This is a genomic window from Streptomyces sp. NPDC008079, assembly GCF_042957385.1.
Taxonomy (GTDB): Bacteria; Actinomycetota; Actinomycetes; order Streptomycetales; family Streptomycetaceae; genus Actinacidiphila.
Map to the genome: position 1 here is coordinate 1 of NZ_JBIBIC010000002.1, position 115,343 is coordinate 115,343.

The window sequence follows — 115,343 nt, forward strand, 5'->3', positions numbered from 1 at the left end:
GCCCCGCTGGGGCGGGTGGTGAGGTGCGGGAGCGCTTCGGCTGAGCGCGCAGTTCCCCGCGCCCCTTAAAGGCAGGCCCTGCGCCAGCGCGGCGCACCTTCCCCGCGCCCCTGAAAAGCAGGCCCTGCGCCAGCGCGGCGCGCCTTCCGCGTGCGCCTAAGGGGCCCAAGCCCTTGGGAGGGTCGCCCCCGCCGGGGGGCCTGGTAAAGGCCCTTCTTCCTCCGTCAAGCGCGAGCGTACGGCCTTGACGGATGGGACTGTGAGCGCTAACACTTAGCAGCATCACGGAACGGAGAGCCATGTCTCGCACCGCGGACCCGGCAGCGCCCCGCAGGGCCCCCACCATGGCGGATGTCGCCCAGGTGGCGGGCGTCTCGCATCAGACGGTGTCGCGGGTGCTGAGCGATCACCCGAACGTGCGGGACACCACGCGCGCGGAGGTGCTGCGGGCGATCGAGGCGCTGGGGTACCGGCGGAACTCGTCGGCGCGGGCGCTGGTGACGCGGCGGACGCTGACGCTGGGGGTGGTGGCGTGCAATCCGACGCTGTTCGGCCCGGCGAGCACGCTGTTCGGGCTGGAGGAAGCGGCGCGGGACGAGGGCTACATGGTCTCCGCGGTGACCCTGCGGCGGCACACCCCGAAGGCGCTCGCGGACGCGATCGACCACCTCAGCGACTGGGGGGTGGAGGGCATCGTCGTGATAGTGCCGGAGCGGGAGGCCGTCGCCGCACTGGCCGAGCTGAAGCTGCCGTTCCCCGTCGTCACGGTGGAGGGCGGGCACGGCCTGCCGATCCCCGGCGTCTCGGTGGACCAGGAGCTGGGCGCGCGGCTGGTCACGGGCCATCTGCTGGCCGGCGGCCACCGCACGGTCTGGCATGTCGCGGGCCCGCAGAACTGGCTGGAGGCCGAGGCCCGCGTGCAGGGCTGGCGCGCCACGCTGGAGGAGGCGGGCGTCGAGGTGCCGTCGCCGCTGGTGGGGGACTGGACGCCGCTGTCGGGCTACCGCGCGGGACAGGAGCTGGCGGGCCGGGTCTCGGCGGGCTCCGGGCGCCGCGGTTCACCCGAGGTGTCGGCCGTCTTCGTCGCCAACGACCAGATGGCGCTGGGGGTGTTGCGGGCCTTCCGCGAGGCCGGTCTCTCGGTGCCGGGCCAGGTCGCCATCGCGGGCTTCGACGACATCCCTGAAGCCGAGTTCTTCGCGCCGCCGCTGACCACCGTCCGGCAGGACTTCACCGCGGTCGGCCAGGCCAGTATCCGGCTGCTGGTCGACCAGTTGGAGTCCGGCACCACCCGCGGCGGCGAACGCGTCGTCATCGAACCGCGCCTGATCGTCCGCAGCAGCAGCAACCCGTCCTGAGGGCGGCGGTCCGTACGGGCGGCGCACGGCACCGCGGCACGGATCGCAGCACGCGTCGCCACAGGTCCGGCCACCGGACCGGCACCGAGTCCGGCAGGAAGCCCCGCCGCACATCCCGCAGCACCTCTCGCAGCACGTCCCGCAGGACAGAACAGGACCGCACCGCCGCAGAGTTCACACCGCAGGGCAATCGGTACGCGACCGGCTGCCGGAGCCCCCGGCGCATGGGGAGACACGCATGATGACCGATCCTCCCGCCGTCACCGTCGGCATCGATTTCGGCACGCTGTCCGGGCGCGCCCTGGTCGTGGCGGTCGACGACGGCAAGGAGCTGGGCAGCGCCGTCCACGAGTACACCCATGGGGTGGTGGACGGCGCGCTGCCGAACGGCCGTGAGCTGCCGCCCGATTGGGCGTTGCAGATTCCGCAGGACTGGCGGGACGTGCTGCGCTTCGCCGTGCCGCGCGCGCTGGAGGCCGCCGGGGTGCGGGCGGAGCAGGTCGTGGGGGTGGCGACGGACTTCACCGCCTGTACGGTGCTGCCCGCGACGGCGGACGGCACGCCGCTGTGCGAGCTGCCGGACATGGCCGAACGCCCGCACGCCTACCCGAAGTTGTGGCGGCACCACGCGGCCCAGCCGGAGGCGGAGCTGATCGTGCGCCGCGCCGGGGAGTCCGGGCAGCCGTGGCTCGGCCGCTACGGCGGGCGGATCTCCAGCGAGTGGCAGTACGCCAAGGCGTTGCAGGTGCTGCGCGAGGACCCGGAGGTCTACGCGGCGGCCGACCGGTGGATCGAGGCGGCCGACTGGATCGTCTGGCAGTTGACCGGGGCCGAGAACCGCAATCCGTGCACGGCCGGTTACAAGGGCATCCACCAGGACGGGGGTTATCCGGACGCCGCGTTCCTGGCCTCCCTGCACCCGGACTTCGCCGGCTTCACGGCGAAGCTGGACCACCCGCTGTCCCAACTGGGCACCGCAGCAGGGCGTTTGAGCGCTTCGGCCGCCGCGCTGACCGGGCTGCGCGCGGGCACGGTCGTGGCGGTCGGAAACGTCGACGCGCATGTCACCAGCGCCGCCGCGCGGGCCCTGGACCCCGGCCATCTGCTGGCGATCATGGGGACCTCGACCTGTCACATCATGAACTCCGACGTGCTCGCCGAGGTGCCGGGCATGTGCGGGGTGGTCCGCGACGGCGTGGTCCCCGGCCTGTGGGGCTACGAGGCGGGCCAGAGCGGGGTGGGGGACATCTTCGCCTGGGCGGTGCGGACCGCGACACCGCAGCCGTACGCGCTGGAGGCGCGGCAGCGCGGCATCAGCCCGCACGAGCTGCTGACGGAGAAGGCCGCCGCCCAACCGGTCGGCGGGCACGGGCTGTTGGCGCTCGACTGGCACAGCGGCAACCGCTCCGTGCTGGTGGACCACCACCTGTCGGGGCTCCTGGTGGGGCTGACGCTGGACACCCGCCCCGAGGACATCTACCGGGCGCTGGTCGAGGCGACGGCCTTCGGCACGCGGACCATCGTGGAGGCGTTCGAGGGCGCGGGGGTGCCGGTCACCGACTTCACGGCGGCGGGCGGCCTGCTGAAGAACACCTTCCTCATGCAGACCTACAGCGATGTGCTGAACCGGCCGGTCAACGTGCTGTCCTCGGAGCAGGGCCCGGCGCTGGGCGCCGCGATCCACGCGGCCGTCGCGGCGGGGGCCCACCCCGACATCCGCGCCGCCTCGGCCGCGATGGGCCGCCTGCACCGCGACGCCTATCTGCCCGACCCCGCACGCGCCGCCGCCTACGACGACCTCTACGCCGAATACCGCGCCCTGCACGACCACTTCGGCCGGGGCGGCAGCGATGTCATGCACCGCCTGCGGGCGCTCCGAGGGCGGGTGCAGGCGGACACCCCGGCTCAGCCGTAGGGCGGCGTCTCGTGGCACCGCTCTTTGTTAGCGCTCACCCAGAATGTTAACGCTCACTCCCTGCCGAGGTCCCGTATGAGCAGTCACCCCTTTCCGCCCCCTGCCGCAGAGGCCGTCGTACGCCTGCGACAGCAGGTCAGCGACCTGCATCAGGAACTGGTCCGCTACCGGCTGGTCGTCTGGACGGCGGGCAATGTCTCGGCGCGCGTGCCGGGGCACGGCCTGTTCGTGATCAAGCCGAGCGGTGTGGACTACGACCGGCTGACACCGGACGCGATGATCGTGTGCGACCTCGAAGGGCGGGTGGTGGAAGGCGACTTGTCGCCGTCCTCGGACACCGCCGCGCACGCCTACGTCTACCGGCACCTGCCGGAGGTCGGCGGGGTGGTGCACACCCACTCGACGTACGCGTGCGCGTGGGCGGCGCGCGGCGAGCCGGTGCCGTGCGTACTGACCGCGATGGCCGACGAGTTCGGGGCCGAGATCCCGGTCGGGCCGTTCGCGCTGATCGGTGACGACTCGATCGGCAGGGGCATCGTGGAGACGCTGGCCGGGCACCGCTCGCCGGCGGTGCTGATGAAGAGCCACGGGGTGTTCACCATAGGCAAGGACGCCCGCGCGGCCGTGAAGGCGGCGGTGATGTGCGAGGACGTGGCCCGTACCGTGCACATTTCCCGGCAGTTGGGCGATCCGCTGCCCCTCACCCGCGCCGACATCGACCGGCTCCACGACCGCTACCAGAACGTCTACGGGCAGCAGACGGCGGCCGATCGCGCTGATGCCGCCGATAGCGCCGATTCCGGCGGCCCCGCCGGGCCGCCCCCCGCCGGCCAGGAGCCGCAGGCCGTCGTGCGCGACGGTCCGGCCGCCCCCGTTGACACCGCCGATCCCGCGGATACCGCCGCCCCCGCCGACCGAGGAGCCCTGGCATGACACCGTCCGACGAGCGCGAGGTCTGGTTCCTCACCGGCAGCCAGGGCCTGTACGGCGAGCAGACGCTGCGGCAGGTCGCCGAGCAGTCGCGCGCCATCTCCGACCGGCTCGCCGCCACCCCCGGCGGCCCGGTGCGGATCGTGTGGAAGCCGGTGCTCACCGACGCCTCCGGCATCACCGGCACGGTCGTCGACGCCAACTCCAGCCGGGCGTGCGTGGGTCTGATCGCGTGGATGCATACTTTCTCGCCCGCGAAGATGTGGATTGCGGGCCTCGACCTGCTGCGCAAGCCGCTGCTGCATCTGCACACCCAGGCCAATGTCGAACTGCCGTGGTCCACCATCGACATGGACTTCATGAATCTCAATCAGGCCGCCCACGGCGACCGCGAGTTCGGCTATCTCCAGGCCCGGCTCGGCATCGCCCGCAAGACGGTCGCGGGCCATGTCTCCGATCCCGCCGTCGTGGCCCGCGTCCACACCTGGATGCGCGCCGCCCTCGGACACGACGCGCTGCGCCGTCTGAAGGTGGCCCGCTTCGGCGACAACATGCGCGACGTCGCCGTCACCGAGGGCGACAAGGTGGAGGCGCAGTTGCGGTTCGGCGTCTCGGTGAACACCTACGGCGTCAACGACCTGGTGGCCGTCGTGGACGAGGTGGACGACGCGGCCGTCTCGGAGGTGGTCAAGGAGTACGCGAGCGCCTACCGGCTGGCGGGCGAGCTGGCGGCGGGCGGCGAGCGCCACGACGCGCTGCGGTACGCGGCCCGGATCGAACTGGGTCTGCGCGCCTTCCTCACCGAGGGCGGCTTCTCCGCCTTCACGACCAACTTCGAGGATCTGGGCGGCCTTCGGCAACTTCCGGGCCTCGCGGTGCAGCGGCTGATGGGCGACGGGTACGGCTTCGGCGGCGAGGGCGACTGGAAGACGTCGATGCTGCTGCGCACCGTGAAGGTCATGGGGGCCGGTCTGCCGGGCGGCACCTCCTTCATGGAGGACTACACCTACGACCTGACGCCGGGCGGTGAAGTGATCCTGGGCGCGCACATGTTGGAGGTCTGCCCGACGATCGCGGCGCACCGGCCCTCGTGCGAGATCCACCCGCTGGGGATCGGCGGCCGGGAGGACCCGGTACGGCTCGTCTTCGACGCCCGGCCGGGGCCCGCGGTCGTCGTGGGCCTGGCCGACATGGGCGACCGCTTCCGGCTGGTCGCCAACGAGATCGAGGTCGTCGCGCCCGCGGAGCCGCTGCCCCGACTGCCCGTGGCCCGCGCGGTGTGGCGGCCCGCGCCCGATCTGCGGACCTCCACCGAAGCCTGGCTGACCGCGGGCGGCCCGCACCACACCGTGCTCTCCAGCGCCGTCGGCGCCGAGGAACTGGCCGACCTGGCCGACATGCTCCGCACCGAACTCCTTCTCATCGACCACGACACCCAACTGCGCCGCTTCACCCAGGAGATCCGTTGGAATCAGGCGTATTACCGCCTGGCGGGCGGCCTCTGACCCTCCGTCGGAGCTGCCCTGGCCCCCGCACCCGCCCCGCGCCGTACGGCCGACCGCGTCCGCGGGTGCGGCCCTGTCCGCGCGCCCCGCCGCGGGGGGAGCCGCACCGCGACGGCCACCGCGCCGGAGGCGGGTTTTTCTCTGTGCAACGTCTTGACGACCGATCAGTGAGCGCTAACACTCATAGGCGACAGCTGACGGCGCGCCTGGCGATCGGGTCAGTGGGTCCGGCCTGTTCAGCGGCGCGCTCAGCAGCCGGAACACCCGTTGGTGCCGTAAGAGATCGGCGAGTTACCGCGAGGAGAGAGCAGATGTCCCGCTCTGCGTGATTCTGTTCCTCACTAATTGTTAGCGCTCACAAAACTGGCTGAGAGGCCACTGCCCGAACAGGATGCAGCCATGCGCGACGCCCGAAAGGCCCTTGCCCGGCACGGACGATGGGGAGCCGCAGCGGTGACGCTGGCGGTGGCCCTGTCCGCGACGGCGTGCAGTAAGAGCGGTGCCGGTGACTCGTCCGCGGCGGACGCGGCGAGCGGCGGGAGCCCCGCGGCGGTGACGATCAAGGGCGACATCGCGTTCAACGACGCGAATCTCGCGAAGCTGGACGCGGCGCTGAAGGCCGCGCTGGCCGGGAAGGACCTGTCGAAGCTGCACGAGGCCATGGTGGTCAACGTGGCGGTCGACTACTGGAACGCGGGCAAGTCCGGCTTCACCAAGGGCCTGGCCGACCTCGGCGTGAAGGGCGTCTACCAGGCGCCCGCCAACGGCCGTCTGGACCAGCAGCTCTCCCTCATCCAGACATTGCGCGGCCAGGGCATCACGGGCTTGAGCGTGTCGGCGATCGACCCGACGGCGATCAAGGCGCCGATCGCGTCCGCGAAGAGCGCCGGGATACCGGTGCTGGCGATCGACTCCCCGCTGCCGCCGGAGGACGGCGCCGACCTGTATCTGGGCACGCCCAACTACCAGGCGGGCCAGAAGGCCGGTGAGGCCATGAAGCAGGCGCTCGGCGGCAAGGGCCAGGTCGTCGTCCTCGTCGGCTCGCTGACCACGTCGAACGCGGTGGAGCGGATCCAGGGTTTCGAGGACGCGCTCAAGGGCACCGGCATCAAGGTCGCGCAGAAGCTCAGCGACGGCATGGACGCGGCGAAGGCGCTCACCAACGCGCAGACCGCGATCCAGACCAACCCGAACATCAACGGCCTGTACGGCGTCTACTCCTATGACGGACCGTCAGCCGGGCAGGCGGTGCAGGCCGCGGGGAAGTCGGGCCGGGTGAAGATCATCTCGGACGACAGCGACCCGCAGACGCTGAAGTTCATCAAGGCCGGTGTCATCCAGGCCACCGTCCTCCAACAGCCCTACCAGCAGGGCTACACCGGCGCCTATCTGCTGGCCGCGTTCAAGGTGCTCGGCAAGGACGCCACCCTCCGGATCGTCAAGCCGTATCTGGAGTCGGACGGCACCACGCTCAGTTCGGGCGTCGGCCTGGTCACCCAGGCGAACCTGGCCGCGTACCAGACCAAGCTGACCGACCTGGGCATCGGCTGATGGCTTCGGGTCCGGCCCCGTACGAGGCTCCACGGTCCCCGGCCCCGGCTCAGACCCCGGCCCCCGGCCCGGCCTCCGCCCCGGACGGGGCCCCGGCCCCCGAGGTCGCCGTCCGGCTGCGGTCGGTGAGCAAGTCGTACGGGCCGGTGAAGGTGCTCGACATCCCGAGCCTGGACCTGGCCCGTGGACAGATCGTCGCGGTGGTGGGGGAGAACGGCGCGGGCAAGTCCACCTTGATGGGCGTGCTGTCCGGCACCGTCACGCCCACCACCGGCAGCATCGAGATCGCCGGTACGCCGCTCCACGCCGGACGGCCCGACCACTCCAAGGAGTTGGGCGTCGCCCTGGTGGCCCAGGAGTTCCCGCTCGTCGGGCAGTTGAGCGTGGCGGAGAACCTGCTGCTGGGCCGCCGTCCCGCGCGGGCGGCGTCCCGCACCCTGGGCCGGGTCGTCTACGACCGCGCCGGTACGAGGGCGGAGGCGCGCGCACTGCTCGCCGAAGTCGGCGTCAGCGGGGTGGACGTGGACCGGCCGGTGGAGCGATTCCCGGTCCCCGTACGGCAGATGATCGAGATCGCCAAGGCGTGGGGCCACCATCCGCTGGTGCTGATCCTGGACGAACCCACCTCCTCGCTCGGCCCGGTCGAGGCCGAGCGGGTCCTCGGCCTGGCCCGTACGCACGCGGCGGCCGGCGGGGCGGTGCTGTTCATCGGCCACCGCCTGGACGAGGTCCAGGCCGTCGCGGACCGGGTGATCGTGCTGCGCAGCGGCCGGATGGTGGCCGATCTGGCCCCGGCGGAGGCGAGCGAGGAGCGGATGATCCGGGAGATGGTCGGCAGTGAGCTGGCCCGCGCCGACCTGGCCCCGCCGTCCTCCGTCGAGCGCACGACGACCCTGTCGGTACGCGGGCTGACCGCGGACGGCCTCGGGCCCGTCGACCTCGACGTGAGGGCGGGGGAGATCGTCGGCGTGGCCGGGCTCATGGGCTCGGGGCGCAGCCGCCTGCTGCACACGCTGATGGGCGCGCAGCCGCGTACCGGTGGCACGGTCGTCTTCGACGGCGCCGACTTCCGCCCGCGCCACCCCGCCGACGCGGTGGAGGCGGGGATCGGACTGGTGCCCGAGGACCGCAAGGTCCAGTCGCTGCTCCCGGCGCACTCGGTGCGCTGGAACGTCACGCTGGCCACGCTGCGCCGGATCAGCGCACGTGGAGTCCTGCGGCCGAGGGCGGACAAGGCGCACGCGGCCCGGATCGTCCAGGACCTCGGGGTGCGGCTGCGCAGCCAGGAACAGCTCATCTCGGACCTGTCGGGCGGCAATCAGCAGAAGGTGGTGTTCGGGCGCTGGCTGGCGACCGAGCCCCGGCTGCTGCTCCTGGACGAGCCGACCCGCGGCGTGGACGTCGGGGCCAAGGCGGAGATCTACAGCCTCATCGACACCGCGGCGCAGGACGGCCTCGCGGTGCTGGTGGCCTCCTCGGAGCTGGAGGAACTGCTGTGGATCTGCCACCGGATCGTGGTGATGGCGCACGGCCGGGTGGTCGCCGACCTTCCCCGCGACCGGTTCGGCAAGGAAGCGATCATGACCGCCGCGGCCGGTACGCGGAACGGCGCGCCCGGTACGCGCGACGGGGACGGGGCCGGGGCGCGCGACGGAACCGGGGAACAGGCCGGGCAACAGGCCGGGACGCTCGGGCCGCGGACCGACGCCGTCGCCGACCGTCAGGGGAAGGCACGCGCATGAACGACAACAGACCCCTGCCGATGACCGCCGTCGGCGTCGGCACTCACGGGAAGGCGAGGCCATGACCACCAGCACCGCACCGATCGAGGCCACGGAGGACGCCGCGAGCGGCGGCCGTACGTCGCCGGTCCGCCGCCTGGCCGAGACGCCCGAGGTCGGCGTGGTCGCGGCCTGCGTCGTGGTCTTCGTCGCGCTCGCGCTGGACAAGTCGACGTTCGCCAGCGCCGTCAACCTCCAGGGCATGGGCTTCGACCTGTCCCAGTACGGGCTGATCGCGATCGGCGAGTCCCTGGTCATCCTGACCGGCGGCATCGACCTGTCGGTGGGCGCGCTGCTGGGCACCAGCGTCATCCTGATGTCCTGGTTCAACGTTCGCGCGGGACTGCCCGCGCCGCTCGCGATCCTGCTCACGCTGGCCGTCACCGGCACGGTCGGCCTCGTCCACGGCCTCGCCGTCACCCGGCTGAGAATGCCGCCCTTCGTCGTCACCCTGGTCACCTACACGGTCGCGCAGGGCGTCACGCTGGCCATCACCTCCGGCACCTCCATCACCGGCATCGACGGCACTTTCGGCGACCTGGGACAGACGTACGTGGCGCAGATCCCCCTCCCGCTGATCGTCTTCGCGGTCGTGGCCGTGGCGGCGTGGTTCTTCCTGGAACGCACCTACACCGGCCGCCAGGTGTACGCGGTCGGCGGCAATCCCGAGGCGGCCCGGCTGGCGGGCATCCGCGGCGACCGCCGCATCGTCTCGATGTACGTGACCAGTTCGCTGCTGTCCGGCTTCGCCGGGATCTTCGTGCTCGGCCGGATGGGTGTGGGCTCGGCCAGCGGCGTCGGGGTCGGGTGGGAGCTGTCGGCCATCGCCGCGGCCGTCATCGGCGGGGTGAGCCTGGTCGGCGGACAGGGCCGGATTCTCGGCATCGTGGCGGGCACGATCCTGCTCGAACTGATCAACAACGGCCTGACGACGCTTCAGATCAACTCCAACTACACCAATATCGTGCTGGGTTGTGTGCTCGGGCTGGCCATCACCGCCGACCGGCTGCGGGCGAGAAGCGTGGCCCGCCGCGGCTGACCCGGCATCCAACCGACCGCTGACCGGCCACCGCCCCGCCGCCGCCGGGCCGCCGCCCGCCCGCCGCCACGCCGCTGACCGACCGCCGCCCGCCCGCCGGTCAGCCGCCGATCAGGGACTGTTCCGCCCCCGGACGCACGGCCGTCCGGGGGCCGCGCCGCGTGGCGCCGCCCTCCTTCGAATCCGGCTGAATCGTTTCGGCCCGAATGGTTGCGTTACCCATCGGGGACTGCGACACTTCCCGTCGCTATGCGACTCGTTCGCACATATATCAACAGGGAATCTGCTCTTTCCTGGCTGTTCATGAGCGACCGCTGAAGCTCGCGACCACTCCCGCACGTGACGTGGAGGTAGGAATGGCTGTTCATCGCACGTACCGACGGGTGCTGCGGCGCTGTCTGGCCCTGGGGGTCACCGCCGCGCTCATGGTCGGTCTCGGCGTCGGCGTGGGGGCCGCCGCCGAACCGCCGGGGCGGGCGCCGGACACGGCGCACGCGGGCGCCCCGCACGCCACCCACTCGGTCACCTACGACGGCTATTCGTTCATGATCGACGGAAAGCGCACCTACCTGTGGGGCGGCGAGTTCCACTACTACCGGCTGCCGAGCCAGGATCTGTGGCTGGACGTGCTCCAGAAGATGAAGGCGGCCGGATTCAACGCCGTCTCCCTCTACTTCGACTGGGGCTACCACTCGCCCGCCCCGGGCGTCTACGACTTCACCGGCGTCCGCGACGTGGACAAGCTCCTCGACATGGCCGACGACCTCGGCATCTACGTGGTCGCCCGACCCGGCCCGTACATCAACGCCGAGGTGGACGGCGGCGGTTTCCCCGGCTGGCTCTCGACCAAGGCGGGGGACACCCGCACCGGCGACTCGGCGTATCTGAAGTACAGCGACGAGTGGCAGACGCAGATCGACCGGATCATCGCCCGGCACCAACTCACCGACGGCAAGGGCTCGGTGATCGAGTACCAGGTCGAGAACGAGTACTACGACGGCAGCGCGGCGGGCCGCGCCTACATGAAGCACCTGGAGGACAAGGCCACCGCGGACGGCATCAAGGTGCCGCTGGTCGGCAACAACAACGGCACCTTCAACTCCGGTGACGCCGAACTGGCCGTCGACGCGGCCGACTCCTACCCGCAGGGCTTCAACTGCTCCAACCCCACCCGGTGGAACGGCGTGCCCGACATCAGCTACGACCACGTCCCGGGCAAGCCGCTGGCCACCGCCGAGTTCCAGGGCGGTGCCTTCGACCCGTGGGGCGGCCCCGGCTACGACAAGTGCGCGCAGCTCATCAACGACCAGTTCGCGGACGTGTTCTACAAGCAGAACATCGCCGTCGGCGCCACCTCGCAGAGCTTCTACATGCTCTACGGCGGCACCAACTGGGGCTGGCTGGGCGAGCCGCAGAACTACACGTCGTACGACTACGGCGCCGCGATCCGCGAGAACCGGCAGCTCGACCCGAAGTACGACCAGGACAAGCTGATCGGCTACTTCACACAGGCGCTCGCGCCGCTCACCAAGACCGACGCGCTGCCCGCCACCCCGACCGACAACGCGAAGATCGTCGACACCGCGCGCCGCAACCCCGACACCGGCACGCAGTTCCACGTGCTGCGGCACTCCGACTCCACCGCGACGACCACCGACAGCGGGCACGTGACGATCGACCTCGGCGCGCACCCCGGCTACACGTACGACGACGTCGACCCGGCGCTCGCGTACACCGGCGCCTGGTCGCACGTCGGTGCGGAACAGAACTACACCGGCGGCGACTACCAGCACACCGAGTCGTTCTCCGACACCGCGGGCGACAGCGTCTCGGTCGGCTTCACCGGCACCGGCGTGAAGTGGGTCACCAACCTCGACGGCAACCACGGCATCGCGGACGTCTACCTCGACGGCGCCAAGGTCAAGACCGTCGACCTGTACGGCGCGACCAAGCAGAACCAGTACGTGGCCTACCGGGCGACCGGGCTCGCCGCCGGGGCGCACACCCTGAAGATCGTGGCCACCGGCACCAAGAACACCGCCGCGTCAGGGCAGTTCGTCACCATCGACGCGATTGACATCGACAACGGCCAGGGCTCCACCGCCCCCGTCTACACCGTCCCGCAGCAGCCCGGCACGGCGCTGACCCTCAACGGCCGCCAGAGCAAGATCATCGTCGCGGACTACAGCCTCGGCGGTAACCAACTCCAGTACAGCACCTCGGAGATCATGACGAACGCCACCGTCGGCGGCCGTGATGTCGCGGTGCTCTACGGCGACCACGGCTCCGACGGCGAGACCGTCCTGCACTACGCGACCCGCCCGACGGTCACCGCCACCGGCGGCGCCGTCACCTCCGCCTGGGACCCGGCCACCGGCGACCTGCGGCTCAACTACGCCCACACCGGCCTGACCCGCGTGCGGATCAGCGGCGGCGCGCACCCGCTGCTCCTGCTGCTCGCCGACACCGACACCGCCAAGACCTTCTGGCGGCAGGACACCGCCGCAGGACCCGTGCTGGTGCGCGGCACCCACCTGCTGCGCGGCGCGGCCTCCAACGGCTCGGCGCTCGCCCTGACCGGCGACGTCGCCACCGACGGCGCGATCGAGGTCTTCAGCACCGCCGACTCCGTGACGTGGAACGGCAAGAGCGTCCGTACCGCCACCACGGCCACCGGCAGCAGGACCGGCACCGTACCGACCGCGGCGGCCGTCAGCCTGCCCGCGCTGACCGGCTGGAAGCACATCCAGGAGTCGCCCGAGTCGGCCGCCGGCTTCGACGACTCGACCTGGCAGGTGGCCGACAAGACCACCTCGAACAGCCGCACCACGCCCGCCACCTTGCCGGTGCTGTTCGCCGACGACTACGGCTTCCACACCGGAAGCACCTGGTACCGCGGCCGGTTCACCGCCACGGGCAAGGAGACCGGCATCACGCTGTCCGCGCAGAGCGGCGGCGGCGCCGCGGCCTCCTCGGTCTGGCTCAACGGCACCTTCCTCGGCAGCGCGACCGCGGACGGCCAGAAGACGTACGCGTTCCCGGCCGGAGTGCTCAAGACGACCGGCGACAACGTCGTCTCGGTGCTCACCGTCAACATGGGCCACGAGGAGGACTACAACCCGCCCAACGGCAACAAGGCCGCCCGCGGTCTGACCGGCGCCTCACTGGCCGGCGCGCCGCTGGACACGATCACCTGGCGGCTCCAGGGCGTACGCGGCGGCGAGACCCCCGTCGACACCGTGCGCGGTCCGCTCAACTCCGGCGGCCTGTACGGCGAGCGTGCCGGATACCCGCTGCCCGGCCACCCCACCGACGGCTGGACGCCGGTCACCCTGCCGACCACCGACACCACGCCCGGCGTCTCCTGGTACACCACCGACGTCAACCTCGACCTCCCCAAGGGCCAGGACACCTCGCTCGGCCTCACCTTCACCGACGACCCGTCCCGCAAGTACCGCGTCGAGATCTACGTCAACGGCTGGAACATGGGCAACTACGTCAACTACGTGGGCCCGCAGCACAGTTTCCCGCTGCCCAACGGCGTCATCGACCCGCACGGCAGGAACACCGTCAGCCTCGCCGTGTGGAATCTCGACGGCACGACCGGCGGACTCGGCAAGGTCGCGCTGACCGACTACGGCAGCTACGCCTCCTCGCTGACCGTCGCCCGGAACCAGAGCCCCCGCTACGACAAGGCCCGTTACGCGATGCCGGGCGCCCCGGCCTCCGCGGTCTCCCTCCAGGTCCCCGGATCGGTGGGCGGCGGCGCGACGTTCACCGCGACCGCGACGGTCACCGTCCCCAAGGGCGGCCCGACCGCCACCAAGGTCACGGCGGCACTCGACGTACCGCCGGGGTGGACCGTGAGCCCGCGGTCCGCGCCCGCCGCCGTCGACCGGATACGCGGCGGCTCCTCGGCCGCCTTCACCTGGAAGGTCACCGCGCCGCAGAGCCCCGCCAAGGTCAACTCCCTGACGGTGAAGGCCCGTCTGACGCAGGGCCGGTCCACCACGGCCCCGCGCGACGTACGGATCGTCGGGGCGGTGCCCGCGCCGCCGCCGGCCGGGGACAACCAGGTCAGCGACCTGGAGTTCCTGTCCGCGACCAACGGCTGGGGACCGGTGGAACGCGACCAGAGCGTCGGCGACACCGCGTCCGGCGACGGCACCCCGCTGAAGCTGGGCGGCGTCACCTACGCCAAGGGCCTGGGCACCAACTCGCCCAGCGACGTGCAGATCTACCTCGACGGGCGCTGCATCAGGTTCACCGCCCTGGTCGGCGTCGACAACGGCGATCCGGGCACGGTCACCTTCTCCGTGACCCTCGACGGCAAGGCGCTCACCACCACGCCCGTGTTGAACGGCGGTTCGGCCCCGGTCGCGATCGACGTGCCGGTCACCGGCGGCCAGGTCATCGACCTGGGCGTCGGCGACGGAGGCGACGGCAACGGCAACGACCACGGGGACTGGGTCAATCCGACCCTGACCTGCACGGGCTGACCGCGGCCGACAGCGGCGACGACGAGCCCGCGCCACCGCGACCGCGGTGCGCGGGCTCGTCGTCGCGCTGCCTCTTCTCCGTGGAGCGGCTACTCCTCCAGCGGGCCGAGGTCCGGGGTGTCGCGCGGGTCGTCCTCCTGCGCGCAGTTGAGGCGAGGATTCACGGCCCTGACGGGGCGGGGCTCCAGTCCTCCGAGGCCGGGTGGCGGGGGGTGAGGTGGTTGGGGAGCCAGTCGAGGCGGGTGGCCTCTTGATGAGGGCCACCGCCCTCGTGGCCGTTGAAGTCGTAGATCTCGATCTGCTTGTCGGCGTGCGCGTAGGCGTTGAAGGCGGCGAAGACGGTGGACGGCGGGCACGTCTGGTCTTCGAGCGCGGTGGAGAAGAGGGCGGGGGCGTTGGCGCGGGCCGCGAAGTGGACGCCGTCGAAGTAGGACAGCGTCCGGGTGACCCGGTCGACGCTCGCGCGGTGGGTGTTGAGGTAGCGGCCCACCTCGCGGTACGGGTCGCGGTCGGTGAGCCGGATCGCGCGCGGGAAGTCGCACAGGAAGGGGACGTCGGGGGCGACGGCCGCCAGGTCCGGTACGAGGCCCGCGACGGCCAGCGTGATCCCGCCGCCCTGGCTGGTGCCGAGCGCGACCGTACGCGCGGCGTCGGTCAACGGGTGCGCGCGGGCCGCCTCGACGGCGCGCACCGCGTCGGTGAACACCCGGCGGTAGTAGAAGGATCGCGGGTCCTCGATGCCACGGGTCATGAAACCGGGGACGGCGGGCCCGCTGCCCGCCTCGTCGGGGGTGTCACCGACGGACCAACCGCTGCCCTGGCCACGGGTGTCCATCACCAGGTGCGCGAAACCGGCCGAGGCCCACAGCAGATGGGTGTGCGGCAGGCCGCGCCCACCGCCGTAGCCGACGAACTCGACCAGCAGCGGCAGGGGTTCGGCCGCGTGGGCGGGCGCCACGAACCAGCCCTTGACCGGCTGGCCGCCGAAGCCCGCGAAGGTGACGTCGTACACGTCGACCGTCGAGAGCCCGGTCCGTACCGGCTCGAACCGCGCCTCGAGCGGGTGCGCGCGGGCCTCCTCCAGGGTCTGCGACCAGAAGGCGTCGAAGTCGGCGGGCTCCGCGGACCGGCTGCGGTACGCGCGGAGTTCGTCGAGGGGCAGGTCGAACAGGGCCATCGGGTCCGCCTTCGTCAGTCAGGGCTTCGCTGTGAACGTCGTTCGGGGCGTGGCTACTTGTAGACCTTGCCGGGCTGCGGTGTGCCCGGCGCGAGGAGTTGGGAGACGGTGACGAAGGTGTAGCCGCGGGCCTGGAGCGTGGAGACGATCGGCGCGATCGAGGCGACCGTGCCGTTGTAGCCCTTGTTCGTCGGGTCGACCAGATCGTGCAGCAGGATGATGCCGTCCGGCTTGGTCTGCTGGAGGATGCGCTTGGCGATCAGCGCGGAGTCGGTGGTCCGGTAGTCCTGGCCGTTGGCGCTCCACACCACCTCCGCCATGCCCAGGTCCCGCGCGATGGCCGTCACCTTGCTGCTCGTACGGCCCTGCGGCGGGCGCAGCAGCGTCGGCCGGACGCCGGTCACCTTCTGCACCGCGTCCCGCCCCTCGGTGATCTCCTTGCGGATCTCGGACGAGCTGATCTTGGTGAGTATCTGGTGGGACCAGGTCAGCGTCTCCACCTCGTCGCCCTGCGCCACCATGTCCCGCACCATCTGCGGGTGCTTCATCACGTGGTTCTTGCCGAGCGTGAAGAAGGTCGCGTGCACGTGGAACTTCCGCAGAATGCTCATGATCTGCGGCGCCCGCACGCTCGGCCCCGCGTCGAAGGTCAGCGCCACGCACTTCGCCTTCCGGCAGTCCACGGGCCCGTCCGCACCCTGCGCGAAGGCGGCCGTCCTGCCGTCCGCCGCCACATGCTTGCGCGCGGCCGACGGCGACGTGCTCTGGTACCCGTTGCACCCGGCCAGCCCGAGCCCCAGCGCCGCCGTGACCACGACCGCGGCCCCGAGCCGCACCCGCCGCCCGGCCTCGGCCCCGATTCCGGCCCTGCGTGCCCCGGTCGTGCTGCGCATGCGCGAGTTCCCCCTCGTCGTGACGGACGCCCGCTCGCGCGGACCGTCCAGCACTCTATCCACGCCGTATCCGCCCACCTCACGGCCCCCCGGCCAGGACAGCGCGGGCGGCCGGGGCGGCGGAGCAGGCCGGAGCAGGCCGCGGTGGCCGGGAATAATCGGGCGCGGCCGTCCCGGGGATCGGGTTAGCGTCCGGCGCGTGAGCAATGACGACGGACACGACGACGGACATGACGACGGGTACTTCGGCGAAGACGTGGCCGGGCGGTACGACGCGGACACGAGTGAGGAGTTCGATCCGGGCGTGGTGCGGCGGACGGTGGACTTCCTCGCGGACCAGGCCGGCGGCGGGCGGGCGCTGGAACTGGCCATCGGGACCGGCCGGATCGCGGTGCCGCTCGCCGAGCGCGGTGTGCCGGTGGCGGGCATCGACATGTCGCGCGCGATGGTGGCCCGGCTGCGGGCCAAGCCCGGCGGACGGGACATCCCCGTCACGATCGGGGACATCGCGACGACGACGGCGGAAGGGTACGCGGCGGGGACCGCGGAAGGGAACGCGAGCACGGACGGGACCGCGGGCGGAAACGCGAGCACGGACGGGAACGGCAACGGTGACGGCGGCGGATACGCGCTGGCCTACCTGGTGTTCAACACCGTCATGAACCTCGCCACGCAGGAGTCACAGGTCGCCTGCTTCCGCAACGCGGCGGCGCACCTGCGCCCCGGCGGCCGGTTCGTCGTGGAGGTCATGGTCCCCGAACTGCGGAAGATCCCGCACGGACAGAACGTCGTGCCCTTCCACACCGGCCCCGACGGCTGCTCGTACACCGTCTACGACACGGTCACGCAGGACGCGACCTGCCACTACGTGACGGTCACCGAGGACGGCAGGGGACAGGTCACCTCGACGCCGTTCCGCTACGTCTGGCCCGCCGAGCTGGACCTGATGGCCCAACTGGCGGGCATGCGGCTGCGGGAGCGGTGGGCGGGCTGGTCGCGCGAACCGTTCACGCAGGACAGCACCCGGCACGTCTCGGTATGGGAGAAGGAAGCGGTCTGACCCGCCGGGACGGTGGCCTTACGCCGGGATCGGGACGGCCGTGCCCGTGACCTGGATGTACGGGGTCGCGGACGGCGGGACGGTGACCGTGAGGGTGGCCGGGCGGCCGAGGTCGTGGCCCTGGTGGAGGGTGAGGGTGGCCGGCGGGGCGACCAGGCCGAGGTCGCGCAGGTACGCGCCCAGGGCCAGCGCGGCGGCGCCGGTCGCCGGGTCCTCGACCACACCGCCGACCGGGAACGGGTCGCGGACGTGGAAGACCGACGGGCTCTCGCGCCACAGGAGTTGGACGGTGGTCAGGTCCACGGCGGTCATCAGCGCGGCGAGCCGGTCGAAGTCGTAGGCGAGGTCGGCCAGCCGCTCGCGGGTGGCCGCGGCCAGCACCAGATGGCGGGCGCCCGCGTACGCGACCCGGGGCGGGAAGGCCGGGTCGAGGTCGGCGGCGGGCCAGTCGAGGGCGGCCAGCGCCTCGGCGAGGGCGTCGGGCGCGATGTCCTCGACGTACGGCTCGACGCTGGTCATCGTCGCCAGCGGCGTACCGCCCGGGCCGGTCGAGACGGTGACCGGGACGTCGCCCGCCCGGGTGCGGAACAGCAGGTCGCCCGCGCCGAGTCGGTCCGCCACCGCCACGGCGGTGGCGAGGGTGGCGTGGCCGCAGAAGGAGACCTCCGCCTTCGGGCTGAAGTACCGCACGGTCAGCGTGCGGCCGTCCGTCGCCGTGACGAAGGCGGTCTCGGAGTAGCCGACGTCGGCGGCGACGGCCAGCATGCCGGGGGCGTCGAGCGCCGAGGCGTCGAGGACGACCCCGGCGGGGTTGCCGCCTTCGGGGTCGTCGGAGAAGGCCGTGTAGCGCAGGATGTCGGGCCCCGAGGGTGTCGTCATGACCGCTCCAACCCGGCGCCGTCCCGCGCGTATTCCCGTGGCTGTCGCCGCCGGGCGCGGTGCGCCCTCAGCCGCGTCCGATGAACGGCATCGTCGTCGCCGTCACCGTCGCGAACTGCACGTTGGCCTCCAGCGGCAGCTCGGCCATGTGCCGCACCGTACGGGCCACGTCGGCGACGTCCATCACCGGCTCGACGGCCGTGGTGCCGTTCGCCTGGAGAATCCCGGTCCGCATCCGGGCCGTCATCTCGGTCGCCGCGTTGCCGATGTCGATCTGGCCGCAGGCGATGCGGTACGGGCGGCCGTCCAGCGACAGCGACTTCGTCAGGCCGGTCATGGCGTGCTTGGTCGCGGTGTACGCGATGCTGTGCGGGCGCGGGACGTGGGCCGAGACGGAGCCGTTGTTGATGATCCGGCCGCCGGACGGGACCTGGTCCTTCATCCGCCGGAACGCCGCCTGCGCGCACAGGAACGCGCCGTGCAGATTCACGTCCACGACGGCGCGCCACTCGTCGTACGACAGGTCCTCGACCGGGACCGGCGGCCCGAACATTCCGGCGTTGTTGAACAGCAGGTCCAGGCGGCCGGGGGCGGTGTCCCGCGCGAACAGTCGCTCCACGTCCTCCGGACGGGTGACGTCGGTCGGTACGGTCAGAGTGCGTCCGGGGCCGGCCGCCGCCAGCTCCGCCGTCTCGGCCAGCGCCTTTTCGCGGCGGCCCGCCAGCAGTACCGTCCAGCCCGCCGCCGCCAGTTCCACCGCGACGGACCGGCCGATGCCCGAACCCGCACCCGTGACGACCGCGACTCGCTCGTTCTCGCTCATGGCACCGCAGGTTATGCGCTGGGCGGTGCGAGGATGAATTCGCCCGCCCACCCGCCCGCCCCTTTTTCCGTGGAGGCCCCCGGATGCCCTACGCCGAACCGCTCTCGTCCGACCAGGTGGCCGCGCGGCTCGCCGGGCTTCCCGGCTGGGAGGTGCTGCCCGGTGGTGACGGCGCCGACGGCGCCGCCTCGCTCCGGCGGGTCTACCGGTTGGCGCACCTTCCCGCCGCGATCTTCGCGCTGCACATCGCGGGTATCCAAGCCGAGCTCGACCATCACTCGGAACTCACCCTCGGCTACGACACCTTGACGGTGGCCCTCACCACCCACGCCGCCGGTGGGCGCCTCACCGCCAAGGACTTCGACCTCGCCGCCCGCATCGAGGCCATCGCCCCGGCCCACTCCGCCGCCTGAGCCGCGGCGCTCCCGCGGGTCACCACCCGCCCCGGCGGGGCAGTCCGGTGGTCTCCGGACCACCCGCCGGTGACGGGTTGCTCGCGCGGTTCCCCCCCCGGCCTTCGGCCGGGAGGTGCCCCGGCGCCCGTGACGGGGCACGTCCCGGACAGGCCCTAGTCGATGCCGGGGTAGGTGACGCCGGTGTGTTCGCGGATGGTGTCGAGGGTTCGCATGATGGAGAGGGAGCCGGCGAGGGGGACGAGGGGGGACTCGAGTTCGTCGGCGCGGAGGCAGCGCATGACTTCGGCGGCCTCGTAGGCCATGGTGCCGCGGGTGAGGCCGTCGGCGACGACGTCGGAGAAGAGGACGGTGCGGGGCTCCTCGCCCTGGCGGTGGACGACGAAGCGCTCGGGGTTGAAGAAGCCCTCGGGAAGCTCGATGCGGCCGGCGCTGCCGGTGACGACGGCGCGGGCGCCGGTGTCGGCGGTGATGGAGCAGGTCAAAGTGGCGACGGCGCCGTCGTTCCAGCCCAGGACGATGCCGGTGTTGTCGTCCACGCGCTCGGGCGTGAGGTGGGACCACGCCCGGACCTCGTCGGGCTCGCCGAGCAGGAGCTGGGCGAAGGAGACCGGGTAGACGCCGAGGTCGAGCAGGGCGCCGCCGCCCTGGTCGGGGTCGCGCAGCCGGTGGGTGGCGGGGAAGTCCCCGGAGAATCCGAAGGCGGCCGAGACGTCCCGCACCTCACCGATCAGGCCCTCGGCGATGAGCGCGAGCATGTGCCGGATCAGCGGGTTGCAGTACATCCACATGGCCTCCATGAGGAACAGGCCGCGGTCGCGGGCGAGGTCCACCAGCTCGTGCGCCTCACGGGCGTTGATGGTGAACGCCTTCTCGCACAGCACGGCCCGCCCGGCCTCCAGACAGATCCCGGTCGCCTCGCGGTGCGCGGAGTGCGGCGTGGCGACGTACACCACGTCGACCCCGTCGTCCGCGGCCAGCTCCGCCCAGGAGCCGTACGCGCGCGCGATTCCGTACCGCTCGGCGAACGCCTTCGCGCCCTCGAGGGTGCGCGAGCCCACGGCGACGACCTCCGCGTCCGGCAGCGTCAGCAACGCCTCGGTGAAGGTCGCGGCGATCCCGCCGGTCGCCAGGATGCCCCAGCGGATGGTCCGTACGCCGTCGTCGCTCATCGGTCGGTCTCCCACTCGTCGGTCAGGGTCAAAACGTGGTCTCGGTCGTGCGCGATCACTGGAAGGATAGAGAACGGTTCAACTACCACCTACGGAGAGTGCCGTGCAGGACGCCGGGCCGCCCATACCCGCGCACACCGCTGACATCACCGATGTCACCACCGCCCACACCACCACCCCTACCCCGACCATCGGCACGCAACGCCGTACCGGCCTGCTCGTCACGCTCGTTCTCGGCGGCCTCACCGCGGTGCCGCCGTTGTCGATGGACATGTATCTGCCCGCGCTGCCCCAGGTCACCGACGCCCTGCACAGCACCGCGGCGACGGCGCAGCTCACCCTCACCGCCTGCCTCGCGGGCATGGCGCTCGGCCAGCTCGTGGTCGGGCCGCTCAGCGACCGCTGGGGACGCCGCCGTCCCCTGCTGACCGGCATGGTCATCTACATCCTCGCCACCGCCGTCTGCGCCTTCGCGCCCTCGGCGGGCCTGCTGATCACCTTCCGGCTGATCCAGGGCCTGGCGGGCGCGGCGGGCATCGTCATCGCCCGCGCGGTCGTCCGCGACCTCTACGACGGCGTGGAGATGGCCCGTTTCTTCTCCACCCTGATGCTGATCTCCGGCGTCGCCCCGATCGTCGCCCCGGTGATCGGCGGCCAGATTTTGCGGATCACCGACTGGCGCGGCGTCTTCGCCGTCCTCACCGTGATCGGCGTCCTGCTCACCCTGGTGGTGTGGCGCTGGCTGCACGAGACGCTGCCGCCCGAGCGCCGGCACTCCGGCGGGCTGCTGGGCACCTTCGGCGCGGTCAAGCGGCTGCTCGGCGACCGGATCTTCACCGGGTACGTGCTCTCGGGCAGCTTCGCCTTCGCGGCGCTGTTCACCTACGTGTCCGCGTCCGCCTTCGTCATCCAGGACATCTACGGCGCCTCGCCGCAGACCTTCAGCCTGCTGTTCGGGCTGAACTCCATCGGCATCGTCGGCGTGGGCCAGCTCAACGGCAAGGTGCTGGTCGGCCGGGTCGCGATGGAGAAGATCCTCACGATCGGGCTCGCGCTGATCACCGCCGCCTCGGTGGCGCTGGTGCTGCTGACCACCGGCGTCTTCGGCCGGGCGGGACTGCCCGCCGTCTCCGCCGCGCTCTTCGTGCTGATGGCGTCGATGGGCCTGACCCTGCCCACCGCGAACACGCTGGCGCTGCTGCGCGTCAAGCGGGACGTGGGCTCGGCGTCCGCGCTGGTGGGCACCTCGTCCTTCCTGATCGGCGCCCTCGCGTCGCCGCTGGCCGGAGTGGCCGGTGACGGCACCGCGGTGCCGATGGCCCTCGTGCAGTTGACCTGCGCACTCGTGGCCGTCGCCTGTTTCGTCGGGCTGTGCGTGCGCGGGCGTCGTACCGTGGAGGGACCCTAGGCGGCACGCGGGCCATCAGGCGGCTCGCGGCGCGGACCATCAGGAGGCCCGCGGGCCATCAGGAGGATGCGATGTCCGATACCGCGGACGAGAGCCCCGGAAAGAGCGTGGGCGCGCGTACCGACCGGCTCGCCGAGCCGGGCGACGACGAGCGCACATGGGCGTTCAAGAGCGCCGACAGCTCCCTGCGCACGGGCGCGGAGGGGGCGGCCGACGGCTCGGTGAGCCCCGAGGACCTGGTACTGCTCTCCGGCCGTGAGCCCACGCCGGAACGGATCGAGAAGGCCCGCAGAGCACTGGAGGAACATGGCGCCGCCGCTGTCGAGAGGTACCTGCCCTGAGGCGGGTCTCGACGCCGCAGAGCTGAGCCGTATCGTCCCCGCGCTGGCCGCGTACACGCGCCCGGCGCCCGCGCACCCCTGGTGTGCGGGCGCCGTCGTGCTGGCCGGCCGGGGCAGGACCGTCGCGTTGCACGAGGCGGTCGGCTGGGCGGTGCGCTACGGCGCGTACGACGAGAGCACGGACGTCGGCGTCGAGCTGCCGCCCGGCCAGTGGGTGCCGATGCGCGAGGACACCGTCTTCGACCTGGCCTCGCTCACCAAGCTCTTCACGGCCACCGTCGCGGCCACCCACCTCGACCAGGACCGGGAGGTCGCCGCGTACGTGCCGGAGTTCGGCGCGGCGGGCAAGGGCGCGATCACCGTACGGCAGCTCCTCGACCACACCTCGGGCCTGCGCCCCGAACTGCCCTTCTACGACCGGCCGACGGCGCAGGGCCGGGCGCGGATGCTGTGGGACGAGGAGCCGGTGCACCCGCCGGGCACCCTGCGGGTCTACTCCGACCTGAACCTCATCGCGGTCCAGTACGCGCTGGAGGCCGCCACGGGACGCCCGCTCGCGGTGCTGATCAGCGAGGAGGTCACCGGCCCCCTCGGCATGCTCGACACCGGCTTCAACCCGCCGTCCGCCGCGCTGTCGCGGATCGCGGCCACCGAGGACCAGCGGCGGCCGTGGGGCAGGCTCGACCGCGGCATGGTGCGCGGGAGCGTGCACGACGAGAACGCGTACGCGATGGGCGGGGTCAGCGGGCACGCCGGGCTGTTCTCGACGGCCTGGGACCTGGCGCTGTTCTGCCGGGCGCTGCTCGACCGGGGCGGGCCCTGGGGCGGCTTCGAGACCGACCAGGCGTGGTTCATGGGCGAGTTGGCCGGGCGCGGCGCGTACGGGCACACCGGTTTCACCGGCACGAGCCTCGTGGTCGACCCGGAGAGCGACAGCTTTCTCGTGCTGCTCGCCAACTCCGTCCACCCGACCAGGACCTGGCGCGACGGCAGCGCGCCACGCGCCGCCGCCGCGACCGGACTGGCCAGGGCGATCCTCAAGGCCGGAACCGCGGGGCCCGGGTAGCGGGCCTGCTCAACGCGGGTCGCCCGTGCGGCCGTTGAACATGAGACGCCCGTGGCCGTTCAACGCAGGGCGCCGTGCGGCCGTTCAACGGACGACGCCCGTACGGCCGTTCAGCGGAAGATGCCGGTGTGGCCGAGCGAGTAGCGGCCCGGCTGCGGGTAGACGGCCAGGCCGTGCGGTCCCGAGCCGACCGGGATCTTCGCCAGGGTGCGCCCGTCGGCGGTGTCGATCGCGTACACCTCGCCGTCGTACCGCCCGGACAGCCACAGCACCTTGCCGTCCGCGGACACCCCGCCCATGTCGGGGCTGCCGCCGCCCTCGATGTGCCACTTGCGGACCAGCTTGCCGGTGGCGAAGTCGAGCAGCGAGATCGAGCCCTCGCCGCGGTTGGAGATGTACATCACCTTCGAGTCGCGCGAGACGTACAGGCCGTGCGCGCCCTTGCCGGTGCGCAGCAGCGTCGGCTTGGAGAAGGTGTCGCCGTTCATCACCCACACGCCGTCGGCCATCATGTCGGCGATGTACCAGGTCTTGCCGTCCGGCGAGATCTTCACGTCCTGCGGCATCGCGCCCTCGAACGGCAGCCGCTGCTGGCCGACGACCTTCATCTCCGCCGTGTCGACCTTCAGCAGTTCGCCGGAGAACTCGCAGGACACGATGAAGTACCGGCCGTCGGGCGAGAAGTCCGCGTGGTTCACGCCGTAACAGCTCACCGGCACGGTCTTCTTGACCGCCATCGTGTGCGCGTCACGGAAGACCAGCTCGCGGTCGAGCGACGCCATCACCACCGCGTACTTGCCGTCCGGCGTGAAGTACAGGTTGTACGGGTCGTGCACGTCGACCGTCGGACCCGCCTTGCCGGTGGCCGGGTCGAGCGGGGTGAGGGTGTTGCCGACGTCGTTGTTGACCCACAGCGTCTTCAGGTCCCACGACGGCACCACGTGCTGCGGCTGCTCGCCGACCGGGATCGTCTCGATGACCTTGTACGTCTTCGGGTCGATGACCGAGACCGTGTTGGAGTCGGTGTTCGGCACGTAGACCCGTGAAGGGAAGTTCCGCACCACGGGGGACAGCGCGTTCGGCCGGTCGGCGGCGTAGACGTCCTTCGGGTCGAGCGGCGGCGGCATGCCCGGCAGGCCCTGCCCGGCGGCCGGGACGCGCGGCGCGGACTGCGGTGTCGCCCCGGCAGCGGCTTTGGCGGCCTTGGCGGAGGCGGTCGCGTGCGGGTGCCCGCCGGTGGCCGTCGTACCGCAGCCCGCGGTGAGCACACCGCCCGCGAGTACGGCGACGGTGGCGGCGCCCGCCACGAGGAGCGTGCGGGCGGAGACCGCGGGCGGCCGGGAGTGGCCGGGGGCCGGGTGCGGGGAACGGAACGGGATGCGGCGCATCAGGTCAGCAGCTCCGAGGTCGTGACCGCGCGGAGGCCCCGGCGGTGCAGGTCGTCGAGGATCCCGGGCAGCGCGGCGACCGTGCCGGAGTGCCCGAAGTGCAGGGAGACCACCGAGCCCGCGCGGGCCCGGGCGGCTACCGCGGCGCGCACCCGGTCGGCCCCCGGGTCGGTGTAGTCGAGCGGGTCGACGTCGTACGACAGCACGTGCGGGTAGCCCGCCTCGCGGGCGAGTCTCACCACCAGCGGGGTCGCCATCCGTGCCTGGGACGGGCGGAACCAGCGGCCCCGCGAGCCCGTGAGCTCGGTCAGCCGCCGGGCGCAGCCCTCGATCTCCGCGGTGGCCGCGGCGGCGTCCATCGCGCCGATGTCGCCGTGCGTCTGGGTGTGGTTGCCCAGTTCGTGACCGCCGTCCAGAATCCGGCGGGCGAGCCGCGGATACGTGTCGAGCCAGGCGCCGACCGCCAGCACGGTCACCCGCGCCCCGGCCTTCTCCGCCTCGGCCAGCAGCGCGGTGGCCAGCGCCGGTTCGCCCTGGCCGTGGAAGGTGAGGGCGAGCCGCTCGCGGTCGCGCGGGCCGTGCTCGATCTGGTCGGGCAGGCCGGGCGGCAGCGGCGGCGCGGACGTGGCGGGCTCCCCCGCGGGCGCGTGCGGCGGGGACGAGGGCGCGCCGGTGGGGGCGGGGGACGAGGGCGAGGACGACGTGCCGGGCGCGGGGGCGGGTGCGGCGCCGGACGGACGGCCGTCGGAGCACCCGGCCAGCAGCGCCCCGGACGCGGTCACTTGCAGCAGATTTCGGCGGGAGATGGACATCAGGCATCACCTTATGACGTAACGCCACTTTCGGCCCATGTCGCCGGGCTCGCGTCGCGCGGACTCGCACGGATGAGTCAGTCCGCTGGGCCGCCTGCCATCATGGGCCGACGAAGGCACCGCGCCGCGGTGACCGGGGGGTGGACCGCGGGTGACCGCGAAGAGGTGCGTGGGGGGCTGCGTGGCCGGGACAACGGCGGGGACGGGTGCCGGGACGGACGGCGGCACGGATGCCCGTGCGGGCGACGGCGCCGACACGGGCGCCGCCAGCGGCGTCGGCATGGACGCGGGCGGCGCCCCGGGCGCCGGGACCGCGCCGGGGACATACGGCGACGCGGGCGAAGGTCCGGCCCCCGCGACGAACGGCGGTGCGGGCGAAGGTCCGGCCTCCGGGACGGACGACGGCGCGAGCGCCGGTGCGGGCGAAGGTGTGACCCCCGCGACGGACAGCGGCGCGGGCCCGGTGGTGGCGCGCGGCACGCGTACCGCGCCCGTCCGCGACGCCGGATTCCTGACCGCCGTCCGGCGGCTGCGCGCCGCGCAGAAGACCGCCAAGGGCGTGTCGCTCTACTCCCGTTACGTGAACCGGCCGGTCGGCCGGGTGCTCGCCGCGGGGGCGTACCGGATCGGACTGACGCCCAATCAGGTGACCCTGGTCAGCGCCGTGTTCAGCGGCGCGGCCGTCGCCGCGCTCGCGCTCGGCCGCCCCTCGTGGCCGCTGGCCCTCGCCGTGTGGGCGGGCCTGGTGGTCGGCTTCGCCTTCGACTCCGCCGACGGACAGCTCGCCCGGCTGCTCGGCGCGGGCAGCCCGGCGGGGGAGTGGCTCGACCACGTCGTCGACTGCGCGAAGATCACCGCCGTGCACGCGGCCGTGCTGATCACCTTCTACCGGCACTTCGACCTGCCGGGCGACGGCTGGCTGCTGCTGCCGCTGGGCTTCCAGCTCGCCGCCGTCCTGATCTTCTTCGGCGGCCTGCTCACCGACAAGCTCAAGCCGAAGGAGCCGAAGGAGCCGAAGAGCCAGGGCGCGGCCCCCGCGCCGTCACCCCCGCCCTCACGGCTGCGCGCGGTCGCCCTGCTGCCCGTCGACTACGGCGTCTTCTGCCTGGTCTTCCTGCTGCTCGGCAGCCAGAGCGCCTTCAGGACCGGATACCTGGTCCTCTTCGCCGTGCACGCGCTCTTCCTCGCGGCCTTCCTCACCAAGTGGTTCAGAGAGCTTCGGAGGGTCTGACCGAGGGCTGCGCCGGCTCGGTCAGCACGTCGAGCGCCTTGCGGAGCTGGGTGCTCGACGTGTGCACGGTGTACGGGAAGTAGACGATCTCCACGCCCACCGTCGCGAAGTCCCGCTCCAGACGGCGCCCCTTGTCCGTACCGCGCCAGTCGTCGCCCTTGAACAGCACGTCGAAGCGGACCTGCTGCCAGGTCTCCAGCTTGTCCGGCACCGTCTCGACGAAGGCCGCGTCCACGAAGCGCACACTGCGGACGATCTCCAGCCGCTCCACCAGCGGCACCACAGGACTGCGGCCCTTGGCGAGCTGCGCCATCTCGTCCGAGACGACGCCCGCGACCAGGTAGTCGCACTGGCTGCGGGCGTGCCGCAGGATGTTGAGATGCCCCACGTGGAAGAGGTCGTAGACCCCAGGCGCGTAACCGACCCGATGTGACATAAAACGACCCCCCGGTCGTACGGTGAGCTGTGCGACGCTCCCCAGCGTCGCGGAGTCTCAGACGATAGCCGTGCCGTGTTGCGGTCAAGCGGCGATTAGCGAAAGTACAACCGATGGTAAGCGGGCGTGTGCTCTCCTGGTGAACAGCTAGGGTGGGCACTTGTTCGTCATTGGCGGTCTCTGGGGGGTCTGGGGACGCCGGGGGAAGGGAACACTCCGTGGCTGAGTCCGGCGCGCGCCGCCGTCTGCTGCTGGTCTCCACGAATTACGCGCCTGAGCACGCCGGGATCGGTCCGTACGCGACCCAGATCGCCGAGCACTGGGCGGCGAACGGCGACGAGGTGCACGTCCTGGCCGGTATGCCGCACTACCCGGCCTGGCGGCTCGACCCGGAGTACGCCCGGGTGTGGCGCACCGAGGAGCGGCGCGCCGGGGTCAGCGTGCACCGCCGCAAGCACCTCGTGCCGCCGCGCCAGAGCGCCGTCACCCGCGCCCTGTTCGAGGCCACCGTGCTCGGCCACGGCCTGCTCGCGCCGCCCGCGATGAACCGCCCCGACGCGGTGATCGCCCAGATGCCCAGCCTCGGCGGCGGCCTGGTCGGCGCCCGGATCGCCCGGCGGCACGGCGTCCCGTACATCCCCGTCGTGCAGGACCTGATGGGCGCGGCGGCGGCGCAGAGCGGCATACGCGGCGGCGGCAGGGCGGCCTCCGCGGCCGGCGCGGTCGAGGCGTACGCGCTCAAGCGCGCCACGCTGGTCGGCGTCATCCACGAGAGCTTCGTCGCCAAGGTCGCCGCGATGGGCGTGCCCGAGGAGCGAATACGGCTGGTGCCCAACTGGTCGCACGTCAAGCGCCCGAGCAGGCCGCGCGAGGAGATGCGCGCCAGGCTGGGCTGGCGTCCGGGCCAGACGGTGCTGCTGCACTCCGGGAACATGGGCCTCAAACAGGGCCTCGAAGTGCTCGTCGAGGCCGCGCGCCTCGACCCGGCGCTGCGCGTGGTGCTGATGGGCGACGGCAACCAGCGCGAGCACCTGCGCTCGCTGGCCGGCGGCCTGCCCAACCTGGAATTCGCGCCCCCCGCCGATGACGACGACTTCCCCGACATGCTGGCCGCCGCCGACGCGCTCGCGGTCACCCAGCGCGCCTCCGTGCTCGACATGAGCATCCCCTCCAAGCTCACCTCCTACTTCGCCGCCGGGCGGCCGGTCGTCGCCTCCGTCGCGGCCGAGGGCGGCACCGCCCAGGAAGTGGAACGCTCGGAGGCGGGAATCGTCGTCCCGCCGGAGGATCCGCGTGCACTGCTGGACGTAGTACGCGCTCTGGCCGATGATCCTGGTAGGGCCGACGCGCTGGGGGCGCGCGGGCCCGAGTACGTGGACGCGCATCTCAGCCGCGAGGCGGGTCTCGCGCGGATCGACGCACTGCTCGCGGAGGCGCTGGGGGCGCCCCGCGAGACGCCTCCTGAGGACGGGGAGGCCCGGGAGCCCGGGACGGCCGGGGGAACCGGGGAGATCGAGGGGGCAGTGGGCAAGTGAGCGACACGACGCGCGCCACCGAGGCGCAGGACGAACCGGATCTGCTCCGCGACCAGTTCCGCCAGCTCATCCGCTACCGGGCGCTGATCGTGGCCGGTGTGCTGGTCGGCCTCCTCGGCGGCGCCTGGCTCGCGCTGACCGGCGCCGACTCCTACGCGGCCACCAGCGAGGTACGGATCAGGGCCGCCACAGTCGACCCGTTCGCCACCGGCGCCTCCGCCGACAAGGGCATCGACATCGGCTCCGAGCGGCAGACCGCGGTCAGCAGCACCGTCTCCGACGCGGCGGCGAAGATCGTCAAGGCGCCGGCCGACGCCATGGAGCACTGCCTCCAGGTCACCAACCCGCCCAACACCCTCGTCCTGCGCTTCACGTGCAGCACCGGGAACGCGGCCAAGTCCGCGCTGTGGGTCAACGCCTTCACCAAGGCGTATCTGGAGAACCGGCAGGCGCAGACCAAATCCACCATCAACACGATGGTCAACGGCTACAAGGCCCAGCTCGACCCGCTCAACAAGCAGCGCGACGACCTGCTCAAGCAGATCGACAACACCGTCAACGCCCAGGTGATCAGCGCCCTGACCACCCAGCAGACCAACCTGCTCTCGCGCATCCTCGAACTCAACGGCAACATCAGCGGCCTGCGCGCCCTGGACACCACGCCCGGCTCGATCATCAGGCCCGGTGTGGCGCCCAAGGCCCCCGCGGGTCCCGGACTGCCGATGATGCTCGGCCTCGGCGGCGGCGTCGGTATCGCGCTCGGCCTGCTGGGCGCCTGGGTCAGGCTGGTCTTCGACCCGACCGTCCGCTCCGAGGGCGAGGTCACGCGCACGCTCGGCGCCCCGGTGCTCGGCACGCTGCCGCGCGGCCGCCGCCGGCGCGGCAGCGGCCCCGCGTCGCTGCTCGCCGAGGGGCAGAGCGGCGGACGGCTCGCCGAGGAGTACCGCGCGGTCGGCTTCCGGCTCGCCCACGACAAGCGCTTCGCCGACCGGCGGCGGCTGCTGGTCGTCGCCCCGCGCGGCAGCAGCGACACCGCGGCGGGCGTCGCGGTCAACCTGTCCGCGTCCTTCGCCGAGATGGGCATGGAGGTGCTGCTGGTCGAGGCCGATCTGCGCACCCCGTCGCTGTCGGCCCGGCTGCGCACCGCCGACGGCGGCGCGCGCCCCGGCTGGGCCCGCTCGCCGGGCCTCGGCGAGGGCGGCTGGCCCGCCGGGCTGCAAGTCTCCATCGACGCGGGCGAGTCCGGCTCCTTCGACCTCGTGCCCGGCCGCCGGGTGCGCAATGTGGCCCGCGCGCTCACCTCGGCCCCGGCCACCAGGCTCTTCTCCGAGGCCGACACCCCCGGCGCCGCCGTGGTCGTACTGGCCCCCGCGGTCCTCGCCTACGCCGACGCGCTGGCGCTCGCCGACCGGGTCGACGGCGTGGTCGTGGTCTGCGACCCGCGCGAGGTGCACCGCGCCGACCTCGTCCGCGTCCGCGAGCTGGTCAACGCGGCGGGCGGCGCCGTACTCGGCGTGGTCCTGCACTCGGCCGCGGAGACCGGTGGCGGGCGCCGCTTCCGCCTCGGCCGCCGCAGGGCCGCCACCGGCCGCACGGGGAGCGGCGGTTCCGCCGGTGGCGGCGGGATACCGCAGCAGCCCCGGCACCACGACGGGGAGCCGTCCGCCCAGTCCCACAGCCCGGCCGCTCCGGAACGACACCCGGTCCCTTGACGGGCCCCGACCCGCGGCGCCCCGTCACCCACCCGGTCACGACGGCGGCCGTGGGCCCCGGGGCCGAGTTCGCGTACGGCGGCCCGCCCGATCCCCCGGGCGGCTCAGCGCCGTCCGGCCCGACCGACGCGTCGGCGGACGGCGACGACGAGTCCGGCGACCCGGCCGGGTCCGGCACGTCCATGGGCGGTCCCGGCACCAAGGCCGCCATCATCAGCTCGGTGGCCGACCAGGGCGTCGCCGCCTTCACCAACATCATCGTGCTCGTCGTGGCCGCCCGGCTGTCCAGCGCCGCCGGATTCTCCGTGTTCTCCATGGTCTACATGGTGTTCACGGTGCTGCTGGGCGTCGGCGTCTCCTACGTGGGACAGGCGCTGGTGCTGGAGCGCGGCGCCGCGCAGGTGCGGGCGGCCTGCCGCAGCGCGGCCACCTTCACCGCCGTGGCGTCCACCGTGATCGGCTTCTCGATGGCCGCGGGGCTCGCCTTCGTGCCCGGCGGCACCGCGCGGGGCCTGGCGGTCCTCGGCCTGGTGCTGCCGATCGTGCTCACCCAGGACGGCATGCGGTACTGCTTCTCCGCCCTGCGGCTGCCGCACTACGCGCTGGCCGCCGACACCGTACGACTGGCCGTCGCCGTACCGGCGCTGGCCATGCAGCCGCACGGCGCGGGCGCGGTCCGGCTCGTCGCCGTCTGGGGCGTGTCCGCCGTGCCCGCGCTGCTCGTGGGCGCCGCCCTGCTGTGGCCGAAGGTCAAGGGCGCGCCGGTGGACCTGCGTAAATTCGTCCGCCGCGGGCACCTCGGGCAGCGCTTCGTCATCGAGTTCGGCGTCGGCAACGCCACCAGTCAGCTCGCGGTCGTCGGCCTCGGCCTGTTCGCCGCGCCGCTGGCCGTCGGCGCCCTGCGCGGCGCCACCACGCTCTTCGGCCCGATGAACGTGCTCTTCAACTCCGCGACCGCCTTCGGGCCGCCGCTGCTCAACCGGGTCCGCGGCTCCGACGACAAGGTGCGCGCGACCGCCGTCCTCGCCACCGTCCTCGCCTGGATCGCGGTGTCCTGGACGGTCGTGCTGATGCTGCTGCCCGCCCATGTGGGCCGCCAACTGCTCGGTGACACCTGGGCGTCGTCGTCCGCGCTGCTGGCCGCCTCCGGCAGCCAGTACGCGTGCATCGCGCTGGGCACCAGCGCCCTGCTGACGCTGCGCGTGCTGCGGCCCCGCGCCACGCTGCCGATCCAGGTGGTCTTCTCGCTCGCGTCCGTGGTCTTCATGCTCGCCGGCTACCAGTGGGACGGCGTGATGGGCGCCGCCTGGGGCCTGGCCCTGGGCTCCGCGCTCAAGGCGGTGGCGCTGTGGCTGCGGATCGTCGCCGTCAAGCGCGCGCCCGCCGCCGCCACCGACCCTCAGGCGCCGGACGCCTCCGCCGAGGGCGTCACCGCAGGATCTTCCGCCGGTCCGCGCTGAAGGTCGTCACCAGCAGCAGGCACACCGCCGCGATGCCGATCCGGCCCGACGCCTGGAGCAGCGGGCCGCGCAGCAGGATGAAGGAGTAGCCGCACACCAGCGGGATCACCACGGCCATCACCGTGCCGGGGCGGCCGTCCTCCAGCGTGCGCTGGGCGTATCTGCGGTCGCCGCGGGCGCAGAAGTAGCCCAGCAGCAGGAAGCCGCCGGTCATGCCGACCGGGCCGAAGTCCAGCCACAGCTCCGCCCACAGCGGCGACGACAGGTTGGTGTTGGTCATGCCCATCCACTGGCCGACCTGCACACCGGAGTCCAGCGGCTTGCCGTGCCAGATCGAACGCGGCACGAAGAAGAAGACGTCCGCCGCGAGCTGCCGCCCGTGGGAGTGGCCCTCGCCGGACTGCACGAAGGTGATGGTGTTCGCGAACATCCCGATCTGGTCGTAGTCCTTGAGCGTCAGCGGCTCCAGCGCCGACGTCGTCTCCACCGGGTGGTAGCCGCCCGAGTCGTACCGGAAGCGGTCGAGGAACGGGAAGAGCAGCAGGGCCGCCACCACGCCCGTCACCAGGGCCGTGCGGTACATCACCGGGCTCTTGGGGAAGGCCGTGAACAGCAGCGAGAACACGACGGTCAGGAACCAGTACCGCGGGTTGGAGATCGGGTTGTTCACGATCACGTTGATCAGCACCAGGCCGGTGAGCGCGGCGATGGCCAGCGGCCTGCGGCGGGCGATCCGGGACGTGATCATCCAGCGGATCAGGAAGAGCATGGCCAGCAGCGCCGGTACGGTGCCGAAGCCGCGGATGAAGGCCGAGCCGACATGGCTGTCGCCGCCGCTGCCCGCGAGACCGCTGGCCTGCACCGACTCGCTGATGCCCTGACGGCTGGAGAAGAAGACGGTCGGGCCGCCGAGCTTCATGATGCACAGCGCGCTGCCGAGGTACGCGACCACGATCAGCAGCCACAGGCGGCGCCGCGACACGGACGCCTGCGGGCGGGCCTTGCGGATACGGGCCGCCGGGCGGTGCCGGGCCAGCAGCGCGCCGACGTCGAAGGCCACGCAGCCGATCAGGACGAGCGTGATCGCCGTCGTCGTGTCGGAGCGCGGGCCCACCACCGGCGTCGGGACCTGCCCGATGACCGCCTGCGCCAGCGGGGCCACGCCCATCGCCACGTACACGAACAGCCAGAACGCGCCCTGGATCAGCCGCCGTCGCCGGGTCAGCACCATCGCCGCCAGCCGGCCGCCGCCGTACACCGTCAGCGTCAACTGGAGCCAGTACGCGGTGTCCCGCACGCCCGTGCCGGGCTGGGCCGCCACGTACGCGGGCAGGAACCCCACCAACGCGATGACCAGCGGCACCGCCAGCGCCCGCGACAGCGCCGCCCGCGGCACCGACGTCGTGGCCTGCGCCTCGTCCGGACCGGGCCGCTCCAGCGGCCCGCCCGCACCGGCCTGGTCCTGTGCCACGTCCAGGGCCATGGCCCACCCCCTTCATGCTCCCCGCGCCGAGTCTATGGCCTCCGGCCGGGAGGATCAGGGCGTCCGGGGCCGGAAGTGCCCCGATGAGGGTTCGGTGTCGATAATGTGAACCCGAGGCGCGGGGGCGCCGAAAAACAGGGGTGGGGAGTCATATGAAGGTGCTGCATGTCGTCACGCTGCATACGCCGACGAACGACTTCGGCGGCCCGACACGGGTGGCGCTGAATCTGTCCAAGGGCCTGCGGGCCCAGGGTGTCGACGCCCGGATCGCGACGCTGGGCGACGGCTTCACGGGCCCGCTGCCGACGGAGCTGGAGGGCGTGCCGTCGTTCGTGCACCAGGCGCGCCACGTGCTGCCGTTCGAGGTGAGCGGCATCACGTCGCCGGGGCTGCTGGCGAAGGCGCGCCGGATGGTGAAGTCGGCGGACGTGGTCCATGTGCACCTGATGCGGGACCTGATCACGCTGCCGTTCGCGCTGGTCGCGCTGGAGGCCGGGGTGCCGCTGGTGATCCAGACGCACGGCATGATCGACCCGACGGAGAAGCTGTTCGCGAAGGCCGTCGACGTCCTGGGCATGAAGCGGGTGCTGCGCAAGGCGGACGCGATCTTGCACCTGACGCGGATGGAGCGCGACGGTGTGCAGGCGGTGGTGCCCGACACCCCGCTGACCACCTTCCACCGGCTGGTCAACGGCGTGACGTTGCAGGACCGCAGGCCCGCGCGGGCCGACCGCCCGCCGACCGTGCTCTATCTGGCGCGGGTGCAGAAGCGCAAGCGCCCCGAGGACTTCGTGTCGGCGATGCCCGTGGTGCTGGCCAAGTACCCGGACGCGCGCTTCGTGCTGGCGGGCCCCGACACCGGCGATCTGACCGGCCCCATGCGGGAGCTGGCGGCGAAGCTGGGCGTGGCGGACTCGCTGGAGTGCGTCGGCGCGCTCGGCCACGAGCAGGTGCTGGAGCAGCTCAGGAAGTCCGATGTGTACGTGCTGCCGTCGGTGGTCGAGCCGTTCGCCGTCTCGATCCTGGAGGCGATGTCGGTCGGCCTGCCCGTGGTGGTGACCCGGACCGGCGGCCTGTCGCCCGACGTCGAGGCGGCGGGCGCGGGGCGGATCACCGACAGCGACCCCGACGCGGACAACGGCCCGCTGGTCGGCCAGGCGATCCTGGAACTGCTCGACCCGGCCGCCAACGAGGAGGCGTCGGACGCCGCCTGGCGGCTCATCCGCGACCGCTTCTCCATCGGCGCCGTCGTCGACACGCTCATGGAGGTGTACGGGGGCGTCACCCGCGCCGGGTGACGCCCCCGCGTGCGCTTCCGGACCCCGGGTCCCGGAGCGCGGTCCGCGGGCCGGCCCCGGGAGGACCGGGGCCGGCCTCGGGCGGCGCGATCAGCGACCGCGGGTCACGGCCGACCGCGGGTCACGGCCGACCGCGGTTCAGGGCTTGCGCCCCTCCCGCGTCTTGAGGCCGATCTGCCAGCGGTAGAAGCTCATGGCGAGCGCGTAGTCGAAGCCCGCCCGGCCGTCGAGGAAGCCGCGCTTGTAGACGTAGGCGTAGGTGAAGGACACCAGCGGCTTGAACGGCGCCTTGTGGAAGAGCTGGCCCTGGCGGGTCTTGACCTGCCGGATCTCCTCCTTCACCCGGGGGTTCAGCTCCAGCCACGCCTCCCAGTCGGAGTAGCGGTTGTGCCGCTCGAACCAGGTGCGCACCGGGTCGAGATCCTCGTGCTCGATCGGTGAGCGCAGCCGGGCGGCCGACGGCGCGACCGGCTGGTAGTGGCCCTCCTGCTCGCCCATGCCGGGCGCTTCGAGGTCGCCGACCTCGGGGAAGTGGCAGCGGGTGCGGTCCAGCAGCGCGCGCTTGACGATGGTGTAGCCGTGCCGCAGCCGCCGTCCCGCGAACCAGTAGCCCAGCGGGATGTCGAAGGCGGCCACCGACGGCGGCCCGGCCGCGAAGGCGGCCTTCAGCTCGGCCAGCAGCTCGGGGCTCGGCGTCTCGTCGCCGTCGAGGAAGAGCAGCCAGGGGATCTCGGTGCGCACATGGTCCAGACACCACTGCTTCTTCTTGGGGTACTTGCCGTCCCACGCGTACTCGACGATCTCCGCGCCGAGGCCCTCGGCGATCTTGCAGGTGTCGTCGGTGCTGGCCGAGTCGACCACCACCACGGCCTCGACGTGGTCGATGACCGACGACACCGTACGGGCGATGTTCTCCGCCTCGTTCTTGGTCGGTATCGCCACCACGATCGGGAGCTTGCTCATGCGGTCCCTCCGTTCATCTCGGTCTCGTCCTGCGGCTCACGGCGCATCGCTCACCCCGTGCCCGCGAGCCACACGTAGCAGCCGCTGGAGGTGACGCCGCGCGCGGCGGCGGGGACGGTCATCCGGGCGCCGCTGCCGGCCGACAGGGTGCCGTTCGAGCTGGTCACCCGCCAGGTGCAGTGCGTCGACGGGTGCGGCGCGCGGTAGGTGCCGGGCGCGACCGACGTGCCGGGGACGGCCTTCGCCGCCACCGTGAACGTCCCGTCGGCGAAGCCCCGCGCGGCGGCGTCGATCACCGGCTGCTGGTCGGGGCAGAGGCTGCGGACGGCCGCCGCCGCGCCGGACCCGCTGATGTCGCCGGTGACGATCGCCCCGGCCGCCGCGTCCTTGTCGATCTTCGCGGTACGGGTCAGCCGGTCGCAGATCTCCTGGCCGCCCTCGAGGACGGCCACCGGGTCGGTGCCCTTGGGCACCCGCCCCGACAGATACGACTTCTGGGGCTTGCTGAAGGTCCCGCCGCCGGGCGGGGTGAGCTGCGCGTCCGGCACCTTCGGGGCGTCGGCCGCGGAACCCGGCGCCTCGGTGCTGTCGTCCGAACCGGCACCGGCGTCGGGGCTCGTGGTCGCGGACGGTTCCGAAGTGCCGCCCGTGGCCGTCGCGGAGACGCCGGGCGACGCCTTCGCGTCGTTCCTCGCCGTGTCGTGGCCGCCTCCGCCACCCCCGCCGCCGCAGGCGCCGAGCAGCACCGCCGCCGCCGTCACGAGGACGGCGGCGGCAGTGGCGGAGCGGTGTTTCCGGGTCACCCGGCGGTCCCGAGCGCGTACTGGTTCGCGATCTGGGCCGGGCTGAGGACCGTCGGGAAGACGGCCGCCTCGTCGATCGAGCCGGCGAAGAACTGGCTCTTCGGCTGGGAAGGCCAGCCGTTCAGGTTGTCGCCGCCGACCCGCCAGAAACCGTCGTAGTTCTGGCTGGTGGTGACGGTGGCGTCACTGCCCTTGAGGACGCCGTCCACGTACAGCCGCATCCCGTTCGCCCCCTGCGTGGCGACGACCTGGTGCCAGTTGCCGTCGTTGTAGCCGCCGGTGGGCGTGGAGACGATGCGGGTGCTGCCGGTGTAGGCGCCGAAGATGAGCTGACCGCTGTCGGTCATGTAGACGTGCTTGTCGTAGTTGCCGCTGGTCTCGGTCGCCAGGTTCCCGAAGCCGATCAGCTTGCCGCCGGAGGTCGTGGTGGTCTTGAACCACGTCTCGACGCTGTACGCGGACGGTGTGGGGTGCGAGCGGTCGCTGTACGTCCACTGGGTGGAGCCGTTGAAGGTGTACGCCTTCGAGCCGGGCACCGCGCCCGGCGAGACGGCGTGCACCGGGCCGCCGACGCTGATCCCGCTGTCGTCGGCCGCGGAGGCGTCCGCGTTGTACGAACCGGCGGCGGCGTCGTAGCGCCAGTACAGATTCGCGCCGTCGGCGAGGACCTGCGTGGCGTACGGCTCGGCCGTGGCCGGGACGGTGGCCGCCGCGTTCGGCGACTGGGCGCTGGTGTTGACGCCGTCACTGGCCGACACCCGGTAGGTGTACTTCACGCCGGGCGTGACATTGGTGTCGGTGAACGTGATCTGCGGGCGGATCCAGGGCTTGGAGTCGCCGCTGACCGTGTAGACGGGGGTGGCCGCGCCGTTGCGGTACACGTTGTAGATCAGCGTGCCGTCGTCGTTGTCGGTGCTCGACTGCCAGGTCACCTTCACCGCACTGGGGTCGATGCTGCTCACCGCGGTCTGCGGCAGCGTCGGGGCGCCGGTGTCGGGGCCGTCGGCGAAGCGGGTCAGGCCCTGCTGCGCGCCGCCGTTGACGGTGGTGAACTCGCCGCCGACCCACATGTAGTCGTGGCCGCCGGACGACGAGATCGCCATCACGCGCGGGCCGATCTTCTCGCCGATCCCGTCGTTGGTGTCGGGGTACCACGACAGCAGGTGCGGGTCGGTGACCGACTCGGCGACCAGGTGCTTGCGCGTCGAGTTGGGGAATTCGCCCATGCTGGAGCAGTCGTGGGCGTGCGAGCCGCTGTAGAGCACGGTGCCGTGGACCACCAGGCTCTGCGTGGCGCCCAGGCAGGTGTCCCGCCAGATCTGGTTGAAGTCGGTGAGGCTGAGCGCCACCCGGCCGTCGAACACGCCGCCGCCGGTGCCCTCGTTGGCGGTGTAGAAGGCGTTGCTCGCCGGGTCCACGATGATCGACTTCGTCACCGAGGTCGCGTCGAGGAACCCGGGCGGGTACGCCTTGGTCAGCGCGCCGGTCGTGGTGTCGACCACGGCGAGCGAGTGCGAGTAGGTGCCGCCGACGTAGTTGAAGTCACCGCCGATGATGGCGTTCTGGCCGTCCGGGGTGATCGCCAGCGCCCGGCCCGGCAGGTCGGCGTTGGGCGACCACGGCAGCAGGGCGCCCGCGGTGTTCACCGCGGCGAACTTGCCACGGGACTGGCCGCCGACCGACGTGAAGTCGCCGCCGAAGTACACGGCGTCCGAGGTCGCGGCGATGGTGCGCACCGTGCCCGAGGCCGCCGGGTGGAAGGTCGTGCTGACCGCGCAGGTGGCCAGGTTGATCGCGGCCAGGCTGCTCACCCCGACGCCGTTGACCGCGCCGAAGAAGCCGCCCGCGTAGAGCGTCTGGCCGTCGGGCGAGACGGCCAGCGCGCGCACGGTGGCGTTGTTGGAGCCCACCGTGAAGTTGAGCTGGCAGCCGGTGGGCGCGCCGGTCGCGGCGTCGAAGGCCGCGAAGTTCGCGACGGACGTCTCGTTGGTCCCGGCCGCGGACCCGGCGGGCCGGATCGCGGAGAAGGTGCCCCCTGTGTAGACCACGCCGTTCGCCTGGGCCATGGCCCACACGATCCCGTTGGTCTGGTACGTGCTGAGATTGTCGGCGGTGATGCCGACCGGTGGTTGGAGCGCGGTCGCCGATGGCGACGACATCACTCCCAGCGTCGCGGCTGCCAGCAATATGGCAGCCGAGAACACCGGCAATTTACGCATGAGTTGCCCCCCAGGCCCCTGATGTGTTGCAACGGCCGATACGGCCGTCGTGATGCACGGCAGAGTAGGGGGTTCCGCTTAGCCCGGTCTGCCTTTTTGACGAATAAAGTGACATCACATCATCTGTCGATGCGAATCGTGGCCCCCGACAACTGGTCCGCCACCTGTCGGATGTCCGCGTCGACCATGATCCGGGCCAGCTCCGCCACCCTGACCTGCGCCTTCCAGTCCAGCAGGTCCCGTGCCTTGCTCGCGTCGCCGATGAGCGCGTCGACCTCGCTGGGCCGCTCGTATTTCGGGTCGTACCGGACATGCTCGGCCCAGTCCAGACCCGCGTGCTCGAAGGCCACCTCGAGGAACTGCCGTACGGTCGCGGCCTCGCCGGTCGCCACCACGTAGTCCTCCGGCTCGTCGCGCTGGAGCATCCGCCACATCGCGTCCACGTACTCCGGCGCGTAGCCCCAGTCGCGCACCGCGTCCAGATTGCCCAGGTAGAGCCGGTCCTGGAGGCCGGCCTGGATACGCGCGATGGCGCGGGTGATCTTGCGCGTGACGAAGGTCTCACCGCGCCGCGGGGACTCGTGGTTGAACAGGATGCCGTTGACGGCGTACATCCCGTACGCCTCGCGATAGTTCACCGTCGCCCAGTAGGCGAAGACCTTCGCGCAGCCGTACGGGCTGCGCGGGTGGAACGGGGTGCGCTCGTTCTGCGGCGGCGGGGCGGCGCCGAACATCTCCGAGGACGACGCCTGGTAGATCCGCGCCTCGATGCCGCTCGCCCGCAGTGCCTCCAGCAGCCGCAGCGCGGACAGGCCGGTGACGTCCCCGGTGTACAGCGGCGCGTCGAAGGAGACCCGCACATGGGACTGCGCGCCCAGGTTGTAGATCTCGTCCGGCCGCAGGTCACGCAGCAGGCTCACCAGCGCGATGCCGTCGGTGAGATCCGCGTGATGCAGCACGAAGGAGCGGTTCTTCTCCTGGGGGTCCTGGTAGATGTGGTCGATCCGTTCGGTGTTGAACGTCGACGAGCGGCGCACGAGGCCGTGCACGGTGTAGCCCTTGGACAGCAGCAGCTCCGCGAGATACGAGCCGTCCTGGCCGGTGACGCCGGTGATGAGCGCGGTCTTGCCCATGTGAGTCCCCCCAACTGGTCGGGTTGTGCTGTATTTCGTACGTAAAGATGGGTTGGCACCCGATCGGGTGAAGTGTGCTGGCAGAATGCCGTTCCATGACAGACCTACTGCCGGACGCGGCCCGGATCTTCGTCGCGGGCCACCGCGGCCTCGTCGGCTCCGCCGTGGCCCGCCGCCTCACCGCCGACGGCCACCAGGTGCTCACCCGGGGCCGCGCGGAACTGGACCTGCGGGACGCGGCGGCGACCGCCGCGTATCTGCGCGACATCCGGCCCGACGCGGTGGTGCTCGCGGCGGCCAAGGTCGGGGGGATCATGGCCAACTCGACCTACCCCGTGCAGTTCCTTGAGGACAACCTCCGGATCCAGCTCAGCGTCGTCGCCGGGGCCCACGAGGCGGGCGTCGCCCGCCTGCTCTTCCTCGGCTCCTCGTGCATCTACCCCAAGCTGGCCCCGCAGCCGATCCACGAGGACGCGCTGCTCACCGGCCCCCTGGAGCCGACCAACGAGGCGTACGCGCTCGCCAAGATCGCCGGCATCGTCCAGGTGCAGTCCTACCGCAAGCAGTACGGCGCCTCGTACATCTCCGCGATGCCCACCAACCTCTACGGCCCCGGCGACAACTTCGACCTCGCCACCTCGCACGTGCTGCCCGCCCTCATCCGCCGCTTCCACGAGGCCGAGCGGGACGGCGCGGCCGAACTGACCCTGTGGGGCAGCGGCACACCGCGGCGCGAATTCCTGCACGTGGACGACCTCGCGGCGGCCTGCGCGCTGCTGCTGCGGGTCTACGACGGCGCCGAGCCGGTCAACGTCGGCTGCGGCGAGGACCTGACCATCCGCGAACTGGCCGAGACCGTCAGGGACGTCGTCGGCTACCGCGGCACGATCGGCTGGGACACCACAAAACCCGACGGCACGCCACGCAAGCTGCTCGACGTGTCCCGTCTTCAGGCGCTCGGCTGGCGGCCGGAGATCGCGCTGCGGGACGGGATCGCCGCGGTGTACGCGGACTGGCGGGCGACCGCCGGGTCTGTGGCCGGAACAGTGACTCACTAGTACGCCCCGCGTCCGTCGACCACGGCCCGCAGGGTGCGGGCCATCACATCCGCGTCGCCCGAGAGCGACCAGTTGTCGACGTACCGCAGATCGATCGCGAGGGTCTCGTCCCAGGACAGCTCCGACCTGCCGCTGACCTGCCACAGACCCGTGATGCCCGGCTTGACCGCGAGGCGCCTGACCTCCACCTCGTTGTACCGCGCCACCTCGTCGGGCAGCGGCGGACGCGGGCCGACCATCGACATCTCGCCGCGCAGCACGTTCACGAGCTGCGGCAGCTCGTCCAGCGACAGCCGCCGCAGCAGCCGCCCGACGCGGGTGACCCGGGGGTCACGGCGCATCTTGAACATCAGGCCGTCGTTCTCGTTCGACCCGTGCAGATCGGGCTTGCGCTGCTCCGCGTCGACCACCATCGTGCGGAATTTCCACATGGTGAACGGCACACAGCCCTGCCCGTACCGGATCTGCCGGTGGAAGGCCGGGCCCTGCGAGGTCAGCCGGACCGCCGCCGCCACCAGGCCGAAGACCGGGGAGAGCAGCAGGAGTCCGAGCCCCGCGCCGACCCGGTCGAGGGCCGACTTGAGCACCGGCTGGACGCCGCGCCTGGACGGCGGGGCGATGTGCAGCATGGCCAGGCCCGCGGGCGCGTCCAACTGCACCCGGCGCACGGCCACATCGATCAGCCCCGGCAGCACCGCGAGCGGCAGGCCCGCGTCGTGCAGCGACCAGGACAGCCTGCGCAGCCGTTCCGCGGACAGCCGCGGTCCCGGCGCCACCAGGACCAGCTCCGCCCCGTGGTCACGGGCGGCGCCGAGCACGATGCCCGCGTCCTCGGCGAGACCGGACGGCGCGACCGCGCCGAGCCGTGCGGTGACCGGGGCCCCGCACTCCAGCTTGGCGTTGCCCACCGGGACCACCCCGACCACCACATACGCGTGTTCGGTACGGGCCGCGAGGTGGCCCACCACATGGTCGGCGGAGCTCGGCTCGCCGATGACCAGCACCCTGCGCACGGCGTGGGCCTCGCGCCGGGCGGCGATCAGGTGGTGGTGGGTGAGCATCCGGCAGGCCGCCGTCAGCACGGGACCGGCGGTCAGCCCGGCCAGCGCGTACGACGGTTCCGCCACCTGATCGAAGGCGGTCCTGAGCACGGCGAGCACCCCGAGCAGCATCAGCCAGTCCCGGAGCACCGCCCCGGCGCCGCGGTGCTCGCCGAGGACGTCCGCCGCGTAACGCCGCCTGACCGCCTGGACACCGACCCAGGCGAGCGCCGCCACGGCGGCGCAGACCAGCGGGTGCGGCTGGCCGGTGGCATGGAAGATCGCCGCGACCGGGAACGCGATCCCGAGCACGTCGACGGTGAGCGCGAGCGGCAGATACCACCGCGCCTTGTCACTGAACCTGCCGTGCCCGCCGTAAGGGCCGGGCGCGGCGAGGGCACCGGTGGAACCCGATGCCCTCCTGCCGAACGCGTGCGCGGCTTTCGCGCGCACGGGTCTCGTATCGGCACTCATGGGTATGACCGGTAGAACCCGGTTTGCTTCGACACGCCGCATGGACCCCCCTGGCACATCGCGACCGACGAGGCGCTCTACCACTTCCCCAAGGGGTAGTGCGCCTGGATAAAAGCGAACGCTAGGCCAACACGAGGGCTTTCCGCTGCGGTTTACGCAGATTCGAGCCGTTGTTATGACCGAGTTAACACAAGTATGGATATCGAATGGCCACAGAGTGTAAGGAGGCCGTTACGGGTGTGCACGACCCTTACCCTTGGGACTTGTGTCCACTGTGCACCTACCCGACGACCTGCGTACAGCCCTGTCGGCGCGACTGAGCGCCACGGCCCCCACCAGGGCTTCCGCCGAGGTGGAACGCCTCATCGAAACATATCGTGGCAAGTCGCCGACGTCAGCGCCCATTCTGCGGGACGCGGCGTCGGTGGCGGCTTACGCGGCCTACCGTATGCCCGCCACGTACGCGGCCGTCAGGGCCGCGCTCGAGGCATTCCGTTTGCAGGCCGGGCAGTGGTCGCCCGCGACCCATCTCGACCTCGGCGGCGGGACCGGCGCGGCGACGTGGGCGGTGGCCGACGCGTTCCCGGGCGATCCCTCGGCGAGCGCGCACACCTCCACCGTCCTCGACTGGTCGCAGTCCGCCCTCGACCTGGGAGGTGAACTGGCGCGCACCGCCGAGTCGCCCGCCCTGCGCGCCGCGCGCTGGACCCGGTCGCCGCTCGGCGGCGGACCCGCGCTGCCCGCCGCCGACCTGGTCACCGTCTCGTACGTGATCGGGGAGTTGACCGCCGCCGACCGCACCGCGCTGATCGACGCGGCCGCGCTGGCGGCCACCGGGGCGGTGCTCGTCGTCGAGCCCGGCACCCCCGAGGGGTACGCGCGCACGATCGCCGCCCGCGACCGGCTGCTCGCCGCCGGGCTCACCGTCCTCGCGCCCTGCCCGCACGACGCGGCCTGCCCGGTCACCGGCGACGACTGGTGCCACTTCGCCGCCCGCGTCCAGCGCAGCTCGCTGCACCGGCAGGTCAAGGGCGGCTCACTGCCCTACGAGGACGAGAAGTTCAGCTACGTGGCCGCCGCGCGGTTCCCCGCGGCCCCCGCCCCCGGCCGCGTCGTGCGCCACCCGCAGATCCGCAAGGGTCTGGTCCTGCTCGACCTGTGCACCGCCGACCGCGGCCTGGTCCGCGACGCCGTCAGCAAACGGCACGGCGACACCTACCGAGCGGCCCGCGACGCCTCCTGGGGCGACCCCTGGAGCTAGCGCCCTACAGCCAGCCGTAGCGGTGGAAGGCGCGGTAGCACAGGAAGGACAGCGTGGCCATCACGCCCACCATCAGCGGGTAGCCGAAGGACCAGCGCAGCTCGGGCATGTGGTCGAAGTTCATGCCGTAGAAGCCCGCGATCATCGTCGGGACGGCGAGGATCGCGGCGCCCGCGCTGATCCGCCGCATGTCGACGTTCTGTTGCACGGCGAGTTGGCTGAGATTGGCCGCCAGCAGACCGTCGACCAGCTCGCCGTAGCCCACCAGCCGCTCGCGGACGTGGGTCAGGTGGTCGGCGACGTCGCGCAGATAGCGGGCGACCTCGGCGCCGATGAGCCGGTCCGGCTCCTCGCTCAGCCGCTGCAAGGGCCTGGCCATCGGGTGCACGGCCCGCTTGAACTCGATGAGCTCCCGCTTGAGCTGGTAGATCCGCTCGGCGTCGTCGCGGTGCGAGTCGGCGAAGACGTCGGCCTCCAGGTCGTCCACGTCCAGCTCGACCTCGTCGGCGACGTCCAGGTAGTCGTCCACGACCTGGTCGACGATGGCGTGCAGGACCGCCGAGGGTCCGTGCGCCAGCATCTCCGGGCTGCTTTCGAGGGCGTGCCGTACGCGGGTCAGCCCCGGCGCGCTGCCGTGCCGCACCACCACGACGAAGTCCGCGCCGAGGAAGATCATCAGCTCACCGGTGTCGACCACCTCGCTGGTCGCGGTCAGCTTCTCGTGCTCGACGAAGACGATCGTCTTGACCACCATGAACAGCGAGTCGCCGTACCGCTCCAGCTTGGGCCGCTGGTGCGCGGTCACCGCGTCCTCGACCGCCAGCGGATGCAGCCCGAACACCTCGGCGATCTCGGTCAGATGCTCCGCCTCCGGTTCGTGCAGCCCGATCCAGGCGAAGCCGCCGGTGTGCTTCCTGGCCTCCGCCAGCGCCTCGCGCGGCGGCAGCGACGCCACCCGCGAGCCGTCCGCGTACACCGCGCAGTCGACCACCACGTCCGCGGTGCGGCGGCGCTGCTCGGGCACCGTGCCGTCCTCGCCGAGGGTGTGCCAGGTGCCGCCGCGCCGCCACTGCCTGCGGCCGCCCGTGCGGCGGGCGAGCCGCCTGGGGTCGATCAGCCGCGGGTCCAGACGCCGGCCAGGGGTGATGCCGCGTTCGTCGGTGGTCATCGTGCCTTCTCCAGTACCGCCATGGCCGCGTTGTGCCCGGGAACGCCGCTCACCCCGCCGCCGCGGGCCGCGCCCGCGCCGCAGAGGAAGACGTTCTCATGCGGGGTGCCGACGCCCCAGCGGCCTGTGGCGTACGTCACCTGGTCCGCGTCCGGCGCGGCGTACGGCCACGACAGGTCGCGGTGGAAGATGTGGCCGCCGGGCAGGCCCACCTCGCGCTCCAGGTCCAGCGGCGACTTCGCCTCCAGACACGGCCTGCCGTCGCCGTCCAGCAGCAGGCAGTCCGCCAGCGGCTCGGCGAGCACCGCGTCGAGCTGCGCCAGCGTCGCCTCCAGCAGCGCGTCCTTCGCCCCCGCCGGGTCCGCCGCGAACAGCCGCGCGGGCGTGTGCAGTCCGAACAGGGTCAGCGTGTGGACGCCCCGCCCGGCCAGTTCCGGCGAGAGGATCGACGGGTCGGTCAGGCTGTGGCAGTAGATCTCCGACGGCGGCGCGTCCGGCAGCCGCCCCGCGGCGGCCTGCTCGTACGCGGTCGCCAACTGCTCGTAGCCCTCGGCGATGTGGAAGGTCCCGGCGAACGCCTCGCGCGGGTCCACCGAGGTGTCGCGCAGCCGCGGCAGCCTGCGCAGCAGCATGTTGACCTTGAGCTGCGCGCCCTCGGGGGCTGGACCCGGCGCCGCCTCGCCCAGCAGCCCGGCCAGCGTGTGCGGCGCCGCGTTGACCAGCACGTCACGCGCCCCGACCGTCACCTGCCGTCCCTCGCGCTCGTACGTCACCTCCGCGCGTACGCCGTCCGCCGCGATGCCCGTGACCTCGGCGCCGGTGACGATCTCGGCGCCCGCCGCGCGGGCCGCGTCCGCCAGCGCGTCGGTGAACGCGCCCATCCCGCCCACCGGCACGTCCCAGTCGCCGGTCCCGCCGCCGATCACGTGGTAGAGGAAACAGCGGTTCTGCCGCAGCGACGGGTCGTGGGCGTGCGTGAAGGTGCCGATTAGCGCGTCGGTGAGGACCACGCCCCGCACCAGGTCGTCCGCGAAGGCCGCCTCCACCGTCTCGCCCAGCGGCCGCTCGAACAGCGCCTCCCAGGCCGCGGAGTCGCCGATCGCGCTCTCCAGCGCGGCCCGCGAGGGCAGCGGCTCGGTCAGCGTCGGGAACACCGCCTGCGCGACCCGCCCGGTCATCGCGTAGAACCGCTGCCACGCCTCGAAGTCCCGGTCGTCGCCGGTCAGCGCCGCGAACTGCTCCCGCGTACGGGCCGCGTCGCCCGCGTCCACCAGCAGGCCGCCGGTGCCGCGCGGGGTGTACGAGGAGATCCGGCGGCGGCGCACCGCGAACCGCAGCCCCAGCTCGTCGGTGATCCGCGCGGGCAGCAGGCTCACCAGGTAGGAGTAGCGCGACAGCCGCGCGTCCACCCCGGCGAAGGCCCGGGTCGACACGGCCGCGCCGCCCGTCGCGGGCAGCCGCTCGAGCAGCAGCACCCGGCGGCCCGCGCGGGCCAGATAGGCGGCGGCGACCAGCCCGTTGTGGCCGCCGCCGACGATCACCACGTCATGCCGTGCCCCGCTCGAAACGTCCATCCCCGCACCCTATGACGCGGCGGCGCACGGCATGGGGCGGTCGGGACCGGGCGGTTCAGCTGGTCGGCGGCCGAGCCGCCACCACGCCGAGGCCCCCGGCCGGGAGGACCCGCGGCGTGGCGTGCGCGGGCTCGGGCCGCGCGCCGGTCAGCCGACGGCCGGGCGCAGCTCCATCGTGCAGCACTTCACGCTGCCGCCGGCCTTGTGCAGCTCCGACATGTCCACCGGGACCGGCTCGAAGCCCCGGTCGCGCAACGGCCCGAGCAGGCCGGTGGCGGTACGCGGCAGCAGGACGTTGCGGCCGTCGCTGACCGCGTTGAGGCCGAGCGCGGCGGCGTCCTGCGCCGTCGCGAGCAGCGCGTCGGGGAAGAGCCGGGCCAGCACGGCGCGGCTGCCGGGGGAGAAGGCGCCGGGGTAGTACATGATCTCGTCCCGCGCGTCGTCGAGCACGGCCAGCGCCGTGTCCAGGTGGTAGTAGCGCGGGTCGGTCAGCTCCAGGCCGATCACCGGACGGCCGAAGAACTCCTGCGCCTCCGAGTGCGACAGCGGGCTGCTCCGGAAGCCCTGGCCCGCCAGGATCCATGTCGCCGTGACCGCGAAGTCGCCCTCCGCCTCGTTGATGTGCACCGGCTCGCGCGGATCGGGAAAGCCGTTGCTCCTGAACCACGCCAGGTGCGCCGGGGCCTCGGCCTCGCGCTCGGGGTTCGCGAACCTCGCGCCCAGCACCTTCCCGTCCACGACGGTCGCGCCGTTCGCCGCGAACACCATGTCCGGCAGGTCCTCCACCGCGTCCAGCAGCTCCACGGTGTGGCCCAGCGCCCGGTACCTGTCGCGCAGGTCCTCCCACTGGAACAGGGCCAGTGCCGGGTCCACCGGCTTCGTCGGGTCCATCCACGGGTTGATCGAGTACGTCACTCGGAAGTGCGCCGGTGGACACATCAGGTACCGGCGGGGTGTCGCAGTGCGCAAAGAGGGCTCCTCGGGGGGTGGTGAAGGGCCGCCTCCGGCGGACGGTCGGCCCCCCGGAGTTCGTACGTACGCCCCGATTCTGCGCCTCCCGCTGGGGTCCCGCACCACCAAGTACCCCAAAGGGTTCCCCCCTTTCCCCCGTACGGTTCCTTCGCTTCGGGCGGCGCGCCGGTCTTTTAGGGGCGCGGGGAACTGCGCGCTCAGCCATGACGCTCCTGCGGGTCACCACCGGCCCCGGCGGGGCAGTTCGGTGGTGTTCGGGCCACCGGGCCGGTGGGGGCGGGCCGCGCAGTTCCTCGCGCCCCTGGCGGGGCGGGCCGTCTTTCGTCGGGGCGGCGCGCCGATCTTTAAGGGGCGCGGGGAACTGCGCGCTCAGCCATGACGCTCCTGCGGGTCACCACCGGCCCCGGTGGGGCAGTTCGGTTGTCACCGGACCACCGGGCCGGTGGGTGGGGGGTCAGCGGAGGGGGAGGATCAGGGGGGTGCCGCTGCGGGGGTGGGGGAGGACTTCGACGGGGTGGCGGTAGACGGCGGAGAGCCGTTCGGCGGTGAGCACCGCCGCAGGCGAACCGTTGGCGGTGACGCGGCCGGAGGACAGGACGGCGACACGGTCGGCATGGGCGGCGGCGAGACCGAGGTCGTGGAGGACGACGACGACCCCGCGCCCGAGAGCGGCCTGCTCGCGACAGACGCGCAGGACGAGCTCCTGGTGGTGAAGGTCAAGGGCGGCGGTCGGCTCGTCGAGCAGCAGCAGCGGCGCACGTTGGGCGAGCACCCGCGCGAGCGCGACGCGGGCCCGCTCGCCGCCCGAGAGCGCGGGATAGGCCCGCTCGGCGAAGCCCGTGACCTCGGTGGCGCGCATGGCCGCCGCCACGGCGGCCTCGTCCTCGTGGGCGAGGACGGTCCCGGCCCACGGCGCGCGCCCCATCCGTACCACCTCGTCGGCGGTGAAGGGGAAGGCGAGCGGCGAGGACTGCGGGAGCACGGCCCGGCGCAGGGCGAGCTGCCGGGCGGTCCAGCGGCCGAGGGGCGCGCCGCCGACGCGCACCTCACCGGAGTCGGCGGGCACGTCACCGGCCAGCGCCCCCAGCAGCGTGGACTTGCCCGCGCCGTTGGGCCCGACCAGGGCGAGCACTTCGCCCGCGTGGACGGCGACGCCGACCCCGTCGAGCACGGGGCGCCCGCCGAGCCGTACGACCAGGTCGTGGGCCTCGGCCAGGACGTCGCCGGGGGCGGGCGGCGGCGGGAGGGACGTACGGGCGCGGCGTCGTACCGCGAGCGGCCTCATGCCCAACCCCCCTGCCGGCCGCGGGTCCTGCGCAGCAGCCAGAAGAAGAAGGGGCTGCCGACGAGGGCGGTCAGCACGCCCAGCGGCAGCTCCGCGGGCGAGGCGAGCGTACGGGCGGCGAGGTCGGCCGCGACCAGGACGAGCGCGCCGCCGAGGGCGCTGCCCGGCACCAGGAAACGGTGTCCCGGCCCCGCGGCCATCCGCAGCAGATGCGGCACGACGAGCCCGACGAAGGCGACGATCCCCGCGACCGCGACGGCCGCGGCCGTCAGCAGCGCCACGATCAGGATCACCGCGATCCGCATCCGTTCGACGTCCACGCCGAGGTGCTTGGCCTGGCGTTCGCCGAGCGCCAGCAGGTCCAGGCGGCGGGAGAAGAACGGCGCCACGGCGAGACCGGCCAGCGCGCAGGGCAGCACCGCGAGCACCTTCGGCCAGCTCGCCTGGGCCAGCGAACCGAGCTGCCAGAAGGTGATCTGGGTGAGCTGCGAGTTGTCCGCGAAGAAGACGAACAGGCCGATGAGGGCGCCCGCGAAGGCGTTCACCGCGATGCCGGTGAGGACGAGGGTGACGACCTCCGTCCGGCCGCCCGACCGGGACAGGCCGTACACGACGAGGACGGTCAGCAGCCCGGCGACGAAGGCGCACACCGTCACCGACCAGGTGCCCGCGAAGGTCAGGCCGAGCGCGATCGACCCGACGGCGCCCACCGCGGCGCCGGACGAGATCCCGATCACCCCCGGCTCGGCCAGCGGATTCCCGAACACGCCCTGCATCAGCGCCCCCGCGCACCCCAGCGAGCCGCCGACCAGCAGCGCCAGCACGATGCGCGGCAGCCGTACGTCCCACAGCACCGACTCCGCCACCCGGTCCAGCCGGTGGCCCCCGAGGCCGCAGCGGTGCGCCACCGACGCGAGCACGTCCCCCGCCGGAATCCCGTACGCCCCGATCCCGGCCGACACGACGCTCAGCACGACCAGCCCCGCGGCCAGCACCCCGATCAACACGGTCGCCCGGCCACGCCGGTTGGCCTGACGGCCGGTCGGCCGCGGCCCGTCGTCCGCGATCCCCCCGGGCCCGCTCGCTTCCTTGGGCCCCGTGTACGTATGCGCCGCGTCATCGTGCGCCGGTACGGAGTCCTGGGCTCCTGGGCCGGCGTCCCGAGCGGGAGCCGCAGTCGTGGTCGGCCGGGTGTCGTCGTCCGTCCCGGCGGGCGCGGTGTGTTCCTCGTTCGGGGAGGCCGTGGTCGTCATGGGCCGGGTCACCGGGCCTTTTGGTGGATGCCGGTGGTGAGCCGGCGCAGGACGGAGTCGGTGCGGGGGCCGAAGTTGAGGAGGGTGCCGTCGTCGATGGCGACGACACGGTGGTCGAGACCGGCGGGGGTCTGGGCGACGCCCGGGACCTTTTCGAGGCCGCTGACCCCGCCGACGGAGTCGAGCCCCTTGGTCATGACGAGGATGACGTCGGGCGCGGCCTTCACCAGGGCCTCGCTGGTGATGGGGGTGAAGTCCTTGTCGAGGCCGGAGGCGGTCCCGGCGTCGACGCCGCCCGCCGCCGCGATGAGGGAGTCGGCGCCGGAGCCGCGCCCGCCGATCAGGTAGACCGACGCGGTGCCGCGCAGGTAGAGGAAGGCGACGCGCGGCTTGTCGGACGTGCTCGGAATCGTCGCGCGGACGGCGTCGATCCGTTGCGCCGTACGCGCGCGCAGCGTGTCACCCGCGGCCTTCACGCCGAGCGCGGCGGCCACGGCGTCGATCCGCGGGCCCACGTCCTCGAGCGAGGTCGCCGTCTTGACGACGACGAGCGGGACGCCCGCGTCGCGGATCTGGCGGATCGCCTCGGCCGGGCCCGTGGTGTCCTCGGCGAGGACGAGGGTGGGGTGCAGGGACAGGACGCCCTCGGCGGAGACGTCGTGGGCGCGGGTCACCACCGGCAGCTTCGCCGCCTGCGCGAAGGTCGCCGTGATGTCGCGCGCGACGACGTTCTTGCCGAGGCCCAGCGTGAAGACGATCTCGGACAGCCCGCCGGTGAGCGGCACGATCCGGTCGGCGGCGGTGACGGTGACCTTCCGGCCGTCCGCCGAGGTGACGGTGGCGGGCAGTACGGGCACGGGCGCCGCACCGGCCAGCGGTTCGATCCGGTCGGCGTCCGCTCCCGCGCTCGACGTCGCCCCCGAACCGCTCGCGGACGGCCCCGCCTTCCCCGCCGAGCCGCCGCACGCGGTGAGCGCGAGCGCCAGCAGCCCGCCGAGCAGCGAGAAGGCCACGCCCCGCGCGGTGCACGCGTTCCGCCGCACGGGAGCGCGGCGCCGCGAGCGACCGCGCCCCGAGCCGCCGGCTTCCGGGGCGGCCCGGACGGCGGTCGGCTGTGAACGGGCGGGGGACGAACGCGGGGTTGGTGACGCGGCGAGGTCCGGGGCGGCCCGGACGCCGGTCGGTTGTGAACGGGCGGGGGACGAAGGCGGGGTTGGTGACGCGGCGAGGTCCGGGGCGGCTCGGACGGCTGTCGGCTGTGGACCGGCGGCCGGTGGACGGTTGGGTTCCGGCGTGGTGCGGTCGCCCAAGTCGGCCTGGGCATGCCCGCGTTGCGGAGTGTCGGCGTCCGGGGCGTCCAGGGAGCGCCCGGCCTGCGAGCACGTCGTCGGGAAGCCCGCGGCATGCGGCTCGGCATCCGCTCGGTCGGGACGTCGTTCGGAACCTGTTCGCACTGCCAACCCGTCCCTTGCCGTGGTGCCGTCATGTCGTGATGCCGCTGTGCCCGCGCGCCAGCGCGTTCGGCGACGTCGCGGGAGGGTTCCCCGCCGGTCGGTGATTAGCTTAGGTTAGCCTTACCTGAGTTTGCCAGTCCTGGAGGGGTCCATGCCGTTGTTCCGTCATGCCCGCGTGCGCCGTACCGGCGGCCGGGCCGTCTCGCTCACGGCCGTGAGCACCGCGCTGCTCGGCGCGGTCGCGCTGACCGCGCTGACCGCGGTGCTGCCCGCGTCAAGGGCGGACGCCGCGACGAGCCGTACGGTCGCCGGGGGACGGCTGGACTGGGGAATCAAGGCGTCGTTCCAGAGCTATGTCACCGGGCCCATCGCGAAAGGCAGTTGGGCGATGACCGGTGGCGCGGGCACCTTCGGCAGCAACCAGTTCCGCTTCCCTTCGGCGCGGGGCTCGTACGATCCGGGCAGCGGCGCGCTGACCGCCGCCTTCGCGGGCGGCGTCCACTTCCTGGGGCACCGGCAGGCCAGCGGCGCCTATCAACTCGACCTCACCATCAGCCGTCCCACCGTCAAGATCTCCGGCGGCCGCGGCACGCTCTACGCCGACATGCGCAGCAAGGACAAGAACACCGGTCGGGTCACCACCACAGCCCAGGTGCCGCTCGCCTCGCTCGCCGTCGGCGGCGTCAACACCCGCGGGGTCACCGGGCCGCAGATCACCCTCAGCGGCATCCCGGCCACCCTCACCTCGCAGGGCGCCCGCGCCTTCGCGGGCTACTACACCACCGGCACCCCGCTGGACCCGGTCAGCCTCTCGGTCGACCTGCGCGCGCCCGCCTCGCCGACCACCGCCCCGCCGCGGACCCCGACCGGCGGCGCGAGCGACAAGGCGTCGGGGAAGCCGACCGCCACCTCGACGGCCGTGCCCGGCACGGTCGTCGACGCCGCCGCCGACTGGGGCGTACGCCGCACCTTCCGCGAGTACGTGACCGGCGACATCGCCAAGGGCCGCTGGACGGTGGCCGACGGCGCGCGGGACGGCGGCGCCCTGTTCCGCTTCGGCGCGGGCCGCGGCACGTACGACGCCTCGCACCACTCGCTGGACGCCCGGTTCGGCGGGACGGTGCGCTTCGTCGGGATGAAGGCGGCGGACGGCACGTACGGGCTGGACCTGTCGATCAGCGCGGTCCGCGTCACGGTCACCGACGGCAAGGGCACGCTGTACGCGGACGGCGAGCCGTTCATCACCTTCGCCGCGCCCGCCGCGCTCGCGCCGAAGAACGGCCTGATCTCCCTGACCGAGGTCCCGACCACGCTGACGGCGCAGGGCGCCAAGGCGTTCAACGGCCTCTACACCGCGGGTACTTCGATGGACCCGCTCACCCTCTCCGTCGCCCTCGACAAGGCGGCGGCCCTGCCCGCGCTGCCCGACATCGGCTCCGACCCCACGGCGTCCGCCACCCCGGCGGCGTCCCCGGCGCCGAGCACCGCACCCGCCGCGCCGAGCACCGAGTCCGCCGCGGACAGCTCGCACGACGGCGCGCCGGTCGGCCTGCTGGCCGGCGGGTCGGCCGCGGTCCTCGCCGCGGCGGCGGTCGTCTTCACCGTCGTACGGCGCAAACGCCGTACCGAAGACGGTGGCTGACGGCGCGTCACCCAGACGTCGGCTGACGGCGCGTCACCTCCCCCCGCACCTCGCACCACCCGCTCGAACCGCAGCACCGCAGGACGCGTACGGCCGCACGCAGCGTGCGGCCGCAGGGTCCGTACGCCCTCCGTACGGCCGCATGCCCGCACCGGGCACCACCGCACCGAGCACCACCTTCCGAGGAACACAAGGAGCACACCACCCCATGACCGCCCGCCTCAGCTCCCGCGCGCTCGCCCTGGCCATAGCCACCGCCACCGCGGGGGCGGCCACCGCCCTGCTGGTCCCGGCGTTCGCCGCCGCCGACTCGCCGTCGTCCCCGGCCGTACCGCTCGCCGGCGGCACCTTCGACTGGGGCGTCAAGCAGTCGTTCCGCTCGTACGTGACCGGTCCCGCGGGGGGCACCATCACCACCGCGGACGGCGCGACCGCCAACTCCAACGGCACCTTCCACTTCACCAACGGCCAAGGCTCGTACGACACGTCGACGCACGGCGTGACCGTCGGCTTCGACGGCAGCGTCGAGTTCGCGTCCACGCTGCACGGCTTCGACATCAAGCTGGCCGACCTCAAGGTCGTCACCGTCGGCACCACGGGCAGGATCACCGCCGACGTGACCGCCGCGGGCAGCACGTCGAACGACGTGGAATTCGCCACGCTCGACCTGTCGAACGTCAGGCCCGGCGGCGGCGCGGGCGGCGCGATGACCTTCAACGGCATCCCGGCCACGCTGACCGCCGACGGGTCGAGCGCCTTCAACGGCATGTACCAGCCCGGTACGGCGCTGGACGCCGCGGACCTGTCCGTCACTCCGGGCGCCGCCCCGACGACGACGCCGCCCACCACCCCGCCGACCACCGCCCCCACCACGCCGCCGACCACCGCGCCGACCACCAACCCGCCGACCACCAACCCGCCGACCGGCGAGCCCACCGGTGAGCCCACGGGCGAGCCGACCGCCACGCCCACCACGACCGCGCCCGGCGGGCCCGCCGCCGTCGTGGACGGCAACCTCGACTGGGGCGTCAAGCAGTCCTTCCGCTCCTACGTCACAGGACCGATCGCCGACGGCAAGGTGGAGCTCACCGACGGCGCCACCGGCACTGCCTCCGGCTACCGCTTCCCCAAGGGCGCCGGCACCTACGACGCCGACACCAAGACCCTCAACGCCTCCTTCTCCGGCGGCGTCCGCTTCCTCGGCCACCTCCAGCAGGGCACGTACGCGCTCGACCTGAAGTTCGGCAACTTCACGGTGGCCACCAAGGGCGCCACCGGCACCCTCACCGCCGACGTGTCGGCCAAGGACATGGCCTCGGGCAAGGTCACCGACTACAAGGGCATCGCCGTGGCCACCCTGAGCGGTGTCGCGCCGACCGCCGACGGCGACGTCGTCACGGTCTCCGGCGCCTCCGCCGTGCTCACCGAGGACGGCGCGAAGGCGTTCAGCGGCTTCTACAAGGCGGGCGACGCGCTCGACCCGGTGACGGTCGCCGTCTCGCTGGACGACAGCGCCACCCTGCCGACCGGTTCGCCGAGCCCGTCGGCCGGTTCGTCGGGCGGTTCCTCCGACGGCGGTACGACCGGCGGCTCCACCAGCGGCGGTACGACCGGCGGTTCCGGCAGCACGGTCGGCGGCACCGGCAACGACTTCACCACCGACGGCGAGCTGGCCTCCACCGGCTCCGGCACCCCGTCCGCCGCGCTGCTCGCCGCCGCGGGCGCCCTGCTGGTGACCGGCGCCGCCGCGACCGTCACCGTGGCCCGCCGCCGCAACACCGTCTGACGCAACACCGTCCGACGCGAAGACGCCTGACGCAACACCGTCTGACGCGGCACCGTCCGCCGCGAAGACCTCAGGCACAGCCGAAAGCCGGGCGGCCCACCGTGAGTTCAGGTGGGCCGCCCGGCTTCGCGGGGGTCGTACGGACAGCGCGCCCTCACGCGGAGAGCGGGAAGGCGTCCCCCAGCTCTCGGAAGACCGCGATGTTCAGCGCGAAGGCGGTCCTGCACTCCTCGACCACCCGCTGCTTCTCCAGGTCGTCGACCGCGAGGCCGTCCAGCAGTTCGCGGTACTCGCGCTTGAAGGCGGCCGGGTTGTCGATGCCCTCGAAGACGTAGAAGCGGACACCGTCGCCCTTGCGGGCGAAGCCCCAGGTCTTCTCCGCGACACCGCGGACGACCTGGCCGCCGGAGAGGTCGCCGAGGTAGCGGGTGTAGTGGTGCGCGACATAACCGGCGGGCCACTCGCGGGCGACCTCGGCCACCCGGGCCGCGTACCGGGCGGTGGCGGGCAGCGCGGTCGCGCGGTCCTTCCAGCCCTCGCCGAGCAGGTGGTCGAGGTCCTGTTCGAGGGAGGCGACGCGCAGCAGCTCGGTGCGGGTGAAGGGCGCGGCCACCGAGTCGTCGGCCAGCAGGTGCGCGCCCTCCTCCAGCGCCCGGTACACGAACCAGAGCTGCTCGGTGTAGCGCGCGTACGCGTCCACGCCGAGCCGACCGCCGAGCAGGTCGTCCATGAAGGTCGAGTCGTGCGCCTCCTGGTGCTGGGCCCGGGTCGCGGCGCGGATCACGGCGGAGAAGGGGGATGCGGCGGACGGTGCGTCCGGAGTGGCCGACGTGTCCGAAGTGGCCGACGGAATCGACGTGGTCAAAGGAACCTCCTGGTCAAGGCTGTGCGCCGACCTCGATCCTCCCAACTTAGGCTTACCTAAGTCAATAGGTTGCCGACATGATGTCGGAAACGGCCGCCACGGGAACACTTCCACCCCGGGTGGGTGTTCATTCCTGGCAAGAGGGAGGATGTGCTCCACCGTCCGCGTACCGTGGTCCGCGGGACGGGAGTGGCGAGGAAAGGAGCCCGATGGCAGGCAAGAGCAGGGTGTCCGACTGGTTGCGCCGCCGTACGGAGAGCGCTTCGGGCAACAGCCGGGCGGCCAGGGCGGCAGCCGCCGCTGCCGCCGACGACCTGCGCCGTGACGAGCTGATCCAGGCGGCCGTCGCCGCCTCGTATCCCGTCGCACCGGCCGTGCACCCCGAGGGCTTCGGCTGTTCGTGCGACCGGATCGGCTGTCACATCCCCGGTGTGCACCCCGTCTCGCAGGCGTGGCAGACCCAGGCGAGCACCGACCCGCAGCGGGTCGCCCAGTGGCTCAGCGGCCAGCCGCTCGCCAACTTCATCACCGCCACCGGGCTCAACCACGACGTCCTCGACGTCCCCGCGGAAGCGGGCCGCGTCGCGCTGGAACGGCTGACCGCCGACGGCGCCACCATCGGCCCGGTCGCCCTCCAGGGCGAGGACCGGATGCTGTTCTTCACCGCCACCCGCGGCACCCCCGCCGACGAGGACGAGTGGTGGCCCTGCGCCCTCGACTGCAACCCGGAGACCGCCGACGAGCACCCGGGCATCCGCTGGCACTGCCGCGGCAGCTATGTGCTGCTGCCCCCGGCCCGGCTGCCGTCCGGCGGCACGGTCGTCTGGCTCCCCGACCTCGGCCCCGACCTCCCGCTGCCCGACCCGCTCCCCGTCCTCGACATCCTCACCGACGCCTGCGCCCAGTTCGCCTACGAACCCGAGCCGGAACCGGTCGCCCGCACGCGCTGAGCCCGTCCCCGCTGAGCCCGTTCCCGCTGAGGCCCGTCCCCGCTGAGGCCCGTCCCCGTAGAGCCCGTCCCCGCAGAGCCCCTACGCGCCCGTCGCCGAGACCAGGCCCGCCAGGCGGCTGAGGACCGCCGTTTTCGCGTCCGGTCCCGCGCTGCGGGCGGGGACCGTGGCGGCCTGCTGGGACATGCGGGAGAGGGTGACGGAGGTGCGGGGGGTGCCGGTCATCAGGGCCTTGGTGTCCTGGTCGATGCTGAGTTGGTAGCCCTCGCGGTACGTGGCGCGGGTCTGATGGCGACTGGCGAACAGCACGAGCGCGCCGCCGGACCTGGTACGCAGCGCGACCGGGGTGAAGTCGCCGCCGTCGGCGGGCTGATCGGCGTACTGCGTCACGGAGTTGGCCGTACGCCGGTTCTTGTCGCGCCCGGCCAGCAGCTCGGAGGTCGCCGGACCGTCGGCGAACGCCGGTGCGGCGGGAGCCTGTTGGAGATACGAGGTGTACGCCGTGCTCAACCGGCCCGGCTGCACGAGCAGATCGGTGCCCGCGGCCGGCAACGCCTCGACCAGACCGTCCTTGTCGGTGGCGAGGGCGGGCAGCGCGTCCGGTGCCATGACGGCAAGGAAGGACGCCTTCCACGGGTCGCCCGCGGTGAACCGGCGGAAGACCAGCAGCCACCGCGAGTCGCCGCCGCGGTTGGTCGCGGTGTCCGCCACGAAGAACTTCGGCCAGCCGCGCTGCCTCGGCACCAGGAAGCGTGAGTCGGAGAAGGCCAGCGGCGTGAACGACGCGTTGCCCTCGGGGTGGTTGGCGTGCTTGGCCCGCACCCCCGCCTCGTCGATGGCGCCCAGCGCGCCCGACTCGATCTCGGCGACCAGCGACTCGTCGTACGCCTTCGTCGCCGCGTTGTTGACCTTCGCGAAATTCGCCAGCACCTCGGCCGCCTCCGCGGGCCGTACCGACGCGATGTCCGCGCGCTCACCGTGCACGGTGACACAACCGGCCAACGGCACCGCCAGCGCGGTCGCCGCCGCCGCCAGACACAGGCTCCGACGGTTCATGGCAGGGTCAGCACCTCCGCGCCGTCCGCCGTGACCACCAGCGTGTGCTCGAACTGGGCGGTGCGCTTGCGGTCCTTGGTGACCACGGTCCAGCCGTCGTCCCACATGTCGTACTCGTGCGTGCCCAGCGTCAGCATCGGCTCGATGGTGAACGTCATGCCGGGCCGCATCACCGTCGTCGCCCGCGGGTCGTCGTAGTGCGGGATGATCAGCCCCGAGTGGAACGCGGTGTGGATGCCGTGCCCGGTGAAGTCCCGCACCACGCCGTACCCGAAGCGCTTCGCGTACGACTCGATGACCCGGCCGATCACATTGATCTGCCGCCCGGGACGTACCGCCTTGATCGCCCGGTCGAGCGACTCCCGTGTGCGCTCCACCAGCAGCCGCGACTCCTCGGCGACGTCGCCCACGAAGTACGTGGCGTTGCAGTCCCCGTGCACCCCGTGGATGAACGCGGTCACGTCCAGGTTCACGATGTCGCCGTCGCGCAGCACCGTCGAGTCCGGGATGCCGTGGCAGATCACCTCGTTCACCGACGCGCACAGCGACTTGGGGAAGCCGCGGTAGCCCAGGTCAGAGGGGTACGCCTGATGGTCCACCATGTACGCGTGCGCGATCCCGTCCAGCTCGTCGGTCGTCACCCCCGGGGCGATGGCCTTCGCGGCCTCCTCCATCGCGCGCGCCGCGATCCGCGAGGCGGTCCGCATCTTCTCGACCGTCTCCGCGTCCTGCACCTCGGGCCCGGTGTACGGCGCCGGCCCCGGCCTGCCCACGTACTCGGGGCGCGGGATCGAGGCCGGCACGTGCCGGGTGGGGGAGAGCTTGCCGGGAACGAGCAGCGACTGACCAGACATGCCGACGAGTGTATCCGCGCCCGATCGGGGAACATGGCCGCAGGCGGCCACCCGCGGCACCCCCGACCACAGGAGACGATCATGGCGCTGTTCAGGGCGAAGAAGCCGGCCGGAAAGCCCGGCGAATGGTTCTACTGCATCGAGCACCACAAGGTCGAGGAGGGGCCCGAATGCCCCGCCAAGGACCGCTTCGGCCCTTACTCCACCCGCGAGGAGGCGCAGCGGGCGATGGACACCGCCGCCGAGCGCAATCTCCAGTGGGACACCGACCCGAAGTGGCACGACACCGCCGACGGTGACGGCCAGGACGCCGGGAACGACAGGCCGGGGGGCTCCTGACGGAGCAGTCGGGCGGGGCCGGTCGTCAGGACGCGGTCGCGGGTGCCGTTTCCGTACCGCTTTCCGTGCCGCCTTCCGCTCCGCTCTCCGTCCCGCTCTTCGTCTCCGCCGCCGGGTGCTGCCGCGCGTCGTACGACATCAGCTTCGGGAGAGCGGCGGCCAGGGCGACGACCGCCGCCGCGCACGCGACACCGCCGGTCCAGACGGAGGTACGGGCGGTGGTGAGGGCGGCCACGCCGCCGCTGCGGAGCTGACCGAGCTGCGGGCCGACCGAGTACGACAGCAGCTCGATCCCCGCCAGGCGTCCGCGCAGCTCGTCGGGGATCGTCTGATTCCACATCGTGGAGCGGCCGACGCCGCTGATCATGTCGCAGCCGCCCGCCGCCGCCAGGCACAGCAGTACGAGCCAGATCCGGCCCGTCCAGCCCGCCGCGGCCATGGCCAGGCCCCAGCCCACGGCCGCGTACACGACCATCCGGCCGTGCCGGTGGATCCGGGTGGTCCAGCCGCTGGTCAGGCTGACCGCGAGGGAGCCGACCGACCCGGCCGCGTACATCAGGCCGAGCGACCACGGCGCGTGCAGGTCGTCCGCGAGGAACGGGAAGATCGCCGCCGGGTACGCGAAGAACATCGCCGCCAGGTCGATCGCGTACGTGCCGAGGAGTTCCTTGCGGCTCCACGCGTAGCGCGCGCCCTCCGCGATCGAGCGCAGCGAGGGCGGCTTCGCGTCGTGCGCGGCCGGTGAACGGCTCAGCCCCAGGCCGAGCGCGACGGAGAGCGCGAAGGTCGCCGCGTCGGCCGCGTACGCCCACGAAAGGCCCGCGTACGCGATCACCAGGCCCGCGACGGACGGGCCCGCGATGGCCCCGACCTGCCAGCGCAGCGCGTTGAGCGCCGCAGCGGCGGCGAGTTGGTCGCGCCGGACGATCCTGGGCACGATCGCGTCCAGGGCGGGCCGCTGGAGTCCCGTCAGCGCGCTCGACAGTGCCGCCACCACGTACAGCGGCCACACCACCGGGTGCGGCACCACCGTGTTGACCAGCAGCCCCAACGCCAGCAGGCCCTGCGCCGCCTCGGTCGCGTTGATCAGCAGCTTCCGGTCCATCGCGTCCGCGAGCGCCCCGCCGTACAGCCCGAACACGATCAGCGGCACCAGCTCCACCGCGCCGATCGCTCCCACCGCGACGGCCGAGCCCGTCAGCTCCTTGATCTGCACCGGCAGGGCCACGAACGTCAGGAAGCTTCCGAACGTCGTGATGGCTCCCGCCAGCCACATTCGCCGGAAGTCCGCCGAGGTGCGCCACGGCGTCATGTCGGGGAGCAACGCCCTCTTCCGCTTCCGCGGGGGTGGGGGGTCATCGGTCACGGTCACTGTCACGTAGGGCGATGCTCCCCGGCCCGGCCTCCCCCCGCAAAGCCTTTTTCCCCCCGCCCGGCCCGCCCCCCCACCGGGCCGGTGGCCCGGCGACAACCGAATTGCCCCGCCGGGGCGGGTGGTGTCGTGCGGGAGCGTGGTGGCTGGGTGCGCCCACGCGGCGGCAGCCGAGAACCGCACCGGGGCCGCGCCCCTGGGGGCACCCACCTCGGCGAGGTGAACGGGGGGGGGTTACCAGCGGGGAGGAGGGGTGGAGAGGTGGTCGGCCAGGCGGGAGAGGGGGTCGCGGAAAGGGGGGCGGCGAGGGGCCGTGGCCTCACCCGCAGCGGAGCTGACAAGGTGCTGGAGGACGTCGAGGGAGAGCGCGGGCGCGTCGGGCGAGGGCAGGCTCAGGACGTCGTGGGCGACGCCGTCGAAAGGGTGACCCTCCGCGGAAGCGGACAGGGCGAGGACGGTGGCGCCGGAGCGCCTGGCGTCGTGGACGCGTTCGAGGATGCCGGCCCCCGGCCGGTCGGGGGCGACGAGCAGCACGGTCTCGCCGCGCCCGGCGGAGGCCAGCCGTCGCAGACCGACGGCGAGATGCGGCGGCGCGCCCGGCGGCACGCGGAACCGCAGGAGCGTGGGGGAGAGTTCGGGCACCCCGCTCCAGGCGGCCTCGTCGTCGAGGTGCGCGGCGAGATGCCACGGCTCGTACGCGTCGGTGCCGACGAGCAACAGCGGTCCCGGCCCGCGCTGGACCGCGGTTCTGAGCGTCCCGCCGAAGGCGCGGGCGGCGCGCGGCCACTCCGTTCCGGCGAGCACTTCGCGCAGCAGCGCGACCCGTACGGCGTCCATGGCACGGCATCCTTCCGCCCCCGGAGTGATCCGCGCCACCGAACGCCGTCGAACACCGCCCGCACCTGGCAGGATCGCCGGTATGACTACCCCTGAGGACGTGAAGACCCCGGCCAAGGCACCGGCCAAGGACCCCTGGGAGCTGCCCGACGTGTCGGGCCTGGTGGTGGGAGTGCTCGGCGGCACCGGTGACCAGGGCCGCGGGCTCGCCTACCGGCTGGCCAGGTCGGGCCAGAAGGTCGTCATCGGCTCCCGCAACGCCGAGCGCGCGCAGACCGCCGCCGCCGAACTCGGCCTCGGCGTCGAGGGCGCGGACAACGCGGAGTGCGCCCGCCGCAGCGACATCGTGATCGTCGCGGTGCCGTGGGACGGCCACGCCAAGACCCTGGAGTCACTGCGCGAGGAACTGGCGGGCAAGCTCGTCGTGGACTGCGTCAACCCGCTCGGTTTCGACAAGCAGGGCGCGTACGCCCTCAAGCCCGACGAGGGCAGCGCCGCCCAGCAGGCCGCCGCCCTGCTCCCGGACTCGCGGGTCACCGCCGCCTTCCACCACCTGTCGGCGGTGCTGCTCCAGGACCCGGAGATCGCGGAGATCGACACCGATGTGATGGTTCTCGGCGAGGCCCGCGCCGACACCGACATCGTCCAGGCGCTCGCCGCCCGTATCCCCGGCATGCGCGGTGTCTTCGCGGGCCGGCTGCGCAACGCCCACCAGGTCGAGTCGCTGGTCGCCAACCTCATCTCGGTCAACCGCCGTTACAAGGCCCACGCGGGCCTGCGCCTCACCGACGTCTGAGCCGCATCGAGCCGTAGCCGCGCCGCATCCGAGCCGTAGCCGAGCCGGCCACCCGGGCCGGCCACCCGGGCCGTACGTCCGGGCCGTACGTCCGAGACGTACGAGCCCGTCCCGAGCGGTCCGGGGCATGGGGGACAATGGCGGACGACCGTACGCGTCCGCCCGGACAGGAGCCGCACCCCATGCCCCGCCTCGCCCTCTACGCCCTCATCGCGTGCCTGCTCGCCGTCGCCGCCGCGGTGGTGTCCTTCGCGCACGGCAGCTTCCTGGGCATCGTGTGGGTGCTGCTCGCCGGGCTGACCAGCAACATGTGCTGGTACTACTTCCGCAAGGCGAAGATGGACGCCGCCGCTGCCGCCGACGCGACGGGCCAGCCGCAGAGCTGACGTCACTTCCGCCAGAACTGGAACAGCGTGTAGCCGTAGTCCACGTAGTCGCGCGGCACGTGCAGCCAGCCCATCACGGTGTCGATGGCGTGGAAGAACTTCACGTTCACCGCCGGAATCCACAGCACACCGAAGACCGCCAGCAGGCCGAACTGTGAGAAGGGCTCGAACTGGCGGCGGGCGGCGGGCGAGAGCCACGGCTCGATGATGCCGTAGCCGTCCAGGCCCGGGACCGGCAGCAGGTTCAGGATCGCGGCGGTCACCTGGAGCATCGCCAGGAAGGCGAGCGCGCACAGGAACTCGGTCGGCCAGGAGTCCAGCGCGCCGAGCGCGAACGGCAGCATCAGCAGCACCGCGAAGGCGACGTTGACCAGCGGGCCCGCCGCCGAGATGAGGCTGTGCCGCCAGCGCCCCTGGATGCGGCCGCGCTCGATGAAGACGGCCCCGCCGGGCAGGCCGATGCCGCCCAGGATCACGAAGACCACCGGCAGCACGATGGACAGCAGCGCGTGCGTGTACTTCAGCGGGTTGAGGGTCAGATAGCCCTTCGCGCCGATGGAGATGTCACCGCTGTGCAGGGCGCTGCGGGCGTGCGCGTATTCGTGCAGGCACAGGGAGACGACCCAGCCGGACACCACGAACAGGAAGACCACGAAGCCGTGGTCGGAGGCGAACTGGCTCCACACCGCCCAGCCGGACACGGCCATCACCGCGACGATGGCGAGGAAGATCGGGCTGATCCTCCGGTCGCTGTCGCCGCGACGGTCGGCCCTGCGGATCGATGTGACGCTCATGGACGGGCTCCTGGCGTGGGCGGTGGGGCGCTGAGGCTACGGGAGGTCGTGCGCGGGCCCGGCGGCCCGACGGTGGGGGACCGACGGTGGTGGGGACGGACGCGGCCTGAGGCAGCCGCCCGATCATGCCATCCGGGACGGAAACGACACAGGCCGTGCCCGGGAAACGTCCGGCGGCGTGACCAGGTTCCAACGCCGCGTCACGCCGGGCCACCGCTGTACGGAGGCGCGCGAGCGGACGCCACGCCTCCGCCCCCCGCGTGGACCGTACGCCCTCGCCGCCGCGGGCGGACCGGGGCCGACCGGGGCGCGGTGACCGTGCGGGCTCCGTAACAATGGGGCCGTGCGATACGCGATTCTCGGCACCACCCAGGCTCTGCGCGACGACGGCACGCCCGCCGCACTGGCGGGCGGTCGGCTGCGCGCGCTGCTGACAGCGCTCGCACTGCGGCCCGGCCGGGTGATCGGCGCGGACGCGCTCATCGACGAGGTGTGGGACGGCGACCCGCCCGCCGGGGCGACCGGCGCGCTGCAAGCGCTGATCGGTCGGCTGCGCCGGGCCATCGGCCATGACGCGGTCGGCTCGGTCGACGGCGGCTACCGGCTGGAGGCGGCGCCCGAGGACGTGGATCTGTACCGGTTCGAGCGGCTGGCCGACGAGGGGGCGCGGGCGCTGGCCGACGGCGACCCGGTCAAGGCCGCCGGGCTGCTCGGCGACGCGCTCGCGCTGTGGCGCGGGGCCGCGCTCGCGGACCTGCCCGACCGGGGCACGGCCGCCGTCCGCAGCGAGGCGCTGCGCCGGGACGCCCAGCGGCAGCGGCTCACCGCGGAACTGGCCCTCGGCAGGGCAGGTCCGATCCTCCCCGAGCTGGCGGAGCTGGCCGCCGCGCACCCCCTGGACGAGCCGCTGCGCGCCCTCCACATCCGCGCCCTGCGCGCCGCGGGCCGTACCGCGGACGCCCTGGCCGCGTACGAGGCGGTCCGCCGTGACCTCGCCGACCAGCTCGGCGCCGACCCCAGCCCCGAACTGCGCGCCCTGCACGCGGAACTGCTGAACCCCCCGCCGCTGCCGGGTGACCGTCCGGTCGGGGGGAATCCGCCCGGCCCGGGCGGTTCCGCGGCCGGAAGGGCGCAGAGCCGGGCCCGCGGCACCCGCCCGCCCACCCCCGGATCCGACACCCGCGGCCCGACCGCGGCCCCCGGCCCACGCCCGGCCGATCACGGACAGGTCGGCCAGGACCACCGGACCGGACCCGCCTCGGGCGGAGACGGGCAGGGCGGCCCGGCCGAGTACGGCCCCGGCGGGGCCGTCATGGGCGCCGCCGCGGGCGAGGCGGCTGACGGCGGTGCGTTCGGGCGTCGGGGCGCGGCCGTTGCGGGCGGGGCCCGGCCCGTACCGGGGAACGCCCGCGCGCGGCTGACCAGCTTCGTCGGCCGCGAGGCCGACCTGGCCGCGGTGCGCGGCGACCTGTCGCGCGCCCGGCTCGTCACGCTCACCGGACCCGGCGGCACGGGCAAGACGCGGCTGTCGCAGGAGGCCGGTGACCTGGTGGCGCCGCGCTGGAAGGACGGCGTCTGGTACGTCGAACTGGCGCCGGTCAGTGATCCGCGGACGGTGCCCGAGGCGGTGATCAGCTCGCTGGGGCTGCGCGAGACGCTGCTGCACTCCGGCAGCGCCACCGAGGCCGCGCTGTCCGTCGAGACCAAGACCAAGGACCCGGCCCGGCAGCTCACCGACTACTGCGCGAGCCGCGAGCTGCTGCTGGTGCTGGACAACTGCGAGCACGTGATCGGCGCCGCCGCGACCCTGACCGAACAGCTCCTCGCGCACTGCCCGGGCGTCTCGGTGCTCGCCACCAGCCGCGAACCCCTGGGCGTGCCGGGCGAGTTGGTACGGCCGCTGGACCCGCTGCCGGACCCGACGGCGCTGCGGCTGCTCGCCGACCGGGGCGCGGCGGCCAGGCCCGGCTTCTCGGTGGACGAGGACCCGGTGGCCTGCGCCGAGCTGTGCCGCCGCCTGGACGGGCTGCCGCTGGCCATCGAGCTGGCCGCGGCCCGGCTGCGCAGCCTCTCGCCGCGCCAGCTCGCCGACCGCCTCGACGACCGCTTCCGCCTCCTGACCGGCGGCAGCCGTACGCTGCTGCCCCGCCAGCAGACGCTGCGCGCCGTCGTGGACTGGAGCTGGGACCTGCTGGACCCGGCCGAACGCGTCCTGCTCCGCCGCCTGGCCGTCTTCCGCGGCGGCTGGACCCTGGAGGCCGTCGAGGCGATCTGCCCGGACCCCGAAGGGGCCGGCCCCGCGGAAGCCGGCCCGGCGAAAGCGGCGGACGGCGCCCGCCAGGGCGTCCGCATCGACGCCCTCGACGCCGCGGCGCTGCTCGCCTCCCTGGTCGACAAGTCCCTCGTGCTGGCCGACCTCACCGACGACGGCGTACGCCACCGGATGCTGGAGACGATCTCGGAGTACGCGACCGAGCGCCTGGAGGAGTCCGGCGAGCGCGCGGCCGTCGAGCGGCGGCACCTCACGTACTTCAGGGAGTACGTGCGCACCGCCGACCCGATGCTGCGCGGCGCGGGGCGCGGTCAGCACCGGGGCGCGGGCGAGGAGGGCGTGGGCCAACTCGTATGGCTGGAACGGCTGGAGCGCGAGCACGAGAATCTGCGGGCCGCGCTGCGCCGGGCGGTGGAGACCGGCGACGAGCAGGACGCGCTGCTGCTGGTGCTGAGCTGCTGCTGGTTCTGGGAGGTCCGCAACTACCAGTCGGAGCGCCGCCATTGGCCCGCGGCGGTGGCCGCGATGGGTCCCGACCCGTTCGAGACGCCGCCCGCCCTCGAACCGCTGGACCGCGGCCCGCTGGACGATCCGCCGCCGCTGGAGGGCGAGCGGCTGCTGGAGGCCAGGCGCTGGGTGCGGATCGAGGACATGGCGTCCATGCAGGGCGAGACCGACTGGTGGGAGCACCCGAAGCTGGCCCGTATCGGCCGCGCGCTGATAGAGACCTACCCGCCGCATCTGCCGCAGTCCGCCCGCTTCCCCGGCATCCTGCGGCCCTACGGCGCCTTCTTCTCCGGCGACTTCTCCCGGCTCGGCCCGCTGATGGACGAGACCGTGGAGAGCTGCCGCGTCCACGGGCGGCAGTGGGAGCTGGCCTTCGCGCTGCAACTGCGCGCGAAGATCAACAACGACATCAGTGAACGGCTCGCCGACGCGCTGGCCGACATCGCGGAGAGCCGCGGGCTCTTCCAGCGGCTCGGTGACGAGTGGGGCACCGCGGAGACGCTGTCCGCCGAGGCGGAGGCGGCCTCCAACGGCGGTGAGTGGGCGCGCGCCGCGCAATGCTGCCGCGAGGGCATCGCGCTGGCCCGCAAGATCGGCTCCCACCAGCACGTACCGGTGCTCACCGTCCGGATGGGCGAGGCGCTGTTCCACTCGGGCGAGGAGGACGAGGGCGAGCGGCTGCTGCGCGAGGGGGTCGCGGACGCCGACAAGTACGCGGCGGCCAGCGAGGGCGCGGGCTTCTTCGGCCGGGTGCTGCTCGCCCAGGTGCTCAGCCGCCGCGGCAGGTTCGACGAGGCGCTGGAGCTGATCGACGACGCCCTCGACGCGACGGTCCGCCACGCCAACGGTGTGCCCGGCTTCATCAAGGGGCTGCTGCACGCCATGCGCGGCTCCCTGATCGGCCGGGCCGGCGACCCGGAGACCGGGCTGCGGCTGATCGACGACGGTGTCGCGGAGCTCAGCCGCCACCCGCTGGCCACGGTCATCACCCCGCGGCTGGCGATCATGCTCTCGCCCGGGGTGGTGGATCTGCTGACGATGCTCGCCACCGCGGACGGCGCCGACCAGGAGCGCGCGGTGCGCAGGGCGCGCCGCGCGGTGGCGCTGCTCAACGCCAACGGCCGCCTGCGGCCGTCCGTGATGGCCCCGGCCGAGCGGCAGGACATGGAGCAGGCGGAGGGCCGGCTGCGGGAGTTGCTCACCGACGCCGGGTACGAGGCCGCGCACGCGGAGAGCGACGGCCTCACCCTGGAGGAGGCCGTCGCTCTCATGCGTGACGTGGACTGACGCGAACCGGTACCGGGTGCCCGGCGGCCGGGTCAGGTCTTCTTGCGGAAGCGCGCCACCGCCAGCGGCATCGTCACCGCGGTGATGCCGACCGACCAGGCCAGCGTGATCAGCACCGGGTGGGTGACCGAGCCGCCGTTGATCAGCCCGCGGGCCGCGTCGGCCAGGTTGGACAGCGGGTTGACCTTGGTGAAGCCCTCCAGCCAGCCGGGCATGGTGGTCGGCGGCGCGAAGATCGAGCTGCCGAACTGAAGGGGCATCAGCACCAGCATGGCGACGCCCTGGACCGCCTGGGGCGTCTTCATGGCCAGGCCCAGCAGGATGAAGATCCACATCAGGGAGGCGCCGAACACCGCCGACAGGGCGATGGCCCCGAACAGGTGCAGGACATCGGTGTGGATGGACAGGCCGAGCGCGAAGCCCATGCCCAGCAGGATCGCGATGGCGATCATCATCCGGCCCATCTCGACGACGATCTTCGCGATGAGCACCGAGGACCGCGCGATCGGCATCGTGCGGAAGCGGTCCATGACCCCCTTGCGGAAGTCGTCGTTGACCCCGCTGCCGACGGCCATGGAGATGTTCATGCCCATCATGGCCATCAAGCCGGGGATCACGTAGTTCACGTACTCCTGCTGGTTGCCCTTGCCCGCCACCGCGCCGCCGAAGACGTACACGAACAGCAGGGTGAAGATGACGGGCATCAGGACCGCGTCGAACATCGACTCCGGGTCCTGCTTGATCTGGAGCATGTTGCGGCGCGCGAGCGCGCCGATGTGCCGGAGGTTGGCCCGCAGGCCGATCCGTCCCTCGCCGGTGGCCGCTGCCTTCGCGGGCGCGGTGACCGTCGCCGTAGCCGCGCTCATGCCGCGACCTCCACTTCGTTCTTGTCGTCGATCCGGGTGTCCTCGTCCGGCCGGGCGTCGGGCTGGCCCGCGCCGTCGTCGGACTTCTTGCCGGTGATGGCGAGGAAGACCTCGTCCAGGCTGGGCAGGTGGGTGCCGATGTGCGCGATGGAGAAACCGCGGGTGCCCAGCAGGCCGACCACGGCGGTCAGTTGCTCGTCGCTGAGGATCGGCACGCTCACCACGCCGTCCTCGCGGTCGGCGGTGGCGCCCGCCACCCCGTCGAGTCCGGCGCCGGAGATGGCCTCGGCCATCGCCGCCACCACCGAGGGCTCGCTCGGCCGGATCACCAGGGTGCGCCCGCCGACCTTCGCCTTCAGCTCCTCCACCCGGCCGTTGGCGATCACCCGGCCGCGGTCGATGACCGTCAGCTCGTTGGCGAGCTGCTCGGCCTCCTCCATGTACTGGGTGGTGAGCAGGACGGTCGCGCCCTCGGAGACCATCCGCTGGACCTCGGCCCACACCTCGTTGCGGGTGCGGGGGTCCAGGCCGGTGGTCGGCTCGTCCAGGTAGAGCACCGCCGGGTTGCCGATCATGCTGGCCGCCAGGTCGAGGCGGCGGCGCATGCCGCCCGAGTACTCCTGGGCCGGGCGCTTGGCGGCCTCGGTGAGCGAGAAGCGCTCCAGCAGCTCGTTGGCGCGGGCTTTGGCGTCCTTGCCGGACAGGTCGAGCAGCCGCCCGATCATGTACAGGTTCTCCCGGCCGGACAGCTTCTCGTCCACCGAGGCGTACTGGCCGGTCAGGCCGATCACCCGGCGCAGCTGCCGGGGCTGCTTGAGCACGTCGTATCCGGCGACCCACGCCGAGCCCGCGTCGGGCTGGACCAGCGTGGACAGCACGCGCACCAGGGTGGTCTTGCCCGCTCCGTTCGGGCCGAGCACGCCGAGTACGGTGCCCTGGCGGACATCGAGGTCCACCCCGTCGAGGGCCTTGGTCTCACCGTAGTGCTTGACCAGACCCCGTACCTCTACGGCGGAGTGCCCGCCGCCGTCAGTCAGTCGCTTCGTCATGCCGACAACAATGGCGGGCGCCGCTGACACCGCGCCGACATCGCGCCGACAGCCGGGGACCGACCGTATCGGTGGCGTGTCAGCGACCTGTCAGCGACCGGTCACCGATCGGTCGGTAACGCTAGAGCGGCACGCTGACCAGCAGTGTTCCGTCCGCCGCCCGGATCTCGAAGCGGCTGATCGAGTCCTTGTGCAGTCCTGCGGCGCCGTGCACGGTCAGCGGTCGCGGCTGGGCGTCCGTGCCGTAACCGGTCTCCGGCACCGCCCAGGTGGCCACCGTCTGGCCGTTGCCGTCCAGCGCGACCGCGACCAGGCGGCACGTCTGCGGGCCGCGCACGCCCGTCAGCCGCAGGTCCACCACGCTGCCCCAGCCCTTGTCCGCGATGCCGACGGTCGCCCTGACGCCGGTCTCCGGGTTGGTCGCGGAGCGCTGGTCGGACGCGAAGGCCCCGGCGGCCGGGCGCCCGCCGCCGTCGTCGGTGGCCAGCACCGCGACCAGCGGTCCGCCGACCACCAGCACCGCCACGGCGGCCACCGCGGCCAGCCGCCGCCGCTTGCGCGCCCCGCGCTCGCGCGCCACCTGGTCCAGCAGCCGCCCGAGCATCGCGTCACCGCCGGGCGGGTGCGCGAAGGCGACGCCGTCCTCGCGCATCTCGTGGAGCACCGGCAGCAGCCCGCTCAGCTCGTCCAGCTCCCGGCCGCAGCTCTCGCACTCGGCCAGGTGCTCCTCGAAGCGGGTCATCTCCGCTTCGTCCAGCGCCCCGAGCAGATAGGCGCCCACATCGACGTGCGGTGTCATGAAGTGGTCACCCCTCTCTCCTCCAGCGCGTTCCGCAGGGCCCGCAGCGCGTAGAACACCCGCGACCGAACGGTGCCCTGCGGCAGTCCCAGTTCGTCCGCCGCCTCGTTGACCGTACGGCCGCGGAAGTATGTCTCGACCAGCACCTCGCGGTGCGCGTCCGACAGGTCCCGCAGGGCGTCGGAGATGGTCATCAGCCGCAGCGACCGTTCCAGCTCGTCCCTGGCGGGGAGCAGGTCGAGCGCGGCGGGCGAGGTCTCCGGCGGCCGGGAGCCGCGGCTGCGGTGGCCGTCGATCACGATCCGCCGGGCCACCGTCACCAGCCAGGGCCGCAGTGAACGGGCCGCCGCGTCGAGCTTGGCCGCGCTCTTCCAGGCCCGCAGCAGCGTCTCCTGCACCACGTCCTCGGCCAGGAACCGGTCGCCCGCGACGAGCCGCAGCACATAGGCGTAGAGCGCGCCCGCGTGCTCGCGGTACAGCGCCCGCATCAGCTCCTCCTCCGGAGCCGACACCGGCGGTTCCGGCGGTTCCGGCGGCCCGGGGGCGCCGGGAGGTGGTCCGTCCACGGCGGCATCCTGCCGTACCCGCTGCCGTGGGTCGAGTTCGCCCGTGCCGGGACCCATGCCGACCTCCTCCCGTTCCGCGGCTCTCCCCTCCCGTATACGGACGCCGGGCCCGGATGACTCATGCCGTTCCGGACAAAACCGTTCCGGACGGGAACGCGGGCAAGAACGCGGGCAGGAACGCGGACAGGTTTTCGGACGGAAACGAGAAGGGCGGCGCACCCGGCAGAACCGGGGCGCCGCCCTCCGCTGACGGGCGCGGGATCAGGGGAAGGGGATCAGTGGAAGGTGTGCTCCTCGGCGGGGAAGGCGCCGCCCACGACGTCCTCGGCGAAGGACTTGGCGGCCTCGCCGAGCACGCGGCGCAGATCGGCGTACTGCTTGGTGAAGCGCGGCACCTTGCCGCCGGTGAGCCCGGCCATGTCGGTCCAGACCAGCACCTGGGCGTCGGTGTCGGGGCCCGCCCCGATGCCGATGGTGGGGATCTGGAGCGAGCGGGTGACCTCGGCCGCCACCTCGGCGGGGACGAGTTCGAGGACGACGGCGAAGGCGCCGGCCTCCTGCGCGGCCTTGGCGTCCTGGACGAGCCGGTGGGCGGCCTCGTCGCCGCGGCCCTGCACGCGGTAGCCCATGGTGTTCACGGACTGCGGGGTCAGGCCCAGGTGCGCCATGACCGGGATACCGGCCCGGACGATCGCCTCGGTCTGGGCCAGGGAGCGCTCGCCGCCCTCCAGCTTGACCGCGCCGACCCCGGCCTCCTTGATCAGCCGGGTGGCGCTGCGCAGGGCCTGCACGGGACCTTCCTGGTACGCGCCGAAGGTCAGGTCGCCGACGATCAGCGCGCGGCTGGTGCCGCGTACGACGGCGGAGGCCAGGATCGTCATCTCGTCCATGGTGACCGGGACGGTGGTCTCGTAGCCGAGGTGACAGTTGCCCATCGAGTCGCCGACCAGCATGACCGGGATACCGGCCTCGTCGAAGACCGACGCGGTCATCGCGTCGTAGGCGGTGAGCATGGGCCACTTCTCGCCGCGCTCCTTGGCCAGGGCCAGGTCGCGGACGGTGATACGACGGGTGCCGGTGCCCCCGTAGAGCGCCTTGGGGTGGTCGGCGGGCTGGGCGCCGGACGTGCCGGTCGTGGTCGTGCCCTGGCCGGCCTGGGAGTCACGGCCCTGCGCGCGGGCAGCCGAAAGCTGCGTCATGGTGACGGCTCCTTCAGTCATCTCGAGGCGCCCTGACGGCGTCCCCGGATCCCTTCCATGCTGGCACGGCTCGCCCGGTCCGGAAAGAGGGGGCACGTTTTTGCCGCCCCTTTACGATACGAGACGGGATCGTATCGAATAAGACCTTAGGCTGACCTCCATGGCCGACAACTCGATAACCGCCCCGCCGTCCCACGTGCCGGAGGCGATCCACCGCCGCCGCTGGGCGATTCTCACCGTGCTGCTGTTCAGCCTCCTCGTGGTGGTGCTGGACAACTCGATCCTCAACGTGGCGATGAAGACCATCGCCCAGCCCTCACCCACCGGCCTCGGCGCCTCGCAGAGCCAGCTCGAATGGGCGATCAACTCCTACACCCTGGTCTTCGCGGGCCTGCTGTTCACCGCCGGCCTGCTCGGCGACCGCCTCGGCCGCAAGAAGGTCCTGCTCTTCGGCATGGTCGTGTTCGGCGCCGGCTCCGCGCTGTCCGCGTTCTCCGGCTCCGCGGGCGAACTGATCGGCTACCGCGCGGTGATGGGCCTCGGCGGCGCCTTCATCATGCCCGCCACCCTGGCGATCATCATGAACGTCTTCGAGCGCAAGGAGCAGCCCAAGGCGATCGGCATCTGGACCGGCGTGGTCGGCCTCGCCATCGCCATCGGCCCGATCACCGGCGGCGCGCTGCTCGAACACTTCTGGTGGGGCTCGGTCTTCCTGATCAACGTGCCGATCGTGATCGCCGCGCTCATCGCCATGTTCATCCTGGTGCCCGACTCGCGCGACCCGCGCCCCGGCCGCCTCGACCCGGTCGGTGTGGTGCTCTCCATCGTCGGCCTGGTCCTGCTGATCTACGGCATCATCAAGGGCGGCCAGTTCGGCGACTTCACCAAGCCCGAGGTGTGGGCCACGATCGTCGGCGGCCTCGTCGTCCTCGGCGCCTTCGTGCTGTTCGAGAAGCGCAGCGACCACCCGGCCTTCGACGTCACCTACTTCAAGGACCGCCGCTTCTCCGCCTCCGTCGCGGCCATCGGCCTGGTCTTCTTCGCCCTGATGGGCGTCACCTTCTTCATCGTCTTCTACACCCAGACCGTGCGCGGCTACAGCCCGCTCAAGACCGGTCTGCTGCTGCTCCCGCTGGCCGCCGCGCAGATGGTCTTCGCGCCGCGCGCCCGGCTGGTGGTCGACCGCTTCGGGGCGCGCGCGGTGTGCACCGCGGGCCTGACCCTCACCGCGATCTCCTTCCTCGGTTTCCTGCTGCTCGGCCAGTCCACGCCGATCTGGGTGCTGGAAGTGCTGTTCTTCCTGATGGGTACGGCGATGGCGCACGTCATGCCGCCCGCCACCGTCATGATCATGTCGTCGCTGCCGCGCGAGAAGGCGGGCTCCGGGTCCGCGGTCAACAACACCTTCCGGCAGGTCGGCGGGGCGATCGGCGTCGCGGTCCTCGGCTCGGTGCTGTCCACCGTCTACCGCAACGGCATCGACGACCACCTCGACGTCCTGCCCGCCGGGGCGCGGCACTCGGCGGGGGAGTCCATCCAGGCCACCATCGGGATCGCGGAGAAGCTCGGCCCCAAGGGCCAGTCGCTGATCCAGCCCGCGAACGACGCCTTCATCCACGCCATGCACATCACCGCCGCGTGCTCGGCCGCCGTCGCCCTGGTCGGCGCCGTCGTCACCCTGGTCTTCCTGCCCGCCAAGGAGCGGGTCGGACAGGCGCCCGACGCCGCGGCGGAGCCGGAGAAGGTGGGTGCCGAGCAGTGATCGACCCTCCCAGTACGTCGGCCGCGCGGCGCGGTCGCCCGCGCTCCGCGGCCGTCGACGGCGCGGTCATCGAGACCGTGCTGCGGCTGATCGCCGAGGGCACCTCGCTGTCCGAGCTGTCCATGGAGGGCATCGCGCGGGAGGCCGGGGTCGGCAAGGCCACGGTCTACCGCCGCTGGCCGGGCAAGGAGGCGCTGCTGATCGACGTGCTCGCCACGGTCGACTCCCACCCGCTGCCCGAACTGCCCGGCACGTCCTTCCGTGACGATCTGATCGTCGCGGTCGAGTCGATACGGCGGCGCGGTGTGGCCAAGCGGGAGTCCGCGCTGATGCGGACGATGCTGACCGAGGCGCAGAGCAGCCCCGATCTGTGGCGCTGCTACCACGACACGGTCATCGCCACCCGCCGTGAGGCGCTGGCCCAACTGCTGCGGCGCGGCATGGCCGAGGGCGACATCCGGCCGGAACTGGGCAGGGACGTCGAGCTGCTGGTCGACTTCGTGACCGGACCGATGCTGGCGCGCTCCACGCTCCGGCCGGACGCCGAACTGTCGCCCGACCTCACCGAACGGCTGGTCGATCTGCTGCTCGACGGGATGCGCCCACGCGGCTGACCAGCGGCGGGGCGTACGGGAGTACACGGGGGCGCGGGGGATCTCCACCGCGCCCCCCACATATGTCCTGCGTGTCCCCGTCGTGTCACAGGTGGGGCCGATGCGGTGGGTGAAGGAACCCGCCGCACCCCGCTGTCCGTCGGTTCTCATAACGATCCCCTAAGGTCGGCAGAGCACCCGGCAAGGCAGTGAGGACCCTCATGACCCAGGCGCAGAGCGGCACGGACGCGACCACGGACGGCAGCGCCATGCCGCCCAGGAACGCCTCCGGAGCCCGCGCCCGGTTCCGTCACTGGTGGCAGCCCGAAGGCATGTGGCGGCGCGGCGTCATTCTCGCCGTCGTCGCCGTCCTCGTGGCCGTCCTGCTGCTCGTGCACGCCGACCTGCCCAACCGGATCGGCAACCTCGGCAGTCTGCTGGAGACCTTCCTGCCCTGGATCGGCCTGGCCGTGCCGGTGCTGCTGCTGGCCGCCGTGCTGCGGCGCTCCACGACCGCGCTGATCGCCCTGCTGCTGCCGTCGGTGATCTGGCTCAACCTCTTCGGCGGCCTGGTCACCGACAAGACGTCCTCCGGCGGCGATCTGACGGTGCTCACCCACAATGTGAACGCCGAGAACCCGGACCCCGACGGCACCGCCAAGGACGTCATCGCGGCCGGCGCCGACATCGTCGCCCTGGAGGAACTGGCCGAGAGCCAGGCGCCCCGCTACGCCCGCGACCTCGCCGCCGCCTACCCGTACCACTCGGTGCAGGGCACGGTCGGGCTGTGGAGCAAGTACCCGCTGTCCGGGGTGCGCACGGTGGACATCAAGATGGGGTGGACCCGCGCCATGCGGGCCGCGGTGAAGACCCCGGACGGCCAGGTCGCGGTGTACGTGGCGCATCTGCCGTCCGTGCGGGTGAAGTTCAACGCCGGATTCACCGCGGGACAGCGCGACAACGCGGCCGACGCGCTCGGCCGGGCCATCGCGGGCGAGAACCTGCACAGCGTGGTGCTGCTCGGCGACCTCAACGGCACCATGAACGACCGGGCGCTGGCCTCGGTCACCTCGCAGATGCGCTCCACGCAGGGCGCGGCGGGCAACGGCTTCGGCTTCAGCTGGCCCGCGTCCTTCCCGATGGCCAGGATCGACCAGATCATGGTCAAGGGCATCGAGCCCAAGGCGTCCTGGACCCTGCCGAAGACCGGCAGCGACCACCTCCCGGTCGCCGCCCGCCTCCAGGTGCCGTAGCCCTCCGCACACGGCTTTCCCGCGGTTCGGCGCGCTCCGCCGGATGGCGCACCGAGGTGGCGGCCCGGCGGCGGTTGCGCGAGCGTGACCCGCAGGTGCTCGTCGCCGGCGCCCGGTCCGCTGCCGTGAGGGTGTCGCCATGCAAGAACCGATGTCCGCCGCCGCGCGCAGACGCGGGTGGCGTGAGTGGCTTTCCCCCGCCCGGGCCGCCGTCGCCGCCGGGTGGTGCCTGCTGTCCGTCGCGGGCGTGTGGCTGGTGCAGCGCCAGGTGCGGGTCTCGATGATCGACGTGATGGTCTACCGGGCGGCGGGCTGGACGGTACGCACCGGCGGCGACCTGTACTCGCTGCGCGCCGACGGACTGCCGATGACGTATCCGCCGTTCGCGGGACTGCTGTTCGTCCCGCTGACCTGGCTGGACGTGGGCGCCATGCGCACCGCCGCGACCGTGGCGAATCTGCTGCTCGCGGTGGCCTTCGCCGCCCTGTCGCTGCGGCTGGTCGACCGGCGGCCAACCGTGGCGTCCGCGCTGCTCCTGACCGCGCTGGTGGTGTGGTGCGAGCCGGTCTGGGCGACCCTGCGCTACGGGCAGGTCAATCTGCTGCTCGCCGTGCTGGTGCTGGCCGACCTCACCTGCCGGGCCGACCGCAGGTGGGCGGGGGTCGGCATCGGCATCGCCGCGGGCATCAAGCTCACCCCGGTGCTGTTCGTCGCGCTGCTCGCCCTGGCCGCCTTCACCACCCGCGGGCGCGGCACCCCGTATCTGCGCCGCGCGTCGGTCGCGGCCGGGACCTTCGCGGCCACCGTCGGAGTCGCCGCGCTGGCCCTCCCGCACGACTCGGTCCGCTACTGGACCCAGGACGTCTTCTCGCCCGACCGCGCCGGTTATGCCGAAGAGGTCGCCAACCAGTCGCTGCGCGGCGTCCTGGCCCGGCTGACGCACAGCGGCGACCCCGGCACGCTCTGGCTCTGCGTCGCGCTCGCCGTCGCCCTCGCGGGACTGGCCGTCGCGGTGGGCGCGCTCACGGCCGGGGACCGGCTGCCGTTCGCCGCCGCCTGGGCCGCGGTCTCCTGCGGTGTGACGGCTCTCCTGGTCAGCCCGGTGTCGTGGACCCACCACTGGGTCTGGGCGGTGCCCATGGCCGTGCTGCTCGTCGCCGAGGGGGTACGCCGCCACGACCGGAGGTGGGTCTGGGGCGCGGCGGCGGCCGTCCTGGTGTTCTGCTCGTACGCGCTCTGGGCCCTCCCGCACGGCCGGGGACGCCCCGAACTGCGCGAGAACCCCGCCCAGATGCTCCTCGCGGCCTGCTACCCGCTGGCCGGGCTCGCCTTCCTCGCCGTCGCGGGCCGCGTGGTGACCACGGCGCTGCGTACCGAGTCCCCGCCCCCGGCCCGCGCGGCGCGCTCCCGCGGAGCCCGCCTCAGGTCCCGTACAGCCGGCTCACGTTCGCCCGCGGGGCGGGCCGGGAAGCGGCGGCCCGCCCCGCGGCGAAGCCGGTCAGCAGATTCTCCGTGACCTTGGTGACGAACGTCCGGGTGCGCTCGTCCATGCCGTGGTCGCGGCCCATCAGACCGGTGCCCGCCATCAGCCCCTCGACCCAGCGCATCGTCCCGGTGGCGAAGACGCCCGCGCCGCCGGGCACCGTGTAGTACGCCGAGTCCGAGTAGCTGGCGCGGCCGTCGCACACCAGCGGCGAGTGGGCGACGACCTCGATCGGCGCCGGAGTCGGGTAGCCGGGGTCCACCCGGTCGTACTCGACGCCGACCAGGTGCGCGAAGCGGTCGCCCCGCGCGGCGCCGGTGCCCGCGAAGAGCCAGTGGTCGGCGCTCTCCACCACGTACGGGGCGTCGGTCGGATACCCCTCGTAGATGACGCCGGTCAGCGAGGACTCGGGGTCGGGGGCGGGCCGGGCGCGGAAGTCGTTGGTCGGCTTCGCCGGGTCGCGCGCGAGGCCGGGGTCGCTCTGATAATCGGTCTTGTAGCAGACCACGGTGCGCGGTTCGCCGCCCCGGACGGCTTCGAGGCGGATCCGCCGGAAGCAGGTGTTCGCGCCGAGGAAGACCAGATTGGTGCCCGCGTCCCGCGCCGCCGTGACGTGCGCGCGCTGCTCCGGCGTCCAGTACTCGTCGTGGCCGAGCGCCACGGCCGTGGTCGCGCCGCGCAGCACGCCGGGGTCGCGGTGGACGTCGGTCCCCGTCGTGTACGCCAGCGGCAGCCCGAGCCGCTCGGCGAGGACCACCAGGGCGCGCTCGTACACCAGGAACTTCTCGGCGCCGTTCTTCGCGTACGGCCGGTCGAACGACACGGCAAGCGACCGGTCTCCGTAGCCGCCGTCCCGGCCGTTGTAGAGGCTGTAGCCGCCCCAGTCGTTGTACGCCTGCCAGGTCGCGGGCGCGTGCATGATCAGGGTCCGGCCGGTGGCCGCGGCCGAGCGGACCACGAGCGGGACGTACCGCTGATGGCCGTCGTCGGAGGTGAGCAGCAGCAGATAGGCGCCCTCGGGCCAGCCGTCGGTGGGGACGTCGAGGCCGCGCTCCCAGCCCGCCGTCACGGTCCTGGTGGACCCGGACGTCCTGGGCCCCGGCTGCCGGTGCCCCGCCGTCCGCGGCGACGTCCACACCCGCGTGGCCTGCGACCCGCCGTACCAGCCGACCCGGTAGGCGGCGACGCGGAAGCCGGGCGCGGTCGTCGACACGTACAGCCCCACGCGCTCACCGGGCCGGACGCTGACCCTGTCGGCGTACCCCTCGATCGCGTCCGGCGGTCCCAGCGAGCGGATCCGCCAGTCGTCGGTGCCCGCCCGCCGGACGGGGGTGGGGCCGCTGGTGGGGGTGCGGCGCACCGCGGCGGAGCCGCTGTCGCACCCGGCCGCCGCCGCGCCGACCACCCCGGCGACGGCCGCGTGGAGCACGCGCCGCCGGGCCGGACCGGGCGGCGCGCCGTCGTCCGCGGGACGGGCGTACGGGCCGGGCGGCGGGCCCTGGGCGCCCGGCTGGGGCGCCGGGCCCTTCGCGGCCGGGTGCTCGCGTTCGTCGTCCACTTCCGCCTCCCCTTCCCGGTGCGCCGGGCGCTGGGGCGCGGCTCGGCTCCGTCAGGACGATCCTGCGCGTGATCCGGCCGCCCGCGGCTCCGGCGCGCCGAACGCGGCGGTCACCGGGCGGTGTTGGTCAGCTCTGCTCGCCCTCGCGCCAGCGGTTGGTGATCGGCAGCCTGCGGTCCTTGCCGAAGCCCTTCGCGGAGATCTTCGTGCCCGGCGGGTACTGCCGCCGCTTGTACTCGGCGGTGTCGGTCAGCTTGAGGATACGCGTCACCAACTCGGCGTCGAAGCCCGCCGCGATGATCGCCTCGCGGCCCTGGTCCCGGTCGACGTACATCTCCAGGACCCGGTCGAGGACGTCGTAGTCCGGCAGCGAGTCGGTGTCGACCTGGCCGGGGCGCAGCTCCGCGCTCGGCGGCTTCGCGATCGAGTTCTCCGGGATCGGCGGGGTCTCGCCGCGCGCCTCGGCGTCGGCGTTGCGCCAGCGCGCCAGCCGGAAGACGGTCGTCTTGTAGACGTCCTTGATCGGGCCGTACGCGCCGACCGAGTCGCCGTACAGCGTCGAGTACCCCACCGCCAGCTCGCTCTTGTTGCCCGGCGCGAGCACGATCTGGCCCTCCTGGTTGGAGATCCCCATCAGCGTGACGCCGCGCAGCCGTGACTGGAGGTTCTCCTCGGCGAGGCCGGTCAGCGACAGCGACGCCATGTAGGCGTCGAACATCGGGGCGATCGACACCGTACGGAGATTGAGGCCGGTCCTGCGGGCCAGCTCCGCCGCGTCGCCCTTGGAGTGGTCCGAGGAGTACGCCGACGGCATCGACACGCCGTACACGTTCGCCGCGCCGATCGCGTCGACCGCGATGGCGGCCACCAGGGCCGAGTCGATGCCGCCGGACAGACCGATCAGCACCGAGCGGAAGCCGTTCTTCTCGACGTACGCGCGCAGGCCGGTGACCAGCGCGCCGTAGATCTCGGCGTCGTCGGTCAGCCGCTCGGCCTCGCCGCCGGTGAACTCCGCCGGATACGGCTCGACCGGCGCCTCGGAGAGCGTCACATGGCGGATCTCCAGGCCGTCGGCCACCCGCCCGGACGGCGCCCGCCCGGGCGCGGCGGGCAGGTCGAGGTCGAGCAGCACGCACTCCTCGGCGAACTGCGGGGCCCGCGCGATCACCTCGCCGTCCTCGCCGACGACGATCGTGTCGCCGTCGAAGACCAGTTCGTCCTGGCCGCCGACCATCGCCAGATACGCCAGCGTGCAGCCCGCCTCCCGCGCGCGCCTGCGCACCAGGTCCAGGCGCGTGTCGTCCTTGTCCCGCTCGTACGGCGACGCGTTGACCGACAGCAGCAGACCGGCGCCGGCCGCGCGGGCCGCCGGGACCCGGCCGCCGTCCTGCCACAGGTCCTCGCAGATGGCCAGCGCCACGTCCACGCCCCGCACCCGGATCACCGGCATGGTGTCGCCCGGCACGAAGTACCGGAATTCGTCGAAGACCCCGTAGTTGGGCAGGTGGTGCTTGGCGAAGCGCAGCGCCACCTCGCCGCCGTGCAGCACCGCCGCGCAGTTCTGCGGCGCCCCCGCGGGCTGCCCGAACCTCGGCCGCGCGTTCTCGCTGCGGCCCAGATAGCCCACGACCACCGGCAGCTCGCCCAGGCCCTCGTCGGCCAGCCGCTTCGCCAGCGCCACCAGGGCCGCGCGGCTCGCGTCCACGAACGAGGCGCGCAGCGCCAGATCCTCCACCGGGTACCCGGTGAGCATCATCTCGGGAAACGCCGCCAGGTGCGCTCCGCGCGCGGACGCGTGATGGGCCCAGCGCACGACGGTCTCGGTGTTCCCGGCGATGTCGCCGACGCGGGAGTCGATCTGATTCAGGGCGAGGCGTAGTTGAGGCATGGCCTCATCTTAATCGTCAATGCGACGAGATGTCGCCCGGGGTGCCCGTGCCCAGGGGGTCGGCCCCGAAGGGGCGCGGGGAACCGCGCGGCCACCTCGCGGTGCAGGGCAGACCCCAAAGGGCGCGGGGAACCGCGCGCTCAGCCACCGTGCTCCCGCAGGTCACCACCGGCCCCCGCGGGGCGGATCGGTTTTCTCCGGGCCACCGGCCCGTTGGTGGCTGGCCGCGCGGTTCCCCGCGCCCCTCAAAAATTCGGCGTACCGCCCCGGTCAGGGAACCGGCCGGGGCCGCGCCCCGGAGAAGATCGGCTTACCGTCCTCGCAAGAAAATCGTTTCAGCGGCGCAGCCAGACGGCGGTGTCGGCGGGGATACGGCCGTCGAGGAGAGGTCCGCTGGTGAGCAGGAGCTCACTGTGCGCGGGCAGCTCCGCGGGAGTGTCGGCCAGGTTGACGACGCAGACGAACGCGTCGGTGCGGCTGAAGGCGAGGACGCCCGGGTCGGAGTCGAGCCAGTGCATGGGACCGTCGCCCAGACCGGCCTCGGCGCTGCGAATCCGCAGCGCCGCCCGGTACAGCGAGAGCATCGACGCCGGGTCGGCGGACTGGATCTCGGCGGTGCGCCCCGCCCAGTCGGCCGGCTGCGGAAGCCACGGCTCCGCCGAACCCTCGGGGCTGAAGCCGAACGGCGAGGAGTCACCGGACCAGGGCAGCGGCACACGGCAGCCGTCCCGGCCGGGGTCGGTGCCGCCGGACCGCAGGTACATCGGGTCCTGGAGCTTGGCCGCCGGAATGTCCTCGACCTCGGGCAGCCCCAGCTCCTCGCCCTGGTAGAGGTAGACGGATCCGGGCAGCGCCAGGGTCAGCAGCGCGGCGGCCCGCGCCCTGCGGGTGCCCAGCTCCAGGTCGGTCGGGATGCCGAACGCCTTGGTCGCGAAGTCGAAGCCGGTGTCGACCCGCCCGTAGCGGGTGACCGTACGCGTCACGTCGTGGTTGCACAGCACCCACGTGGCGGGCGCGCCCACCGGCTCGTGCGCGGCCAGCGTCGTCTCGATGGACTTGCGGAGCTGCTCCGGCGCCCAGGGGCAGGCGAGGAAGTCGAAGTTGAACGCGGTGTGCATCTCGTCCGGCCGCAGATAGTGCGCGAAACGCACCGCGTCCGGCAGCCACACCTCGCCGACCAGGATCCGCGTGTTGTCGTATCCGTCGGCGATCCGCCGCCAGCCGCGGTAGATCTCGTGCAGGTCGTCCCGGTCGATGTACGGGTGCGGGGCGGCCGGGTCGCTGCTCAGGTCGGGCAGCTCCGGGTCCTTGGCGACCATCGCGGCGGAGTCGATCCGTACGCCGCCCGCGCCGCGGTCGAACCAGAACCGCAGGATGTCCTCGTGCTCGGCCCGGACGTCCGGGTGGTTCCAGTTGAGGTCGGGCTGCTCGGAGTCGAAGAGGTTCAGGAACCAGTCGCCGGGCGTGCCGTCCGGGTCGGTCGTCCTCGTCCAGGCCGGGCCGCCGAACTGCGAAGGCCAGTTGTTCGGCGGCAGCTCGCCGTCGTCACCGCGGCCGGGGCGGAACCAGAAGCGGTCGCGCGCGGGCGATCCGGGACCGGCCGCCAGCGCCTCGCGGAACCACGGGTGGGCCGCCGATATGTGGTTCGGCACGATGTCGATGATCGTCCTGATGCCCAGCGCCAGGCCCTCGGAGATCAGCTTCTCGGCCTCGGCGAGCGTGCCGAAGACCGGGTCGATGTCCCGGTAGTCGGCCACGTCGTATCCGCCGTCGGCCATCGGCGACGGGTACCAGGGGTTGAACCAGAGGGCGTTGACGCCCAGCTCGGCCAGGTAGGGCAGCCGGGAACGCACCCCGGCGAGGTCTCCGGTGCCGTCGCCGTTGCTGTCGGCGAAGCTCCGCGGATAGACCTGGTAGATGACCGCGCCGCGCCACCAGTTCTCGTCGGCCTCGGGCTGAGGGGTGTCTGCCACGTCAACGTCCTTTCGGGCAGGTGGGACCCCGCCGCCGGCCCCGGAGGCGGGGATGTGGGCATAGAGGCCGGCGGCGGAGTGCTTGGGGGTGCGTTACGGAAGGCTTGCGGTCCGGTGACCCGTCAGCCCTTGAGGCTGCCCGCGGTCAGGCCGGACATGATGTTGCGCTGGAAGAGCAGGAAGATCAGCAGGGTCGGCACCGCGGAGATGGCCAGCGCGGCGATCAGCACGTTCTGCGGTACGCCCTGCGAGAGCGAGTTGATGCCGATGTTGATCGGCTGGTTCTTCGGGTCGGGCTCCACCAGCATCGGCCAGAGGAAGTCCTTCCAGACGTTGACCACCGCGAAGATCGACACGACGCCGAGGATCGGACGCGACATCGGCAGCACGATCGACCACAGCGTGCGCAGCGGCCCGGCGCCGTCGATCTTCGCCGCGGACATCAGGTCCTCGGGAATCGAGTCGAAGAATCGCTTCAGCAGGAAGATGTTGAAGCCGTTGGCCACCGTGGGCAGCCAGATCGCCCACGGGGTGCCGATCAGGTTCACGTGCAGCAGCGGCAGGTCGAGGACCGTCATGTACTGCGGCACGATCAGCACCGCCGCCGGGATCATCAGCGTGGCGAGCATCATGCCGAGGATCAGATTGCCGAGCACCGGCCGGAGCTTGGAGATCGCGTACGCCGCCGCCACGTCGAAGACGAGTTGCAGCAGCAGCGCGCCGAACGCGTAATAGAAGGTGTTGAAGAGCAGCCGGGCGATCTTCAGCTCGCTCCAGGCGTCCGAGTAGTTGCTCGCCTTCGGGTGTTTCGGGAAGAGCGTCGGCGGATTCGCCAGGACTTCCTGGGCCGACTTGAAGCCGCCGGTCACCATCCAGTAGAGCGGGCCGAGGAACACCAGGGTGAAGACCAGGATGACCAGGCTCAGCACGGTCCAGTAGACGAATTTCGCCCGCGGTCGGCTCAAAGCGGCCGACGAGATCAGGGTCCGGTTTTGCTGGGTGAACGCTGCCATGTCCGTCTTCCGTCCTAGTCGCTGTTCCGGCTCAGCCGCGCGTACACACCGGAGAATCCGGCCAGCACCAGCAGCAGGAAAAGGCCCAGCGCCGCGGCGCTTCCGAAATTGTTGTAGCGGAACGCGTACTGGTAGACCATGTACACGACCGTCGTGGTGGAGTTCTCCGGGCCGTTGCCGCCGGTCAGCAGATAGACGTTGGTGAACTCCTGCATGGTCGCCACGATCTGGAGCAGCAGCATGAGTGAGAGCACCATGCGGGTCTGCGGGATCGTGACGTGCCAGATCTTGCTGAACAGCCCGGCTCCGTCCAGGTCGGCGGCCTCGTACAGCTCGCCGGGGATGTTCTGGAGCGCGGCCAGATAGATCAGCGTGGCGCTTCCCATGCTCATCCAGGTGGCCGCGATCACCACCGAGATCATCGCCGTGTGCGACGAGTCCAGCCATGCGGAGGTCGGCAGGTGCAGGGTCTTCAGAATGTGGTTGAAGAGCCCGTACTCCGGGTTGTAGAAGTACTTGAACAGCAGCACACCGGCGACCGGCGGAAGCATCACCGGCAGGTACACCAGAATGCGCAGGTACGCCTGTGCGTGCCGCAGTTCATTGAGCAGGATCGCCACGAAGAACGGCACGATGAAGCCGATCACCAGCGCGTACACCGTGAATTGCAGGGTGTTGCGCCAGGCCGTCCAGAAATACGGGTCGTGGTAGACCTGCTTGAGATTGTCGAAGCCCACCCAGGTGGTGACACCGCGCTTGGTCTTCTGGAAGCTCATGATGAACTCGCGGACCATCGGGTACCACGAGAAGAACCCGAAGCAGAGGACCGCGCCGATCAGGAAGCCGTACGCCTGGACGTTCTGCCGGACTTTACGGCTCAGGCCGGAACGGCGCTGCGTTCCATCGGGCTGACCAACGGGACGCCCGGCGTGGCGCCTACTCGATTTCTCGGGGACGGTTGTCGCCGCCATGGGTGCTCCTCGACTGAAGTGATGCGTCGGGCCGGTACCGCTGAGCGGGGGCCGGTCGCCGGACCGGCCCCCGCGGGCTGTCGTTACTGAGAGGCGGCCAGGAGGCTGTTGACCTGGGACTCGGCAGTGGAGAGCAGCTTGGAGATGTCAGCGTTCTTGTTGGTCAGAACACCGGACATCACCGTGTCGAGCACGGTGTAGATCTTCTGGGCGTTCGGCGGCTCGGGCTTCACGGGCACCTGGGCGTCGACGTACGTCTTGAAGTTCTCGACCGGGACGGTCGCGTTCGCGGCCTTGGTGGAGTTGTCCTTCTCCTTCGACGCGCCGGTGAAGAAGAAGGGCTGCGGGAGACCGACGGGCAGGCCGTCCGTCTTGTTCCGCGGGTAGTTGAACTGGCCCTTCTCGAGGGTCAGGTACTTGAAGTTGATCCAGGCGATGCCGGCCTTGATCTGGTCCGGGGAGGCCGACTTCTTGAACATGTAGTCGGCGCCGCCGAACAGCGAGGTCTTGCCGCCGGGGATCGGGGCCATGCCGAGGTCCTCGAACTTGGCCTTGTACTGCTGGACGACCAGCGGGATGTCGTCGGGAGCGCCGACGTACATGCCGACGACGCCGGTGCCCATCGCCTTCTGGACGTCGCCCCACTCCTTGCCCGGGGTGGCGGGCATGCTGTTGTCCGTCCAGCGCATGTCGTGCAGCGTGGTCAGCAGGGTCTTGGCGCTGTCGTCGTTGAACGTCGCCTTCTTGCCGTCCTCGGACACCATGGTGCCGCCGAGGCCGTACAGCTCGGACGTGAAGTGCCAGCCGCCCTGGTTGCCGCCGGCGTTCTCGATGAAGCCGTGGATGCCCTTGCTGCCGAGCTTGTCCTCGATCTGCTTGGAGGCGGCGCGGACGCCTTCCCACGTGGTGGGCGGGTTGTTCGGGTCCAGACCGGCGTCCTTGAAGATCTTCCGGTTGTAGATCAGGCCCATCTGGTAGTTCGAGGTGGGCAGACCGTACAGCTTGCCGCCGTCCTTGAGGACGTCGAGGACACCGGGGTCGATGTCCTTGAGGTTCGGGACCGTCTTGTCGTTGACGTATTCCGTGATGTCGGCCGCCTGGCCGGCGTCCAGCACCTGCTGGAGGTCGGTCATGTACGTGTAGAACGCGTCGGTCTGGCTACCGCCCTGGAGCTGGGCGGTGAACTTGGCCGGGTCCTCGCAAGGGAACGCGTCCTTGCTGTTGACCGTGACGTTCGGGTACGTCTTGTTGAACTCGGCGACGTCGTCGATCCACTGCTGGCGCTCGGCCTTCTTCGTGGTCGGCGGCTCACAGTCGACCGTGATCGACACCTTGGTCTTCGGGTCCAAGGGGGTGCCGGCGCTGCTGGAGCTGCTGCTGGCCTTCGTTCCCGGGTCATCCTTCTTGTCGTCGCTGCTGGAACACGCGGCAGCGGACAATCCGATGCCCGCGACCAGCGCGACCGCCACCAGTCTGCGGTAGCCGATTCTGCTCATGTTCAAAACCCTTTCCCCTGAACCACTGCGCGTCGTTGGACTGCGATCTGGGACCCCCGCGGCACATGGTGCACGTGATGCTCGGCGCAGTTGCACGCCGCCGTTTCGGGTTGGCTCAACGTACTTAACCCGATAGATGTCCGCAAGATGTCGCGCGAATTTCGCAAAGACACGACTTGGTTACGACGTCGGACGGCTCGCAAGTGGAAGCGGGGTCACCGGCCGTGTGCTCGCGGACGGCCCGTGACGGCCCCTCCGCGGGCCCGGCGCGGGCCGGGCCGGAGGGGGTGCCCACGGGCCCGGGAGGGTCGCCCGGCGGGCCCCAGGGGGCCGCGGCGGCCGGGGTGGCCGCGGGGTGGCCGCGGGCTGCCGCGACGGGGAGCGGCGGCCGGGTGCCGGGCCGCGGCCGGCGGGTCGCCGGGGGAGCGGACGGCGGCGCCGGGGCGGGAGCACGGCTCTCCGCCCCGGCGCCGTGGTGGCATGGCTGAGCTCGGGCCGAGCCCGGGACGGGCTCAGCCCAGGTCCTGGCCCTGATCCTGGCTCGGGCCCTGGCTCAGGTCCGGGTTCGCGGGTGACTCGTGGTGCGGGGTCAGACGTTGGCGCGGGCCTCCGGGTGGGGGAGGCGGGAGGGGTGCGGGGCGGGACCGGTGGAACCGCGTACTACCAGTTCCGGTTCGAAGAACAGCTCGTCGTGGTCGACCGACGCACCGCTGATCTCTCCGGCCAGCAGGTCCACGGCCGCCCGGCCCATCGCCTCGATCGGCTGCCGGACGGTGGTCAGCGGCGGCTCTGTGCAGTTCATCAGCGACGAGTCGTCGTAACCGATTACCGACACGTCCTCCGGCACCGACAGCCGCCTTCTGCGAGCCGCCCTTATGGTGCCGAGCGCCAGCAGGTCGCTCGCGCAGATGAAGGCCGTGATGCCGCGCGCGAGCAGCCGGCTGGCCGCCGCCTGGCCGCCCTCCAGCGTGAACAGCGCGTGCTCGACGGTCACCGACGGGTCGACCCGGCGGGCGGCGGCGAGCTTGCGGCGCGACGGTACGTGGTCGGGCGGGCCGAGCACGAGGGCTATCCGCTGATGGCCGAGCGAGATGAGGTGGTTCATCGCCTGCTCGACCGCGACCGCGTCGTCACAACTGACGCGCGGGAAGTCGAGATGGTCGATGGCCGCGTTCATCAGCACGGTGGGCAGATTGCGCTCGGCCAGCCGCGCGTAGTGGTCGTGCGGTGACTCGGCCTGGGCGTAGAGCCCGCCGAAGAAGACCACGCCGGAGACATGCTGCTGGAGCAGCAGTTCCACGTAGTCGGCCTCGGAGACGCCGCCCGCGGTCTGGGTGCACAGCACCGGGGTGAAGCCCTGCTGCGCCAGCGCGCCGCCGACCACCTCGGCGAAAGCCGGGAAGATCGGATTTTGCAGCTCGGGCATGACCATGCCGACCAGCCGGGCGCGTTCCCCCCGGAGCTGGGTGGGCCGTTCGTAACCGAGCACGTCAAGAGCGGTGAGGACCGCTGCCCGGGTTCCGTCGGAGACGCCAGGCTTCCCGTTCAGCACGCGGCTGACGGTGGCCTCACTCACCCCGACCTTCTTTGCCACCTCGGCAAGTCGTCGTGTCATGGCGTCGATTCTAGTACAGGTGGCGCAAGTTTCTTGCGGTGAATTTGCGAGATCTCTGCAAGCCATCCAAATTTTGCGAAATCCAATCGACATCTTGCTGTCTCATGCATGACATCTCTAGGGTGTGCGTCACCTCTGTGACTCCAGTCAGAAGGGACACCCCCCACCCCATGGACAACAGACGTCGTTCCACGGCCTGGTTGGCTTCCGCCACCGCGGCGGCGGTCGTCGCGGGCGGGCTCGCGCTCGCCGTGACGGCCCAGTCGGCCAGCGCCGCCCCCTCCGTATCGACCGTCTCGCCCTTCGCCGTGAGCGGAGGCGCGAGCGTCCCGTTCACCGAGTACGAGGCCGAGGCCGCCGCCACCAACGGCTCGGCGGTCGGCCCCGACTACACCCAGTCCACCGTCGCCTCCGAGGCGTCGGGCCGTCGCGCGGTCAGCCTCAACGGCCAGGGCAAGTACGTCGAGTTCACCCTGACCGCCCCGGCCAACGCGGTGGATGTCGCCTACAACCTGCCGCGCGGCGCCTCAGGCACCGTCTCGGTCTACGTCAACGGCACCAAGATCAGCCAGAAGCTGGCGGTCACCGCGCAGTACAGCTACGTCGACACGTCGTGGATCGCCGGCTCCAAGACCCACCACTTCTTCGACGACTCGCGGATCAAGCTGGGCCAGAATCTGGCCGCCGGCGCCAAGGTCAAGCTCCAGCTCGACGCGGGCGACACCGGCCAGGCCACCATCGACGTCGCCGACTTCGAGCAGGTGGCGGGGGCGGCGAGCGCCCCGGCGAACTCCATATCCGTCGTCAGCAACGGCGCCGACGCCACCGGGAGCGCCGACTCCACCAGCGCCTTCAACACGACCATCGCCCAGGCGAAGTCGCAGGGCAAGGAGGTCTGGATCCCGTCCGGCGACTTCAAGCTGGGCTCCACCATCCAGGCCGACGGCGTCACCATCCGCGGCGCGGGCAACTGGTACTCCGTCCTGCACAGCTCGCACCTGATCGACCAGACCAGCGCGAGCGGCAACACCAAGCTGTACGACTTCGCCGTCTTCGGCGAGGTCAGCGTCCGCAACGACGGCTCGCCCGACAGCTTCGTCACCGGCAGCCTCGGCCCGAACTCGGTGGTCTCCGGGATCTGGGTGCAGCGCGAGAAGTGCGGTCTGTGGCTGACCGGCAACAACAACAACCTCGTGGTGCAGAACAATCGCATCCTCGGCACCACCGCCGACGGCCTCAACCTGGACGGCAGCGCCAACGGCGTCCAGGTGAAGAACAACTTCCTGCGCAACCAGGGCGACGACAGTCTCGCCATGTGGTCGCTCGGCGCGCCCGACACGGGCAACACCTTCAGCAACAACACCATCGTGCAGCCCAACCTGGCCAACGGCATCGCGATCTACGGCGGCAGCAACAACACCGTCTCCAACAACGTGATCGCCGACACCAACGCGCTCGGCGGCGGCATCGCCATCTCCAACCAGGCGTTCCTCCAGCCCTTCAACCCGCTGTCCGGCACCGTCACGGTCTCCGGCAACACCCTGATCCGTACCGGCGCACTGAACCCCAACTGGGGCCACCCAATGGGTGCGTTGCGCGTCGACAGCTATGACTACGCGATCAACAACGACATCCGGATCAGCAACACGACCTTCATCGGCAGCCCGTACAGCGACTTCGAGTTCGTCTCCGGCGGCGGCCACGGCTACACCATCAACGGCGTGACCGTCAGCGGCGCGACGGCCAGCAACACCGGCACGGTCGTGGTGCAGGCCGAGACGCCCGGCTCCGCGACCTTCACCAATGTGACGGCCACCGGCACCGGCGCGACGGGTACGTACAACTGCTCCTACCCGGCGAACCTGCCCGCCTTCACCATCAACCGCGGTGCGGGCAACAGCGGTTGGGACAGCAACTGGAACGACTGCTCCACCTGGCCGCAGCCGGGCTCGGGCAACCCGACCACCCCGCCGACCACGCCCCCCACCACCCCGGCCTCCGGCAACCTGGCCCAGGGGCACCCGGCCTCCGACACCGGTCACTCCGATGTCTACGTCGCGGGCAACGCGGTGGACGGCAACGCCAACAGCTACTGGGAGAGCACCAACAACGCCTTCCCGCAGTCGCTGACCGTGGACCTCGGCGCGGCCAGGACCGTCGGCCGGGTCGTCCTCAAGCTCCCGCCCGCCACGGCGTGGGCCACCCGTACCGAGACGCTGAGCGTCCTCGGCTCCACCGACAACAACACCTACAGCACGCTGAAGTCGTCCGCGGGCTACACCTTCAACCCCGCGAGCGGGAACACCGTCACCATCCCGGTGACTCCCGCGAGCGCCCGCTACGTACGGCTGACCATCACCGGCAACACCGGCTGGCCCGCGGGCCAGATCTCCGAGTTCGAGGTCTACTCCTCGTAACGTGAGGGGTCGCGCGCCGGGCGGCGGTCCTCCGACAGGAGGCCGCCGTCCGGCGTTTCGCCGTTCTCCTGGAGGTGCAGCGCGCGCAGCGCGATCTCGGTGGCGAACCGGTCGTCGGGGCGCGCGAGTTGGTCGCCGAAAGCGCGGTCGAGGATACGGATCCGGTAGCGCACGGTCTGCGGGTGCACGCCGAGCTGGTCGGCGATCTGCGCCGCGGTGCCGCGGGTGGTCAGCCAGATCCGCAGGGTGTCGATCAGCCGGGCGCGCTGGGTGGCGGTCAGCCCGACCAGCGGCCCCAGATAGCGCTTGGCGATCTGCGCGACCAGCGCGGGATCGCCCAATAACCACAGCGGCAGCAGATGGTTCTCGCTCATCGCCACCGAGTCGTCGTCGATGATCCCGGCGTCGGCCAGCGCCAGCGTGTGCCGGGCCCAGCGCAGCGAATCCGCGGCCTCGCTCAGCGAGGTGGTCAGCCCGATCGCCGCCCGGCAGCCGTTGAGCGCCGCGTGCAGCCGCTCCCGCCGCTCGTCGGTGAACGGTCCCGGCACCAGCAGATGCGGCTCCGGGTCCGCGAAGTCCATCAGGATGTCCTTGTCGAGCGCCGCCCCGGCCGGACGCGTGTCGGGGGCGACCGCGATCAGCGTCACCTCCTCCGGCAGCGGCCACGCCGAGTGCTCGGCCAGCTCCGCCAGCGCGCTGCGGGCCACGGAGGCGCCGTTGAGAATCCGCCGCAGCAGTCGGCGGCGGCGATTGTCGGGCTCCTCGCCCAGTTCCGCCATCGCCTGCACATAGCCCTCGCGGGAGAGTTCGGCGAGATCGCCCATGTACGCGAAGAGCGCGTCGGCGAAGGTCAGCATGAAGGACGCCGACAGGTTGTAGCGGCGGCCCACGCTGCGCACCCGGCGCAGCGCCACCTGGCAGCCGATGCGGTACGCGGCCTGGAGGTTGTCCAGGCTGCGGCCCTCGTACGCCTCGAAGCGGCCGAACTGGCGGCACAGGTCGTCGCGGAGCGCGGTGGTCGCGGTCGGCGCGGCCACCCGGTCGACGAAAGTGGCGATGCTCTGCTCGATACCGATTTTGATCACCCGGGCGTTCGGGCCCTCCAGCAAGTGGCCGTATTCGGGGATCGTGGTGACGATTTCCGTGGCCATCTCTTTTAAAAGGCTGGGGAGTTCCGGCCGCATGATGGCGGCGAACTCCCGTGGAATCGGACCGATTGATTCCGCCTGCTCCGGCGTCTGCCGCGTTACGGTCATGTCCGTACCCCCCTCCCGCGACGGCCCTGCTGGCCGGTGAACCGGTGAAGTGGTGTGCCACGCATGGTAGTCGCGGGCAACCTCGCTGCAACATAGACCAATCGCGTACGGAACGCAGCACCTTGCACACGGAAACGTGTCAGGCCCGCGACGGTGGGCGACGGCGACCGATGGCCATGGTTGCACTCCGGGTGATCGCCCGTCGGGCCGGCCGATGCGCGCACCGTGCGGCCGACTTGCTCACTTGCTTATAAAAAATCCCGGCGCACTGTTGCTTCCGTGACAGAAAAATACCCGAGAGTAGGGTCCGCCGGAGAATCTTGGCCGGGATTATTGCGCCTCCGGGTTACCCGTGCGTAACGTCCTGCTCCGCAAGGGCAACCGAGCGGAATCGGTGCCACGTTCCAGGTAGTGAGTCGTAACCGAATTCCCCTTCCCGCCACACATGGAAGACGCGGAAGCCGGTTTATCAGGTACGTCATCTCCCAGGAAGGATCAGCCCGTGCACAAGCTCTCCAGGACCGCCAAGGGAACCATGGTCACCGGTGCCGCGATGGCGGCGGCGCTCGGCCTCGCGGTCAGCCCGGCCTCGGCCGTCACGTACACCGTCTCGGGCAGCTCGTCGACCGGTGCGATCACCGCGACGGCCACCACGCCCACGCTGACCGACACCACCACGGGCACCAAGCTCACCTGCACCTCGTCGGCGGCCACCGCCACCGTGACCAACGGTTCGCACGGCGGCACCCTCGGCACCATCAACACCGTCTCGTGGAACACCTGCAAGGTCGGCGGCATCACCTTCTCCGTCGCCGCCCAGGGCACCCCGTGGACGCTGACCGGCACCGCCGCCACCACGTCCGCGGGCGTCACCACCGGCACGCTGACCGGCGTCAAGGCCACCCTGTCCGGTCTGTGCAACGCGACCTTCGCCGACCCCAGCGGCGTGGGCAACGGCGCCACCCTCAACGCCACGTACACCAACTCCACCCACACGCTGGCCATCACCGGCGGCACCCTCAAGGCGTACAACGTCTCCGGTCTGTGCCTCGGCCTGATCAACAACAACGACCTGGCCACCTACTCGGCCGGCTACGTCGTGACCCCCACGACGCTGAAGGTCGTCTCTCCCTGAGCCCCGCCCCTCGCGTAACACCGGCCGCCGCGACCGCTGAAGTCCGCGCCGGCCGAACCGGGACCCCGGACCGCCGCAGTGGCGGCCGGGGTCCCGAACACGCACTGGAGGACAAAACTCCGCTTGTGTTTTGTCATTCGGTGACAGGAAATCCGCCCCGGTCCACACCGTCGAATATTCGTCCGGTCGATCACTTGTGGGGCCTTATTACTCGACCGTAATGTCCTGCGTCGCCGACGCCTTCCTGAGGAGTTCCGTAATGAGGGGTGCCGTGAAGCCGCGCCGCGCGGTGCGGTTCGCCGCTGTCGCAGCGGCGGCGCTCCTGGCCGGACTGCTGCCAGGACCCGACTCCGCGGCCAGCGGCCCGGACGGCAAGGTGACCCTCGGATACGCGTGCGCCTTCCCCGCCGGTACGGCCGCCGACGGCTCCGGCGGCACCGACAAGGCCGTCGTCCAGGACGTCACCGTCGCGCTGGTGCAGAACTACCCGGACACCGCCGTGGTCGGAAAGCCCATCCAGCCGGGCGACCTGACGGCGACGGTCACCATGCCGCGGGCCGGCGCCGAGGCGCTGCTGCCCGCCGGCACCACAGCCCTGACCGGCGCCGCGAGCCTCACCGCCCATGTCGCGCAGGGCACTTCGCGAGCGGACGCCGTATGGCCGGGACTGACCGCCCCCTCGACACCCCTCAAGGGCGACGGGGACCTGGTGCTCACCTTCGGCGGCGCGGTGCCGCCGCTGACGGTCACCGCCTCCGGCGAAGTGCGCTTCACCGCAGGGGAGTTGGACCTCAAGCTCAGCCCCGTGACCGACCCCGCGTCCGCACCGCCCGACTCCCCGAGCACCGGCACCGACAGTGCGACCGGCACCGACAGCGACAGCGCGTCCGGCGCCGACAGCGCGACCGGCACGGCCGCGGACTCCGCCGGTACGGGCCAGGCCGCCAAGGACGCCGCCGACATCATCGGCACCTGCGCCCCCAAGCCCGACCAGGGCGACCTCCTCGGTACCGTCTCCGTCCCCGGCACCCCCGGCGGCTCCTCGGGACCCGGCCACGCCACCGCGCCCGGCGGCTCCTCGGCCGCCGCCCCCACGCCGCGCACCGGCTCCCGCGCGGGCGTCGGCAAGACCGGCGAGGGCGCGGGCGACGGAGCCCCCGACGCCGCCCGGTCCGACGGCCGCAACACCATCACGCTGGCCTCGCCCCCGCACTCCGGCGTGCACGACTGCGAGGACCCGCCGGAGGGCGACACCGACCCCGCGGTCATGGACTCCATTCCCCGGCCGCCCAACGCCGTCCGCAGCCCCGGCCCCGGCGACCCGCCGTTCCCCCCGTACTCCCAGTGCGGTTACGTCACCGGCTACTCCAACGTCTTCAAGCTCAAGGGCGCCGCGGTCATCAACGACCTGACCAAGAAGCCGACCCGCGTCACCGTCGTGCAGAAGAGCATCTGGACGGAGTTCACCGACCCCGACCCGCTCAAGCAGTACTTCGAGATCGACTCGATCGCGAAGCTGGCCCTGCCGCCGTCCGACACCACCTTCCTGACCTTCGGGTTCGTGCCGGTCACCGCCCGGATGGAACTGCTCCCCAAGGGCCTGATGACCGTCGTCACGGTCGGCACCAGCAACCTCGGCACGATCACCACCAGCACCATCTACGGCAAGCAGGAACTGCGGCTGTCCGACGTCAAGGTCAACGGCGTACCGCTGGACGTCGGCGCCGACTGCCGCGCCTCGGCGCCGCTGGACATCAAACTCGTCGGCTACGACCGCAGTTCACTGACCGGCCGCCCGACCGGACCCACGGACTACGGAGTGCAGGACGGCGGGCCGCTGGCCCAGGACGACCTCTACATTCCCCCGTTCACCGGCTGCGGCAGCCACGGAGAGAACCTGAATTCCCTCTTCACCTCGGCGATATCGGGGCACGGCAACTCACTGAATCTCATCCAGGGACCGCTGTGCGTGCCCATCGCGGCCTCGGGATGCGATCCGGAGATCGCCTTTCCCGAACCGCCCCACCACTGATCAGCTCCGGGAGGTGCAATGGGAATCGAAGTGATCGTCGAAGGACTCACCAAGTCCTTTGGTACGCAGAACGTCTGGCAGGACGTCACGCTCACACTGCCGCCCGGTGAAGTCAGCGTGATGCTCGGCCCTTCCGGAACCGGCAAGACGGTTTTTCTGAAATCGCTCATCGGCCTGCTCAAGCCCGAACGCGGCCGGGTGCTCGTCGGCGGCGTCGACATGGTGAACAGCCCGGAGCGCGACATCTACGAGGCGCGCAAGATGTTCGGCCTGATGTTCCAGGACGGCGCGCTCTTCGGGTCGATGAACCTCTTCGACAACATCGCCTTCCCGCTGCGCGAGCACACCAGGAAAAAGGAGTCCGAGATCCGCCGCATCGTCATGGAGCGGGTCGACATGGTCGGCCTCCTCGGTGCCGAGGGCAAACTGCCGGGCGAGATATCCGGCGGCATGCGCAAACGCGCGGGACTCGCCCGCGCCCTGGTGCTCGACCCGCAGATCATCCTGTGCGACGAACCCGACTCCGGCCTCGACCCGGTCCGCACCTCGTTCATCTCGCAGCTCCTCATCGACCTCAACGCGCAGATCGACGCGACGATGCTGATCGTCACCCACAACCTCGACATCGCCTCGACCGTGCCCGACAACATGGGCATGCTCTTCCGCCGCGAACTGGTCGCCTTCGGCCCCCGCGAGCTGCTGCTCACCAGCAACGAGCCGGTCGTACGGCAGTTCCTCAGCGGACGCCGCGACGGACCGATCGGGATGTCGGAGGAGAAGGACGAAGCGGCCCTGGCCCGCGAGCAGTTGAACGGCCGCGAGCTGCCCGCGGCCCCGCGCCGCGTCGCGCCGCAGCTCGAACCGTCACCCGGACTGCCGCCCCGGCAGGCGGTACAGCGCCGCAGGGCCCGCGTCCTGGCCATGTGGGACCAGCTCCCGGCCGCGACCCGCGAAGCCGTACAGGCCGGACTCGTCCCCGTCCAGGGGGAGCCCGCATGACCGCGCCCGTACGGGTCCCGGGACCGGGACCCGAGCCGACCCCGCCGCGCCCCGAACGCGTCACCGTGCCGCGCCGCCCGATCCCCGGCACCGGCGCGCTGCGCGAGACCGGGCAGCTCATGACGCTCGCCGCCACCACCGTGCGCGACACCTTCCGCAGGCCGTTCCAGATGCGCGAACTCATCGAGCAGTTCTGGTTCGTGGCCAGCGTGACGATCCTGCCCGCCGCCCTGGTCTCGATCCCCTTCGGCGCCGTCATCGCCCTGCAAGTCGGCTCACTGGCACAGCAGTTGGGCGCCCAGTCGTTCACCGGCGGCGCCAGCGTGCTGGCCGTCATCCAGCAGGCGAGCCCACTGATCGTCGCCCTGCTCATCGCGGGTGCGGGCGGCAGCGCCATCTGCGCCGACCTCGGCTCGCGCAAGATCCGCGAGGAACTGGACGCGATGGAGGTGATGGGCGTCTCCCCGGTGCAGCGGCTGATCGTGCCGCGCGTCCTGGCGACGATGCTCGTCGCGGTCTTCCTCAACGGCCTGGTCTCGGTCGTCGGCACCGCGGGCGGCTACTTCTTCAACGTCATCGTGCAGCACGGCACCCCCGGCGCGTACCTGTCCAGCTTCTCCGCGCTCGCCCAGCTCCCCGACCTGTACATCAGCGAGATCAAGGCCGTGATCTTCGGCTTCATCGCGGGCATCGTCGCCGCCTACCGCGGCCTGCACCCCAAGGGCGGTCCCAAGGGCGTCGGCGACGCGGTCAACCAGTCCGTCGTCATCACCTTCCTGCTGCTGTTCCTGGTGAACGTCGTCCTGACCGCGATCTACCTCCAGCTCGTCCCGCAGAAGGGAGCCTGAGCGATGGCGCTCCTGGACAAGGACACCCCGCAGGCCGAGCCGCCGCCCGAAGGACCACGGCCGCGCCGACGCCGGAACACCGGCCGCTGGCTGCACTGGCTGGACGAGACCGGCGACCACTTCATCTTCCACATCACCGCCGTGCTGTGGATCCCGCGCACCTTGCGCCGGTACCTCAAAGAGGTCCAACGCCTGCTCGCCGAGGTCGTGTTCGGCAGCGGCGGCCTCGGCGTCATCGGCGGCACCGTCGGCGTGATGATCGGCATGACCCTCGCCACCGGCACCGTCGTCGGCCTCCAGGGCTACGCGGCGATGAACCAGCTCGGCACCGCCGCGTTCACCGGCTTCATCTCCGCCTACTTCAACACCCGCGAGATCGCCCCGCTCGTCGCGGGCCTGGCCCTGTCGGCCACCGTCGGCGCCGGATTCACCGCCCAGCTCGGCGCGATGCGGATCAACGAGGAGGTCGACGCGCTGGAGGGCATGGGCCTGCGCAGCATGCCGTACCTGGTCACCACCCGGATCATCGCCGGGGTCGTCGCCATCGTCCCGCTCTACGGCATCGGCCTGCTCAGCAGCTACGTCGCCTCCCGGATGGTCACCGTCATGTTCAACGGCCAGTCCGCGGGCACCTACGACCACTACTTCAACCTCTTCCTGTCCCCCCAGGACGTCCTGCTCTCCGGACTGAAAGTGCTGATCTTCAGCGTCATCGTGATCCTCGCCCACTGCTACTACGGGTTCACCGCCAAGGGCGGCCCCGCGGGCGTCGGCATCGCCGTCGGCCGCTCGGTGCGCAACGCCATCGTGATCATCTCGATCACCGACTTCTTCCTCAGCCTGGCGATCTGGGGCGCCACCACGACGGTGCGGGTGGCGGGATGACCACCACCGACACCCGTCCCGCCGGAGCGCCCCCGGCCCCGCGCCGCCGCCCGACCGGCGGCGCCACCGCCCGCCGCAGGACCGCCGGCGTCGTCTTCCTGCTGGTGCCCGCGCTGCTGGCCTGGCTCGCGGTCGCCGTCTACGACAAGACGTTCAGCGACACCGCGACCGTCCACCTGGAGACCGGCACCGTCGGCAACGAGATGCACCAGGGCGCCGACGTGAAACTGCGCGGGGTCGTCGTCGGCCGGGTCGCCTCCATCAGTGCCGACGGCGACGGCGCCCGGCTCAACCTCGCCATCGACCCCGGCCAGCTCAAGCGCATCCCCGCGGACGTCACCGCGCAGATGCTGCCCACCACGCTGTTCGGCGAACGCTTCGTGGCCCTCGTACCCCCCGCGGGCACCGACACCACCGGCGGCGGCCCCACTCTCGCCGCCGACAGCACCATCGCCCAGGACCGCTCCAGCGACGCCATCGAGCTCCAGCAGGTGCTCGACAACGTGCTGCCGCTGCTCACCGCCGTCCAGCCGCAGAAGCTCGCCGCGACCCTCAACGCCGTCGCGACCGCGCTCGACGGCCGCGGCACCCAGCTCGGCACCACCCTCGTCCAGCTCGACCGCTACCTGACCAAGCTCAACCCCGAACTGCCCGTGCTGAACGACGACATCAAGCAGCTCGTCACCGTCAGCCACGTCTACAACGCCGCCGCGCCCGACATCGTGCAGGCCCTCACCGACTTCACCAGGACCAGCGGCACCATCGCCGAGGAACAGGCCGACCTCAACAGCGTGTACGGCAGCACCACCGCCACCGCGCAGGACCTGACGACGTATCTGCGGCAGAACAAGGACACCATCATCCGGCTGACCGCCGACAGCCGCGGCACCCTCGGGCTGCTCGCGAAGTACTCCCCGTCCTTCCCCTGCACGCTGCGCACCCTGGCCGCCTTCGTCCCCGTCATGGACAAGGCGCTCGGCAAGGGCACCCACGAGCCGGGCCTGCACGTCGACCTCACCAGCGTGCCGTCCCGCGGCAAGTACGTCCCCGGCAAGGACACCCCGGTGTACGACGCGAGCGGCGGCCCGCAGTGCTACCCGGTCCCGTACACCGGCCGCGGCGGCGCACCGGCCGCGACGCACTCCACGAAGTCCGCGACCTCGCCGACCGCCACGACGTCCACGGCGTCCACGGCGTCCACGTCCAGCGTGACCACCACCGACTCCCCGGCCAACTCCCCGCAGGAGAACGAGCTGATCAACGAACTCCTCGCGCCGGGCATCGGCACCGACCCCGGCTCGCTCCCCGACTGGAGCAGCCTGCTCACCGGTCCCGTCTACCGAGGGGCGGAGGTGACGGTGCGGTGAAGCGCCGCAGCCTCGTCGGGCCGATCGTCAAGTCGCTGATCTTCATCCTGGTCACCGCGCTGGCCACCACCGTCCTCGCGGTGAGCATCGCGGGCGGAACCGACGTCGGCGACACCTCCGGCTACAACGCCCGGTTCACCGACGCCACCGGCCTCACCTCGGGCGACAGCGTCCGGATCGCCGGGGTCAAGGTCGGCCAGGTCGACTCGATCAAGGTCGTCGACCACCGCGTCGCGCAGGTGCACTTCTCGGTGCAGCGCGCCCGGAAGCTGCCCGGATCGGTGACCGCCACTATCAAGTACCTCAACATGGTCGGCCAGCGGTACATCGACCTCCAGCAGGGCACGGGACCGGTCGGCCAAGCGCTCGCCCCCGGCGACACCATCCCCCTCCAGCGCACCACCCCGGCCCTCGACCTCACCCAGCTCTTCAACGGCTTCCAGCCGCTGTTCCAGGGCCTGTCGCCCAAGGACGTCAACCAGCTCGCGGGCGAGATCGTCCAGGTGCTCCAGGGCGAGGGCGGCACCGTCGACAGCCTGATCAGCAACGTCGGTTCGCTGACCACGACGCTCGCCGCCAAGGACAAGGTGATCGGCCAGGTCATCGACAACCTCAACTCGGTGCTCACCACGGTGAACACCCGCGAGGCCGGGTTCAACGACCTGGTGACCTCGCTCCAGCAGCTCGTCAGCGGCTTCGCCTCCGACCGCGAACCGATCGGCCAGTCGATCACCGCGATCTCCCAACTCACCACCAGCACCGCCGGGTTGCTCACCGACGGCCGCCAGCCGCTGAAGGACTCCATCGCCCAGCTCGGCCGGCTGTCCACCAACCTCGCCGACAACACACCGCAGTTGGAGAACTTCCTCACCAAGACCCCGGCCAAGCTCCAGACCATCGGCCGGCTCGCCTCCTACGGCTCCTGGCTCAACCTCTACCTCTGCCAGGCCACCGTCGCCGGGGTCACCACCTCCGACGGCAGCAAGCCGCCCACCGGCATAGCGATCACCGAATCGAGGTGCCGGTCATGAACCGCCCCCGCATACCGACCCCGCGCCTCCGCTTCCGCGCCCCCGCGCGCCGGGGCCGCCCCCTCTTCCGGCCGCTGCGCGAACGCAGCCCCGTCCTCGTCGGCACCGTCGGCCTGCTCGTGCTCGCCCTGGCCGGCCTGGTCGCGTACAACGCGGACGCGCTCCCGCTGATCGGCGGCGGCACCACGTACAGCGCGAGCTTCACCGAGGCCGCCGGGCTCAGGTCCGGCAACGAGGTGCGGGTCGCGGGCGTCAAGGTCGGCAAGGTCACCGGGGTGTCGCTGGACGGCGCCCAGGTCAAGGTCACCTTCCGCGTCAAGGACACCTGGATCGGCGACGCCAGCACCGCCGCCATCGGCATCAAGACGCTGCTCGGCGAGAAGTACCTGGCCGTCGACCCGCTCGGCAGCCGCGCGCAGAACCCCGGCCAGCGCATCCCCAGGACCCGCACCACCTCGCCGTACGACGTCACGCAGGCGCTCGACGGCCTCGGCAACACCCTCGGGTCGATCGACACCACGCAGCTCGCCGCCAGCTTCCAGACCCTCTCCGACACCTTCAAGGACACCCCGGCCTCGGTGCGCAGCGCCGCCACCGGCCTGTCGTCGCTGTCGCGGACCATCTCCAGCCGGGACGCCCAGCTCGCCGACCTGCTCGCGGGCAGCAAGCAGCTCACCAAGACCCTCTCCGACCAGAACAGCCGCTTCCAGACGCTGATCTCGGACGGCAACCTGCTGCTCGGCGAAATCCAGAAGCGCCGCGACGCCATCCACGCGCTGCTCACCGGCACCCAGGACCTCGGCACCCAGCTCAACGGCCTGGTCGCCGACAACAACCGGCAGCTCGGCCCGACCCTGGACGCCCTCGACCGGGTCACCGGCGTACTGCTCGCCAACCAGTCCAGCCTCGACAAGGCGCTCGCCCTGGCCGCGCCCTACTACCGGCTGGTCGGCAACACCCTCGGCAACGGCCGCTGGTTCGACAGCTATCTGTGCGGCCTGGTCCCCAAGAGCTATCTGCCCCCGGGCACCCAGCCGACGACCGGGTGCGAGCCGCCCAAGGCGACGGGAGGCACATCGTGAAGGCATCCACCGGCCGCGCCGCGCGAGAGCGGCGGGCCATCGCCCTCGGCACGGTGCTCGCCGTCGTCCTCGCGGCCCTCGCCTACGGCGGCGTACGCCTCTTCGGCGGCCCCGACGGCACCAGGATCACCGCCTACTTCGACCACGCCGTGGGCGTCTACGCCGGATCCGACCTGCGCGTGCTCGGCGTCAAGGTCGGCACCGTCGACTCGGTGAAGCCGCAGGGCAAGCAGGTCAAGGTCGTGCTGGTCCTCGACCACGGGGTGAAGGTCCCGGCGGGAGCCGGCGCCGTCGTCGTCGCGCCCAGCGTCGTCGCCGACCGCTACATCCAGCTCACCCCGGCCTACACCGGCGGCCCCCGGATCACCGCGGGCACCGTCATCCCGGCCACCCGCACCGCGACCCCCGTCGAGGTCGACCAGCTCTACGAGAGCATCACCCGGCTCAGCGACGCCCTCGGCCCGAACGGCGCCAACGCCACCGGCGCCCTGTCGAACCTCCTCGACACCGGCGCGAAGAACCTCGACGGCAACGGCAAGGCCATCGGCGACAGCATCGACCAGCTCGGCCAGGCCACCAAGACCCTCAACGGCCACAGCGACGACCTCTTCGCGACCCTGTCCTACCTCCAGTCCTTCACCACCATGCTGAAGAACAACGACGGCAAGGTACGGGCCGCCACCGATCAACTCTCCACCGTCAGCGGCTTCCTGGCCGAGGACAAGGAGAACCTGGGCGGCGCGCTGCACCAACTGTCCACCGCGCTCGGCCAGGTGAAGACCTTCATCCAGGACAACCGGGCCCGGCTGAAGACCAGCATCGGCAAACTCGCCCCGATCACCCAGACGTTGGTCGACCAGCGCGCGTCACTCGCCGAACTCCTCGACACCGCGCCGCTGGCCGCCGACAACCTCCTCAACGCCTACGACCCGCAGCACGGCACCATCGACGGGCGCGCCAACATCAACGAACTGAGCATGGGCGGCGACATCTCGCCCGCCGCCGCCAAGGACACCGCAAGGACCGGCTCCGACTTCACGCCCGCGGCCAAGGACGCCAAGACCCTGCCGCTGCCCCTGCCGGCGGTCGGCACCGTCTACACCAAGGGGGCGGCCCGATGAAGCGTCCGCACACCCGGGGGAGCGCCGCCACCGTCGGCGGGACCGCGCTGCTCGCGCTCGCCCTCGCCGGCTGCTCGCTGAACGTCCAGAACGTGCCGCTGCCCGGCGGCGCCGACCTCGGCGGCCACCCCTACACCGTGAAGGCCGACTTCGCCGACGTCCTCGACCTCGTCCCGCAGGCGTCCGTACGCGTCAACGACGTCGCCGTCGGCCGCGTCACCAAGATCGGCCTCGGCGCCGACGGCTGGTCCGCGACCGTCACCATGAAGGTCAACGGCAAGGTGCGACTGCCCGCCAACGCGTACGCGCACCTGGAACAGTCCAGCCTGCTCGGCGAGAAGTACATCCAGCTCTCCGCGCCGCCCGGCACGCGGGCCGCCAGCGGCACCCTGCGCGACGGCGCCGTCATCCCCGCCTCGCGCACCAACCGCAACCCCGAGGTCGAAGAGGTCTTCGGCGCACTGTCCATGCTGCTCAACGGCGGCGGCGTCGCCCAGCTCAAGACCATCTCGGTGGAGCTGAACAAGGCCCTGACCGGCAACGAACCGCAGATCCGCTCCATGCTCCACCAGGTCGACACGCTCGTCAGCGACCTCGACGCCCACAAGCAGGACATCACCGACGCGCTCGACGGCGTCAACGAACTGTCCGCCACCCTCGCCGCCCGCGACCAGAAGATCGGCACCGTACTGACCGGCCTCAGCCCCGGACTGAAGGTGCTGGAACAGCAGCGCGGCTCGCTGGTCACCATGCTGCGCTCGCTGGACACGCTCTCCGGCGTCGCGGTGGACACCGTCAACCGCAGCAAGGACGACATGGTCGCCGACCTCAAGGCCCTCGCGCCCACCCTGCGACGGCTCGCCGACGCGGGCGACGCGCTGCCCGACTCGCTCCAGGTGCTGGTCACCTACCCGTTCACCGACGAGGTCCTCAACGGCGTCAAGGGCGACTACCTCAACGTCTACCTCGACCTGACCGCCGTACCCGGCACGCAGCTCATCCCCGAGATGCCCGCGTCCGGGAACGTCTACCCGCCCGACCCCGAGAACCCGATGTCCGCGCACGCCAAGGCCGACCGGACGACGACGGTCGACAAGAAGCTGCGGGAGGCGGGCATCCCGCTGCCGCTGCCGTCGGTCACCGGCTCGACCAGGACCGGGGGCCGCTGATGCTGACCCGCGTCACCATCGCCAAGAACATCGCCTTCCTGCTGATCGCCGTGCTCGTGCTCGGCTTCATCGGCGTCCGCTACGCCGACCTCGGCCGGTACGTGGGCCTGCGCGGCTACTACACCGTCAAGGTCGAACTCCCTGAAGCGGGCGGCCTGTTCGAGCACGCCAACGTCACCTACCGCGGTGTCTCGGTCGGCCGGGTCGGCCCGATCAGACTCACCGACGACGGCGTGGAGGCGTCCTTGCGGATCAACGACTCCGCGCCGCACATCCCCTCCCACCTCAAGGCCGTCGTCGCCAGCCTGTCCGCCGTCGGCGAGCAGTACATCGACCTGCGGCCGACCACCGACCAGGGGCCGTATCTCGCCGACGGCTCCCGCGTCGAACGCGCCGACACCACCATCCCCGCGCCCGTCACCAACCTGCTCACCAGCGTCAACAGCCTGGCCGGATCGGTCCCGTTGAAGTCCCTTCAGACCGTCGTCGACGAATTCGGCAAGGCGTTCGCGGGACAGGGCGACAACCTCCAGTCGCTGCTCGACACCAGCGGCGAGTTCATCTCCGCCGCGGACATGAACCTGCCCGGCAACATCACGCTGATGGCCGACGGGCGGACGGTGCTGCGCACGCAGGCCGACGAGGGCGACGCCATCAAGTCCTTCGCCAGCAGCGCCAGTCAGCTCGCCAAGCAGCTCAACGACTCCGACACCGACCTGCGACGGCTCATCGCCGCGGCGCCCGACGCGGCCGGACAGGTCAGCGCGCTGCTGCGGGACGTCGGACCCCAACTCAGCGTCGTCCTGGCCAACTTGCTGACCACCTCGGACGTGGCCGTCACCCGGCAGCACGGCATCGAGGAATTCCTGGTCAAGGTGCCCGCGGTGGCCGCCGCCGGATCGACGGCGGTGGACGGCAAGGGCCTGCACTTCGGCATGGCCGTCACCTTCTTCTCCCCGCTGCCCTGCACCTCCGGATACGGCGGCACCACGTACCGCAACGGCCTGGACACCAAGGCGCCCGCCACCGCCCTCAACACCGCGGCCCGCTGCACCGCCCCCGCCTCCTCCGGCACCGACGTGCGCGGCTCGGCCAACGCCCCGAGCGGCGGGGGCGTCCCGAACCCCGTGCAGCCCGGCTCGGTGCTGCCGACCGGCGCCGGGACCCCGTCCGCCGCGGGCCCGTCCACCGGGACGACGACGTACGGCACGAGCGTGCTGCCGGGAGCGCTGGGCCTGCCCTCGCTGCCGACCGGGCCCAGCGGCGGCACGATGGCGGATCTGCTCGGCCTCGGCGACACGCGGTTCGGTGACACGCGCTCCGGGGGCACGGGCTTCGGGAACACGGGCTTCGGGGGCACCCGATGAGCGCCCGCCGGTCCACCCTGGTCTGGGTCACCGCGTGGGCGGTCGCCGCCGTGGTGTGCGCGCTCGGCGCCTGGTCGTACGCGGACACGCGCGGCGACGGCACGCTCAATTACGCCAAGGCCCGCGACGCCGTACTGACCGACGGGCAGCGGGACATCACCCGGCTGAACACGGTGGACGCGGCCCACCTGGACCGCGACCTCGCGGCCTGGCTGGACACGACGACCGGGCCGCTGCACGACCGCATGAGCCGTACGCACACCGCGGACGCCGCCGCGCTCAAGCAGTCCGGCACCTCCACCCGGGGCACGGTCACCGACGCGGCGGTCACCGAACTCGACACCAGGGCCGGTACGGCGAAGCTCATCGCGACCGTGCAGGTCCGGGTCATGCCGCGCGGCGGCGCGGCCACCACCGACCGCAAGCGGTTCGAGGCGGGCCTGTCCCGTACCTCGGACGGCTGGAAACTCACGGCGCTCACCGCGGTGCCCGTCGGCGCGAGCTAGGAGGGGCGGCCCAGTGAGCACCACGCATGAGCCCGAGGCCGAGGCGGCGGAGGCCGAGGCGCCGCAGACCGACGCATCGGGGGCCGCCGCTCCGGACGAGGCGGAGGCCAACGAGGCCGCCGCCGGACGGCGTTGGCGGTGGCCGTACGGTGCGCGGCGTACGGCGGCGGTCGCCGCGATCGTGCTGCTGCTCCTCGGCGGCGGCGGATTCGGTTACGCGGCCCACCGGTTGACCGACCCGGCCGCGACGGACAACCGCGCGCTGACCGACACCGAGGCGACCAACCGGGTCGTCGGGGACGTCAGCAACGCGCTCGGCAAGATCTTCGCGTACACGCCGGAGGACACCGGGTCGACCGAGCGGGCCGCCCGCGACCTGCTGGACGGCGCGGCGGCCGACCAGTACCAGGCGCTGTTCGGGCAGATCCGGCAGCGCGTCGCCGAGCAGCAACTCACCCTGACCACACGGGTGGTGCGCGCCGGGGTCGTCCGGCTCACCGCCGACCACGCCCGGCTGCTGGTCTTCCTCGACCAGACCGCCCAGCGCAAGGGCGCCGCGGCCACCAGCGCGGCGGCCCAACTCTCGGTCACCGCCAGGCTCGACGGCGACCACTGGCGGATCACCGATCTCAAGGCCCGGTAGGAGGAGGACGGATGGCACGGATGCCCTTCAAGGGTGGCGGCGGGTCGCGGGACCGGCTCGGGGCGCGGCTGCGCGCGCCGGGCCGGTCGCTGCTCGCCACGGCCGTCGCGCTCGCCGTCGCCGCGGCGGTCGCCGCCGCCCTGACCGGCTGGTCCTGGTACGGGGCCGCGCACGACGACGACGCGGCCTTCGCCCGGACCCGCGACACGGTGCTCGCGGCGGGGGAGCAGGCGGTGCAGAACATGAACACCCTGGACCACTCCGACGTCGACCACGGGCTCGACATCTGGGAGAGCTCCACGACCGGCGACCTGCACAGCCAACTGGTCCAGGGGCGGGCCGCGTTCGAGAAGCAGGTGCGGCAGGCCCAGACGGTCAGCACCGCGAAGATCCTGTCCGGCGCGGTCACCGAACTCGACACCAGGACCGGCAAGGCCAGCGTCATGATCGCGCTGCGGATCACCGTCGAGGCGCCCAAGGCCAAGCCCGCGGTCAAGGAGAGCCGGATGCTCGGCGAACTCACCCGCACCGACACGGGCTGGAAGCTCAGCGCCCTCGGCCAGGCCCCGATGGGCGACAGCGCCGCGGACCCGTCCGCGTCCTCGCCCCCGAGCGGCGGCACCGCCACCGCGAGGCCGTCACCGTCCACCACCGACGGCCAGTAAGCCGCCCCGCCGTCCGCGAGAGGACCGCCGCCCATGTCGACCACCCGCCACCTCATCAACCGCCAACGCCGCCTGGCGGCCACCGCGCCGCCGCGCGAGCGCGTGACCCGCACGGCGGAAGCCGCCACCGACATCCACTCCGACTCCGACACCGCCACCGACATCCACTCCGACTCCGACACCGCCACCGACATCCACTCCGACACCGGCCCGGAGACCGAGGCGGAGGGCGGCGGCCGTTCGGAGCGCCCCGCCCGGGGCCGCGCCGCGACCGCCGTCCGCACCCGCCCGGCACGGCCGCCGCGTACGTCCGACAAGGCGGCCGACGTCACCGCCGACGTCACCGCCGGGACTCCCACCGGCACGGCCGCCGACGCTGAACCCGAGGCCGGGAGCGGCCCGCGCACGTGGCGCCCGCGGCCCGTCACCGTCCTCACCGTCGGCCTCGCCCTGCTGACCGTGCTGCTCGGCGGCCTCGCCGCCTGGTCCGCGGGCAAGGCGTCCGACCTGCGCGACTCGGTGGCCTCCGGCAACACCGCGCTGACCGACACCGCCCGCACCAGCGAGGTCAAAGGCACCGTCGCCCAGGCCGTGAACGCGGTCTTCTCCTACAACTACGCCGACACCGCCCGCACCGACGACGCGGCCAAGCGCGTACTGACCGGCAAGGCCGTCCAGCAGTACGCGACGATGCTCGCCCAGGTCCGCGCCCAGGCACCGGCGCAGAAGCTCGTGCTGACCACGACCGTCACCGACACCGGCGTGGAACTGCTCGACGGCGACCGCGCCCGCGTCCTGGTCTTCGCCGACCAGAGCAACACCAGCACCGCCAAGTCCGCGAACGCGGCGACCACTTACGCGGCGGCGATGTTCGCGGTGGACGCCGTGCACCAGGACGGCACCTGGAAGATCGCGAGCATCGACACCTTCGGGTAGCGCGGACCCCGCGATCAGCGGTCGCGGTCAGCGGTCGCGGCCAGCGGTTGGCGAGGCGCCAGCCGGCGTCCAGCAGATAGCCGACGACGGCGGGCCCCGCGACGGCCGCCGCCACGCGTGCGTGTGCCCACGGGTACGGCTCCTCGTACGGGTACGCAGCTGTGGCGAACAGACGTACGTCTTAGGTAAGGCTACCCTTATCAAAACGCTGACCTTTCCGCGCCATCACCGATCAGGCGCCGCGATCAGGCGCCGCGCGATGATGAAGGACTCGTCGCGGGCAGGCACTATGGGGGAGAGGGCCCCCGCAACGCGCCGGAAATCGCGTGATGGGATGCTCGGCTCGCAATCCCGGATGTGCGTCCCCGATATGGCCAGTGGCGGGGAGCAGGTGGCCTGACCGGCAAGGATGGATGGATATGGACAAGCAGCAGGAGTTCGTTCTCCGCACCCTGGAGGAGCGGGACATCCGCTTCGTCCGCCTGTGGTTCACCGACGTGCTCGGCTACCTGAAGTCGGTCGCCGTCGCACCGGCCGAACTGGAGCAGGCCTTCGACGAGGGCATCGGCTTCGACGGCTCCGCCATCGAGGGCTTCGCCCGGGTGTACGAGTCCGACATGATCGCCAAGCCGGACCCCAGCACCTTCCAGATCCTGCCCTGGCGCGCCGAGAGCCCCGGCACCGCGCGCATGTTCTGCGACATCCTCATGCCCGACGGCTCCCCGTCGTACGCCGACCCGCGCTACGTCCTCAAGCGCGCGCTCGCCAAGACCTCCGACCTCGGCTTCACCTTCTACACCCACCCCGAGATCGAGTTCTTCCTGCTCAAGGACAAGCCGATGGACGGCGGGCGGCCCACCCCCGCCGACAACTCCGGCTACTTCGACCACACCCCGCAGAACGTCGGCATGGACTTCCGCCGCCAGGCCATCACGATGCTGGAGTCCATGGGCATCTCGGTGGAGTTCTCGCACCACGAGGGCGCCCCCGGCCAGCAGGAGATCGACCTGCGCTACGCCGACGCGCTCTCCACCGCCGACAATGTGATGACCTTCCGGCTCGTCATGAAGCAGGTCGCCCTCGAACAGGGCGTGCACGCCACCTTCATGCCCAAGCCGTTCTCCGAGCACCCCGGCTCCGGCATGCACACCCACCTGTCGCTCTTCGAGGGCGACCGCAACGCCTTCTACGAGTCGGGCGCGGAGTTCCAGCTCTCCAAGGTCGGCCGCTCCTTCATCGCGGGCCTGCTCCGGCACGCCGGTGAGACCGCCGCGGTCACCAACCAGTGGGTCAACTCCTACAAGCGGATCTGGGGCGGCTCCCAGCGCACCGCTGGCGCGGGCGGCGAGGCCCCCTCGTACATCTGCTGGGGCCACAACAACCGCTCGGCCCTGATCCGCGTCCCCATGTACAAGCCCGGCAAGACCGGCTCCACCCGCGTCGAGGTCCGCTCGATCGACTCCGGCGCCAACCCCTACCTCGCCTACGCCGTCCTCCTCGCCGCGGGCATGAAGGGCATCCAGGAGGGCTACGAACTCCCGGCCGGCGCCGACGACGACGTCTGGGCCCTGTCCGACTCCGAGCGCCGCGCCCTCGGCATCGAGCCCCTCCCGCAGAACCTCGGCGAGGCCATCACCCTCATGGAGCGCAGCGAACTCGTCGCCGAGACCCTCGGCGAGCACGTCTTCGACTTCTTCCTGCGCAACAAGAAGCAGGAGTGGGAGGAGTACCGCTCCGAGGTCACCGCCTTCGAGCTGCGGAAGAACCTCCCGAACCTGTAGCCGAGAGGAGCTGTTCGGCCTGCGGGGTGCGGCGGTAGTAGACGCGGTGGCCGTGGCGGGTCCGGGTGAGGAGACCCGCCCGGTGCAGGCGCGTGAGGTGGTAGGAGACGGTCGACGGGTCCAGGTGGTGGAGCTCGGCCAGCTCCGTGGTGGTGAGGGGGCGGCCCAGCGACAGCAGCAGGCTGTGCCGGGTGGCCCCCAGGACGTCGGCCGCCGGGTGGCCGCCCTGTGCGGCGCGGCGGCCTGACGGAGCGCGGGGCACCGGATAGCAGAGCATCGTGTCGTGCTGGAACATCGGGTCGAGGCCCGGCGTCAGGTCCCCGGTGACGGTGGGGATCATGACGACGGCCGGGGCGTGCGGCACCGTGGTGCGGAACGGGCTGCGGATGGTCAGTGTGCCGTCGTGCCAACCGGTGTCCGCGTGCAGGGAATCCAGGACCGCGCCGGTTCCCTGCCGGGCCATGAGCTGGGAACGGGCGTTGATATCGGCTTCGAGGCGGCCGCGGATCACCGGCCAGCGCGCTGCGAGTGTGTGGTTCCACAAAGCGTGCAGTTCCTGAGCCGCTTTCTGGACGAATGCGGTTTCCCCCCGGTCGAGTTGGCTCAGGACCGGCGCGGGCAGCTCGGGTCCGGGAAAGCCCTGACCGGCGAAGCCCGTGGTGAACACGGTGATTTCCTGTACCAGCCGGGTCGGCGCGAGGGTGGCTATCCGGTGGAGTTCGTCATCCAGGCTGGGCGCGAACCGCGCGGGCGCGGGGCTGATGAAATCCGGCAGCCACACCTCGCCCTGGAAGAACCCCGCCAGCAGGGGCATCTGCCGGTCGTGCAGCAGCCGCGGCAGCGCGCCGAGCCGTTCCCCGCGGCGGGACGACCTCATGGCGGTGGACAGGACACCGAACAGTTCGACCATCGGTGAGATGGCGAACCGGGTCCTGGCCAGCTCGGCCGGGCCCAGCGACAGACGCAGCATGATGCCTTCCCGGACGGATCGGGCGGACGTCCGAACCGCCAGCCAAACATTGGAACCTCATCCAATCAATGGCAATCCCGGCCAACGTCGGCGTCTACTTGGGGCTGCCCGGAGAATCGGTGCGCGTTTACGCGCGACCGTGAACGGCAATGCGTCGGCACGGCTCCGGGTGCGGAATTCGGTCAATTCCTGCGAACAAGGAGGCCCTTGAGTATGCGTATCGGAAAGCGGACGGTCACCCTCGCGGTAAGCGGCGCGCTGCTCGCCGGCACGGTCGGCTTCGTGGCCGCGTCCCCCGCCCAGGCGGTGGACTGCAACCTCCCCCCGGTGGGCGACATGTGCCTGCACATCCACAACACGGACACCAACACGTGGTACTGGCTCGGCCCGTGGAACGCCTGCGCGGTCCACAACATCGCCATCGACGAGCAGGCCACCTGGATCAACAACAACCAGGTCGGCGGGGTGCGCACCACCTTCTACTACGGCCGCGACGGCAAGAACCCCATCGGCAGCGTCGCCCAGGACTACTCGGGCCGCCCGCCCGGCTACACCGACAGCGACCTCTCCTCCGCGCAGTCCGTCCGCGTCTGCTGACCCGCGCCCCCGAGGCGGGGCCGCCCCGGAGGACGTCACCTCCGGGGTCAGGGCAGCCAGGCGGGGGCCAGGGCCGAGGGGGTGAGGAGGCGGGGGGCGCCGGTGCCGTCGGCGGGGGCGGTGTACAGGTCGGAGCCGTAGTCGCCGGGGAGGGAGTAGACGACGGTCGCGTTGTCGGACCACACGGCCTGGTCGTCGACGCTGCGGGTCTCGGCCAGCGGCCACTCGCGCGAGGTGGCCAGGTCGAGGACGTAGAGGCGCCAGGGGGCGTCGGCGGGCAGGCCGGGCACGCGTTTCTTGAAGGCGATCCGGGTGCCGTCGGGGGAGAGCGACGGGCACTCGACGTTGGTGCGCAGCGTGGTGACGGTACGGGCGGCGACGTCGCCGCGCACGAGGTAGGTGTGGCCGCCGGTGGCGAGCGTGGCGTAGAAGTGCCGGTCGTCGGCGAAGGTGACGCCCCAGAAGTTGATATCGGCGGCGCGCACGCGGCGCCCGTCGCGGGTGACGGCGTAGTCCTCGAGGGACGACTGGAGGGTCCCGGTGCGGGTGTCCAGGATCGAGGTGCGGGTCGAGAAGTCGGTGCCCGCGTACGAGTCGCCGCCGACGAAGACGGTCCAGGCGGCCATCCGCCCGCTGGGCGAGACACGGGCGCGGGTGGGGATGCCCGCGAGCGGCACACGGCGGGTGGCGCGCAGCGCCGAGTCCAGGACGACCGCGTCGTACGAGTCGTTGACCGCGCCGCGCTTGGCCTGGAGGCAGATGCCGGTGCCGCCCGCCGCGTAGAAGCGCAGGCACTTCACGCCGGACGCGACGCGGGGCCCGTCCGGCGCGGAGGCGGGCACCGAGGCCAACTCGTCGCGGTGCGGCCCCCACGCCATGGAGCGGAAGACGATACGGGGGCCGCCGGCGGCCAGCGAGACCGTACCGGCGCGGACGGCGGGGCCGCCCGCCTGCACCTGGTTCTTCCGGTCGGCCCGGTCGGCGGCCCGCCACACCGCGACCCCCGCCACGCACGCCAGCACGGTGATGCTGGCCAGCAGCACCAGCAGCCGGTTGCGCATGCTCATACCGCCCTCGACCCGCCCGCTCATGCCGTCGCCTCCGGTGCCGTGGGAGTCCGTGACGGCCGCAGCCGGACCGACAGCGCGACGCTCGCCGTCAGTGCCAACGCGGCCCCCGTCAGGGCGGATTGGTCGCCCCACGCGGTCCACGCCGCCCCGAAGGCTATGGAGCAGACGAAGCGCGCTGCGGCCTGCCCGGTCTGTACGAGCGCGAGCCCGCTGGAGCGCAGCGCCGCCGGTACGGAACCGGCCGCGGCCGCCATCAGTACCCCGTCCGTGGCCGCGTAGAAGGCCCCGTGCAACGCCAGTACGGCGTACGGCAGTACGCCCGCCCGCAGGTGGGCGAGGAGCAGCCCGTACGCCAGGAGCAGCGCGAAGTGGCCGCCGACGAAGACCCGCCAGCGGCCGACCCGGTCCGCCCAGCGGCCCAGCGGCACGGCGAGCAGCAGGAAGGCGGCGGCGGTGCCCAGCGGGAGGAGCGCGAACCAGCGGTCGGGGACGCCGAGTCGGCGTTGCAGCAGCAGATAGACGAAGGAGTCGCTGACGGTGGCGAGCCCGAGCGCCACCGCGCACAGCGCCAGCCCGCGCAGCTCCCGCCGCCCGAGCAGCCCCACGGCGGCCCGTAGGGACGGCCGGTCAACGTCCTTGTCAGGCGCGGAAGTTGACCGCCGTACGCCCGACGGCACGAACAGCAGCAGCACGACCACGCCGACCGCCGCCACGCAGAAGCTGACGGTGAAGACCGCGTCGTATCCTTCCGCCGCCTGACGGAGGATCAGGAAGGCTGCCAGCGGCCCGAGAAGCGCCCCGGTGGTGTCCATCGCGCGGTGCACACCGAACGCCCGGCCCCGCGACTCCGGGGGCGCCGATAGCGAGATGAGCGCGTCGCGCGGCGCGGTCCGCAGACCCTTGCCGGTGCGGTCGACGGCGAGCACCGCGCCGATCAGCGGCAACGTGTGCACGGCCAGCAGCAGCGGCTTGCACAGCGCGGACAGCCCGTACCCGAAGGCGGCCACCGCCTTGTGCCGCCCGCCGCGGTCGGCGAGATGACCGCCGACCAGCCGTACCACCGCGCTGAATCCGTTGTAGACGCCGTCGAGCAGACCGAAGCCGAGCGGGGAGAGCCCGAGCCCGGTGACCAGGTACAGCGGCAGCACCGCGGTGACCATCTCCGACGACACATCGGTGATGAGGCTGACCGCGCCGAGCGCGAGCACCGTCGAGGTGACCGCGGACGACCGCCCGGGACGCGGGCCCCGGGCGGTCGTCGGCGCTGTCGTCGGGCTGTCCGCCGCGCTCGTCGGTGCGGGTGTCGCGGGCGTGCTGCCGCGGCTCTCGCTGACGTACATCGGTCAGTTGGTCCAGATGCCGGTGATGTCCGCGGCGGACGCGGCGTTGCCCGCGTGCCCCGAGGTACCCGCCAGATCCTCCAGTGTGCGCAGCAGGTTGTAGTGGTTGTAGTTGGTCGCGGACGAACTGCCCGCGGTGACCGGCTGACCGTAGAAGACGGTCGGAATCCGGTTGCCGCTCAGCGAGTTGTCCTCGTCGAAGGTCACGACCAGCACGCTGTTGTGGGTCTTCGCCCACGTCGCGTACGCGCCCAGGTTGTTCTTGATCCAGGTGTCGCCGGTCGCCACCGAGCAGTCGTGCATGTCGCTGCACAGATTCGGTACGACGAAGGACATCCGCGGCAGCGTCGAGTAGTCCGTCGGGAACTGCGCGAAGGTCTTCGCGGTCGACGTCGGGACATTGCCGAAGCCGAACCACGGGTTGTGCTTCTGCGCGTAGTTGCCGCTCTTGCAGGTCGTCGAACCCTGGCTCGGCAGCGTCTCGTTGTAACTGCCGAAGGTCTTGCCCGCGGCGATCACCTCGGAGCCGAGATTCGCGGCCGAGCTGAAGCCGATCTTCACGCAACTGTCGTCCGTCACGCCCTGCGTGGACCCGGAGAACAGCGCGTAGTAGTTCGGCTGGCTCGGGTGCGTGATCGCGTGGCTCTGCGTGAGATTCGCGCCGCCGGTGGCCAGCGAGTTGATGTACGGCGCGCTCGAACTGCCGATGACCTGGCTGTACGCGTGGTTCTCCATGACCACCACGAGGGTGTGGTCGGGGGTGGGCACAGAACCGGCCGCGTGCGCCGAGCCGCCGAGACCGGTCCACAGACCGGCGGACGCGGCGGCGAGGCCGACTGCGGACAACAGAGCGGTGCGGCTGCGGCGGGGCAGAGTCCAGCCGTGCACGGCGTACCTCCGGTAGTGGGGGGAAGGACGAGGAACCGCTGTACATGACAAATTTTAAGAGCCCGATCACGTCAGGGCGAGCGGGCGCCGGGTGAAATGAAGGCGAACACCGAGGTACGGCCTGCCGCCGGCTCCCACAACCCTCCTGCTGGGGCGCCGCCCCCCTGCCCCCTACCGGGCAGCCCCGCCCACCACGCCGCGCCACTCTCCCGCGTGGCCAAGCCCGTGATGTCCGCTCGCGCCGTGCGGGGCCTCCGGCAGGGAGGGGGGTGGTGTGGTCGGTGAGTCGGCGCTGCGCGCGCGCCGCGTGGTGCGGGTCGTGCGGTTGCGCCTGCGGCGCGGGGGGCCTCCGGCCGGGAGGTGGGGTGTCGCGGTCGGCGGGGCGGCGCTGCCCGCGCCGCGTGGTGCGGGTCGTGCGATTCCGTCCGCACGGCGGGGGCCTTGGGTCGGAGGCCGGGGTGGTGCGGTTGCTGGGGCGGCGCTGCGCGCGCCGTGCGGTTGCGCCCGCGCCGCGGGGGGCCTCCGGCCGGGAGGTGGGGTGTCGCGGTTGGTGGGGCGGTGCTGCGCGCGCAGCGCGGTGCGAGCTATGCGGTTGCGCCCTCACCGTGCGGGTCGTGCGGTTGCGCCCATGCCATGCGTGCCGTGCGGTTCGGCACGCGGACCGTGGTCTGGGTCGTGCGGTCGCGGCCACGCCCGCGTGGGCCTCTTGCCTTGGCCGCCTGCGGCAGCTCGGACGACTCGGTCGCGGTCACGCCCGTGCGGGCCTCTTGGTCGCTGGGGCGGGGCGGTGGATGGGGTCGTGTGCGGGGCTCGGGATCGGGGTCGGGTGGGCTGGTGGCCGCACTCCGGCTACCGAGCCCCCCGCAGGGGGTTACGCTCAAACCGAAGCCTTGATCGATCCGGGCTTGCGCGGGACCGTTCCGGGGTACGGGACACGCGCCACCGCGAAGCCAAACCAAGCCAAACCAAACCAAGCCAGTCGAGCGTCACCCCGCCACACCACATGACCCGCCGGGAGGGCCGATGCAGGGACGCCGGAGCAGTACGTTCACGCGGCTGCTGCGGCACGGCTTCACGGACCCGGCGGCGGCCGAGCGGCTGCTGGAGCTGCCCGAGCTGTCGACGGTCAGGACGGACCCGGTGCTGCTGGAGGCGCTGGGCGCGACGGCCGACCCCGACCAGGCGCTGATCAGCCTGGTACGCCTCACGGAGGCGCTGGACCCGGCGGAGCGGCGGACGCTGCTGGACACCGTCATGACGGCGAAGCCGCTGCGCGACCGCCTGCTGGGCATCCTCGGCGCCTCCGAAGCCCTCGGTGACCACCTCGCCCGGCACCCCGCCCACTGGCACGCGCTGGTGATGTACGAGTCCGCCGACCTGCACCCGGGCGTCGCCGACTTCGTCCGGGCCCTCTCGGGCGCCGACACCCCCGACGCGCTGCGCGTCGCCTACCGCCGCTGCCTGCTCGGCATCGCCGCCCGCGACGTGTGCGGCACCAGCGACCTGGTGCGTACCGCCGCGGAACTGGCCGACCTCGCCACCGCCACCCTGCGCGCCGCGCTGGCGATAGCCGCAGCCGAGAGCCCGCA

93 protein-coding genes (1 of these 93 running past the window's edge) are annotated in these 115,343 nt (G+C 72.1%); 50 read left to right on the top strand and 43 right to left on the bottom strand.

Going from position 1 to position 115,343, the window contains the following annotated elements:
- Positions 1–299 precede the first annotated feature (299 nt).
- From ACFZAM_RS07105 to ACFZAM_RS07140, 8 genes are all read left to right on the top strand, one after another.
- Positions 300–1,358 carry a substrate-binding domain-containing protein gene (locus ACFZAM_RS07105; RefSeq protein ID WP_391043637.1) on the top strand — a complete coding sequence of 353 codons (1,059 nt, stop codon included), beginning with the start codon at positions 300–302 and terminating at the stop codon, positions 1,356–1,358.
- Between the two features lie 238 nt (positions 1,359–1,596).
- Positions 1,597–3,273 carry a ribulokinase gene (gene araB / locus ACFZAM_RS07110; protein ID WP_391043639.1) on the top strand — a complete coding sequence of 559 codons (1,677 nt, stop codon included), beginning with the start codon at positions 1,597–1,599 and terminating at the stop codon, positions 3,271–3,273.
- A 75-nt stretch (positions 3,274–3,348) separates the two neighbouring features.
- On the top strand, positions 3,349–4,206 hold the full coding sequence (locus tag ACFZAM_RS07115) for an L-ribulose-5-phosphate 4-epimerase (protein WP_391043641.1): 858 nt from the start codon (positions 3,349–3,351) through the stop codon (positions 4,204–4,206).
- Positions 4,203–5,708, top strand: a complete 1,506-nt coding sequence (gene araA / locus ACFZAM_RS07120) for an L-arabinose isomerase (protein ID WP_355334615.1) — start codon at positions 4,203–4,205, stop codon at positions 5,706–5,708. Before ACFZAM_RS07115 ends, araA begins: the two co-directional genes overlap by 4 nt.
- A gap of 399 nt (positions 5,709–6,107) precedes the next feature.
- Positions 6,108–7,259 (top strand): substrate-binding domain-containing protein, encoded by a 1,152-nt coding sequence (locus ACFZAM_RS07125; protein ID WP_391043644.1) that lies wholly within the window; start codon positions 6,108–6,110, stop codon positions 7,257–7,259.
- Positions 7,259–9,001: an ATP-binding cassette domain-containing protein gene (locus ACFZAM_RS07130; protein ID WP_391043646.1), complete on the top strand. Its 1,743-nt coding sequence runs from the start codon at positions 7,259–7,261 to the stop codon at positions 8,999–9,001. The genes ACFZAM_RS07125 and ACFZAM_RS07130 overlap by 1 nt, the downstream gene beginning before the upstream one ends.
- Before the next feature lie 61 nt (positions 9,002–9,062).
- On the top strand, positions 9,063–10,079 hold the full coding sequence (locus ACFZAM_RS07135) for an ABC transporter permease (protein WP_355334606.1): 1,017 nt from the start codon (positions 9,063–9,065) through the stop codon (positions 10,077–10,079).
- A gap of 356 nt (positions 10,080–10,435) precedes the next feature.
- Entirely contained in the window at positions 10,436–14,578 is a 4,143-nt protein-coding gene (locus tag ACFZAM_RS07140; RefSeq protein WP_391043649.1) for a beta-galactosidase, read from the top strand.
- Between the two features lie 160 nt (positions 14,579–14,738).
- On the opposite strand, the gene ACFZAM_RS07145 is transcribed toward ACFZAM_RS07140, so the two are convergent.
- A complete protein-coding gene (locus ACFZAM_RS07145) occupies positions 14,739–15,755 on the bottom strand; it encodes an acetylxylan esterase (protein ID WP_391043651.1) in 1,017 nt (338 codons plus the stop codon).
- 53 nt (positions 15,756–15,808) lie between these two features.
- Positions 15,809–16,648, bottom strand: coding sequence for a polysaccharide deacetylase family protein (locus ACFZAM_RS07150; protein ID WP_391043652.1), 840 nt, complete (start codon positions 16,646–16,648; stop codon positions 15,809–15,811).
- Between the two features lie 199 nt (positions 16,649–16,847).
- On the opposite strand from ACFZAM_RS07150, the gene ACFZAM_RS07155 reads away from it, so the two are divergent.
- Positions 16,848–17,708, top strand: coding sequence for an SAM-dependent methyltransferase (locus tag ACFZAM_RS07155; protein ID WP_391043654.1), 861 nt, complete (start codon positions 16,848–16,850; stop codon positions 17,706–17,708).
- An 18-nt stretch (positions 17,709–17,726) separates the two neighbouring features.
- Here ACFZAM_RS07155 and ACFZAM_RS07160 read toward each other — a convergent pair whose 3' ends face one another.
- Entirely contained in the window at positions 17,727–18,587 is an 861-nt protein-coding gene (locus ACFZAM_RS07160; protein WP_391043656.1) for a PhzF family phenazine biosynthesis isomerase, read from the bottom strand.
- 67 nt (positions 18,588–18,654) lie between these two features.
- The gene (locus ACFZAM_RS07165) at positions 18,655–19,410 is read right to left on the bottom strand and encodes an SDR family NAD(P)-dependent oxidoreductase (RefSeq protein ID WP_391043657.1); all 756 of its coding nucleotides are present in this window, start codon (positions 19,408–19,410) and stop codon (positions 18,655–18,657) included.
- Between the two features lie 83 nt (positions 19,411–19,493).
- On the opposite strand from ACFZAM_RS07165, the gene ACFZAM_RS07170 reads away from it, so the two are divergent.
- A complete protein-coding gene (locus ACFZAM_RS07170) occupies positions 19,494–19,823 on the top strand; it encodes a 4a-hydroxytetrahydrobiopterin dehydratase (RefSeq protein ID WP_391043658.1) in 330 nt (109 codons plus the stop codon).
- Between the two features lie 155 nt (positions 19,824–19,978).
- On the opposite strand, the gene ACFZAM_RS07175 is transcribed toward ACFZAM_RS07170, so the two are convergent.
- Positions 19,979–20,995, bottom strand: a complete 1,017-nt coding sequence (locus ACFZAM_RS07175) for a Gfo/Idh/MocA family oxidoreductase (protein ID WP_355334584.1) — start codon at positions 20,993–20,995, stop codon at positions 19,979–19,981.
- Positions 20,996–21,098: 103 nt separating this feature from the next.
- Here ACFZAM_RS07175 and ACFZAM_RS07180 point away from each other — a divergent pair, with 103 nt between their 5' ends.
- The 3 genes from ACFZAM_RS07180 (at position 21,099) to ACFZAM_RS07190 (ending at position 23,810) form a co-directional block, all read left to right on the top strand.
- On the top strand, positions 21,099–22,403 hold the full coding sequence (locus ACFZAM_RS07180) for a Bcr/CflA family efflux MFS transporter (protein WP_391043660.1): 1,305 nt from the start codon (positions 21,099–21,101) through the stop codon (positions 22,401–22,403).
- A gap of 71 nt (positions 22,404–22,474) precedes the next feature.
- On the top strand, positions 22,475–22,744 hold the full coding sequence (locus tag ACFZAM_RS07185) for a hypothetical protein (RefSeq protein ID WP_355334759.1): 270 nt from the start codon (positions 22,475–22,477) through the stop codon (positions 22,742–22,744).
- Positions 22,710–23,810 (top strand): serine hydrolase, encoded by a 1,101-nt coding sequence (locus ACFZAM_RS07190; protein ID WP_391043662.1) that lies wholly within the window; start codon positions 22,710–22,712, stop codon positions 23,808–23,810. Before ACFZAM_RS07185 ends, ACFZAM_RS07190 begins: the two co-directional genes overlap by 35 nt.
- 110 nt (positions 23,811–23,920) lie before the next feature.
- On the opposite strand, the gene ACFZAM_RS07195 is transcribed toward ACFZAM_RS07190, so the two are convergent.
- Both ACFZAM_RS07195 and ACFZAM_RS07200 read right to left on the bottom strand, forming a co-directional pair.
- Complete coding sequence (locus ACFZAM_RS07195; protein WP_355334581.1) at positions 23,921–25,198, bottom strand: beta-propeller fold lactonase family protein; 1,278 nt, start codon at positions 25,196–25,198, stop codon at positions 23,921–23,923.
- Positions 25,198–26,010 carry a polysaccharide deacetylase family protein gene (locus ACFZAM_RS07200; protein ID WP_391043665.1) on the bottom strand — a complete coding sequence of 271 codons (813 nt, stop codon included), beginning with the start codon at positions 26,008–26,010 and terminating at the stop codon, positions 25,198–25,200. The genes ACFZAM_RS07195 and ACFZAM_RS07200 overlap by 1 nt, the downstream gene beginning before the upstream one ends.
- Before the next feature lie 529 nt (positions 26,011–26,539).
- On the opposite strand from ACFZAM_RS07200, the gene ACFZAM_RS07205 reads away from it, so the two are divergent.
- Positions 26,540–27,241 (top strand): CDP-alcohol phosphatidyltransferase family protein, encoded by a 702-nt coding sequence (locus ACFZAM_RS07205; protein ID WP_391044246.1) that lies wholly within the window; start codon positions 26,540–26,542, stop codon positions 27,239–27,241.
- Here ACFZAM_RS07205 and ACFZAM_RS07210 read toward each other — a convergent pair.
- Entirely contained in the window at positions 27,219–27,677 is a 459-nt protein-coding gene (locus tag ACFZAM_RS07210) for an adenylyltransferase/cytidyltransferase family protein (RefSeq protein ID WP_355334575.1), read from the bottom strand. The genes ACFZAM_RS07205 and ACFZAM_RS07210 overlap by 23 nt on opposite strands.
- 218 nt (positions 27,678–27,895) lie before the next feature.
- Between ACFZAM_RS07210 and ACFZAM_RS07215 the strand changes: the two genes are divergently transcribed.
- The 3 genes from ACFZAM_RS07215 (at position 27,896) to ACFZAM_RS07225 (ending at position 32,384) form a co-directional block, all read left to right on the top strand.
- On the top strand, positions 27,896–29,212 hold the full coding sequence (locus ACFZAM_RS07215) for a glycosyltransferase (protein WP_391043668.1): 1,317 nt from the start codon (positions 27,896–27,898) through the stop codon (positions 29,210–29,212).
- Positions 29,209–30,924: a lipopolysaccharide biosynthesis protein gene (locus tag ACFZAM_RS07220; RefSeq protein ID WP_391043669.1), complete on the top strand. Its 1,716-nt coding sequence runs from the start codon at positions 29,209–29,211 to the stop codon at positions 30,922–30,924. The genes ACFZAM_RS07215 and ACFZAM_RS07220 overlap by 4 nt, the downstream gene beginning before the upstream one ends.
- Positions 30,925–31,106: 182 nt before the next feature.
- Complete coding sequence (locus ACFZAM_RS07225) at positions 31,107–32,384, top strand: hypothetical protein (protein WP_391044248.1); 1,278 nt, start codon at positions 31,107–31,109, stop codon at positions 32,382–32,384.
- Here ACFZAM_RS07225 and ACFZAM_RS07230 read toward each other — a convergent pair.
- A complete protein-coding gene (locus tag ACFZAM_RS07230) occupies positions 32,353–33,867 on the bottom strand; it encodes an O-antigen polymerase (RefSeq protein WP_355334566.1) in 1,515 nt (504 codons plus the stop codon). The genes ACFZAM_RS07225 and ACFZAM_RS07230 overlap by 32 nt on opposite strands.
- Before the next feature lie 152 nt (positions 33,868–34,019).
- Here ACFZAM_RS07230 and ACFZAM_RS07235 point away from each other — a divergent pair, with 152 nt between their 5' ends.
- Positions 34,020–35,165, top strand: coding sequence for a glycosyltransferase (locus ACFZAM_RS07235; RefSeq protein ID WP_391043673.1), 1,146 nt, complete (start codon positions 34,020–34,022; stop codon positions 35,163–35,165).
- A 138-nt stretch (positions 35,166–35,303) separates the two neighbouring features.
- On the opposite strand, the gene ACFZAM_RS07240 is transcribed toward ACFZAM_RS07235, so the two are convergent.
- The 4 genes from ACFZAM_RS07240 to gmd form a co-directional block, all read right to left on the bottom strand.
- On the bottom strand, positions 35,304–36,128 hold the full coding sequence (locus ACFZAM_RS07240; protein ID WP_355334560.1) for a glycosyltransferase family 2 protein: 825 nt from the start codon (positions 36,126–36,128) through the stop codon (positions 35,304–35,306).
- Between the two features lie 50 nt (positions 36,129–36,178).
- Positions 36,179–36,931, bottom strand: a complete 753-nt coding sequence (locus tag ACFZAM_RS07245; protein WP_391043676.1) for a hypothetical protein — start codon at positions 36,929–36,931, stop codon at positions 36,179–36,181.
- Entirely contained in the window at positions 36,928–39,150 is a 2,223-nt protein-coding gene (locus tag ACFZAM_RS07250) for a LamG-like jellyroll fold domain-containing protein (RefSeq protein WP_391043679.1), read from the bottom strand. The genes ACFZAM_RS07245 and ACFZAM_RS07250 overlap by 4 nt, the downstream gene beginning before the upstream one ends.
- Before the next feature lie 119 nt (positions 39,151–39,269).
- The gene (gmd, locus tag ACFZAM_RS07255) at positions 39,270–40,283 is read right to left on the bottom strand and encodes a GDP-mannose 4,6-dehydratase (RefSeq protein ID WP_188285703.1); all 1,014 of its coding nucleotides are present in this window, start codon (positions 40,281–40,283) and stop codon (positions 39,270–39,272) included.
- Positions 40,284–40,378: 95 nt separating this feature from the next.
- On the opposite strand from gmd, the gene ACFZAM_RS07260 reads away from it, so the two are divergent.
- Positions 40,379–41,341, top strand: coding sequence for a GDP-L-fucose synthase (locus ACFZAM_RS07260; RefSeq protein ID WP_355334550.1), 963 nt, complete (start codon positions 40,379–40,381; stop codon positions 41,339–41,341).
- Here the strand turns inward: ACFZAM_RS07260 and ACFZAM_RS07265 are convergent.
- Positions 41,338–42,834: an exopolysaccharide biosynthesis polyprenyl glycosylphosphotransferase gene (locus ACFZAM_RS07265; RefSeq protein WP_391043682.1), complete on the bottom strand. Its 1,497-nt coding sequence runs from the start codon at positions 42,832–42,834 to the stop codon at positions 41,338–41,340. The genes ACFZAM_RS07260 and ACFZAM_RS07265 overlap by 4 nt on opposite strands.
- 286 nt (positions 42,835–43,120) lie before the next feature.
- Between ACFZAM_RS07265 and ACFZAM_RS07270 the strand changes: the two genes are divergently transcribed.
- Complete coding sequence (locus tag ACFZAM_RS07270; RefSeq protein WP_391043684.1) at positions 43,121–44,116, top strand: small ribosomal subunit Rsm22 family protein; 996 nt, start codon at positions 43,121–43,123, stop codon at positions 44,114–44,116.
- A gap of 4 nt (positions 44,117–44,120) precedes the next feature.
- Here ACFZAM_RS07270 and corA read toward each other — a convergent pair whose 3' ends face one another.
- The 6 genes from corA to ACFZAM_RS07300 all read right to left on the bottom strand — a co-directional run bounded on the left by corA (position 44,121) and on the right by ACFZAM_RS07300 (position 51,411).
- Positions 44,121–45,284 carry a magnesium/cobalt transporter CorA gene (gene corA / locus ACFZAM_RS07275; protein WP_391043687.1) on the bottom strand — a complete coding sequence of 388 codons (1,164 nt, stop codon included), beginning with the start codon at positions 45,282–45,284 and terminating at the stop codon, positions 44,121–44,123.
- Entirely contained in the window at positions 45,281–46,858 is a 1,578-nt protein-coding gene (locus tag ACFZAM_RS07280; protein WP_391043690.1) for an FAD-dependent oxidoreductase, read from the bottom strand. Before ACFZAM_RS07280 ends, corA begins: the two co-directional genes overlap by 4 nt.
- A gap of 147 nt (positions 46,859–47,005) precedes the next feature.
- Positions 47,006–47,827 (bottom strand): dimethylargininase, encoded by an 822-nt coding sequence (ddaH, locus tag ACFZAM_RS07285; protein WP_391043693.1) that lies wholly within the window; start codon positions 47,825–47,827, stop codon positions 47,006–47,008.
- 457 nt (positions 47,828–48,284) lie between these two features.
- Complete coding sequence (locus tag ACFZAM_RS07290) at positions 48,285–49,115, bottom strand: heme ABC transporter ATP-binding protein (protein WP_355334538.1); 831 nt, start codon at positions 49,113–49,115, stop codon at positions 48,285–48,287.
- Positions 49,112–50,368: an iron chelate uptake ABC transporter family permease subunit gene (locus ACFZAM_RS07295; protein WP_391043696.1), complete on the bottom strand. Its 1,257-nt coding sequence runs from the start codon at positions 50,366–50,368 to the stop codon at positions 49,112–49,114. Before ACFZAM_RS07295 ends, ACFZAM_RS07290 begins: the two co-directional genes overlap by 4 nt.
- A gap of 8 nt (positions 50,369–50,376) precedes the next feature.
- A complete protein-coding gene (locus ACFZAM_RS07300; RefSeq protein ID WP_391043698.1) occupies positions 50,377–51,411 on the bottom strand; it encodes an ABC transporter substrate-binding protein in 1,035 nt (344 codons plus the stop codon).
- Positions 51,412–51,973: 562 nt separating this feature from the next.
- On the opposite strand from ACFZAM_RS07300, the gene ACFZAM_RS07305 reads away from it, so the two are divergent.
- Complete coding sequence (locus ACFZAM_RS07305; protein ID WP_391043701.1) at positions 51,974–53,464, top strand: HtaA domain-containing protein; 1,491 nt, start codon at positions 51,974–51,976, stop codon at positions 53,462–53,464.
- Between the two features lie 208 nt (positions 53,465–53,672).
- The gene (locus ACFZAM_RS07310) at positions 53,673–55,250 is read left to right on the top strand and encodes an HtaA domain-containing protein (protein ID WP_391043702.1); all 1,578 of its coding nucleotides are present in this window, start codon (positions 53,673–53,675) and stop codon (positions 55,248–55,250) included.
- Between the two features lie 154 nt (positions 55,251–55,404).
- Here ACFZAM_RS07310 and ACFZAM_RS07315 read toward each other — a convergent pair whose 3' ends face one another.
- The gene (locus ACFZAM_RS07315; protein ID WP_391044249.1) at positions 55,405–56,103 is read right to left on the bottom strand and encodes a biliverdin-producing heme oxygenase; all 699 of its coding nucleotides are present in this window, start codon (positions 56,101–56,103) and stop codon (positions 55,405–55,407) included.
- A gap of 221 nt (positions 56,104–56,324) precedes the next feature.
- Here ACFZAM_RS07315 and ACFZAM_RS07320 point away from each other — a divergent pair, with 221 nt between their 5' ends.
- Positions 56,325–57,065, top strand: a complete 741-nt coding sequence (locus ACFZAM_RS07320; RefSeq protein ID WP_355334526.1) for a bifunctional DNA primase/polymerase — start codon at positions 56,325–56,327, stop codon at positions 57,063–57,065.
- A gap of 81 nt (positions 57,066–57,146) precedes the next feature.
- Here the strand turns inward: ACFZAM_RS07320 and ACFZAM_RS07325 are convergent, their stop codons facing one another.
- Together ACFZAM_RS07325 and map are read right to left on the bottom strand one after the other, a co-directional pair.
- Positions 57,147–58,121: a hypothetical protein gene (locus ACFZAM_RS07325; protein ID WP_391043704.1), complete on the bottom strand. Its 975-nt coding sequence runs from the start codon at positions 58,119–58,121 to the stop codon at positions 57,147–57,149.
- A complete protein-coding gene (map, locus tag ACFZAM_RS07330; RefSeq protein WP_391043706.1) occupies positions 58,118–58,975 on the bottom strand; it encodes a type I methionyl aminopeptidase in 858 nt (285 codons plus the stop codon). The genes ACFZAM_RS07325 and map overlap by 4 nt, the downstream gene beginning before the upstream one ends.
- 81 nt (positions 58,976–59,056) lie before the next feature.
- On the opposite strand from map, the gene ACFZAM_RS07335 reads away from it, so the two are divergent.
- Complete coding sequence (locus tag ACFZAM_RS07335; protein WP_355334518.1) at positions 59,057–59,314, top strand: hypothetical protein; 258 nt, start codon at positions 59,057–59,059, stop codon at positions 59,312–59,314.
- A 25-nt stretch (positions 59,315–59,339) separates the two neighbouring features.
- Here the strand turns inward: ACFZAM_RS07335 and ACFZAM_RS07340 are convergent, their stop codons facing one another.
- Together ACFZAM_RS07340 and ACFZAM_RS07345 are read right to left on the bottom strand one after the other, a co-directional pair.
- Entirely contained in the window at positions 59,340–60,626 is a 1,287-nt protein-coding gene (locus ACFZAM_RS07340) for an MFS transporter (protein ID WP_391043709.1), read from the bottom strand.
- Positions 60,627–60,920: 294 nt separating this feature from the next.
- Positions 60,921–61,523, bottom strand: coding sequence for a hypothetical protein (locus tag ACFZAM_RS07345; protein ID WP_391043711.1), 603 nt, complete (start codon positions 61,521–61,523; stop codon positions 60,921–60,923).
- Positions 61,524–61,605: 82 nt separating this feature from the next.
- Between ACFZAM_RS07345 and npdG the strand changes: the two genes are divergently transcribed.
- Together npdG and ACFZAM_RS07355 are read left to right on the top strand one after the other, a co-directional pair.
- Positions 61,606–62,319: an NADPH-dependent F420 reductase gene (gene npdG, locus ACFZAM_RS07350; protein WP_355334512.1), complete on the top strand. Its 714-nt coding sequence runs from the start codon at positions 61,606–61,608 to the stop codon at positions 62,317–62,319.
- Between the two features lie 182 nt (positions 62,320–62,501).
- On the top strand, positions 62,502–62,705 hold the full coding sequence (locus tag ACFZAM_RS07355; RefSeq protein ID WP_355334509.1) for a hypothetical protein: 204 nt from the start codon (positions 62,502–62,504) through the stop codon (positions 62,703–62,705).
- A gap of 2 nt (positions 62,706–62,707) precedes the next feature.
- Here ACFZAM_RS07355 and ACFZAM_RS07360 read toward each other — a convergent pair whose 3' ends face one another.
- Positions 62,708–63,499 (bottom strand): site-2 protease family protein, encoded by a 792-nt coding sequence (locus ACFZAM_RS07360; RefSeq protein WP_391043715.1) that lies wholly within the window; start codon positions 63,497–63,499, stop codon positions 62,708–62,710.
- A gap of 343 nt (positions 63,500–63,842) precedes the next feature.
- On the opposite strand from ACFZAM_RS07360, the gene ACFZAM_RS07365 reads away from it, so the two are divergent.
- The gene (locus ACFZAM_RS07365; protein ID WP_391043718.1) at positions 63,843–67,565 is read left to right on the top strand and encodes a BTAD domain-containing putative transcriptional regulator; all 3,723 of its coding nucleotides are present in this window, start codon (positions 63,843–63,845) and stop codon (positions 67,563–67,565) included.
- Between the two features lie 32 nt (positions 67,566–67,597).
- Here the strand turns inward: ACFZAM_RS07365 and ACFZAM_RS07370 are convergent, their stop codons facing one another.
- The 5 genes from ACFZAM_RS07370 to panB all read right to left on the bottom strand — a co-directional run bounded on the left by ACFZAM_RS07370 (position 67,598) and on the right by panB (position 72,044).
- Positions 67,598–68,431, bottom strand: coding sequence for an ABC transporter permease (locus ACFZAM_RS07370; RefSeq protein WP_188280623.1), 834 nt, complete (start codon positions 68,429–68,431; stop codon positions 67,598–67,600).
- Complete coding sequence (locus ACFZAM_RS07375; RefSeq protein WP_391043721.1) at positions 68,428–69,480, bottom strand: ATP-binding cassette domain-containing protein; 1,053 nt, start codon at positions 69,478–69,480, stop codon at positions 68,428–68,430. The genes ACFZAM_RS07370 and ACFZAM_RS07375 overlap by 4 nt, the downstream gene beginning before the upstream one ends.
- 121 nt (positions 69,481–69,601) lie before the next feature.
- On the bottom strand, positions 69,602–70,279 hold the full coding sequence (locus tag ACFZAM_RS07380) for a zf-HC2 domain-containing protein (RefSeq protein WP_355334496.1): 678 nt from the start codon (positions 70,277–70,279) through the stop codon (positions 69,602–69,604).
- Complete coding sequence (locus ACFZAM_RS07385; protein WP_391043724.1) at positions 70,276–70,902, bottom strand: sigma-70 family RNA polymerase sigma factor; 627 nt, start codon at positions 70,900–70,902, stop codon at positions 70,276–70,278. The genes ACFZAM_RS07380 and ACFZAM_RS07385 overlap by 4 nt, the downstream gene beginning before the upstream one ends.
- A gap of 218 nt (positions 70,903–71,120) precedes the next feature.
- Positions 71,121–72,044 carry a 3-methyl-2-oxobutanoate hydroxymethyltransferase gene (gene panB / locus ACFZAM_RS07390; RefSeq protein WP_391043726.1) on the bottom strand — a complete coding sequence of 308 codons (924 nt, stop codon included), beginning with the start codon at positions 72,042–72,044 and terminating at the stop codon, positions 71,121–71,123.
- A 160-nt stretch (positions 72,045–72,204) separates the two neighbouring features.
- Here panB and ACFZAM_RS07395 point away from each other — a divergent pair, with 160 nt between their 5' ends.
- From ACFZAM_RS07395 to ACFZAM_RS07410, 4 genes are all read left to right on the top strand, one after another.
- Entirely contained in the window at positions 72,205–73,806 is a 1,602-nt protein-coding gene (locus ACFZAM_RS07395; protein WP_391043728.1) for a DHA2 family efflux MFS transporter permease subunit, read from the top strand.
- On the top strand, positions 73,803–74,420 hold the full coding sequence (locus ACFZAM_RS07400) for a TetR/AcrR family transcriptional regulator C-terminal ligand-binding domain-containing protein (RefSeq protein WP_391043730.1): 618 nt from the start codon (positions 73,803–73,805) through the stop codon (positions 74,418–74,420). The genes ACFZAM_RS07395 and ACFZAM_RS07400 overlap by 4 nt, the downstream gene beginning before the upstream one ends.
- A gap of 248 nt (positions 74,421–74,668) precedes the next feature.
- Positions 74,669–75,652: an endonuclease/exonuclease/phosphatase family protein gene (locus tag ACFZAM_RS07405; RefSeq protein WP_391044251.1), complete on the top strand. Its 984-nt coding sequence runs from the start codon at positions 74,669–74,671 to the stop codon at positions 75,650–75,652.
- Between the two features lie 151 nt (positions 75,653–75,803).
- The gene (locus ACFZAM_RS07410) at positions 75,804–77,168 is read left to right on the top strand and encodes a glycosyltransferase 87 family protein (RefSeq protein ID WP_391044254.1); all 1,365 of its coding nucleotides are present in this window, start codon (positions 75,804–75,806) and stop codon (positions 77,166–77,168) included.
- On the opposite strand, the gene ACFZAM_RS07415 is transcribed toward ACFZAM_RS07410, so the two are convergent.
- From ACFZAM_RS07415 to ACFZAM_RS07445, 7 genes are all read right to left on the bottom strand, one after another.
- Positions 77,074–78,693, bottom strand: coding sequence for a N,N-dimethylformamidase beta subunit family domain-containing protein (locus tag ACFZAM_RS07415; RefSeq protein ID WP_391043732.1), 1,620 nt, complete (start codon positions 78,691–78,693; stop codon positions 77,074–77,076). The genes ACFZAM_RS07410 and ACFZAM_RS07415 overlap by 95 nt on opposite strands.
- 127 nt (positions 78,694–78,820) lie before the next feature.
- Positions 78,821–80,581, bottom strand: coding sequence for an NAD+ synthase (locus ACFZAM_RS07420; RefSeq protein WP_391043735.1), 1,761 nt, complete (start codon positions 80,579–80,581; stop codon positions 78,821–78,823).
- A 335-nt stretch (positions 80,582–80,916) separates the two neighbouring features.
- The gene (locus ACFZAM_RS07425) at positions 80,917–82,554 is read right to left on the bottom strand and encodes an alpha-amylase family glycosyl hydrolase (RefSeq protein ID WP_355334474.1); all 1,638 of its coding nucleotides are present in this window, start codon (positions 82,552–82,554) and stop codon (positions 80,917–80,919) included.
- A 122-nt stretch (positions 82,555–82,676) separates the two neighbouring features.
- The gene (locus tag ACFZAM_RS07430; protein WP_355334473.1) at positions 82,677–83,567 is read right to left on the bottom strand and encodes a carbohydrate ABC transporter permease; all 891 of its coding nucleotides are present in this window, start codon (positions 83,565–83,567) and stop codon (positions 82,677–82,679) included.
- 14 nt (positions 83,568–83,581) lie between these two features.
- Positions 83,582–84,538 (bottom strand): sugar ABC transporter permease, encoded by a 957-nt coding sequence (locus ACFZAM_RS07435; protein ID WP_355334470.1) that lies wholly within the window; start codon positions 84,536–84,538, stop codon positions 83,582–83,584.
- A gap of 83 nt (positions 84,539–84,621) precedes the next feature.
- Positions 84,622–86,034 (bottom strand): extracellular solute-binding protein, encoded by a 1,413-nt coding sequence (locus ACFZAM_RS07440; protein ID WP_355334468.1) that lies wholly within the window; start codon positions 86,032–86,034, stop codon positions 84,622–84,624.
- Between the two features lie 589 nt (positions 86,035–86,623).
- A complete protein-coding gene (locus ACFZAM_RS07445) occupies positions 86,624–87,649 on the bottom strand; it encodes a LacI family DNA-binding transcriptional regulator (RefSeq protein ID WP_188279764.1) in 1,026 nt (341 codons plus the stop codon).
- Between the two features lie 170 nt (positions 87,650–87,819).
- Between ACFZAM_RS07445 and ACFZAM_RS07450 the strand changes: the two genes are divergently transcribed.
- On the top strand, positions 87,820–90,066 hold the full coding sequence (locus ACFZAM_RS07450) for a discoidin domain-containing protein (RefSeq protein ID WP_391043739.1): 2,247 nt from the start codon (positions 87,820–87,822) through the stop codon (positions 90,064–90,066).
- Here ACFZAM_RS07450 and ACFZAM_RS07455 read toward each other — a convergent pair.
- The gene (locus ACFZAM_RS07455) at positions 90,054–91,322 is read right to left on the bottom strand and encodes a helix-turn-helix domain-containing protein (RefSeq protein ID WP_391043742.1); all 1,269 of its coding nucleotides are present in this window, start codon (positions 91,320–91,322) and stop codon (positions 90,054–90,056) included. The genes ACFZAM_RS07450 and ACFZAM_RS07455 overlap by 13 nt on opposite strands.
- 502 nt (positions 91,323–91,824) lie before the next feature.
- Here ACFZAM_RS07455 and ACFZAM_RS07460 point away from each other — a divergent pair.
- The 16 genes from ACFZAM_RS07460 (at position 91,825) to ACFZAM_RS07535 (ending at position 108,889) form a co-directional block, all read left to right on the top strand.
- Positions 91,825–92,457 carry a hypothetical protein gene (locus ACFZAM_RS07460; RefSeq protein WP_355334461.1) on the top strand — a complete coding sequence of 211 codons (633 nt, stop codon included), beginning with the start codon at positions 91,825–91,827 and terminating at the stop codon, positions 92,455–92,457.
- Positions 92,458–92,716: 259 nt separating this feature from the next.
- Entirely contained in the window at positions 92,717–94,489 is a 1,773-nt protein-coding gene (locus ACFZAM_RS07465) for a DUF6801 domain-containing protein (protein WP_355334459.1), read from the top strand.
- A gap of 18 nt (positions 94,490–94,507) precedes the next feature.
- A complete protein-coding gene (locus ACFZAM_RS07470; protein ID WP_355334456.1) occupies positions 94,508–95,488 on the top strand; it encodes an ATP-binding cassette domain-containing protein in 981 nt (326 codons plus the stop codon).
- Positions 95,485–96,336: an ABC transporter permease gene (locus tag ACFZAM_RS07475; protein ID WP_188279770.1), complete on the top strand. Its 852-nt coding sequence runs from the start codon at positions 95,485–95,487 to the stop codon at positions 96,334–96,336. The genes ACFZAM_RS07470 and ACFZAM_RS07475 overlap by 4 nt, the downstream gene beginning before the upstream one ends.
- A gap of 3 nt (positions 96,337–96,339) precedes the next feature.
- Positions 96,340–97,221, top strand: coding sequence for an ABC transporter permease (locus ACFZAM_RS07480; protein ID WP_391043745.1), 882 nt, complete (start codon positions 96,340–96,342; stop codon positions 97,219–97,221).
- The gene (locus tag ACFZAM_RS07485) at positions 97,218–98,588 is read left to right on the top strand and encodes an MCE family protein (RefSeq protein WP_391043746.1); all 1,371 of its coding nucleotides are present in this window, start codon (positions 97,218–97,220) and stop codon (positions 98,586–98,588) included. The genes ACFZAM_RS07480 and ACFZAM_RS07485 overlap by 4 nt, the downstream gene beginning before the upstream one ends.
- Positions 98,585–99,619: an MCE family protein gene (locus ACFZAM_RS07490; RefSeq protein WP_391043749.1), complete on the top strand. Its 1,035-nt coding sequence runs from the start codon at positions 98,585–98,587 to the stop codon at positions 99,617–99,619. The genes ACFZAM_RS07485 and ACFZAM_RS07490 overlap by 4 nt, the downstream gene beginning before the upstream one ends.
- Positions 99,616–100,701, top strand: a complete 1,086-nt coding sequence (locus ACFZAM_RS07495) for an MCE family protein (protein ID WP_391043751.1) — start codon at positions 99,616–99,618, stop codon at positions 100,699–100,701. The genes ACFZAM_RS07490 and ACFZAM_RS07495 overlap by 4 nt, the downstream gene beginning before the upstream one ends.
- Complete coding sequence (locus ACFZAM_RS07500) at positions 100,698–101,822, top strand: MCE family protein (RefSeq protein WP_391043753.1); 1,125 nt, start codon at positions 100,698–100,700, stop codon at positions 101,820–101,822. Before ACFZAM_RS07495 ends, ACFZAM_RS07500 begins: the two co-directional genes overlap by 4 nt.
- Entirely contained in the window at positions 101,819–102,991 is a 1,173-nt protein-coding gene (locus ACFZAM_RS07505; protein WP_391043755.1) for an MCE family protein, read from the top strand. Before ACFZAM_RS07500 ends, ACFZAM_RS07505 begins: the two co-directional genes overlap by 4 nt.
- On the top strand, positions 102,991–104,358 hold the full coding sequence (locus tag ACFZAM_RS07510; RefSeq protein WP_391043757.1) for an MCE family protein: 1,368 nt from the start codon (positions 102,991–102,993) through the stop codon (positions 104,356–104,358). Before ACFZAM_RS07505 ends, ACFZAM_RS07510 begins: the two co-directional genes overlap by 1 nt.
- Positions 104,355–104,864: a hypothetical protein gene (locus ACFZAM_RS07515; protein WP_355334437.1), complete on the top strand. Its 510-nt coding sequence runs from the start codon at positions 104,355–104,357 to the stop codon at positions 104,862–104,864. The genes ACFZAM_RS07510 and ACFZAM_RS07515 overlap by 4 nt, the downstream gene beginning before the upstream one ends.
- A 13-nt stretch (positions 104,865–104,877) precedes the next feature.
- Positions 104,878–105,507, top strand: coding sequence for a hypothetical protein (locus ACFZAM_RS07520; RefSeq protein WP_355334435.1), 630 nt, complete (start codon positions 104,878–104,880; stop codon positions 105,505–105,507).
- Positions 105,508–105,518: 11 nt separating this feature from the next.
- The gene (locus ACFZAM_RS07525) at positions 105,519–106,172 is read left to right on the top strand and encodes a nuclear transport factor 2 family protein (protein WP_391043760.1); all 654 of its coding nucleotides are present in this window, start codon (positions 105,519–105,521) and stop codon (positions 106,170–106,172) included.
- A 33-nt stretch (positions 106,173–106,205) separates the two neighbouring features.
- A complete protein-coding gene (locus tag ACFZAM_RS07530; RefSeq protein WP_391043762.1) occupies positions 106,206–107,108 on the top strand; it encodes a hypothetical protein in 903 nt (300 codons plus the stop codon).
- Positions 107,109–107,527: 419 nt separating this feature from the next.
- Positions 107,528–108,889, top strand: coding sequence for a glutamine synthetase family protein (locus ACFZAM_RS07535; protein WP_188279782.1), 1,362 nt, complete (start codon positions 107,528–107,530; stop codon positions 108,887–108,889).
- On the opposite strand, the gene ACFZAM_RS07540 is transcribed toward ACFZAM_RS07535, so the two are convergent.
- Positions 108,849–109,859, bottom strand: a complete 1,011-nt coding sequence (locus tag ACFZAM_RS07540) for a helix-turn-helix domain-containing protein (RefSeq protein ID WP_391043765.1) — start codon at positions 109,857–109,859, stop codon at positions 108,849–108,851. The genes ACFZAM_RS07535 and ACFZAM_RS07540 overlap by 41 nt on opposite strands.
- 213 nt (positions 109,860–110,072) lie before the next feature.
- Here ACFZAM_RS07540 and ACFZAM_RS07545 point away from each other — a divergent pair, with 213 nt between their 5' ends.
- Positions 110,073–110,456, top strand: a complete 384-nt coding sequence (locus ACFZAM_RS07545; RefSeq protein ID WP_355334424.1) for a hypothetical protein — start codon at positions 110,073–110,075, stop codon at positions 110,454–110,456.
- Between the two features lie 47 nt (positions 110,457–110,503).
- Here ACFZAM_RS07545 and ACFZAM_RS07550 read toward each other — a convergent pair whose 3' ends face one another.
- Genes ACFZAM_RS07550 through ACFZAM_RS07560 form a run of 3 tightly spaced genes read right to left on the bottom strand, consistent with a single transcriptional unit; the run spans position 110,504 to position 113,754 of the window.
- The gene (locus tag ACFZAM_RS07550; protein WP_391044256.1) at positions 110,504–111,523 is read right to left on the bottom strand and encodes a TolB family protein; all 1,020 of its coding nucleotides are present in this window, start codon (positions 111,521–111,523) and stop codon (positions 110,504–110,506) included.
- Positions 111,524–111,543: 20 nt separating this feature from the next.
- Positions 111,544–112,866 carry an MFS transporter gene (locus tag ACFZAM_RS07555; protein WP_391043767.1) on the bottom strand — a complete coding sequence of 441 codons (1,323 nt, stop codon included), beginning with the start codon at positions 112,864–112,866 and terminating at the stop codon, positions 111,544–111,546.
- Between the two features lie 3 nt (positions 112,867–112,869).
- A complete protein-coding gene (locus tag ACFZAM_RS07560) occupies positions 112,870–113,754 on the bottom strand; it encodes an alkaline phosphatase family protein (RefSeq protein WP_188279784.1) in 885 nt (294 codons plus the stop codon).
- A 1,023-nt stretch (positions 113,755–114,777) separates the two neighbouring features.
- Between ACFZAM_RS07560 and ACFZAM_RS07565 the strand changes: the two genes are divergently transcribed.
- Positions 114,778–115,343 carry the 5' portion of a bifunctional [glutamine synthetase] adenylyltransferase/[glutamine synthetase]-adenylyl-L-tyrosine phosphorylase gene (locus ACFZAM_RS07565; RefSeq protein ID WP_391043770.1) on the top strand. Its footprint extends 2,461 nt past the window's final position, so only the first 566 of its 3,027 coding nucleotides appear in the window; its start codon is at positions 114,778–114,780; its stop codon lies beyond the right edge, outside the window.

Coding starts and splice junctions, on each gene's coding strand:
- ACFZAM_RS07430 (WP_355334473.1), bottom strand. CDS start 83,567: ATGGCAGCGTTCACCCAGCAAAACCGGACCCTGATCTCGTCGGCCGCT.
- ACFZAM_RS07540 (WP_391043765.1), bottom strand. CDS start 109,859: ATGCTGCGTCTGTCGCTGGGCCCGGCCGAGCTGGCCAGGACCCGGTTC.
- ACFZAM_RS07185 (WP_355334759.1), top strand. CDS start 22,475: ATGTCCGATACCGCGGACGAGAGCCCCGGAAAGAGCGTGGGCGCGCGT.
- ACFZAM_RS07435 (WP_355334470.1), bottom strand. CDS start 84,538: ATGGCGGCGACAACCGTCCCCGAGAAATCGAGTAGGCGCCACGCCGGG.
- ACFZAM_RS07200 (WP_391043665.1), bottom strand. CDS start 26,010: ATGTCCATCTCCCGCCGAAATCTGCTGCAAGTGACCGCGTCCGGGGCG.
- araB (WP_391043639.1), top strand. CDS start 1,597: ATGATGACCGATCCTCCCGCCGTCACCGTCGGCATCGATTTCGGCACG.
- ACFZAM_RS07355 (WP_355334509.1), top strand. CDS start 62,502: ATGCCCCGCCTCGCCCTCTACGCCCTCATCGCGTGCCTGCTCGCCGTC.
- ACFZAM_RS07210 (WP_355334575.1), bottom strand. CDS start 27,677: ATGTCACATCGGGTCGGTTACGCGCCTGGGGTCTACGACCTCTTCCAC.
- ACFZAM_RS07485 (WP_391043746.1), top strand. CDS start 97,218: ATGACCACCACCGACACCCGTCCCGCCGGAGCGCCCCCGGCCCCGCGC.
- ACFZAM_RS07385 (WP_391043724.1), bottom strand. CDS start 70,902: ATGGGTCCCGGCACGGGCGAACTCGACCCACGGCAGCGGGTACGGCAG.
- ACFZAM_RS07420 (WP_391043735.1), bottom strand. CDS start 80,581: ATGCCTCAACTACGCCTCGCCCTGAATCAGATCGACTCCCGCGTCGGC.
- ACFZAM_RS07175 (WP_355334584.1), bottom strand. CDS start 20,995: ATGAGCGACGACGGCGTACGGACCATCCGCTGGGGCATCCTGGCGACC.
- ACFZAM_RS07310 (WP_391043702.1), top strand. CDS start 53,673: ATGACCGCCCGCCTCAGCTCCCGCGCGCTCGCCCTGGCCATAGCCACC.
- npdG (WP_355334512.1), top strand. CDS start 61,606: ATGACTACCCCTGAGGACGTGAAGACCCCGGCCAAGGCACCGGCCAAG.
- corA (WP_391043687.1), bottom strand. CDS start 45,284: ATGACCACCGACGAACGCGGCATCACCCCTGGCCGGCGTCTGGACCCG.
- ACFZAM_RS07465 (WP_355334459.1), top strand. CDS start 92,717: ATGAGGGGTGCCGTGAAGCCGCGCCGCGCGGTGCGGTTCGCCGCTGTC.
- ACFZAM_RS07235 (WP_391043673.1), top strand. CDS start 34,020: ATGAAGGTGCTGCATGTCGTCACGCTGCATACGCCGACGAACGACTTC.
- ACFZAM_RS07455 (WP_391043742.1), bottom strand. CDS start 91,322: ATGACCGTAACGCGGCAGACGCCGGAGCAGGCGGAATCAATCGGTCCG.
- ACFZAM_RS07340 (WP_391043709.1), bottom strand. CDS start 60,626: ATGACGCCGTGGCGCACCTCGGCGGACTTCCGGCGAATGTGGCTGGCG.
- ACFZAM_RS07535 (WP_188279782.1), top strand. CDS start 107,528: ATGGACAAGCAGCAGGAGTTCGTTCTCCGCACCCTGGAGGAGCGGGAC.
- ACFZAM_RS07130 (WP_391043646.1), top strand. CDS start 7,259: ATGGCTTCGGGTCCGGCCCCGTACGAGGCTCCACGGTCCCCGGCCCCG.
- ACFZAM_RS07450 (WP_391043739.1), top strand. CDS start 87,820: ATGGACAACAGACGTCGTTCCACGGCCTGGTTGGCTTCCGCCACCGCG.
- ACFZAM_RS07125 (WP_391043644.1), top strand. CDS start 6,108: ATGCGCGACGCCCGAAAGGCCCTTGCCCGGCACGGACGATGGGGAGCC.
- ACFZAM_RS07555 (WP_391043767.1), bottom strand. CDS start 112,866: ATGTACGTCAGCGAGAGCCGCGGCAGCACGCCCGCGACACCCGCACCG.
- ACFZAM_RS07550 (WP_391044256.1), bottom strand. CDS start 111,523: ATGAGCATGCGCAACCGGCTGCTGGTGCTGCTGGCCAGCATCACCGTG.
- ACFZAM_RS07150 (WP_391043652.1), bottom strand. CDS start 16,648: ATGCGCAGCACGACCGGGGCACGCAGGGCCGGAATCGGGGCCGAGGCC.
- ACFZAM_RS07295 (WP_391043696.1), bottom strand. CDS start 50,368: ATGACGACCACGGCCTCCCCGAACGAGGAACACACCGCGCCCGCCGGG.
- ACFZAM_RS07305 (WP_391043701.1), top strand. CDS start 51,974: ATGCCGTTGTTCCGTCATGCCCGCGTGCGCCGTACCGGCGGCCGGGCC.
- ACFZAM_RS07370 (WP_188280623.1), bottom strand. CDS start 68,431: ATGAGCGCGGCTACGGCGACGGTCACCGCGCCCGCGAAGGCAGCGGCC.
- ACFZAM_RS07505 (WP_391043755.1), top strand. CDS start 101,819: ATGAAGCGTCCGCACACCCGGGGGAGCGCCGCCACCGTCGGCGGGACC.
- gmd (WP_188285703.1), bottom strand. CDS start 40,283: ATGGGCAAGACCGCGCTCATCACCGGCGTCACCGGCCAGGACGGCTCG.
- ACFZAM_RS07135 (WP_355334606.1), top strand. CDS start 9,063: ATGACCACCAGCACCGCACCGATCGAGGCCACGGAGGACGCCGCGAGC.
- map (WP_391043706.1), bottom strand. CDS start 58,975: ATGTCTGGTCAGTCGCTGCTCGTTCCCGGCAAGCTCTCCCCCACCCGG.
- ACFZAM_RS07395 (WP_391043728.1), top strand. CDS start 72,205: ATGGCCGACAACTCGATAACCGCCCCGCCGTCCCACGTGCCGGAGGCG.
- ACFZAM_RS07105 (WP_391043637.1), top strand. CDS start 300: ATGTCTCGCACCGCGGACCCGGCAGCGCCCCGCAGGGCCCCCACCATG.
- ACFZAM_RS07190 (WP_391043662.1), top strand. CDS start 22,710: ATGGCGCCGCCGCTGTCGAGAGGTACCTGCCCTGAGGCGGGTCTCGAC.
- ACFZAM_RS07360 (WP_391043715.1), bottom strand. CDS start 63,499: ATGAGCGTCACATCGATCCGCAGGGCCGACCGTCGCGGCGACAGCGAC.
- ACFZAM_RS07240 (WP_355334560.1), bottom strand. CDS start 36,128: ATGAGCAAGCTCCCGATCGTGGTGGCGATACCGACCAAGAACGAGGCG.
- ACFZAM_RS07225 (WP_391044248.1), top strand. CDS start 31,107: ATGGGCGGTCCCGGCACCAAGGCCGCCATCATCAGCTCGGTGGCCGAC.
- ACFZAM_RS07165 (WP_391043657.1), bottom strand. CDS start 19,410: ATGAGCGAGAACGAGCGAGTCGCGGTCGTCACGGGTGCGGGTTCGGGC.
- ACFZAM_RS07115 (WP_391043641.1), top strand. CDS start 3,349: ATGAGCAGTCACCCCTTTCCGCCCCCTGCCGCAGAGGCCGTCGTACGC.
- ACFZAM_RS07375 (WP_391043721.1), bottom strand. CDS start 69,480: ATGACGAAGCGACTGACTGACGGCGGCGGGCACTCCGCCGTAGAGGTA.
- ACFZAM_RS07325 (WP_391043704.1), bottom strand. CDS start 58,121: ATGAACCGTCGGAGCCTGTGTCTGGCGGCGGCGGCGACCGCGCTGGCG.
- ACFZAM_RS07405 (WP_391044251.1), top strand. CDS start 74,669: ATGCCGCCCAGGAACGCCTCCGGAGCCCGCGCCCGGTTCCGTCACTGG.
- ACFZAM_RS07335 (WP_355334518.1), top strand. CDS start 59,057: ATGGCGCTGTTCAGGGCGAAGAAGCCGGCCGGAAAGCCCGGCGAATGG.
- ACFZAM_RS07145 (WP_391043651.1), bottom strand. CDS start 15,755: ATGGCCCTGTTCGACCTGCCCCTCGACGAACTCCGCGCGTACCGCAGC.
- ACFZAM_RS07230 (WP_355334566.1), bottom strand. CDS start 33,867: ATGGCCCTGGACGTGGCACAGGACCAGGCCGGTGCGGGCGGGCCGCTG.
- ACFZAM_RS07445 (WP_188279764.1), bottom strand. CDS start 87,649: ATGACACGACGACTTGCCGAGGTGGCAAAGAAGGTCGGGGTGAGTGAG.
- ACFZAM_RS07510 (WP_391043757.1), top strand. CDS start 102,991: ATGCTGACCCGCGTCACCATCGCCAAGAACATCGCCTTCCTGCTGATC.
- ACFZAM_RS07470 (WP_355334456.1), top strand. CDS start 94,508: ATGGGAATCGAAGTGATCGTCGAAGGACTCACCAAGTCCTTTGGTACG.
- araA (WP_355334615.1), top strand. CDS start 4,203: ATGACACCGTCCGACGAGCGCGAGGTCTGGTTCCTCACCGGCAGCCAG.
- ACFZAM_RS07140 (WP_391043649.1), top strand. CDS start 10,436: ATGGCTGTTCATCGCACGTACCGACGGGTGCTGCGGCGCTGTCTGGCC.
- ACFZAM_RS07545 (WP_355334424.1), top strand. CDS start 110,073: ATGCGTATCGGAAAGCGGACGGTCACCCTCGCGGTAAGCGGCGCGCTG.
- ACFZAM_RS07170 (WP_391043658.1), top strand. CDS start 19,494: ATGCCCTACGCCGAACCGCTCTCGTCCGACCAGGTGGCCGCGCGGCTC.
- ACFZAM_RS07440 (WP_355334468.1), bottom strand. CDS start 86,034: ATGAGCAGAATCGGCTACCGCAGACTGGTGGCGGTCGCGCTGGTCGCG.
- ACFZAM_RS07280 (WP_391043690.1), bottom strand. CDS start 46,858: ATGGACGTTTCGAGCGGGGCACGGCATGACGTGGTGATCGTCGGCGGC.
- ACFZAM_RS07260 (WP_355334550.1), top strand. CDS start 40,379: ATGACAGACCTACTGCCGGACGCGGCCCGGATCTTCGTCGCGGGCCAC.
- ACFZAM_RS07525 (WP_391043760.1), top strand. CDS start 105,519: ATGGCACGGATGCCCTTCAAGGGTGGCGGCGGGTCGCGGGACCGGCTC.
- ACFZAM_RS07530 (WP_391043762.1), top strand. CDS start 106,206: ATGTCGACCACCCGCCACCTCATCAACCGCCAACGCCGCCTGGCGGCC.
- ACFZAM_RS07160 (WP_391043656.1), bottom strand. CDS start 18,587: ATGACGACACCCTCGGGGCCCGACATCCTGCGCTACACGGCCTTCTCC.
- ACFZAM_RS07495 (WP_391043751.1), top strand. CDS start 99,616: ATGAACCGCCCCCGCATACCGACCCCGCGCCTCCGCTTCCGCGCCCCC.
- ACFZAM_RS07410 (WP_391044254.1), top strand. CDS start 75,804: ATGTCCGCCGCCGCGCGCAGACGCGGGTGGCGTGAGTGGCTTTCCCCC.
- ACFZAM_RS07250 (WP_391043679.1), bottom strand. CDS start 39,150: ATGCGTAAATTGCCGGTGTTCTCGGCTGCCATATTGCTGGCAGCCGCG.
- panB (WP_391043726.1), bottom strand. CDS start 72,044: ATGACGCAGCTTTCGGCTGCCCGCGCGCAGGGCCGTGACTCCCAGGCC.
- ACFZAM_RS07195 (WP_355334581.1), bottom strand. CDS start 25,198: ATGCGCCGCATCCCGTTCCGTTCCCCGCACCCGGCCCCCGGCCACTCC.
- ACFZAM_RS07515 (WP_355334437.1), top strand. CDS start 104,355: ATGAGCGCCCGCCGGTCCACCCTGGTCTGGGTCACCGCGTGGGCGGTC.
- ACFZAM_RS07475 (WP_188279770.1), top strand. CDS start 95,485: ATGACCGCGCCCGTACGGGTCCCGGGACCGGGACCCGAGCCGACCCCG.
- ACFZAM_RS07480 (WP_391043745.1), top strand. CDS start 96,340: ATGGCGCTCCTGGACAAGGACACCCCGCAGGCCGAGCCGCCGCCCGAA.
- ACFZAM_RS07320 (WP_355334526.1), top strand. CDS start 56,325: ATGGCAGGCAAGAGCAGGGTGTCCGACTGGTTGCGCCGCCGTACGGAG.
- ACFZAM_RS07380 (WP_355334496.1), bottom strand. CDS start 70,279: ATGACACCGCACGTCGATGTGGGCGCCTATCTGCTCGGGGCGCTGGAC.
- ACFZAM_RS07345 (WP_391043711.1), bottom strand. CDS start 61,523: ATGGACGCCGTACGGGTCGCGCTGCTGCGCGAAGTGCTCGCCGGAACG.
- ACFZAM_RS07290 (WP_355334538.1), bottom strand. CDS start 49,115: ATGAGGCCGCTCGCGGTACGACGCCGCGCCCGTACGTCCCTCCCGCCG.